Here is a 113944-nt window from a genome sequence, read left to right as displayed (position 1 = left end):
CAGCTCGGCATGCAGCGCCATGCCGAGCTGCAGCGCCGCGAGCCCCCAGGTGTGGAAGATCGGCGTGGAGATCATCATCCGGTCGCCGGCCCGCAGCGGGATGACCGACAGCAGCGACGCCGCCTCGCTCAGCCCGTGCGGCTGCGGCCGGCGCGCGCCCTTCGGGGTGCTCGTGGTGCCCGAGGTCATGACGACGGTGCGGCCGGGTCTCCCGGGGATGGGCACCCGTGTCGGGTCTCCGTTCGCGGTGAGCGCGGCGAGATCGGGGGCGCCGTCGTCGGCCCAGGTGGTGTGCACGCCCAGGCCGGCGGGCAGGTCGAGGCCCTGGTCCAGGAACTCCTGGTCGGCGAGCAGCAGCACCGGCTGCTGCTCGGCGGCGACGGCGGAGACCTGCGCGGGGGAGAGGCCGGAGTTGAGCAGCAGCGTGGTCGCGCCGAGCTTCGCCAGGGCCACCATGGCCTCGATCAGGCCGCCGTGGTTGCGGCAGAGCACGGCGACGGGCGACCCGAGGCCGACGCCACGGTCCCGCAGGGCGTTGGCCAGGCGGTTCGCGCGCTCGTCGAGCTCGCGGAAGGTCACGCTGCGCTGCTCGTCGGCGAACGCCGTCTGGTGCGGGGCGCGGACCGTGCTGGCGCGGTAGCCGCCGGCGATGGACGGGCCCCACGTGACGAGCTGCCAGACTGCCGCCACGTCGCGGTGCACGCGCAGGCCCGGCGCCAGCACGCCTGAACGCACGAGGTAGAAGCCCTGGTTGAGCAGGTTCTCCTTGCGGTCGACCTGCGCGAGGCCGCCGTGGCGGACCTCCTCGGCGCTGGTGGTCAGCACGTCGCCCCCTTCGGCTCGCCACTATTGCACCCGCATTCAATAGGAAAGAGATGCGGGAGGCAACCCTCGTGGGCCAGCCGGGGCAGTGGGACCTGTCCCCTTCGAGGCCTAAGTTTCTTCGCTCTGGGGCGGCCAAAAGCGAAGAAACTTAGGCCTCGAAGGAGAAGGAGAAGGAGCGGACGGGTCGACGGGGAAGATCCGCCTCAGGGAGAGCAACCCGTCGGGGAGAGCAACCTGTCGGGGAGAGCAACCTGTCGGGGAGAGCAACCCGTCAGGCGAGCGCGACCGCCAGGGCGCCCAGCGCCTTGAGGGTCTCCTCCGCGGCCTGCTCGTCGTAGCCGCGCGTGCACACCGCGATCACCAGGGCGTCCGGACCCGGCTCCCCCACGAAGGCGACGTCGTGCCGGATGCCGTCCACCCAGCCGGACTTGGAGCCGAACGGGACGGCGCCCGGCTCACCCCGGCCGGGGACGGCCGCCGTGAGCTGCCGGTCCGTCTGCCGACCGAGCAGCTCGCACATCCAGGCGGTCCGCTCCGGGCTCGCGAGCTCGCCCGTGACCAGCGCGGACATCAGCCGGCACAGGTCGGCCGCCGTCGTGCGGTGCGAGGCCCCGGCCTTCTCGGCCGCCAGGTCCGAGTACTTGCGGCCGAAGGTCGACCGCGTGGCCCCGGCGTCGGCCAGCACCTGGTTCACGGCGGGGATACCCACGCGCTCGGCCACCATGTTGGTCGCCTCGTTGGACGACACCGTGACCATCCGGTCGACGACGTCGCCCAGCGGCATCGGCGTGCCGTCGGCCGGCAGGCCCTCGTCGACGTCGTCGGGCTCGATCGTGTACTCGCCCGCGCCGGGCACCTGCGAGGTGAAGGTCCGGGTCGCGACGCACGTCTCGTCGAGGCTCGCCGTGCCGGCGTCGAGTGCGCGCGCGGCCGCCACCAGCACCGCGAGCTTCACGGTGGAGGCGGCGTAGAAGTCCAGGTCGTCCTGGCGCGCGGCGAGCACCTCGCCCGAGGCCCGCGCCACCCGGTAGGCCACCACCGGCACCCCGTCGCTGTGCGTCCCTGTCGAGACCATGTCCGTGCTCGTCCTCTCGTCGATCCTCGCCCTGCTTCGGTCTGGGCCTACTTCGCGCCGGCGTGCACCACGTTCGCCCAGGCCTGTACCAGTGCACGCGACTGCGCCTCGTTCTCGGCCGCGTGCACCAGCGCTGCCTCGGCCAGCACGGCCCGGTCGATGCCCTGCTCCGAGAGCGCGGCCTCGTCCCAGGTCGCGATCCGCTCCGGCCGCGCCTCGGGGTGGAACTGCAGGCCCCAGGCCGCCTCGCCCACGCGGAACGCCTGGGTGCGGCAGACGTCGCTGGTCACCAGCAGCGTCGCCGACGGCGGCAGCGCCGTCACCGAGTCCTCGTGGTTCTCGATCATCCACAGCGGGCCGTCCGGCGCGCCGGGCAGGTCGCCGAAGACCGGGTCGTCCGCGGCGTCGGGCAGCACCCTGAGCGCGCACATGCCGCGCTCGGTCTCGCCCGACCGCGCCGTGACGCCGCCGCCCGTGACGTGCGCCAGGAGCTGCCCGCCGAGGCACAGCCCGAGCAGCGGCACGCCGTAGGCCAGCGCGTGCTCGGTCAGCGCACGCTCGCGGGCCAGGAACGGGTGGCCGGCATCGTCGTCCGGCATGAAGCCGCCGCCCAGCAGGACCACGCCCCCGAACCCGTCGAGGGAGTCGGGGAGCTCCGGTCCCGGCGTGAGCACCGGGTCGAGCCCGGCCTCGGGGAGCCAGTGCTCCAGGCGGCCCATCGAGCTGGTGGGCGAGTTCAGCACCACCAGGACGCGCCTCATGCGCCGGCCCCCGGGGCGGCGAGCACGCGCGCGAAGTGGCAGGCGGTGACGTGGTCGGGTGTGGAACCCCGGGCGACCAGGGCGGGCACCTCCGTCTCGCACGCGGACGGGACGAGCCGCAGGCCCGGGTGCGGGACGACGACGTCCGCGCCGTCTGCCCCGACGCCGTCCGCCGACGACGCGGTGGCGTCGCCACGAGCCTCCGGCAGGGTCGGCGCGAGCCAGCAGCGCGTGTGGAACGGGCAGCCGGACGGCGGGTCGACCGGCGAGGGCGGGTCGCCCTCCAGCACGATCCCGCCGATGCCTGGCCGCTTTTCGCTGGTCTGGCCTTGGCTGGTCGGGCCTTCGCTGATCGGGGTCTCGACCAGCCGCACCGACGGGTCGGGTACCGGCACCGCCGACAGCAGCGCCTGCGTGTAGGGGTGGCGCGCGCCGTCGTACACGTCGGCCTCGGGGCCCTGCTCGACGATGCGGCCCAGGTACATGACGGCGACGTCGTGGGCGATGTGCCGCACCACGCCGAGGTCGTGGGCCACGAACAGGTACGACAGTCCGAGCTCGTCCTGGAGGTCCTCCAGCAGGTTGATCACCTGGCCCTGCACGGAGACGTCGAGTGCCGAGACCGGCTCGTCGCAGACCAGGATCTTGGGCCGCAGGGCGAGCGCGCGGGCGATCCCGACGCGCTGCCGCTGCCCGCCCGAGAACTGGTGCGGGTACCGGTTCGCGTGGTCGGGGTCCAGGCCCACGAGCTCCAGCAGCTCGCCCACCGCGGCTCGTCGGCCACCAGCCGGGTCGATGCCGTGGATGGCGAACGGCTCGCCCACGATCTCGCTCACCGACATCCGCGGGTTCAGGGACGTGTACGGGTCCTGGAACACCATCTGCACGTCCCGGCGGAGCTGCTTGCGGCCTGCCCGGGACCGTCCGGTGACGTCCTCGCCGTCCACCAGCACCTGCCCGCTGGTCGGCGTCTCGACGCCCACCAGCACGCGGGCGAGCGTCGACTTGCCTGATCCGGACTCGCCGACCAGACCCAGCGTGCGGCCCCGGTCCAGGGTGAGCGAGACGCCGTCGACGGCCTTCACGGTCGCCGTCGAGCGGCGCAGCAGCCCCGCGCGCACCGGGTAGTGCTTGACGAGGTCGCGGACCTCGAGCACCGCCCGGTCGTTCGCAGGCCGCTCGTCGACGAGCCCGGCGCCCGCCGGTCGTGACTCAGTCATCGGGGTCTCCCTTCGGCTCGGGCACCGACCCACCGGGCGCCGATGCCGTCACACCGGCCGCAGGGGCCGGCTCCCGTCCGGCCATGATGTCCGACGCGAAGTGGCACAGCGACATCCGGCCGGGCGCCGGGGTCGCCTGCGGCGGCACGTCGGTGCGGCAGACGTCGCGCACGGCGTCGCACCGCGGGTGGAACGGGCAGCCCGCCGGCATCGCGGCCGGGCTGGGTGGCCGGCCCGGGATCACGGGCAGGCGGCCCGCCCCGGCAGCGGAGGGGATCGACCGCAGCAGGGCCCGGGTGTACGGGTGGGCGGGCGCCGTGTAGACGGGCACCACGGGGGCCTGCTCGACGGCGCGGCCCGCGTACATGACCGTGACGTCGTCGGCGACGCCGGCCACGACGCCCAGGTCGTGCGTGATCAGCACGAGGCCCATGTGCCGCTCGGCCTGGATCTCCGCGAGCAGGCGCAGCACCTGCGCCTGGACCGTCACGTCGAGGGCCGTGGTGGGCTCGTCCGCGATGAGCACGTCGGGGTCCATGGCCAGCGCCGTTGCGATCATCACGCGCTGGCGCATGCCGCCGGAGAACTGGTGCGGGTACTCCGTCACGCGGGCCTTCGCGTTCGGCACCTTGACCAGGTCGAGCAGCTCGATCGCGCGCTTGCGGGCGTCGCCGCGGGACAGCCCGCGGCGGGCCCGCAGCGCCTCGGTGAGCTGGTAGCCCACGGTGTGCACGGGGTTGAGCGCGGCCAGCGCGTCCTGGAACACCATCGCCACCCGGTCACCGCAGAGGGCGCGGTGCTCCTTGCGGCTCAGGGCGAGCAGGTCGGTGCCCTCCAACCGCACCGACCCGCGTGTGACGCGCGCGGTGTCGGGCAGCAGGCCCATCACGGCCAGCGACGACACGGACTTGCCCGAGCCGGACTCACCCACGATCGCGAGCGTCCGGCCCGCCTCCACGCGGTAGGACAGCCCGTCGACAGCGTGCACCACGCCGTCGGGCGTCCGGAACTCGACCGCGAGGTCGGTGACCTCCAGGAGGGGCTGTGTCTTCTGCTCGCCCTCGCTGCGCCCCGCGCTCATGCGGCGAGCCTCGGGTCGAGGGCGTCGCGCAGGGCGTCGCCGAGCACCACCAGGGCGAGGACGGTCGCGACCAGGCAGATCAGGGGCGCGAGCAGGATGTGCGGGGCACCGCCGAGCACCCACTCCGAGCCCTGCTCGATCTGGATCCCCCAGCTCGTCGCCGGTGGCCGGACGCCGATGCCCAGGAAGGACAGCACGGCCTCCGCGCTGATCACCCCGGCCACGGAGGTGGGGAGCAGCGCGGTGACGGTGCCGATCGCGTTGGGCAGCACGTGCCGGCCCATGATGCGCAGGTCCGACGCGCCGAGCGAGCGTGCGGCGGTCACGTAGTCCAGGTTCTTCGCCTCCAGCGTGCTGGCCCGCACGTAGCGGGCGTACGGCATCCAGCCGAACAGGATGAGCACCACCGCGGGCAGCAGGATCACGTTGAACGTGCCGGTGCCGAGGTCGACGCCCTTGAACAGGGACAGCACCAGGAGTGCGGCCAGCAGCAGCGGGATCACCAGGAAGACCTCGACGGCACGGGAGACCAGGTAGTCCACCCAGCCGAGGTAGTACCCGGCGAGCAGACCCAGGGTGATGCCGATCAGCAGTGAGACGCCGACCACGACGATCGCCAGCAGCAGCGACGGCCGGATGCCGTGCACCAGCGTGGCCAGGACGTCGCACCCGAGCGCGTCGGTGCCCAGCGGGTGCTCGCCGCCCCAGCCCTGCGGCGTCGTGCGGGCCTCCCGGATCGGGCACGTGCGAGGACTGGTGGTCGTGAACAGCGTGGGGAACGCCGCCATCAGCCCGAAGAACACGAGCACGACGGCGGCGGCGATCGTGTCCGGCCGGCGGCGGAGCCGACGCCAGGCGTCGGCGAGCGGGCTCGACGACGCGCCCGCGGTGCGCCGGGCGGTCGGTGCGGGTGTCGCGGCATCACTCATAGCGGATCCTCGGGTCGAGCAGGGCATAGGCGATGTCGACGACGATCATCACCACGACGGTCACCGCGGCCAGCAGGGTCACGACGCCGAGCACGAGCCCGACGTCGTCGTTCCGCACGGCCTCCCACAGGACGCCGCCCATCCCGTAGATGTTCATCAGGCCCTCGGTGATCACGGCCCCGCCGAGCGCCTCGGCGAAGGTCAGGCCGACGGCGGTCACCACGGGGACCGACGAGTTGCGCACCACGTGGTGCACGACGACGCGTCCCTCGGTCAGTCCCTTCGACCGGGCCGTGCGCACGTGGTCGCCCTGGTAGGAGTCGAGCTGGCTCGCCCGGACCAGGCGGATGAACGCCGCGGACCCGGCCAGGCCGAGCAGGATGCCGGGGACGACGACGGTGGCCCACGGGTGGTCGGGGTCGAAGGACGGCTTGAACCAGTAGGGCGGCCAGCTGTTCTCGCCGAACGTGTCCTCGGCCCAGCGGTTCAGCGGCACGGCGACGACGTACCGGTAGACGATCAGCAGCACGAAGACGGGGAACGCGTCGATCAGTACCGACGTGAGCCGGATGCCGTGGTCGCCGGGCGAGCCGCGCCAGCGGGCCGCGGCCGAGCCCAGCAGCATGCCGAGCGCCAGCCAGGTGACCAGCACGACGCAGAACAGGCGGATGGTGTTCGGCGCCGCCGTGGCGACGATCTCCGAGACCTCACGCCCGCGCAGGTTCGTGCCGAAGTCGCCCTGGGCGTACTGCCCGAGGCGCTCGACGAACGGCCCGAGGCACGGGTTGCCCACCTGGTCGTAGCAGGGGTCGTCGAGGTTGAAGCGCTGCTCGACGGCGGCGACCTGCGCCGGGGTGGCGACCTTGTCACCGAAGAACGCCTGGGCCGGGTTGCCGTTGAGCTGGATGGCGACCGTCGTGAGCAGGTGCAGCAGGAACATGACCAGCAGCAGGGTGCCGACCGCCTGGGCGGCACGGCGAAGGATGTAGCGCCCCATGGGGTCCTTCCGGGGGGTATGGGGATGCGCGGACGGCGGACGGCCGTGCCGGCCGGACCTGGCGGAAACGGTGTCCCGTCAGGCCCGGCCGGTGGCCGCTCCGGTCCGGCGCGGTGGTTCGTTACGCCGTGACGTCGATCTTGCGGAGGATCGGCGCGCCCGAGAACGGGTTGAGGATCACGTTCTCCAGCCGGTCGCTGTAGTACGTGGCGCTGAAGCTCCAGCGGAACGGGATGGTCGGGAACTCCTCGGCGAGGATGGCCTCGGCCTCCTGGTAGAGCGCGACGGACTCGTCGAGCGACGGCGCGGCGGCCGCCTCGTCCAGCTTGGCCTCGAAGTCCTCGCTGTACCAGCCCCAGTGCCCGGCACCGGGCTCGCCCGACGCGTAGAAGCTGAGGTAGTTCTCGTTGAGCGGGTAGTCCGGGAACCAGTTGTTCCGGAACATGCCGTCGAAGCCCTGGGCCGACCGGGTCGAGAAGTAGTCGTCGCTCGGCAGGATGTTGAGCTCGTACGGGATGCCCAGCACCTCCTCGATGGAGTTGCCGATGGCGGTGAAGTACTCCACCTCGGCGTCGTCGTCACCCAGGCTGATCTGCAGCTTCTCGCCGTCGGGCCAGCCGCCGGCCTTCTCCAGCGCCGCCTTGGCCGCCTCGGGGTCGTAGACGCACCACTCGCACGTGCCGGCCTCGCCGCCGGGCACCCCGCCGGGAACCACCCAGGAGTCGGCGGGGGTGGCCTGACCGCTGCCCAGCGAGGAGATGATGCCCTCGCGGTCGATCGCCATGGAGATCGCCTTGCGGAACTCGATGTCGTTCCACGGGCCCTCCGTGTAGCCGGAGAAGCCCAGATACGTGAGCGAGGCGCCGGGCTTCTCGACATAGCGTTCGGAGAGCTCGGGGTCGTTCTTCGCGGACTCCACCTCCGCGGTCGGCGGGAAGGACAGGTCGAGGTCGCCGGCCTTGAAGTCCGCCCACCCGGCCGTCTCACCCGCGGCGTACTCGGTCCAGTGGATGGCGTCGTAGCTGGGCGTCTCGTCGAGCGTGTAGTCCGCCCACTTCTCGGCGGTGAGCTCCTGGCTCTGCTGCCAGTCGGTCACCTGGAACGGGCCGTTGCCGATCGGCTCGAGCGCGCACTTCTCGACGTCGTCCAGGCACTCCTGCGCGATCGGGAAGAAGCCGGTGTAGCCGAGCATCGTCGCGAAGCCGGCGAACGGCGAGGCGAGGGTGACCTCGAGGGTCAGGTCGTCGGTGACCTTCAGCCCGGACAGCTCGTCCGCGGCGCCCTCGGCGGTGATGTTGCCGTCGTCGTCGGTCGTGGGCTGCATCTCGTCGTAGCCCTCGATGATGCCGAAGAAGTAGTTGGAGTACAGACCGTTGTCGCCGTCGGCCGTGTAGTTCCAGGAGCGGGCGAACGCATCGGCGTCGACGGGCTCACCGTTCTGGAACGTCAGGTCCGGCTTGATCTTGATGGTCCAGACCGTGTTGTCGTCGTTGGGCTCGATGGACTCGGCCACGTAGTTGTACGGCTCGGTGGTCTCCGGGTCGTACCGGACCAGACCGTCGTAGACCACGTCGAGGACGCTGATGTTGTCGTACGCCCCGGCGTCGCCGGGGAACAGCGTCTCCATGTCCTGGCTGATCCAGGTCTCCAGGGTGACCGGCCCGTCGCCTTCGACGGTGTCGCTCGGGGTACACCCGGCCACGGTCAGGGCCACCACGGCCGCCGCCGCGGCGAGGGTGGTGATGCGTGCTTGCCTCACTGATTGCCTCCCCAGTTCGTCTCCCCGGTCAACTGGCGGGGAGGTTTGGACCATATCGCCACGCAAGTGGGGTCGCCTGGAAAGTCGTGTTAACCGTCTGTAACGATTCGTCAGGTCTCCTTCCTTGGGAGCGACCAGCGCTCACGCGGAAGGAGACCTGACGAACGGCAGGAGTCAGCAGCCGCCGAGGTCCCGCCACGGGCCCCACGGCGTGGCCGCGGGCTCGTGGTTGCGGCTGTACCACTGCGCGGTCCAGCGATGGCCGTCGTGCACCACCGTCTCGCCGCTGTCGTACACCGCGGTCGGCGTCCAGGCGGCGTACGTGCCCCCGGCACACGCCGACGGGGCGCCCACCTCGGCCCACGGCCCCCACGGCGTGGCGCCCGGGGTCTGGCCGCGCGTCCACCACAGTGCGGTGAACACCGCGCCGTCGTGACTCACCTGGTCACCCGCCGTGTACACGGCGCTCGCGGACCAGGCCGGCACCGTCGGCGCCTCTGGTTCGACGAGCCGGCCCACGCCCCAGCGCGCGGTGGACTGGTAGCCCGTGCCCGTGGGGTCGGCCCAGTTGCGGACGGCGGTCCGTGCGCCGCCGGCCGCGTCGTTGACCTGGAAGTCCAGGCCCTGGAACGTGCCCGGGCCGCCGTACGACAGCAGGTCGACCGACGCCTCGACACGGTAGCCGTCGTCGGTCGTCGTGGCGGCGCTGGACACGCGGGCGCGCTGCGCCGCCTCGTCGCCGGTGCCGAACGAGACGACGCCCCGCGCCGAGACGCGGATCTGCGTGTCGTCGGCCCGGTAGCCGCCGTTCTTCGCGTTGCCGCCGTCCACGTAGATCTCCACGGAGTCCTGGATCCACGGGTCCGAGCCGGAGGCGTCGACCACGGGGTCGGCGACGTCCGCCAGGACGTACAGCGTGCCGTCCCGCCACAGTGTGCGGACGGTCGCGACGGCGCCGTCCGAGCCCTCGACCTCCTTGGTGGTGGTCACCGCCGGACCTGCCGTGTCCCACACGTCGTCCACGTCACCGTCGACCACCGGGGCCTGTGCGGCTGCGGTGACCTCCAGGTACGACAGCTCCTCGACCAGCGTCAGCGTGCCCACGGCACCGGGCGAGTTCCACGCGGTGGACTCGCCGCCGCTGGTCACGCGGGCGTCGAACGTGGCGGTCGCGCCCTCGGCGAGGGTCGCGGGCAGGTGCACGACGACGTCGTACCCGCCCTCCCGCTCGCTCACCTCCGCGTCGGCGCCGTCGCCCGGGCCGGTCGCCGTCCCGTCCCGGGTCACGGTGTATTCGGCGTCGTCGAGCACGAGCGTCACGGCGTCCCCGGCGTCGTCCCCGGTGTCGTCCACCGTGACGAACGCCGTCAGGTGGTCGGCCGCCCAGCGGAGCTGGAAGGCGGCCGCGCCGCCGTCCGGGGCCTCGAACGTGTGCCGCGGCAGCCGGTCCCACACCGGGGACGCCGTGGCCGAACCGTCAAGCGGAACGTCCCCGGCGAACACGTTCGCCGTGCGCAGGCGGGCCGGCAGCTCGGCCCCGGCCGCGCCGAAGTAGGCCGGCTTGGCCTGGAAGCGGTCGTCGAAGAGCAGGGGCGCGCCGCTGTCGACCCGCCACGACCGGCCGTCGGTCAGGCCCCACGCCGTCACGCTGAAGAGGTCCGCGGCGTGCGCGCGGAACACGTCGAACGCGTCGCGGTAGTAGTAGCCCTGGTCGACCAGCCGGGCCTGCGTGACCGGCGTCCCCGTCGTGACGTCCAGCTCCGTGACCGCCTGCGTGACCGGCAGGTCCGCGAACCGCTCGATCGCGCCCTCCAGCGCGCCGACCGGCATCGCGAGGGACACGTGGAACTGGTGGCCCACGCCGTCCACCGGCACGCCGCGCTCCAGCAGCCGGTCCACCAGCGCGCGGTACCGGTCCTGCTTGCCGCCCTGCTCCGTGTTGTAGTCGTTGATGAACAGGGTCACCGGACGGTCGCGCACCGCGTCCGACGGTGCGGCGGCGTACGTCTCGTTGAACGCCTCGTCCGCGTACTCGAACGCGAGGTCGATGTACTCCTCGCCCAGGATCCGGAACCACTCGCTACGGCGCAGGCCGTCCGGGTGCTCCGCGCCGTCCGAGACCACCTCGTTGACCACGTCGAACGCAACCAGCGGGTTCGTGGCCGAGCCGAAGAGCCCGTAGTCGTCGCTCAGGTTCTCCGCGATGCCGAACACGTGGTCGCGCAGGCGCTCGCGGAGCACCGCACGGCCCGCCTCGTCCGCTGCCAGCGGTTCGCCGGCGTCGTCCTGGAAGAACCAGTCCGGCGTCTGGCTGTGCCACACCAGCACGTGGCCGTAGACCCGCAGGTCGTTCTCCTGCGCGAAGTCCATGAGAGCCGTCGCCTCCGGGTGCCGGCGCAGTGTGCCGTCGGCGTCGTACCAGGCCTCCGGCTTCATGTGGTTCTCGGGCGTGACCTGACCGAAGTGCCTCCTCAGCAGCTGCGCCGCCGCGCCCGAGGTCTCGCGGCTGTCGATCGCGACGCCCACCGGGAGGTCGACGGTCTCCTGGAGCCCCGTCAGGTCCTCGATCAGCGACGGCTCCGGGACGGACACCACGATGTCGTCGATCAGCCAGTCGCTGGTGTTGCCGCCGTCGTACGCCGTCTCGAAGTAGAGGAGCGCGTCGTCGTGGTCCGGCATGGTGAACGTGGCGGTCACCTCGGTCCAGCCGCTGTCGGTCAGGCCCGTGAACTGGGCCAGGGTCGAGAAGTTCTGCGCGCCCCCGACCGTGCTCGCGAGGCTCAGCCAGACGTCGCCCGGCGTCTGCCCCGCGGGGAAGCGCACCCAGGCGGAGACGTCGTAGGTGACGCCCGCGCGCAGCACGCCCGTGACGTCCCGGCCGATGCCGTCTCCGGTCGCGTCACGGTCGGTGAGGGCGGCCGCCCAGGTACCGCCGTGTGCGTCGGTGTCCGTGACCGCGAGCGTGAAGTCGGAGGCGTCCGTGCCGGTGCGAGGCGCCCAGCCGCCGAGGGTGCCGTCCTCGAAGTCCGTGCTCAGCACGGTGCCCGACGCCGGGGGCGTGCCCTCCGGGAACGTGAACGTCCAGCCGTCGGCGAGGCGTTCGGTGACGACCGTCCGCACCGCGGCGAGCGTGCCCGACCGGTCGCCGCCGCCGTCGTGCGCGAGGACCAGCTCGCCGGGGACCATGGCGGTGCGCAGGTTGGCGGTGAGGGTCGGGACGTCCTGGGTCTCCCAGTCGGCGATCGTGTTCCGGACGGCGAGCGGCTGCATGCCCAGCTCGACGGCGACACCGGGCGTCACGCCCCAGGAACCGTTCGGGGCGCGCCAGAAGGGGACCCTCTGGTTCGGGTCGCCCAGCGCGTCGCGGATGATCCCCAGGTTCTCGACCAGGTCGGCGCGCACCTGTTCCTGGGTCCAGGAGCCCATGTCGGCGTACGACGTCGAGTGGTTGCACAGGACGTGACCCTCGGCGACGATCCGGCGCAGCAGCGCGGCGCCGCCCTCGGCCTGGATGTTCTGCCCGATCACGCAGAAGACGGCCTTCAGGTCGTGCTCCGCGAGGAAGTCCAGCAGGGCGGGCGTGGTGCCGGGGTTCGGGCCGTCGTCGAAGGTCAGGGCGGAGGCGTCCCCGCTGCCCTCGGCGGCGTACACCGGGGTGGGCACGGGGTTGATCGCGCCGCCGGGCACGACGTCGTCCGGGGGAACCGTGTCGGAGGTGGTCACCATGATGTCGTCCACGAGGAGCGTGTAGGGGGCGTCCTGGTCGGCGCTGCCGAGGTAGGCCTGCAGCTCGGCCGGGTCGGCGTCGGCGGCGGCCGTGTACGTGCCGGTCACCGTGGTCCAGTCGGTGCCGACCGTGGCGTTCCCCACCCAGTCGTACGCCGGCTTGACGACGAAGCGGACGCCGGTGCTGGTGGGGGCCGGCGGGTCTTCCGGCGAGGCGGGGTCCGCGAGACGGGCGCGCATGCTGAACGTGTAGGTCAGCCCCGGGCGGAAGATCCCGGTGGGGGACTGGAGGCCCTCGTAGTCGGCGGCCCGGGTGATGGCGAGCACGCTGCCCGCGCCGTCGGGGTCCGGAACGACGTCGAGGCCCGCGCCGCCGCTCGGGGTCCACGTGCCGGTGGTGCCGTCCTCGAAGTCGACGGCGGTGACGACCGTGTCGGCGGCTGCCGTGGCCGCTCCTGTCGTCGCCGCGGCGGGTGCGACGAGCGACCCGGCGGCGACGAGCCCTGCGAGCCCTGCGGCGAGACCCGGTGTTAAACGATTTCTGACCGCCGAGCGATCTCGGGTGGTGAAACGATTTCGACGAGGCATGCTGCGCTCCTTTGCGCGTGTCTCCGATGGGGCGTGCGCCGGGCGACGGTGCCGCGGCGAACGTAGGGCAGCGTAGCCAGCCGGCCCGGACGCCGTCGAGACCTGCTGGGACGCACTGGTAAGACGCCGACGCCCGCCAGGGTGTCCGGCGGTATGCCCGGGTGGTCGGCGGTACACCCGGGTGGTCGGCGGTACACCCGGGTGTCCGGCGGTACACCCGGGTGTCCGGCGGTACGGCCGGGCGGTCGGCAGTACGCCCGGGTGGTCGGCAGTTGGCATCGAGATCGGCTCAGGCCTGTGCCGATCTCGATGCCAACTGCCGAGTCTGCGGGGCAAACTGCCGAGTCTGCGGGGCAAACTGCCGAGCGCGCCCCGCCCGGCGTGCCCCGCCGTCAGGCCGCCGTCAGGTCCTTGACCGCGCCCTTGGCGATACGCAGGCGGCGCGGTGTGCGCTGTGCGACCACCGAGTCGTGCGTGACCAGCACGATCGTCAGCCCCTGCTCCTTCCACAGTCCCTCGATGAGGTCCACGATCTCGTCGCGGGTCTCCTCGTCGAGGTTTCCGGTGGGCTCGTCGGCCAGCAGCACCTTGGGGTTCTTCACCAGCGCCCGCGCGATCGCGACGCGCTGCTGCTGCCCGCCCGACAGCTCGCCCGGGAGGTGGTCGCCCCGGTCGCCGAGGCCCACCGACTCCAGGGCGGCCAGCGCCCGCGCCGTCCGCGTCTGGCGCGGCACCTTGGTCGGCACGAGCGCCGTCTCCACGTTCTCCAGTGCGGTGAGCGTCGGGATCAGGTTGAAGTTCTGGAACACGAACCCGATGGTCTCGGCCCGCGCCGCCGTGAGCTGCGCGTCGCTCATCCCGGCGAGGTCGGTGCCGTCGAGCTTCACCGTGCCCGACGTCGGACGGTCAAGCCCGCCGAGCATCTGCAGCAGCGTGGACTTGCCGCCGCCCGTCGGCCCCTGGACGGCGACGAGCTCGCCGTCGCCGATGGTCAGGGACACCCCCTTGAGCGCGCGCACCACGCGCTTGCCCTGCTGGTACGTCTTGGTCAGGTCGTCGATCTGATACATGTCTGCCTCTCTCGGTTCACGCTCTGCTGGTTGTCGCTCACGCGAGGGAGCGAAGGGCTTCGACGGGTCGCAGGCGTGCGGCGCGCTGACCGCCGACCACACCGGCGATCAGCCCGCCCAGCACTGCGAGGCCGACAGCGGCCAGCACGATCCACAGGCTGATCGGCGCCTGGAGGGCGACGTCGACGGCGCTGCTCGCGGCGTCGGCCAGACCGCCTCCGCGAGCCGCGCCGAAGCCGCCGCCCTCGGCGCCCTGGGTGCCACCGCCCGGCATCGCGCCGGCGGGTCCGCCGCCGCCACCGCCGGGGCCGCCCATCATGAAGCCGCCGCCCGAGGCGCCGCCGCTCAGCGTGATGCCCGCGAGGTTGACGGCCCAGACCGCCAGCGCGCCGATCGCGAGGCCCGCGACGCCGCCGATCAGGCCCTGCACCACGGACTCGCCCGCGACCTGGCCCACCACGCGGCCCTTGCTCCAGCCGATCGCCTTGAGCGTGCCCAGCTCGCGGGTACGCCGGTTGACGCCGGACACCGTGAACAGGATCGCGAGGCCGAAGGCCGCCGCGAGCACGATGACGCTCAGCCAGGTGCCGAGCGTGCCGATCAGGTCGGACGCCGTCGACAGGGAGCCCGTGACGCCCTCGGCGAGGTCGGACTGCGTGCTCACGGAGGCGTCGGGCAGCTCGCCCTCGATCGCGGCGGCCACGGCGTCCACGTTCTCGGCCGAGTCGACCTGCACGTAGACGTCGGTGACCTGGTCGGCCAGGTCCGCGAGGTTCTGCGCCGTGGCGAGCGGCACGTAGACGTCCGACGCCGTGGCGACGTCGTCACCGGTCGTGGAGGCGACCGTGCCGACGATCTCCAGGTCCTCGCCGCCCACGGTGATCGTGTCGCCGACGGCGAGCTCCTGCTGCGTGGCGTAGGTGGCGTCCAGGACGGCGACGTTCTCGTCGTCCGCCGCCAGTGTCCGGCCGTCGGCCACGGCGGCGGTGGTCAGCGGCCCGACGGCGGCGGCGTCCGGGTCCACTCCCGTGACCGTGAACTGCTCGATCTCGAACGACGACCCGCCGGCCGACCCTTCGCCGGAGCCGTCCGCGCCCATGCGCAGGTCGACGGGGCCGCCGCCCTCCTGCATGGCCTCGAAGTCCGGCATCTCGCCGGAGAACGACATGTTCTGCAGGTCCAGCGTCGCGGCGACGCCGGACACGTGGTCCAGGCCGGCGACGGACTCCAGCGCGGCGGCGTCGAACGAGGCCGACCCCATGGCGGTGCTGAGGCGGTCCTGCGCGAGGTTGCGCGTGCCGTCCTCGCCGGCCTCGCCCTCTCCCTCGCCGAAGTCGAACCGGCCGGGGCCGCCGCCCTCGCCGGGGCCCTCGCCGGCCTGGGTGACGGTGATGTCGGTGCCGACGCCGTAGACCGACTCGAGCACCTCCGCCTGGGCGTTCCGGACGCCCGTCGAGACCGCGTTGACGACGATGACCAGTGCGATCGCGACCGCGAGCCCGATCGCGACCACGACCGTCTGCTTGCGTCGGTTGCGCAGCTCTCTGCGCAGATAGGTGAAGAACATGGGCTCCTGCCTGGGGTCCTGAGGAACGTGCGGGGACGTTGGTGTCCGCGCAGACCGCCGCGCGGGCGGTGCCGCACGCCGTGGAGGAGGGGCGAGCGGGCGTGCGGGCCGCGACCGCGAGCGGTCTGCGCCGGACGGTCGGGACGCTAGGCAGGCTCGCTGTGGCGGCCCTGTCGCAGACCTGTGGTGGGCCTGTGAGCTGCGGGCCGGTGGACGGTTCCGCGCCCCCTCGCCCGACGTCCTAGGCTGGGGGCCGTAACCTCCGAGCAACATCCTTAGAAGGAGACCCCGTGGCTAGCATCGAAGCCGTTGGAGCACGCGAGATCCTCGACTCGCGCGGCAACCCCACCGTGGAGGTGGAGATCGTCCTCGACGACAACACCTTCGCCCGTGCGGCGGTCCCGTCCGGTGCATCGACCGGCGCGTTCGAGGCCGTCGAGCTGCGTGACGGAGACAAGGGCCGTTACCTGGGCAAGGGCGTCGAGAAGGCGGTCGCGGCCGTCAACGACGAGATCGCCCCCGAGCTCATCGGGTACGACGCCGAAGAGCAGCGCATCATCGACCAGACCCTCCTGGACCTGGACGGCACGCCGAACAAGGGCAAGCTGGGCGCGAACGCGATCCTGGGCGTGTCCCTCGCCGTCGCGAAGGCCGCCGCCAAGAGCTCCGGCCTGGACCTGTTCCGGTACGTGGGCGGCCCGAACGCGCACGTCCTGCCCGTGCCGATGATGAACATCCTCAACGGCGGGTCCCACGCGGACTCGAACGTGGACATCCAGGAGTTCATGGTCGCCCCGATCGGCGCCCCGACGTTCCGCGAGGCGCTGCGCACCGGCACCGAGGTGTACCACTCCCTCAAGTCCGTGCTGAAGGAGAAGGGCCTGGCCACCGGCCTGGGCGACGAGGGCGGCTTCGCGCCGAACCTCGGCAGCAACCGTGAGGCGCTCGACCTGATCCTCGTCGCGATCGAGCGGGCCGGCCTCAAGCCGGGCACCGACGTCGCGCTCGCGCTGGACGTCGCCTCGACCGAGTTCTTCTCGGACGGCGTGTACGCCTTCGAGGGCGGCAAGAAGACGCCGGACGAGATGATCGCGTACTACGAGCAGCTCGTGGCCGACTACCCGCTGGTGTCCATCGAGGACCCGCTGTCCGAGGACGAGTGGGACTCCTGGTCCGGGCTCATGGGCAAGGTCGGCGACAAGGTGCAGATCGTGGGCGACGACCTGTTCGTCACCAACCCGGAGCGCCTCGCCAAGGGCATCGAGCTCAAGTCGGCGAACTCGCTGCTGGTCAAGCTCAACCAGATCGGCACGCTCACCGAGACGCTGGACGCCGTGACGCTGGCCCAGCGCAACGGCTTCACCACGATGACCTCGCACCGCTCCGGCGAGACCGAGGACACCACCATCGCGGACCTGTCCGTGGCGACCAACGCCGGCCAGATCAAGACCGGTGCCCCCGCCCGCGGTGAGCGCATCTCGAAGTACAACCAGCTTCTGCGCATCGAGGAGGCGCTCGACGAGGCCGGCACCTACGCCGGTCGGTCGGCGTTCCCGCGCTTCCAGGGCTGATCCAGGCCTGACGGCGCTGGTCGAGGGGGCCTCAACCGTTCGACCTGCGCCGGTGCGGTGGCGCCGCACCGAGCTGTCAGACATGCGCGGACACGTCCGCGCATGTCTGACAGCCTTTTTTTGGTTCCACGGGATCCACACACGGCGCGCCGGAGGTAATGCCCGTACAAAGGCCTGGCGAATCGGCACAATCGACCCATGCCTTCCTCACGTCGCCCGGCGCGGCCCTCGGGTTCGGCGCGCGGCTCGGGTGCGCGCCCCTCGTCGACCCCGCGCACGGGTACGTCCGGCGCCAAGGGCGGCAAGGGGACGACGCCGTCGAGCGGCCGGGCGGGAGCCAAGAAGGCCCCCGGGCAGACGGCCAAGGGGGCCGCGGCCAAGAACGCGAAGGGCTCTCCGGCGAAGGGCACCAAGGGCTCGAAGGGCTCGAAGAGCTCGAAGACGGCCAAGGATGCCGCCGCGGACCGGAAGGCGGGGACGACGGCGGGGCGCACCGCCGCGAAGCCGACGCCGGCGCGCTCGACGACGGCCGCGCCGTCCGCGCGCAAGCCCGCCGCGCCGTCGACGTCGGCGAGCCGGCGCACGGCCGCACCGCGCACGGCCGCACCCCGCACGACCTCGAGCCGGGCCGCCGCGGCCGGTCGGCCAGGCGCCCGCTCCACGGGCGACGCATCCCGGAGCACGCGGCCGACGTCGGGCGGCGGGGCGAAGCGACCGGCGCAGCCGCGCCGCCGGAGCACTGCCACGGGCAGCGTCGCGCCGCCCACCCGGCCGGCGCGCGCCGACCGCAGGCGCGGCACCTACGGGCTCATGGTGCCCGAGGTGCTCACCGTCCGCGCCATGGTGCTGTCCGTCGTGGTGCTCCTCGCCGTGGTGCTCCTGCTGCCCACCGTGCGCGCCGTGGTGACGCAGCAGGCCGAGCTGCGCGACCTACGTTCCGAGCTGAGCCAGCAGCAGGAGCAGAAGGCCGAGCTGGAGACGGAGCTCGCCCGCTGGGACGACCGCTCCTACGTCATCGAGCAGGCGCGGTCGCGACTGCGCTTCGTCATGCCCGGGGACAAGGTGTGGCGGCCGCTCGACACCGACTCGGTCGAGCAGGAGGCGCCACGGCCCGGCGTCGTGGAGCCGTCCCCGGGCACCTCCGAGGACGACGCGCCCTGGTACACGAACGTGTGGGACTCCGTGCGGATCGCCGACGGCGAGTAGGCCGCACGGCGCCACCCGCGCTCTGGGAGACAATGGGGTGGTGAACACCGCGACTGACACCGTGTCCGACGACGACCTGCGCGTCCTGGCCGAGCAGCTCGGCCGCGAACCGCGCGGCGTCGTGGGGATCGCGGCGCGCTGCGTGTGCGGCCGTCCGACGGTGGCGCGCACCGCGCCCCGCCTGCCCGACGGCACCCCCTTCCCGACGGTCTTCTACCTGACGCACCCCGGTGCAGTGGCCGCCGCGTCGACGCTGGAGGCCAACGGCGTCATGAAGGAGATGACGGCGCGGCTGGAGACCGACGAGGAGCTCGCCGCGGCCTACCGCGCCGCGCACGAGCACTACCTGGCGCAGCGCGAGGCGATCGGGCACGTCGACGAGATCGACGGAATCTCCGCGGGCGGCATGCCGACGCGCGTCAAGTGCCTGCACGTCCTGTTCGCGCACGCGCTCGCCGCCGGGCCGGGCGTGAACCCGCTGGGTGACGAGGCGCTCGCCCTGGCCAGGGACACCTGGCGCCCGGACCGCTGCACCTGCTGAGACCTGCGTCCCCGCGCCTCGTGCCCTCGAGATCTCCGGGCGTGAGGTTTCTCGCGAACCGGCACGTCCGACGTCGCGCGGCCGGAGCGCCTGGGAGAATCCTCGCGTGACTTCCTCTCGCGTGGCCGCGGTCGACTGCGGCACCAACTCGATCCGCCTGCTGGTCGCGGACGTCGACGCCGCCGGAAACCTCACGGAGCTCGACCGCCGCATGGAGGTGGTGCGGCTGGGCCAGGGCGTCGACCGCACCGGTGAGCTCGCGCCCGAGGCGCTGGAGCGCACCCTCGCGGTGACCCGGCAGTACGCGACGGCCGTCGAGGCCGCCGGCGCGCAGCGCGTGCGGTTCGTCGCGACGTCCGCCACCCGGGACGCGCGCAACCGTGACGCCTTCTTCGACGGTGTCCGGGACGCGCTCGGCGTCGACGTCGAGGTGATCAGCGGGCACGAGGAGGCCGAGCTCTCGTTCCGGGGCGCCACCAGCGGCGTCGCCGGGGCGCACGCCGCCCCGTACCTCGTGGTCGACCTCGGTGGCGGCTCCACCGAGCTGGTCCTCGGCACCGACGCGGTGGACGCGAGCATCTCGATGGACGTCGGCTCGGTGCGGATGACGGAACGGCACCTGCACAGCGACCCGCCGTCGGCCGCCGAGATCGAGGCAGCCCGCGCGGACGTCCGGGCCCACCTGGACGACGCCGTTCGGGCGGTGCCGCTGGGGAGCACGACCACGCTGGTGGGACTGGCCGGGTCGATCACGACCGTGACAGCGCACGCCCTTGGCCTGTCCGAGTACCAGCGCGAGCGCGTGCACGGGGCCCGGCTGCCGGTGGAGACCGTGCTCGCCTCCTGCGCCGCGCTGCTCGCGGCGCCGCGGGCCGAGCGCACGGCGATGGGCTTCCTGCACCCGGGACGGGTCGACGTGATCGCCGCCGGGGCGCTCGTGTGGTCCGAGGTGATCCAGCGCGTCGTGGCCGACGTGCGGGCCGCGGGCGGCTCGCTGACCCACGTGGTGACCAGTGAGCACGACATCCTGGACGGGATCGCGCTGTCGATGGGCTGACCTTCTCCCGGGCGGATTTCCGTTAGTCGGGAACTCCCGTCCCAGATGGTCCGTTGACCGGGCACGATACGCAGCGAAGCGGCGTGGTGGGCGTCACGCACCCGCCGCTCTTTGCCATGTGAAGAAACACGCTTAGGGCGCGGTACCCTGGGAATCATGCCTCAGAACGACCTGACCTCGGTCAGCCATGCTTCCGACCCGGCGACGCCGCGCCCGCGGAAGGTGCCGCGCATCGTCGTGCTCGGCGGCGGGTCCGTCGGCCTGTACGTGGCGCGCCGTCTGCGAAAGAAGCTGAAGAAGCGCGAAGCGGCCATCGTCGTCGTCGACCCGCGCCCGTACATGACGTACGCGCCCTTCCTGCCCGAGGCGGGTGCGGGCTCCATCGACGCCCGCGACGTCGTCGCGCCGCACCGCAAGGCCCTCAAGGGCATCGACGTGCTGCAGGGCAAGGTCACCACGATCGAGCACGGCCGCAAGGCCGTGAAGATCCAGCCGGAGGAGGGCGACGAGTACGAGGTCACCTACGACCAGCTGGTCGTCGGCCTGGGCTCGGTCTCCCGCACGCTGCCCATCCCGGGCCTGGCGGAGAACGCGATCGGCTTCAAGAACGTGGAGGAGGCCATCGCGGTCCGCAACCACGTCATCAACCGCATGGACGTCGCGTCCTCCACCTGGGACGCCGACCTGCGCAAGCGGATGCTCACGTTCACCTTCGTGGGCGGCGGTTTCGCCGGCATCGAGGCGCTCGCCGAGATCGAGGACATGGCGCGCTACGCGACGCGGCAGTACAACACGATCGAGGCGTCCGACCTGCGGTTCGTCATGATCGAGGGCGCAGGCCGCATCCTGCCCGAGGTCACGGAGCCGATGGGTGAGTACGCCCTCGCCGAGCTCAAGAAGCGCGGCATCGAGTTCCACCTCAACACGTTCCTCTCCTCCTGCGTGGACGGGCACGTCGTCACGTCGACCGGCGTCGAGTTCGACACCGAGACCATCGTGTGGACCGCGGGCGTCAAGGCGAACCCGGTCATCAAGGAGGCGTCCGACCTCCCGTTCGACAAGCTGGGCCGCGTCATCGTGCTCCCGACCCTGCAGGTGGCCACGGAGGACGGCGAGATCATCGAGGGCGCCTGGGCCGCAGGCGACTGCGCCGCCGTGCCGGACGTGCTCAACCCCGGCAAGTTCTGCCCGCCGAACGCGCAGCACGCGATCCGCGAGGCCGTGCGCCTGGCCGACAACATCGTGGCGCTCTACAAGGAGCGGCCCGCCGTCGAGTACAACCACAAGAACGTCGGTGTGGTCGCCTCGCTGGGCCTCTACAAGGGTGTCGCCGAGCTGTTCGGCTTCGTCAAGCTGCGCGGGTTCCCGGCCTGGGTGGCCCACCGCGGCTACCACGTCATGGCGATGCCGACCGGTAACCGCAAGGCCCGCATCCTGGTCGGCTGGATCGGCCAGTTCCTGATGGGCCGTGAGCTGGTCTCGCTCGGCTCGCTGCACGACCCGCGCCAGGAGTTCCGCAACGCCTCCGTGCCGCCCAAGCCGGTCGGCGAGAAGATCGAGCAGAAGGCGGAGTCGTCCGCCGAGCGCGCCGAGTCGGGCTCCAAGGCCTGACCCTCGCTCCGCCGGCCACTTGCGGGCCGGCTGACCCGTGGCTGACGTGAGTCGGTCGGTTGCTTTGAGATCGGTCCTTTGATTGACCGATCTCAAAGCAATCGACCGAACTCACCGTTGAGGCTGGGCAACGAATGAGCCTGGGCAACGGACCGAACTCAGCCGGTCAGAACTCCCGGGAGGCGATTGCCGCTCGGTAGTCTCTGGGGTGCGCCCCCATAGCCCAACTGGCAGAGGCAGCCGGCTTAAACCCGGCACAGTCCCGGTTCGAACCCGGGTGGGGGCACGACCAGGCCGGGCCGGCGGCCGCTTCGGGCGGTGCTCAGGAGGTGCCGGCGAGGAGCTCCGCCAGGTGGCGGCCCGTCAGCGACGCCTCGTGCCGCGCCAGGTCGGCCGGTGTGCCCTCGAAGACCACGCGGCCGCCGTCGTGCCCGCCGCCCGGACCCATGTCGATCACCCAGTCGGCCCGTGCCACGACCGACAGGTTGTGCTCGACGACGATCACCGACCGGCCGGAGTCGACGAGGCGGTCCAGCAGGCCGGCCAGGTTGTCGACGTCCTGCATGTGCAGTCCCGCGGTGGGCTCGTCGAGCACGAACGTCGGGGTGTCGCCGCCCATCTCGATGGCCAGCTTGAGCCGCTGGCGTTCCCCGCCGGAGAGCGTGTTGAGGTGCTGGCCGAGCGAGATGTAGCCCAGCCCGACGTCGGAGAGCCGGGACAGCATGGGCAGCACCGTCTTCTCCGTGAAGAACCCCAGCGCCTCCTCGACGGACATGGCCAGCGCGTCGGCGATGTTCTTGCCGCGCAGGGTGTAGCCGAGCACCTCGTCGGTGAATCGCTTGCCCTCGCACGCCTCGCACACGCTGGCGACGCCCGCCATGAAGGCCAGGTCGGTGTAGATGAGGCCCACGCCCTTGCACTCCGGGCACGCACCCGCCGAGTTGGCGCTGAACAGCGCCGGCTTGACCCCGTTGGCGCGGGCGTACTGCTTGCGGATGGGCTCCAGGATCCCGGTGTAGGTGGCCGGGTTGGACCGCCGCGACCCGCGGATCGCGGACTGGTCGACGAACGTGACGCCGTCGCGCGGCAGGCAGCCGTGGATGAGCGAGCTCTTGCCCGACCCGGCCACGCCGGTCACCGCGACCAGCACGCCGAGCGGCACCTCGACCGTGACGTCCTGGAGGTTGTGCAGGTTCGCGTGCTCGATCCGCAGGGCCCCGGTCGGCGTACGGGGCGTCGGCTTGACCGTCACCGCCTGGTCCAGGTGCTTGCCGGTCGCGGTCCCGGACGTGCGCAGGCCCGCGACATCGCCCTGGTAGACCACGGTGCCGCCGTGGGTGCCGGCGCCCGGGCCCATGTCGATCAGGTGGTCCGCCGCCGCCATGACCTCGGGCTTGTGCTCCACGACGAGCACCGTGTTGCCCTTGTCCCGCAGCCGCTGGAGCAGGATGTTCATCTGCCGCACGTCGTGCGGGTGCAGCCCGATGGTCGGCTCGTCGAACACGTAGGTCAGGTCCGTCAGGGCCGACCCCATGTGCCGCACCATCTTGGTGCGCTGCGCCTCGCCGCCCGACAGCGACGACGACTCGCGGTCCAGCGAGAGGTACCCGAGCCCGATCTGCTCGAACGTGGCGAGCAGGTCGTTGAGCCCGTCGAGGATCGGCTGGACGTGCGGGTCGGCCAGGTCGCGCACGAGCTCGGCCAGGTCGGTGAGCTGCATCGCCGCGGCCTCGCCGATGTGCTTGCCCTTGACCAGCGACGACCTGGCCCGGTCGTTGAGCCGGGTGCCGTCGCACTCGGGGCAGGACGTGAACGTGGCCAGCCGGTCGACGGCCGCCCGCATCGCGCCCTTCATCGACTCGACGTCCTTGACCAGGTAGAGCCGGGTGATCTTCGGGACAAGGGACTCGTACGTGACATTGATGCCGCCCGAGACGATCTTGCGCTCCTCGCCGTGCATCAGGTCGTGCCACTCGGCGTCGGTGTAGTCCTTGAGCGGCTTGTCGACGTCGAAGAAGCCGGAGTCGGCGTAGACCTTCCAGTACCAGGTGCCCACCCCGAAGTTGGGGAACGTGATGGCGCCCTCCCTGAGGGACTTGCTCCGGTCCACCAGCGCCTCGGTGTCGATCGCGGAGACGCGGCCCAGCCCCTCGCAGTTGCCGCACATGCCTTGCGGGTCGTTGAAGGAGAAGAGGTTCGACCCGCCGATGTGCGGTGTGCCGAGCCGCGACCAGATGACGCGCAGCATCGTGTAGGCGTCGGTGGCCGTGCCGACGGTCGAGCGCGCGTTCGCGCCCATCGGCTCCTGGTCCACGACGATGGCGGCGGACAGGTTCGACAGCGTGTCGACGTCAGGACGCGGGCGTGAGGGCATGAAGCCCTGGAGGAACGCCGAGTAGGTCTCGTCGATCAGCCGCCGGGACTCGGCGGCGACCGTGCCGAACACCAGCGAGCTCTTGCCCGAGCCCGAGACCCCGGTGAACACCGTGAGCTTGCGCTTGGGGATGTCGACAGAGACGTCCTGCAGGTTGTTCTCGCGGGCTCCGCGCACCTCGATAGATCCGAACACCACTGTCCTCTCCTGGTCGGTGGTCCCATGGTGCCAGGAGCCACTGACACGCACCCGGCCTTTACCGCCCCGGCCTTCGCCGCCCCCGTCCGGGTTGCGCGTTACGCCAGCAGCAGATGCCGGAACGACCCGGGACGTCCGTGGGGTTGGGTAGCGTGACGGGTACCAACGGCGGGAGTGGGCACATGGCGATGATCTCGATAGGTACAGCGAGCCCTGCCGGGCTCGGCACCACGAACGAGGGCGCACCGGGAGCCCGGTCCGGCACGCTGGAGCACACCCGCGAACCGCTGCTGCGTGATCTCGTCGGCGGCATCCTCCGGCGGGCGCGACGCGAGCAGCGCCGCACCCTGGCCGACGTCGCCGCGGACGCCCGGGTCTCGACGGCCTACCTGTCCGAGGTGGAGCGGGGGCGCAAGGAAGCCTCCTCCGAGGTGCTCGCCGCCGTGTGCGAGGCACTCGGCATGCGGCTGGTCGACCTCGTCGAACGTGCGTGGGCCGATCTCGCCATCGCCCTCGCCGAGCAGGAGGAGGGCCGCAGGGTCCGCGTCCTGTCGTCCGCGGCCCGCCGTTCGGCGGGCTTCTCCTCCTCGCGACACCCCCTGCAGGCGGGCCAGGCCGCGCCCTCCGGTACCTCTGCCGCGGGCCGGCGGGGCGAGGCCGTGCTGCTGGCGGCCTGACCCCGAACAGCGGCGGCCTCAGAGCCCGGCGCGCCGCTTCCCGCCCGGCCGGACGTCGTCGACGTGGTCCACGACCCTGTCGATCATCCCGTACGCCAGTGCCTGCTCGGCGGTGAACCAGCGGTCGCGCTCGGAGTCCGTGGCGACGGACTCCACCGTCTGACCCGTGTGCTCGGCCTGCAGTCGCGTCACCACGTCGTTGACGTGCCGGATGTTCTCGGCCTGGACCACCACGTCCGTCGTTGTACCGCCCGCCCCGCCGGTGGACTGGTGCATCATGATCCGCGCGTGCGGCAGCGCGTAGCGCTTGCCGGGCGCGCCCGCGGCGAGCAGGAACTGCGCCGTGCCGCCCGCGAAGCCGACGGCGACGGTCGACACCGCGTTCGGCACCAGCTTCATCGTGTCGTGGACGGCGAGCCCGGCGCTGGGGGAGCCACCGGGTGAGTTGAGGTAGAGGCTGATGTCGGCGGCCGCGTCCTCCGCGGCGAGCAGCAGGAGCTGCGAGGTCACACGGTTGGCGACGGCGTCGTCGATCTCGCCGCCGACCAGCACGATCCGCTGGTGCAGCAGCCGCGAGGCGAGGTGGTCGTCGAAGGCCTGGGTCAGGGTGGTCTCGGTCATGGCTCCACGATCGCCGTGCGCAGGCCCGCAGGACAGCCGTCTCTGCCCGCCGCAGATCTGCTGACGGCAGAGGAGCCGCGGATCAGAGCGGGTTACCCTGCGGGTCGATGGTCGGGAAGGCGTCGAAGTGGACCTCGAAAGGGATCATCCCGGGGGCTTCCTCCTGCCCGCTGAGCGGCTCGATGTACTCGGTCGCGAAGCGGTCCCAGGCGGCGACGAGCGCCGCCATCTGCTCGGGCGTGGCCCACTTGTTGGACGAGAAGAACGTGGTGGTCCCGTGCCACTTCTTCAGGGTCTCCTCGTCCGCACCCTGGCCGGCGCGGACGAAGGCCATCACGCGCTCGTGGCGTAGGCGCAGGAACTCCATGTTGACCGCCTCGGCGGTCTGCCGGCTCGCGGGGGAGTCCTTGCCGACGGTCGAGATGCTGAACCCGCCGGGCGTGCGCTCCCACCAGCGCTCCCGCGCCGTGCCCCGGCCCTCGACCTCGCGCACCAGGCCGTGCTTGGCGAGCTGGCGCAGGTGGTAGCTCGTCGAGCCGCTGGACTCGCCGACGATCTCGCCGAGCTTGCTGGCGGTCAGGGGCCCGTGGCTGGGGAGCAGGTCGAGGATGCGGATGCGCAGGGGGTGCGCGAGGGCGCGGAGCGCCGCGGGTCCCAGCTCCGCCGGGGGCCCCGCGGCCGGCGGGACGGCTGACCGGTCGGCCGCCGGTGCGCCCTGGTCCGCCTCGTGTGCCGCTGAGTCCTCGCGCGCTGTTGCCATAGGCAGGACGTTACCCAGTGCCCGGCGGGTTCAGCGCAGCGCGAGCGGGTGGCGTGCCGCGGCGTTGTCGCGGGCACGCTCGGCCTGTACGCGCTCGCGGGCGGCACGCTCGGCCTCGCGGCGCAGGGCTTCGTCGCGCCGGGACCCGCGCTCGCGAGCCGGTGCCACCGGCTGCCGGCCGGCGGCGGTCGCGACGGTGCGCGGTGTGAGGAAGCTGTAGACCTGGGGAAGGGCGGTGGGTGCGAAGGCGCTCATCGGTGCATCTCCTGGCTCGGGTCGGGCTGGCTGGTGCGCCCAACCCTACGCATGCCAACACACCTTTGCAAGGGTTTCTTTGCAACAAGTTCTTTGGAAGGTGGTGCTCACTCCTCCGGGTCGCGCCGGAAGGCGTCCAGGTCACGGTTCAGACGTTCTAGCAGCTCGGCGAGCAGGGCCCGCTCGAACGGCGACCAGTCGGTGAGGATCTGGTCGTACATCGCGCTGCGTCGCGTCCGTTCGCGCTCGAGCTGGGCGGCGCCGGCCTCCGTCGCCTCCACCCGGACGGCCCGCCCGTCGAGCGGGTCCCGGCTGCGCCGGGCGAACCCGGCCTTCTCCAGGCTGACCACCTGCCGGGTCACGGTCGAGGCGTCCAGGCCCTGGCGTGCGGCGAGCGCGTTGATGCCCAGCGGGCCCTCGGTGCCGAGCACCTGCAGCAGCAGGTAGCCCGACCGTTCCAGCGCGGGGGTGTGGCCGGCCCGGATGGCTCCGGTGCGTTCCGCGCGGCGCAGCAGGAGCGCGAGCTGGAGCTCCACGCGCGACAGCGGGGCCTCGTCGGGGTGCTCCCCGTCGGCATTCTCTTCCGTCTCCCTCGACATAGGTGTAGCCTACAGGCATATACCTGTGTGCTACAGATAAATGATCCTGAGGAGGCCGCGTGGCCAGCGCGCGCAACGAACCGAACAAGACAGCCATCTACGCCACGGCGCTCACCGCTTTCTTCGCGATCGCGGGCATCGCCGTCGTCGACCCGATCCTTCCCGTGATCGGTGCCGAGATCGGTGCCACCACCTGGGAGATCGAGCTGCTGTTCACCGCGTACATCGCGGTCATGGCCATCGGCATGATCCCCGCGGTGATGGCGACCGGGAAGTTCGGGTACAAGAAGATCCTGGCGACCGGCGTCACGCTCGTCGCCATCGCGGCGGTCCTGGCGGCGCTGAGCGGCAACATCGTCCAGCTCGCGGTGCTGCGCGGCGTCTGGGGCCTGGGCAACGCGATGTTCTTCGCCACCGCCATGGTGCTGCTCGTCGCGCTCGCCAAGGACCGCGAGTGGGTGGTCGGGCTGTTCGAGACGTGCGTGGGGCTCGGCTTCGCCGTCGGGCCGCTGATCGGCGGGCTGCTGGGACACATCAGCTGGCGGGTGCCGTTCTTCGTGTGCGGCCTGCTCATGGTCGTCGCCCTCCTGGTCTCCGTCACCCGGCTCAAGGACCCGGCCGAGAAGCCCGCGCCGCTCAAGCTCGGGCAGGTCTTCGGGCTGTTCCGCAAGCCGGGTTTCCTGGCGCTCGCGGCCGTCACGGCCGCCTACAACTTCGTGTTCTTCGTGGTGCTCGGCTACGTGCCGGTCTTCCTCGGGCTCGACGTCGTGCCGCTGGGCCTGGTGTTCACCGCCTGGGGCATCGGCGTGGCCGTCGGCATCCTCGGGGTGGGCCACCGGCTGGCGCACCGCATCGGGTTCGTGCAGACGCTGGGTGTCGCCGTCACGGGCGTGCTGGTGTGCGTGGCCCTGCTCGCCGTCGGCGTCGGTACCGCCGGGTCCATCGCCGTGACCATCGTGGCCGGTGTGTTCATGGGTATCGCCAACGCCAACCTCACCGACCTGTCGCTCGCGCTCGGCGACCCGGACCGCCGGGTCACGACCGGTGCGTTCAACCTGGTGCGCTGGGGCTTCGCGGCTCCTGCCCCGGTGGTGGCCGGCCTGCTCGCCGAGGGTGTCGGCCCCGCATCGCCCTTCTGGGTCGCCTCGGGCGTGCTTCTCGTCGGCGTCATCGTGTTCCTCGTGACGGCGCACCTCATGGCCCGGCCCATCGGGGAGCGCGTGCTCTGGCAGCGCTGGAACCGCGCCGCCAAGGCCGTCGAGGGCACGCCCGAGGAGGCCATGTCCGAGCTGTGACCCCGTGCCCTGGCCCGCGTGCGGACGGGCCAGGGCATGTCGCGTGCGACGGTCCGGGCGGGGCCTGTCAATGCCGCCGTCGGCTTGCGGGCGGTCCGGAGCGCTGCCCTACTCTGTAACTTCGGTCTGATTTCACCCCGTTGGTCCCTCCTGGCGACGACGGCGGTGGCGCGCCGTACGCCCGAACCCCGCCGCACCGTGGAGTCCTCGTGTTCCGTCTCGCCCGGCTGTCCCTCGCGAACCGAGCCGTCGTAGCACTGGTGACCATCGCGATCGCGGTGTTCGGCGTGCTGAGCATGACCTCCCTGAAGCAGGAGCTCATCCCGTCGCTCCAGCTCCCCACGGGCATCGTGGCCGCGCAGTACCCGGGTTCGTCGCCCGCGGTCGTGGAGGAGCAGGTCACCGACGTGATCGAGGAGGCCATCGCCTCCGTCGACGGGGTCGCGTCGGTGCGCTCGACGGCGTCGACCGGCATCTCGCTGACCACGGTGGAGCTCGACTACGGCACCGACATGGAGTCCGCCACCCAGCGGCTCCAGACCGCCGTGGCGGGTGCGCAGCAGGCTCTCCCGGAGGGCGTCGAGCCGCAGGTCACGACCGGTTCGGTCGACGACGTGCCCGTGGTCCAGATGGCGGTGTCCGGCGACAAGAGCCCCAATGCCCTCGCGGCCACGGTCGAGGACGTCGTGGTCCCGGCGCTGGAGGAGGTCGACGGCGTCCGCTCCGTCGCGGTGACCGGGCAGAGCGAGACCGAGGTGCGCATCCTGCCCGACCAGGCCGAGCTCGCCGCGGCAGGCCTCACGGCCGAGGACCTGACCACGGTGCTGCAGGACAACGGCGTGGTCATGCCGGCCGGAGAGATCACCGCGGGTGGCCGCGCGTGGTCCGTCCAGCTCGGCAAGCCCGTCGACATGGTCGACCAGCTCAAGCAGCTCCCCGTCCTCCCGGGCGGCGGCGCCGGCGGGAGCGGTGCGGCCACGGGTGGCGCGGCGACGACGCCGGACGCCACGACGGGCGAGCTGCCGCCGGCTGAGCCCGCCGGCCCGGTGCTGCTGGGGCAGGTCGCGTCCGTGCGGCTCGAGCCGGTCGAGGCGACGTCGTACTCCCGGCTCGACGGTTCGCCTTCGCTCGGCCTGGCCATCACCAAGACGCCGGAGGCCAACACTGTCGAGGTGTCCCATGCGATCGAGGGCGCGCTGGCTACTCCGGACGTGGCGGACACGCTGGACGAGCACAAGATCACGACGGCGGTCGTCTTCGACCAGGCGCCGTTCATCGAGGACTCCATCCACGGGCTGGCCACGGAGGGCGGCCTCGGGCTGCTGTTCGCGGTGCTCGTCATCCTGGTGTTCCTGATGTCGATGCGGTCGACGCTCGTGTCGGCCATCTCGATCCCGCTGTCGCTCGCGGTGACGTTCATCGCGATGGACTTCGGCGGCTACACGCTGAACATCCTGACGCTGGGCGCGCTCACCATCTCGATCGGTCGCGTGGTCGACGACGCCATCGTGGTGATCGAGAACATCAAGCGCCACATGTCCTACGGCGAGGAGAAGGCGCCGGCGATCCTCGCGGCTGTCCGCGAGGTGGGCGGCGCCATCGCCGCCTCGACGATCTGCACCGTCGCCGTGTTCCTGCCGATCGCGCTGGTGGGCGGCATGGTGGGCGAGCTGTTCCGGCCCTTCGCCCTGACGGTCTCGATCGCCATGCTGGCCTCGCTCGTCGTGGCCCTGACGATCGTGCCGGTGCTCGCGTACTGGTTCATCCGGCCCCCGCGCAAGGGGCGCCGCGGCGGACCGGTCGACCGCGAGGCGGCCGAGGACAAGGAGAGCCGCGGAATCTGGCAGCGCATCTACGTGCCCACCCTGAACGGGGCGCTTCGCCTGCCGGCTGTCACCATCGCCGTGGCCATCGCGATCCTCGGCGGCACGGCGACGCTCGTCCCGAGCATGGAGACCAGCTTTCTCGGGGACAGTGGCCAGGACACCGTGACCGTGACACAGCACTACGCGCCCGGCACGTCGCTCGAGGGCCAGGACGAGGCGGCCCAGCAGGTCGAGGCCGCACTGGCCGACGTCGACGCCGTGGACAGCGTGCAGGCCACGGTCGGCAGCGGTGGCGACATGTCGATGGCGGCCTTCGGCGGGGCGAGCGCCGGGCTCAAGGCGTCGTTCGCGATCACGCTCGACGAGGACGCCGACGGCGAGCAGGCGGCCGCCGACATCCGCGACGCCGTCACCGACCTGACCGAGCCGCCCGCGACGGAGGTCGCGGTATCCGCCGGCGACTCGGTGGGCACCTCGTCGATCGATCTCGTGGTCCGCGCGCGCGACGACGAGACGCTGGCCGAGGCCACCGACCAGCTCCAGGAGGCGATGAGCGGCCTGGCCGCGTCCGCGGAGGTCACCAACGACCTGGCCGCCGCCCAGGAGATCGTCGAGGTGACGGTCGACCGCAAGGCCGCGGCGCAGTACGGGCTCACCGAGACGCAGGTCTCCGGGGTCGCCGCGGCCGCGATGACGGGTGCGCAGGACGTGGGCGAGCTCCAGACGGCGGACGGGCCGGTCGGCGTCGCGCTCTGGGCCGGCCCTGTGCCGGAGACGATGACCCAGATCGGCGAGATCCCCGTGCCGACGGCGACCGGGCCCGTGCGGCTGATCGATGTCGCGAAGGTGGAGCTCGCCAGCTCGCCGACGTCGATCAGCCGTATCGACGGCGAGCGGTCGGCCACGGTCTCGGTGACGCCTGCGGGCACCGACCTCGGCGCGGCGACGGAGGCGGTGAACGCCGAGATCGAGGCCGTCGACCTGCCGGCCGGCGCCACGGTGGAGGTGGGCGGCGCGGCCGCCGACCAGGCCGACGCCTTCAGCGACCTCGGTATGGCGCTGGTGGCGGCGATCGCCCTGGTGTTCGTGGTCATGGTTGCGACGTTCCGGAGCCTGGCGCAGCCGTTCATCCTGCTCGTGTCGGTCCCGTTCGCCGCGGTCGGCGCGCTGGTCGCACTCGTCGCGACGGACACACCGCTCGGCGTGCCGGCCCTGATCGGCACGCTGTTGCTGGTCGGCATCGTGGTGTCCAACGCGATCGTGCTCATCGACCTCATCAACCAGTACCGCGCGCGGGGCATGGCGCTCGACGAGGCGGTGCGCGAGGGCGCACGCAAGCGGCTGCGGCCCATCGTCATGACGGCGCTGGCCACGGTCTTCGCGCTCACCCCGATGGGCATCGGCCTGACCGGCGGCGGCGCGTTCATCTCGCAGCCGCTCGCCCTGGTCGTGATCGGCGGCCTCGTGTCCTCCACGCTGCTGACCCTGTACGTCGTGCCCGTGATCTACACGCTCTTCGAGCGCCGGGCGGAACGACGCCGCGCGGCGGACGAGGCGGCGGGGCGCGTCCGGCGACCCCTGACGGGTGCGCTGGTCAGCGTGGCCACCGGGGCCCTCCGAGCCGTCGCGCGCCCGAAGGCGGTGCCGGCCGACGCGTCGGGCGGTGCTCCGCAGCAGGGCTGGCCGCCGGTCGCCGAGCCGCAGCAGCTCGTGCGGCACCAGCGAGTGCCGCAGGAGGCCCCGACGCCCCAGTACGCGCCCCGGCAGGGCGCGGCGCACGAGCAGAACGTTCCTCAGGAACGGACGCCGCAGCCTGCACCGCCGTACACGCCGCAGCAGGCCGCGCAGCGGCCGGGGCCGCCCCAGGCCGCGCGGCCTGCGGCGTCCTATCAGCCGGCCTCCCAGCAGCCGGCCTCCCAGCCGCCGGCACAGTTCGTGCCGCAGTACGCCGCGCAGCACCATGCTCAGCATCAGGCTGCCCCGCAGCAGAACCCGGCCGACCGGCAGCCCGCGTACGTCCAGCAGCGGAGCTACCAGCAGCAAGGCCACCAGGTGCCCGGCCCGCAGCAGGCTCGCCAGCAGCAGGCCTACGTGCCGCGGCAGCAGCCGGCGTCGCAGGCCGCGCTGCCCGCGCGGCGTCGGGAACCCGAACCGGAGCTGGAGCGGCAGCAGCCGATCCCGGTCTGGCCCCACCCGCTCGACCCGCCGGACTGAGGCGAACGGTGGCCAGGGAAAGAACAACTCCCCGGGCTGTGTTGCTGAGAGTCGACACTGTCCACTCTCAGCAACACGGCCCGGGGAGTAGGTCTTTCCCCGCAGAGCCAGGGATATCTCGGCCAGGCCCGCACCACGTCGGGTGCGGACCGGCCGGTACCCGCTACGCGTCCTGCAGCTTCAGGCGCGTCGCCGCGCCCGCCAGCACCAGCGCCGTGTAGCCGGCGAGTACGCCGATGCCCACCCACGGGTCGAGCACGTCGGGGAACGCACCCGCGTTCGGCGTGATCTGCGCACCTGCGACGCTCGGCAGCAGCTTGTTCACCACGCCGACCCATTCGAGCTGGGCCGCGGCGAATGTCGCGACCTGGAAGATCGTGGGGATCACCAGGAAGATCGCGACCACGGTGAAGATCGCGCCTGCCGTGTGCCGCAGCAGCGCGCCGAGCCCCAGAGCGAACAGGGCGACGAGCGTCACGTACAGCACCGTGCCGCCCAGCGCGCGCACCTGGTCGCTGTCGCCGAAGTCCACGGTGGCGTCGTTGGGGTTCAGCAGCGGGTAGGTGACCAGCCAGCTCAGCGCCAGCGAGACGGTGGTGAGCACCGCCGTCACGAGGATGAGCACCACGGCCTTGCCGAAGAAGGCCGGGAGGCGGGCGGGCACCGCCGCGAACGTGGACCGGATCATGCCGGTCGAGTACTCACCGGTGATCATCAGGGCGCCGAGCACCGCGACCACGAGGGCCGCCATCTCGAAGCCCGCGGCCACGACCGCGGGTCCACCGAGCATGCCGCTCATCGCGGCCTGGTCCTCGGGAGACGCGCCCTCCATCTCGTTGCCGAAGAGCTGCACGATGAACGCCAGCAGCAGCGCGAAGCCGACCATCACCACGACGGTCGCCCCGAGCGTCCACCACGTCGAGCGCAGCGTCCACAGCTTGATCCACTCCGAGTGCAGCACGCGCCAGAAGGTCACGTTGCGCACCGGGGTGTGCTCCGTCGTCGGGCTCGACGCCGCTCCGCCTGCCGGAGCGGTGACCGTCGCGCTCATGCCTTGCTCCCCTCGGTGTGGGACGTCGCCGCGGCCACGTGCGCGAGGTCCTCTGACTGGTACTCCACAGCGTCGGCGGTGAGCGACATGTACGCCTCCTCGAGCGTGGACGCGACGGGCGTGAGCTCGTGCAGCACGATCCGCGAGGCGGCGGCCAGCTCACCGACGGCGGATGCGTCGGCGCCGCGGACCTGGAGCAGACCTGGCTCGACGTCCTCGACCTCGGCGTTCTTCGCCTTCAGGAGCTCGGCGAGCTCCGTGGCTTGCGGCGACCGGACCCGCACGGTCTTGCGTGCGGCGCCGTCCACGAACTCCGCGACGGGCGCATCCGCGAGGATCCGGCCCCGGCCGATCACGATCACATGGTCGGCCGTGAGGGCGACCTCGCTCATGAGGTGGCTGGACAGGAAGACCGTGCGGCCCTCCGACGCCAGGTACTTCGCGATGTTGCGCACCCAGAGCACGCCCTCGGGGTCGAGCCCGTTGACGGGCTCGTCCAGGATCAGGGTGCGGGGGTCGCCGAGCAGGGCCGCGGCGATACCGAGGCGCTGACCCATACCGAGCGAGAACCCGCCCACGCGCTTGCTCGCGACCGACTGCAGGCCCGTGAGCTCGATGACCTCGTCGACGCGCCTGGTGGCGATGCCGTGCGTCGCGGCCATGGCGAGCAGGTGGTTGCGCGCGGTGCGGCCGGTGTGCACGGCCTTCGCGTCGAGCAGGGCGCCGACCTCGGCCAGCGGACGGCGGTGGGCCGTGTAGGGCTTGCCGTTCACGGTGACCGAACCCGCCGTGGGGCGGTCCAGCCCCACGATCATGCGCATGGTGGTCGACTTGCCGGCGCCGTTCGGGCCGAGGAAGCCCGTCACCTGGCCCGGCTGGACGGTGAACGTGACGTCGTTCACGGCGGTCTTGGCGCCGTACCTCTTCATCAGGCCTCTGGCCTCGATCATCACTTGCCCTTCCAGGAGACTCGTAGCTACGAGAGTAGGTAGCGGGCATGGCCGGCGCACCAAATACCGGCCCGGATCATCCCGTGGGCGGACCCACTTCATTCGTTGGTATGACCTGGGAACTCCTGAGGTCTCATCTGCGTTCCCTAGGATGGTCAGACAGACCAGGAGGAGCAGATGAGCAACCCCGTCTTTTCTAGAAGTGACGTCTTCGGTGAGCCCCGTCGCACCGGCGCAGCCGGTGGACGCCGCGGCGGCACCGCCACCTACCCCAACCAGACTCCCGCATACGGCACCGCGCCGCAGCCTGGCCAGTACGGCCAGTACGGCGCCGCGGGACAGCAGGCGATGGACGCGCAGCAGCTCGACGCGATGTACCAGTCGCCGTCGGCCACCACGGCTGACACCAAGCGCCTGACCTACGACGACGTGATCATCAAGACCGGTGTGCTGCTCGCCCTCCTGGTCGTGGTGGGCGCGGCGACGTGGACGCTCGCGCCCGGCCTGTGGGTCGTCGGCATGATCGTGGGCCTCGTGCTGGGCCTGGTCAACGCCTTCAAGCGCAACCCGAGCCCCGTGCTGATCGTCCTGTACACGATCGCGCAGGGTGTGTTCCTCGGCGGCATCTCGGCGTTCTACGAGGCCCAGTTCAGCGGGATCGTGCTGCAGGCGGTGCTCGCGACCGTCGCGACGTTCGCGGCCGCGCTCTTCCTGTTCAAGTCGGGCAAGGTGCGGGTCACCCCCAAGTTCACGCGCTGGCTCATCATCGCGATGGTCGGCTACGCGGCGTTCTCCCTGATCAACCTGGTCCTCGTCTGGACCGGCGTGCTCAGCGGCTGGGGTATGCGCGGCGGCACGCTCGGCATCATCATCGGCCTGGTGGCCGTGGGTCTGGCCGCCGCGTCGCTGATCGTCGACTTCGACTCCATCAAGCGTGGCGTCGAGGCCGGAGCCCCGGCCAAGATGGCGTGGGCCGCGGCCTTCGGCCTGCTGGTGACGCTGATCTGGCTGTACCTGGAGTTCCTGCGGCTGCTCGCGATCTTCCAGAGCAGCGACTGACCCTCGCGCCCCCGCTGACGCGGGCGGTGCAGGTGTGACAGAGGCGTGAGTCCCGGACGGGGCTCACGCCTCTGTCGTCTCCGCGACCGGCCCAGCTCGGCACGGCCCAGCCAGGCGGGACCACCGGCGTCAACGGACCGCCGCGTTGTCCACAGCCTTTTCCACAGCAGGGGACGGGTTGTGGACACGTCCACGGCCCGCCGCGACCGCGATCAGCACGCACCCCGCCGCGACGAGGAAGCCGTGGGTGATCCGCAGCCCGGGGCCGCCGAAGAACTGGGGCAGCACCAGCACCAGGCCCAGCGCGAACGGCAGCCCGATCCATCGCGGCCCCGCGCCGGCGCGCCACAGGGCGACGGCGGCGAGCACGCCGGACACCGCGAGCAGCAGCAGCCCGGCGCCGAACAGGGTCACGGCCCACGGCTGCATCCGCAGCACCTCGACGTCGGCGAGCAGGCTGAGGTCGCCGTCACGCAGGGCGGCCTCCGCGATGGTGCGGATGCCGAAGATCTCGGCGCCGAAGTAGAGCGCGGCCATGCCGGCACCGGTCCAGGCGGTGACCAGGGCCCAGGTCGCGCTGCGGACACCCGGACGACCGGCGCCTGCACGGCCGGCACCCGCGAGCAGGGTCCGCAGACCGAGCATCGCCGGGGCGACCAGCGCCAGGCCGAGGATGCCGCACAGGTGCGCCACGACCCAGCGGTCGGAGGCGAACGCGACCGCGAGGTCGGTGCTCGCCACGGTCTCGTCCGGCCAGGGCCGCAGCAGCGGGAACAGGAGGAACGCGAGCCCGGCCGCGACGAACGCGGCGGCGGTCCAGCGGGCAGTGGTACGAGGGGCAGCAGTGCCCGGTGCGATGGTCATCGAAGGCTCCCGGCGGTGTCGTGGTCCAGCGGTGCGGAGGGTGCGGCGAGCGTGGCGACGCCCGCGACGAGCATGTCGAGCAGCACGCCGAAGCTCTGGTCCACGTCCTCCCGCATGCGGAAGCCGCCGCCGAGCTCGAGCGTGACGAAGCCGTGCACACCGGCCCGCACGGCGCGGACTGCGTCGATCAGCCGGTCGTCGGGCAGGCCGAAGCCCTGCAGCACCGCGCCGACCACCCGCACGCTCTCGGCGGCCGCCGCGCGGGCCTCGGCGTCGGCCGGGTCGTCGGGGTCGGGGCCGATCTGGGTCGCGGCGTACCGCCCCGGGTGCGCGTGCGCGTAGCCACGCCACGCGCGCCCGAGGGCGTGCAGCGCGTCCGGCCCGGCCCGGCCCACCGTGGCCGACGTCGCCGCGGCGGTGACCTCGCGGACGGCGATCAGCGCGACCTCGCGGCGCAGGTCGGCCAGCGAGCCCACGTGCTTGTAGAGGCTCGGTGCGGCGACGCCGGCCTTCGAGGCGACCTTGGCCAGGGTCAGGTCCGCGTACCCGCGCACGCCGCCCTCGTCGACGACCTCCAGCGCCAGGCGCACCACGGCGTCGTGCGACAGCCCCGCCCTAGGCATTGCGGCCGCCGTCCCGGGCCGGGGCGCCCACGCCACCGGCGGCACCCGGACCGCCCGCGGAGCCCGGCAGCCCGGCGAGGAAGTCGAGCACGGCGGGCACGACGACGTCGGGGGCCTGCTGCGCGGGATAGTGCCCCACCTCGTCGACCAGGACGCCCCGCGCCCCGATCGTCTCCGTGATCCAGGCCAGCTCCTTGGCGGGGTCGGCGAAGTCGGGGTCGAGGGCGCCGATCACGACGAGCGACGGGGCCGCGACCTCGGACAGCCGGGCCTCGACGACGGAGTGGTCGAGCACCACGCTGAGGTCGCGGAACGAGCGCAGGTGCGCCGGATCGCGCAGGCTCTGCCGGACCTCGGCGACCTGCTCGGCGTGTCGCGCGGAGCGACGGCCCTTGCTGATCGACGAGTAGTAGGCGGCCCAGAACGCGGCGCCCCAGGGGCGTGCGAGGAGCACCCGAAGGGCGAGCCGCATGGTCCACTGCATGGCCGGCGAGCCCGGCTGGCGCAGGAGAGGGCTGAGCAGGACGAGCCCGCGCACGAGATCCGGGCGCTCGGCGGCGGCCCAGGCGGCGGCCGACGACGCCATCGAGTTGCCCAGCAGTACTGCCGGCCCGGCGTCGAGGTGCTCGACGAGCGCGATGAAGTCGGTGCCGGTCGCGTCGTCACCGTGCGTGCGGAACGTGGTGTCGGAGTCGCCGTGGCCGCGCAGGTCCGCGATCACCACGCGATAGCCGGCGTCGACCAGGGCGGGTGCGAGGTCGTCGTAGGTGGACCGGACGTCTCCCATGCCAGGCATGGCGACGACGAGCGGACCGGAGCCCGTGTCGGTGTAGGCGATGTTGCCCTCGGGACGTGCGAGGACGGCCACGTTGTTGCTCTGGCTGGTTGTCATAGCCATAAAGCTACGCCCATTAGCCAGTGCGCGCAAGGGCCCCCGGAAAACAGAAGGAGTGCGGGATCCTCGCCCTCTGGCCTGAACCAGGAGGGCGAGGATCCCGCACTCGACGGGGTGCGACGGATCAGTGCGGGCGGACCACCCCGAAGTAGCCCTTCTCGGCCTCGCCGCTCTCCGCCTTGATCACGTGCATCACGGCGTTGATCAGGGCCAGGTGCGTGAACGCCTGCGGGAAGTTGCCCAGGTGGCGGCCGCTGCCGGGCTCGATCTCCTCCGCGTAGAGGTCGAGCGAGGAGGCGTAGCCGAGCAGCCGCTCGCACAGCGCGCGGGCCCGCTCCACCTCGCCGATCTCGACCAGCGCGGACACCAGCCAGAACGAGCAGATGGTGAACGAGCCCTCCTCACCCCGAAGGCCGTCGTCGGTCTCGTCCGTGCGGTAGCGCAGGACCAGGCCGTCCTCGGTGAGCTCGTCCGCGATCGCCAGCACGGTGGCCCGGACCCGCGGGTCGTCCGACGGCAGGAACCGCAGCAGCGGCACCAGCAGCAGCGACGCGTCGAGCGCCGGGTCGCCGTAGCGCTGCGTGAAGACGCCGCGGTCGTCCACGCCCTTGCTGCAGATGTCGTCGGCGATCTCGTCGGCGATCTTCTGCCAGGCCTTGGCGTAGTCGGGCTCGTCGTACAGCCGCGCGAGCTTCGCGCCGCGGTCCATCGCGACCCAGCACATGAGCTTGGAGCTGGTGAAGTGCTGCGGCTCGCCGCGCACCTCCCAGATGCCCCGGTCCGGCTCGTGCCAGTGCTTCATGGCCTCCTCGACCTGCCGCTTGAGGATGGGCCACAGCGACTCGGGGAGCTGGTCGCGCGACTTGGCGTGCAGCCACACCGAGTCGAGCACCGCGCCCCACACGTCATGCTGGCGCTGGTCGTACGCGGCATTGCCGACGCGGACCGGCTGCGCGCCCTCGTAGCCGGACAGGTGCGGCAGCTCGAACTCCTCCAGCGTCTCCTCGCCGCCGACGCCGTACATGATCTGGAGCTGCCGGTTGTCACGGCAGACATCCTGGATGAACGAGAAGAAGTCGTTCGCCTCGCGCTCCAGGCCCAGCGTGTACAGCCCCCACAGCGCGAAGGTCGAGTCGCGGATCCACGCGTACCGGTAGTCCCAGTTGCGCTCGCCGCCCGGGGTCTCGGGCAGGGACGTGGTCGCCGCGGCGATCAGCGCGCCGGTGGGGGAGTAGGTCAGCCCCTTCAGCGTGAGGGCCGAGCGCTGCAGGTAGACGCGCCACGGGTGGTCGGGGAACGTGCCCTGCGTGATCCAGTCGCGCCAGAACCGCTCGGTGCGCCACATCGCGTCGAGGGCTTCCGCGTAGGTGGTGGGCGGCTCCTGCGAGCCCCAGGACATCGCCACGAAGTGCTCGGCGCCCTGCGTCATCCGCGTGCGTGCCGTGGCCCGCTTGCCCTCCAGCCCGAACCGCAGGCTGGAGCGCAGGTGCAGGTCGGGCGTGGCGTCGCCGACGTGCGCGACGACGTCCGAGTACCCGCTGTTCTTGTACTCCCAGTCGACCTCGGCGCGCGCGTAGTCCGGGCGGGGCTCGCACTCGACCTCGAGGTCCACGGTGCCCGACACGCACTTGATGGTGCGCAGCAGGATGTGCTCGGCGTCGTCGTCCGTGGGGGTGCGGCGGTGCGTGCCCGAACGCGACTCCAGGTCGTGCCACGGGCCCATCAGCATGGCGTCCCGCACCACGAGCCAGCCGGTCTCGGTCTGCCACGTGGTCTCGAGGATCAGGGTGCCGGGCAGGTAGCGGCGCGCGACGGGCACGCGCACGCCGTGCGGACCCACCCGGAAGTGGCCGGCTCCCCGGTCGAGGATCTTGGCGAAGACGCTGGGCGAGTCGGGGCGGGGCAGGCACATCCACTCCACGCTGCCCGACGGGGCGATGAGCGCGTTGGCCTCGCAGTCGGACAGGAAGCCGTACTCACCGATGTGCGGGAACTTGCTGCGCCCGTCCCAGGGCTGCGGAAAGAGGCCCTCGCTCGATCTGTGACCTCTCACCGGGCCCGGGCTCACGGGCGTCGGCATCTGACCGCCCGCGGAGGGCGTGCCGGCGGAGGGAGCGGAGGGGGCGTCGGACCCCTGCGCGTCAATCGATTCGAGCGTCATGAGGATCAAGGGTTCCGCACGTTCCGCGCGCCTGGCAAGCCGGATCTGTGTGACGCGCGGAACCCGTCCGCATGCTCCACAAAACTGATGCGCGGGCGGTGTCGATCTGTCGGTTTCCCGTTCGACCTGTGGATGAGAAGGTCCCATCAGGGGCCGGAAGAACACGAGGGAGAAGAACCCATGCCGAAGTACATGCTCATCATGCGAGCGACCGACGAGACCGTGACCGCCTACCAGGCCATGGACTTCGAGAAGATCATGAACGACATGGGCGCGTTCAACGAGGAGATGATCAAGGCCGGCGTGCTGGTGGCCGGCGAGGGTCTCGAGGACGCCGCCGACTCCGTCGTCGTCGACTACTCCACCGAGACGCCCGTGGTGACCGACGGGCCGTACGGCGAGACCAAGGAGCTGTTCAACGGCTTCTGGATCCTGGAGGTGGCCTCCAAGGAAGAGGCCGTCGAGTGGGCCAAGCGCGCGCCGCTGGCCGGCCCGGGCAGCAAGGCGGAGATCCGCAAGGTCACCGAGCTCGACCAGTTCCCGCAGGACAACGAGCACATCCAGAAGGAGCGGGCCTGGCGCGAGTCCACGGGCCAGCTCTGAGCCGGACCGGTAGCGAAGGGGCGGGGAGGGAGCAGCGATGGACGACGACGCCGCCCGCCGGGCCGTCGAGGCGGTCTGGCGGATCGAGTCGGCGCGCATCGTCGGCGCCCTGACCCGCTACACGCGGGACTTCGAGCTCGCCGAGGACGTGGCCCAGGAGGCGCTCGCGGAGGCGCTCGTCTCCTGGCCGCGCGACGGCACGCCGCGGGACCCGGCGGCCTGGCTCATCGCGACGGCGCGGCGCCGCGCGATCGACGCCTACCGCCGTCGGACCGGGCGGGACGAGCGCTACGCGGCGCTCGCGCACGGCCTCGCCGAGGGCGAGGTCGCGGTGGGCGGCCCGACGGCGCCCGGGCCAGGCGCCGGAGCGGGCGACCCGGGCGCCGAGCCGGCGCTGCTCGACCCCGACCTGATCGACGACGACATGCTCGCCCTCATGTTCGTCTCGTGCCACCCCGTGCTGTCGCGGGAGGCACGCATCGCGCTGACCCTGCGCGTGGTGGGCGGCCTGACCAGCGACGAGATCGCACGTGCGTTCCTCGTGCCGGTCGCGACCGTCCAGGCGCGCATCACGCGCGCCAAGAAGACGATCGCGGCGGCGCAGGTCCCGTTCGAGGTGCCCGACGGCGCCGACCGGGCCGCCCGGCTCTCATCGGTGCGGGGCGTGCTGTACGTGATCTTCACGGAGGGCTCGTCGGCGACGTCGGGCGAGGACTGGATCCGGCACGACCTGGCGCGCGAGGCCGTGCGCCTGACCCGCGTGCTCACCCGGCTCGCCCCGGAGCCCGAGTCGTTCGGGCTGCTCGCGCTGCTGGAGCTCACCTCCGCGCGGTTCCCGGCCCGGACGGGGCCGTCGGGGGAGCCGATCCTGCTGGAGGACCAGGACCGGCGGCGCTGGGACCGGGCGGCGATCACTCGCGGCCGGGCGGCGCTGCGCCGCGCCGTGGGGCCCGAGGGCATGGGTGCGTACGCGCTCCAGGCGGGGATCGCGGAGTGTCACGCGGTGGCCCGGTCCGTGCCGGAGACCGACTGGGAGCGGATCGTGCTGCTCTACGAGGCGCTGGGCCGCATCGCGCCCTCTCCGGTGGTGGACCTGAACCGGGCCGTGGCCGTCGCGATGGCGCACGGACCCGACCTCGGGCTGCGCGTCGTGGACGGCCTGGTCGAGCAGGGCGCGCTGGCCGGGTCGCACCTGCTGCCCGGTGTGCGTGGCGAGCTGCTGTCCCGGCTCGGCCGCACCGCGGAGGCCCGCGGCGAGTACCTCCGTGCGGCCGAGCTGTGCGGCAACACGGCGGAACGTACGGTCCTGGAGTCGAAGGCCGCGGCGCTCCCGGCCCCCTGACCCGCCCTTCGGCGGGCCAGGGAGCCGGTCACGGTCGCCAGGCGAGGGTCTGTTCCGTCTCGGCCGTGGGGCGGTACTCGCAGCCCACCCAGCCCGTGTAGCCCGACGCGTCCAGCGTGCGGAAGAAGGACGCGAAGTCGATCGTGCCCGTGCCCGGTTCGCCGCGGCCGGGGGAGTCGGCCACCTGGACGTGGCCGACGGCGTCGATCACCCGCGCGACGTCCGCCACCACGTCGGCGCCGTTGTTGTGCAGGTGGTAGGCGTCGAAGAGCACGGCGGCGCCGGTGCCCACCCGGTCGGCCACTGCGAGCGCGTCCTCCAGGGTGCGCACCGGGTAGTCGCCGTTCTCACCGTCGGTCAGGGGCTCGACCAGCACCGTCGCGCCGACGTCGCCGAGCGTGTCCACCGCGCGGCGCAGGTTGAGCGTGGCGCTCCTGTCCTGGGTGGCGGCCGGGACGCCGGGCAGGCGCTGCCCGTAGAGCGCGTTGACCCGGGTGCAGCCGGTCGCCTCGACGATGGTCCGGACGATCGCGAGGTTCGCCGTCAGCTCGTCGGTGCGGCCGGGATGGGAGACGACGCCGCGCTCGCCGGCCGGCATGTCCCCGGCGAACAGGTTGATCCCGGTCAGCCGCACGTCGGCGGCCTCCAGCGCGCTCACGAAGACTGCCACCTGTGCCGCCGACGGGTCCGGGTCGGCGAACGGCCACCAGCACTCCACCGCCTCGAACCCGGCGGCGCGGGCGCGAGCGAACCGCTCGGACAGCGGCACCTCGCCGAACAGGAGGGAGACGTTGGCGGCGAACCTGGGCATGGAACTCTCCGATCTCGGGGCATTGACCACGACAGGTATATCGAAATACCCTTCCTGAAGCCAGGGTTGATCCGCAAGCCGGATCGACCTGATCAATCGTTAGATCATCGAACGAGGGAGTTCGGTCATATGGCAGTCGTGGGCTTTGTCGGGCTGGGCGTCATGGGGCGGCCGATGGCGGCCAACCTCGTCCGCGCCGGGCACGAGGTGCGGGCGTACAGCCGGGGCGGTGCGGGCCGCGCGACAGCGGCCGGGCTCGGGGTGCCGGTCGTCGAGAGCGTGCCGGAGGCGGTCCGGGGCGCCGACGTCGTGCTCACGATGCTCCCCGACACCCCGGACGTCCGGACCGTCGCGCTCGGCCCGGACGGTGTGCTCGAGCACCTCGCGCCGGCGGGCGCCTACATCGACATGAGCACCATCGAGCCCGGCGCCGCGCGCGAGATCGCGGAGCGGTTCGCCGCGGCGGGCCACGACGCGCTCGACGCGCCCGTCTCGGGCGGGGAGGCCGGGGCGCGCGAGGGCACGCTCTCGATCATGGTCGGCGGGCCGGTCGCCGCGTTCGAGCGCTGGCGCGAGCTGCTCGGGGCCATGGGGACCACCGTGGTGCGGGTCGGTGACGCGGGCGGCGGGCAGGTGGTCAAGGCCGCCAACCAGCTCGTCGTCGCCACGCACCTCCAGGCGCTCGCCGAGGCCGTCGTGTTCCTGGAGGCCCACGACGCCGACGTCGCCACGGCGCTCTCCGTGATCGCCCGCGGGCTCGGCGGCAGCACCGTGCTCGACCGCAAGGCCGACGGCGTGCTCGCCGGCGACTTCGAACCGGGCTTCCGCGTCGCTCTGCACCACAAGGACCTGGGCATCGTCGAGGACGCCGCGCGGGCCCGCGGGGCGGTGCTGCCCGTGACGGCCGTCGTCGGGCGGCTGGTCCAGTCGCTCGTGCTGCGCGGGGACGGCGGCCTCGACCACTCGGCGCTGGTGGCCCTGGCCCGCGAGCTGAACGGGGCGGTGGACCGATGAGCCTGACCACCCAGCGCCCGGGCACCGGCGAGCAGGTGCGGCCCGGCTGGTGGGACCAGCCGTTCGGGGTGTTCCAGACCAACCTCCGCGAGATCGACGCGGACCTCGACGTCGAGCGCACGCTGGACGCCGTCGAGGAGCACGGCGCGAACGTCTGGCTGCTCAACGTGGGCGGCATCCTCTCCCACTACCCGACCCGGCTCGACTTCCAGACCGCCAACCCCTACCTGGCCGGCCGGGCGAGCGGCGACCTCGTCGGGGACGCGCTGGCCGCCGCTCGGCGCCGGGGCGTGCGGCTGCTCGCGCGGATGGACTTCTCCAAGGTCGCGCCGGCGATCGCGGACGCGCACCCGGAGTGGCTCTACGTCTCCCCGACCGGCGCGCGCCAGGAGTTCGAGGGCCTGGTCAGCGTCTGCCCCAGCGCGGGCTACCAGCAGGAACGCCTCTTCGACGTGCTCGACGAGGTGCTGGGCCGCTACGACGTGGACGGGTTCTTCTTCAACTGGTTCGGCTTCAACGAGGTGGACTACGCCGGCCGCGTGCACGGCGTGTGCCACTGCGCCGCATGCGTCACCGGCTTCCGGGAGCACACCGGGCTCGACCGGCTGCCGGACCGCGCGGGCGACGAGGGGTACCGGCAGTGGCGCGGGTACGCCGCCGCCACGATCGAGACCCTCACCGCCCGGGTCCGGGCCCACATCGCGGCACTCCGCCCCGACGCGGGGCTCATCCTGGGCACGGCGGCCGACGTGCTGTTCCACGAGGCGAACAACGCGATCGGGCGCACCCTGTGGCCGTACGCCACCGGCGAGGCGGTCAGCGCCCTGCGGTCGGCGCGCCCCGGCAAGCCCGTGCTGGTCAATGCCGTCGCGTTCTGGGACATGCCGTACCGGCTCGCCGACGAGCAGCCCGAGATGCTCGGCCAGTACCTCGCCCAGGCGATCTCGCGCGGCGCCAACCCGTCGACCTACATCATGGGGCCCACCGGCCGGATCGCCTACGGCGGCCTGTCCGCGGCCGCCGAGGTCACGCGGTTCCACCGCGACCACCGGCTCGACTACACCGGACTCGCGCCCGCGGCCGAGGTGGGCCTGGTCCGTCCCGACCCGCTGGACGACGACGGCCGGTACGGCACCGGCACCGCAGAGCACCGGGGACTGCTGGCCGGCCTGGTCGAACGGCACGTGCCCTTCGACGTCGTGCCCGCAGGGGCGCTGGAGTCCGTGGCCCTGCCCGAGCGCTTCCGGGTGCTCGTGCTGCCCGACCTGCCCTCCCTGTCCGACGGTGCCGTCGCCGCCCTCGACCGGTTCGTCCGGGACGGCGGCTCGATCGTGGCCACCGGCCGCAGCGGCATCGGGCCCGACGGGGCGGTGGTCGACTGGTTCCCGGCGCTGGCGCAGACCACCGTCGACACCGACCGCGACCTCCTGAAGTCGAGCTACGTCCAGCTCGACGACGCCTCCTCGGTCGAGGGCGCGCTGCTCGTGCCGCGGCACGGCCGCCACCACCGGGTGACCTGGCGGGCGGACGCCGCGACGCGGTACCCCCTCGTCGAGCACGCCCCGTACGGCCCGCCGGAGAAGGCCTACGGTCACGTACCGGGCACCGAGCCCGTCTGCGGGGAACGCCGGCACGGCGCCGGTACGGTGGTCCAGCTCCCCTGGGTGGTGGGCACGGCCTACCAGGACACCCGGCTCACCCGGCTGCGCGACGTCGTGGTCGACCTCGTCGTCGAACGGCTCCGCGACCGGCCGGGCGGCCGGCTGCCGGTCGTCGTCGAGGCGCCGGAGCAGGTCGAGGTCGTCGTCGGACGCTCGGCGGCGGGGCTCGTGGTGCACCTGCTGAACCATTCCGGCCAGCGCGGCAACGGGTACGGCCCCGCGGTGCCCGTGCACGACGTCGTGCTGCGCGCGACCGGGCTCGCGGGCCGGCCCGCACGGGCGCTCGCGGGCGAGGCCACGGCGGCGGACGACGGAGCCGACCTGCTGGTCCGGGTCGCCACGGTGGCCGGGTTCGAGGTGGTCGTGATCGCCGACGGCGGCCCCGGCACCGACGGCGCCCCGGCGAGCGAGAGGGGATCCCGTGCCTGAGGTGGTGGTGGTCCGGGGCGGCCAGGCCGAGCGGGTCGTGGAGCGGGTGCGCGCCGCGCATCCCGACGTCGTCGTCGCGACCGCGGACGACGCCGAGGCGCTGCGCTCCGCGACCGTGGCGACGGGCCGGTTCACCGACGCCGAGGTCGCGGCCATGCCGCACCTGGGCTGGGTGCACTCGTGGGCCGCGGGAGTCGAGTCCGACGTCGGGCCCGCGCTGCGCCGTCGGGCAAGCACCGGCACGGACACGGTGACCGTGACGTCGTCAGCGGGCAACGGGGCGATCCCGCTCGCCGAGCAGGCGCTCATGCTCATGCTGATGCTCAGCCGCCAGGCGCTGCGCTGGGGCGAGGCCCAGCGGGCGCACCGCTGGGAACGGTTCACGCACGACGAGCTGTCCGGCCGCACCGTCGGCGTCTACGGCTACGGCAACGTCGGGCGCGAGCTCGCGGTGCGGGCCCGGGCGTTCGGCATGCGCGTGGTGGGACTGCGTCGTCGTCCCGCGGAACCCGGCGACCCGGTGGACCGCATGCTGCCCCCGGAGGCGGTCGACGAGCTGGCCGCGGTCAGCGACTTCCTGGTCGTGGCGGCGCCGCTCACCGACCAGACGGCGGGCGCGATCGGCCCGCGGACGCTGCGCGCGCTGGGCCCGCAGGGGCACCTCGTGGTGGTGTCGCGGGGCGGGATCGTGCGCGAGGCCGACCTGGTCACCGCCGTCCGCGACGGCGTGATCGCCGGGGCCGGCCTGGACGCCCACGCCACCGAGCCGCTGCCACCCGACTCACCCGTGTGGGACCTGCCACGTACCGTCGTCACCCCGCACAACGGGGCCACGACGACCGCCACCGCGGACCGCGGCACGGCGATCTTCCTCGACAACCTGGACCGATGGCTCGCGCGGCGCCCGCTGCGCAACGTCGTCGACGTCGGGCGCCTGCCCTGACCCCGCCTGTCCCGGCACGACACTCCGTACAACGACGTACTGAAAGAAGGACACCATGTCAGACCTCACTCGCCGGTCGTTCCTCACGTGGACGGGGATGGGGGCGCTCTCGGTCGCCGCCATGTCCCTCGCCGGCTGCTCGTCGGCCGGCTCCTCCGGGGGCGGCGACTCGGTCCGCTTCGCCTGGTGGGGCGGCTCCGACCGGCAGCGCGCCTACCTGGCGGCGCTCGACGCGTTCACCGCGGAGCACCCCGAGATCAAGGTCGCCCCGGAGTTCGGCGACTACGACGCGTACCAGGAGCGCATGACCACCCAGATGGCGGCGCGCGACGTGCCCGACGTCTTCTGGATCCCGTCACCCGCCGTGCTGACCTACCGCGACGCCGGGCTGTACCGCGACCTCGACGGCGTCGAGGGCCTGGACCTCTCCGCGTTCGGCGCGGACCAGGTCGAGACCTTCAAGCTCGGCGGGAAGCTCGACACCCTGCCCAAGTCGATCTTCAGCCCGGTGGTGCGCTGGAACACGACGTTCCAGGAGGAGGACGGGGTGACGCTGCCCGACCAGCTCAGCTGGGACGGCCTGGCCGAGCTGCTCGTCGACTACGCGAAGAACAACGCCGGCGGCCGCAAGGGCACCACCTACGGCCCGTACCACGACATGCCGTTCGAGTCGTTCCTGCGCCAGCGCGGCGAGGACCTGTGGACCGAGGACGGCACCCTCGGGGCGAGCGTCGACGGCGTCGCCGCCTGGATCGACTGGTGGGAGAAGCTGCGGCTGGCGGGCGCGACGACGAGCGTGAGCGAGCAGGACGGCATCGAGCCCTCCTGGTCCCAGGTGGGCGACAAGGTGCTGCTCACCTTCGCCAACTCCAACCACATCGTCGACGACGCCCAGGCGTTCCCCGACTACGTGTTCGACCAGCGCGATGTGCCGGCCGCCGAGGACGCCGCGGCGGGCTACCACTTCACCTACTACAGCCGGTTCGCCATGTACTCGGGCGTGCCGGACGACCGGGTGGCGGCGGCCGCCTCGCTGATGAGCTTCAACCTCAACTCGCCAGAGCTGCTGAGCCTGGTCGGACTGTCGGCCGGCGCGCCGCCCAACGCGGAGCTGCTCGACGCGTACGAGCCCGACGCCACGCCCGACGAGCAGAAGGTCATCGCCATCACCCGCGAGATCGCCGGGACGGAGCAGCGCCCGCGGTTCGAGGCGCCGGCCGGTTCGGGCAGCTGGCGTGACCTCATGATCCGCGAGCTCGAGGAGGTCACGCTCGGCCAGAAGCGCGTGCCCGATGCCGCGGCGGCCTTCGTCGAGGCCGTCGAGGGCGAGATAGCGGGCGCATGATGACCCTGACCTCGTCGAAGGACACCGGGCGCCAGGAGCCGGGGGCCTCCGGGGACACCGGATCGTCCGGCGCCGCCGGGCGCAGGCCCCCGCGCGGCCGGACCAAGGCGTCGGGCGGCACCCGCGGCCAGGGCCTGGTGGCCCACATCTTCCTGCTGCCGTGGATGATCGGCATGGTCGGCGTCACCGCCGGCCCCCTGGTCGCGTCCCTGGTGCTGGCCTTCACCGACTACGACCTGCTGAGCACGCCGCAGTTCATCGGGCTCGACAACTTCGTGCGGATGGCGGGCGACGAACGGTTCTGGGCCGCCGTCCGCGTGACGCTCGTCTACGTGCTGGTGTCGGTGCCGTTGCAGCTCGGGTTCGCGCTGTTCCTCGCCGTCGTGCTCGACAAGGGGCTGCGCGGCCTGTCGCTGTACCGCAGCGCGTTCTACCTGCCCTCCCTGCTCGGCGGCAGCGTGGCCATCGCGATCCTGTGGCGGCAGATCTTCGGGGAGAACGGCCTGGTCAACCACGTCCTGGGCTGGTTCGGCATCGAGCTGGGCTCGTGGCTGCAGGACCCGTCGCTGGCGCTGTCCACCCTGGTGGTGCTCAACGTCTGGACCTTCGGCTCGCCGATGGTGATCTTCCTGGCGGGGCTGCGGCAGATCCCCGAGGAGCTCTACGAGGCCTCCATGATCGACGGCGCCGGGCGCGTGCGGCGGTTCTGGTCGATCACCATCCCGCTGCTCACGCCGATCATCTTCCTCAACCTGATCCTGCAGATGATCAGCGCCTTCCAGGCCTTCACGCATGCGCACGTGGTCAGCGGAGGCAGCGGCGGGCCGCTCGACTCGACCCTCTTCTACACCCTGTACATCTACCAGCGCGGCTTCGTGAACTTCGACATGGGGTACGCGTCCGCGATGGCGTGGGTGCTGCTCCTGGTCATCGCCGCCGCGACCGCCGCGAACTTCATCGTGTCGCGGCGCTGGGTCTACTACGGAGACGAATGATGGCTGCCTCGCCCACCACCTCCGTGCCGCGGCAGGTCACCCGGCACGTCGTACTCGTCGTGTTCGTGCTGCTCATGATCTATCCGCTGCTGTGGATGGTCGTCAGCTCGTTCAAGCCGAGCAACCTGATCCTGTCCCAGACGGGGCTGTTCCCCAGCGAGATCACCCTGGAGAACTACGCCGACGGCTGGGACGCCCTCGGCTCCCCGTTCAGCCTGTTCCTGGGCAACTCGCTGCTGATCGGCGTCGGCTCCGTGCTCGGCAACCTGTTCTCGTGCTCGCTCACGGCCTACGCCCTGGCCCGGCTCAACTTCCGGATGGGCAAGGTGTACCTCGCGCTCACCCTGATGACGATCATGCTGCCGTTCCACGTGCTGGTGATCCCGCAGTACATCCTGTTCGCGGACCTGGGCTGGATCAACACCTACATCCCGCTGCTGCTGCCCAAGTTCCTGGCCACGGACGCCGTGTTCATCTTCCTGATGGTGCAGTTCATCCGGTCGCTGCCGCGTGAGCTCGACCAGGCCGCGATGATCGACGGCGCCGGACCCTTCCGCATCTTCTGGTCGGTGATCCTGCCGTTGATGCAGCCCGCGCTCATCACCACGACGATCTTCACCTTCATCTGGACATGGAACGACTACTTCGGCCCGCTGCTGTACCTGACCCGGACCGAGCTGTACACGGTCCCGGTGGCGCTGAAGTCGCTGGTCGACACCGAGACGCAGAGCGGCATCGGCACGATGTTCGCCATGTCCCTGCTGTCCCTGGTGCCGATCGTCCTGTTCTTCATCTTCGCTCAGCGCTACATCATCAAGGGCATCGCGACGACGGGAATCAAATGACTGCTGCGCGCACCGGACTGGACGGCACCCACCGCTGGACCCAGCTCACCTTCGTGGAGAACGACCCGCTGGACTTCGACCTCGACGAGTGGGCCGACGTCATCGAGCGGACGGCGTCCACCGCGGTCTGCATCAGTGCGGGCGGCTACGTCGCGTACTACCCGACCAAGGTGCCGCTGCACCATCGCAGCACCTACCTGGGCGACCGGGACCTGCTCGGCGAGGTCGTCGACCTGGCCCGCTCGCGCGGGATGGCGGTGATGGCCCGGGTGGACCCGCACGCGGTGCACCGCGACGTCGTCGAGCAGCGGCCCGAGTGGATCGCACGGACCGAGGACGGCGACCTCCTGGAGCACTGGGCCATGCCCGGCATCTACCTCACCGACGCGTTCGGCGGGTACAGCTGGGAGCTCACCACCGAGGTGCTCCGCGAGATCGCGCGGGACTACGACGTCGACGCGCTGTTCGCCAACCGGTGGCAGGGGCACGGCCCCGGGTACACCGGGTCGACGGCGGCGGACTTCCGGGCGGCGACGGGGCGCTCGCTGCCGACCTCGGCGGATCCCGCCGACGGCGAGGCCTGGGCGGCCTACCGCGCCTGGCGCCGGACCCGGCTCAGCGAGCTCGTGGCGCACTGGGACCGGGCCGTGCAGGACGTGGCGCCGGCCGTGCGGTTCGTGCCCAACCTGGGCTCGTTCACGGCCGCCGACCTGGAGCCGCGGGTCGCGCGGTCGGTGCCGTTCCTCCTGGTGGACCACCAGGCGCGGGGTGACGGCGAGGCCCTCTGGGCGGCGGGCCGGGACGCCAAGCGGGTGCGGGCGCTGCACCCGGGCAAGCCGGTCGGGCTCATCACGTCCGTGGGGCCGGAGTCGCACGACTTCCGGTGGAAGGACTCGGTCAACGCGGCGGTCGAGACCACCGGGTGGATCGTCGACGGGTTCGTGCACGGCGCGTTCCCCTGGTTCACCAAGTTCGCCGCCCGGATCCCCGACCCCCGCTGGATCCCCGCCGTCGAGCGGGCCTTCGGGCTCCACCGGACGGTGTCCGCCGACCTCGCCGAGTCGCGGCCCGTCGCCGAGGTGCTCGTGTGGGACGCCGACGAGCGCGGCGCACCCGCCCCGGTGCGCGACGCCGCGTCCGGCGTCTACCAGGCGCTCGTAGAGCTCGGCGTCCCGTTCGAGTACGTCGGGCCGGGGTCCCTGGCGGCGCTGGCGCGGCCCGGCGTGCGGCTCGTCGTCGTGCCCGAGGTGCCGACGGTCGACGAGGCCGCCGCCGACGCCCTGCGGGCGTTCGCCGAGGGCGGGGGAGCGCTCCTGCTCACGGGCGGTGGGCCCGACGTCGTCGCCGGACCCGACGCCGTGATGCGCGGCGCACTGGTCACGGAGCTGCTCGGGGTCGACGTCGTCGAGCGGCGCGGCGGGATCGTGCGCAACAACTACGTGCAGCGCGAGCCCGGCGGCGCGCTGCAGGACGGCTTCGGCGCCGCCCAGCGGGTCGTGGGCGGCACCCGGCTGGTGCGGTTCGGGCTGCCGGACGGGGCGGGGGCCGACGGCTCGGCCGGCGGCTGGGCAAATGGTGACGGCGCTCGTGGCATCGACGTGTCCTGGCGGTTCGTGCCCGACCATCCCGACCTGCCGATGGAGGAGGTCTACCCGCGGTCGGAGCCGTCGGACCCGGCGGTGCTCGGCGGCGAGGTCGGCGCGGGTCGCGTCGACGTGGTCGGCTTCAACGTGGCCGAGCTGTACTGGCAGGCGCTCCAGGCCGACCACCTGACGCTGCTGGACAACCTCGTGCGCCGCGGGCTGGGCGGGCGGCGCGCGGTCGAGCTGCGCGGCCGGGGCGTGCTCGACGTGGCGACCTGGGTAGGCGACCGGTCGTTCACGGTGCTCGCCGCGAACCTGACCGACCCGATGATGATGCGCGGGCAGCGCCGGGCGGTCTCGCCGCTCGACGGCTTCCGGGTCGTGCTCGACCTCGACCGGGTCGGGGCGCTCGCCGGCGGGCCGGTCCCGGCGGACCGGCTGCGGGTCCGCGTGCTGGCCGGCGGGGGGTGGGCGGACGCCGAGGCGCGGGTCGCCGAGGGGACGGCCGAGGTGCCGCTGCCGCCGGTCGAGGAGCTCGCGGCGGCCCGCCTCACCTGGTAGCCCGGACGGCTCCCGCCGGATGACCATGCACCTGCTGCCAGGACGACGAACGTGCTGGCAGCAGGTGCATGGTCATCCGCGGCAGGGGCCGGTCGAGCCGCGGACGATCAGCGCCGGCTGCTCCAGCGGCACGGGCTCCTCGACGGTCTCGCCCAGCAGCGTCAGCAGCTTGGCCGCGGCCGCGCGCCCGCGCTGGAACGCGAACCGCTGGACCGTCGTCAGCGGCGGGTCCACCCATTCGCCCAGCGTGAGGCCCTCGAAGCCGACGACGGAGATGTCGTCGGGCACCCGGAGCCCGGCCGCCTGGATGGTGCGCATCCCCGCGATCGCCATGGTGTCGGTGCCGTACAGGATCGCCGTCGGCCGCACGTGACCGGCCAGGAGCGCCGTCGTCTCCTCGGCCGCGCGGGCCGGCGAGTACTCGACCGGCACGACGGCGTGCGGGCGCAGCCCGTGGTCCGCCAGCCGCCGGACGAACGCCTCGCGGCGCAGCTCGGGGAGCACGAAGTGCCGGGGCCCGCTGATGAATGCGACGCGCTCGTGGCCCAGCGACACCAGGTGGTCCACGGTCTCCGCGATCCCCGCGCTCGGCGGGTCGGCGTCCACGTACTCGATGGCGCCGGGCTCCCACGGGGCGCCGACGAGCACCGCCGGGAGGCCGAGCCGCGACATGAGCTCGGGCCGGGTGTCGCCGATCCGGGAGTTGGTGAGGATGATCCCGTCCATCCGCTGCCGCTCGGCGAGCGTGCGGTAGAAGTGCTCCTCGTCGTGCTGCCCGGTGATGAAGACGTTGAGCAGCAGCCCGTACTCGCGCGGGCTCAGCACCGACTCGATGCCTGAGATGAAGTCCATGTTGCCGGCGCCGACGCCGGGTACCTTGCTGTCGCTCGTCAGCACCAGCCCGATCGCCTGCGCGCGGGCCGTGCGCAGGGCGATCGCGGCCGCGCTGGGCCGCCAGTTGAGCTTGCGTGCGGCCTCGCGGATGCGCTCGGAGGTGGCCTCCGAGATGCGGCCGTTGCCGTTGAAGACCTTGGACACGGCACCCGCCGAGACGCCCGCCAGCGCGGCCACGTCGGTGATCGTCACCCGGCCGCTGCCGCGCGGCCCGGGCGGCGTCTTCGGTGCTGTCATGGGGCGCTCATCTCGAGCGCAATCTTACGTGGTCAATCGGTGCACCAACGGAATTCAGCGCAGGCGCAGCGTGGCCACCAGGACGCCCGTCAGGCACAGTCCGCCACCCACGAGCGCGACCGGCGTCGGCACCTCGCCCAGCAGCGCCCAGGACATGAGCACCGCGAGCGGCGCGGCGGCGTAGGTCGCCGCGCCGAGCCGCCCCGCCGTCGTCCGCGTGAGGGCATAGCCCCAGGTCACGAACGCGATGGCGGTGGGGAAGACGCCCAGGTAGACGACGCTCAGGGTGGCGGACGCCGGGGCCGCGGCGACCTCCGCCAGGAGCACCGGCGCGAACGGCAGGCACGCGATCGTGCCGGCGAGGCAGCCCAGCCAGGTCATGGTCAGCGAGTCGACCTGCGGCAGCAGGCGCTTCTGCAGGATGGTGCTCCCGGCGTAGACGACGGCGGCCGCGAGCCCGAGGAGCACGCTGACCACGTCGGAGGCGCCGCTGGAGGTGGCCAGTGCGATACCGGCCACGCCCGCGAACGCGATGCCGATGCCGGCCAGGAGCCGCGCGGGGAAGCCCTCGCCGAGCGAGATCCCGGCGAACACCGCGATGAGGATCGGTGCGAGGCCCACCAGCAGGGAGGCGGTGCCGGCGTCGAGCGTGCGCTCGGCCGCGTTGAGGGCGAGGTTGTACAGCCCGAACCACAGCACGCCCCAGACGGCGACACCCACCAGCGCCCGGCCCCGCGGCAGCCGGAGCTTGCCGGCCAGGCCGGCGATGACCGTGAGCGCGAGCGTGCCCACGAGGATGCGGCCGAGGGTGAGGGCGCCCGGCGTGTAGTCGAACCCGGCCGACCGGATGCCGATGAACGCGGAGCCCCACAGGACGACGGTGACCGCGGCGGCGGCCGGGACGAGCCAGCGGTTCGTCGACGGCGGGGCCGCCTGGGCGGGCGGGGTCGCGGCCGGGGCCGGCGGGGTCGCGGTCGACGGGGTGACGGCGGTGCTCATGCCCGGAACTCTGCCCGGCGCGAGCGGCGAGGTCTGGCGGCTATCGGCCGTGGCGTTGGTCATGGTGCGATCCTGGCCCGAGAGCACCGTGAAGCACCAGCGACTGTTCCTTCATCTGGATTCAGTCTCGCTGTACAGTGGCCTCATGCTCGACGTCCACCGCCTCCGCGTCTTCCGCTCCGTCGTCGCGTCCGGGTCCATCGGCGCCGCGGCGGCGAACCTCGGGTACACGCCGTCCGCCGTCAGCCAGCACGTCTCCGCGCTCCAGCGCGAGACCGGGCTCAAGCTGCTGGCGCGGCACGGCCGCGGCATCCGGCCCACGGCCGCCGGGCGCGCGCTGGCCGCGCAGGCCGACGGGGTGCTCGAACGGCTCGGCGAGGCCGAGTCCATGGTGGCCGACCTGCGTGCCGGCCGGACCGGCTCGCTCTCGATCGCCTACTTCGCCTCCGTCGGCTCGGCCTGGCTGCCCGACGTGGTCCGCGTGATCACGACGAGCTTCCCGGGCGTGCGCCTCGACCTGGAGCTCGCCGAGCACATCCCGGACAAGACGGAGGACCGGGCCGACCTGCAGGTCGCCGTGGCCCAGACCGGGTTCGAAGCGGGTAGCGGGTTCACCGCCCACCACCTGCTGGACGACCCGTACGTCGCCGTGCTGCCGCGCAGCCACCCCTTCGCCGGGCGTGCGGAGATCGAGCTCGCCGAGCTGGCCGACGAGTCGTGGGTGGACAACGACTTCGCGCGCGGCTGGTGCCGCCGCAACCTCCTGGAGGCGTGCACCGCGGCGGGGTTCAGTCCCACCTTCCACGTCGAGGCGCACGACTACCCGACGGCCGTGGCGTTCGTCGACGCCGGGATCGGCATGACGGTGCTGCCGGAGCTCGGCGCGGTACAGCTCCCGGCGGGCACCGTGGCGGTGCCGGTGGTGCGGCCCACTCCTGTGCGCTCGATCTACGCCGTCCTGCAGGACGCCGTGGCCCACACCCCGCCCGCGATCGCCGCGCTGGAGGCGCTGCGCCAGGCCGCCGTCGCTTCGCGGGCAGCGGTGGTGGCCGCATAGGGTGGTCGGGTACCCGACGTCGGGCAGCCGACGTCATCCCGAGCGAGAGGCAATCCTCGTGACCACGCTTCCTACCGCCTCCGGGTCCTTCGGCGACAAGCCGGAGCTGACCTTCCCCGAGGGCGGCGCGCCCTCCGGCCTGCAGGTGCAGGTGCTCTCCGAGGGCAACGGGCCGGTCGTCGAGTCCGGCCGCACCATCGTGGTGAACTACCTGGGCCAGACCTGGGGCGGCCACGTGTTCGACAACTCCTACGACCGCGGCACCACCATCGACTTCCCGATCGGCGTCGGCGCCGTCATCGGTGGCTGGGACAAGGGCATGGTCGGCCAGAACGTCGGCTCGCGCCTGCTGCTCTCGATCCCGCCGGAGCACGGCTACGGTGCGCGCGGCGTGCCGCAGGCCGGTATCGGTGGCGGTGACACCCTGGTCTTCGTGGTGGACGTCGTCGACGTCAAGTGACCTGACCCGAAACCGCTGAGTGCGGGGTATTTGTTGGGCCAACAGGCGTTGGCCCAACAAATACCCCGCACTCAGCGGTCTTGGTTTGAGCGGGGTTACGGGTAGCTGACCACCTGCGTCCGCTGCGTACCCTGCTGGACCGCGCCACCGGTGCCGTTGATGACGTGGTTGATGCCGCCCGAGCCGTTGAGGAACACGGCGGTCAGCGACCGGAACGTCACGCCGGGTGCGTCGGGCGCCTGGATGCCGGACTCCAGGCGGATGTCCTGGCCCTGGTTGAAGAACGAGTACGTGCCGGTGCCGATCGCGGAGTGGTTCTGCACGTCGTCGGCGACGCGGTAGGCGGCGTAGCCGAGGCGGTCGCCGTCCATCCACGCGGCCTGGTTGGGCACGTCGTACGGGATCTCGTTCTGGTAGAAGAGCGTCTGACCGTCCTCGCCGTTCCAGATGGTCTGCTCCTCCTGGTAGTGCTCCACGAACAGGCCCGTCGCGGTGACGCGGTCACCGTTGACGACGACGCCGTGGGCACCGGTGTTGACGTCCCAGCCGATGCCGTTGCCGTGGTCACCGCGCCAGGCCCAGATGTGGTCCAGGAGCGTGTCGGGGCTGTTCACCTCGATGGAGGTGACGGCCTTGCCCGCCCAGGGGCCGCCCACGCGGACGAAGACGTCGGTCAGCGTGGTCGGGTCCGCGGCGTCGGAGACGGTGGCGCCCTGCGGGCCGACCTGGATGAGTGTCTCCGACTCGGGGACGTTGGCGTCGGCGGTGATGCCGGCGATCTTGACGCCCGCCACGTCGCCGATCTCGAGGACGGCGTTACCGGCGGTCGGGGTGAGCGAGGCGTAGCCCAGGCCGAGTACGACGGTGTCGGCGCGGTCGACGGCCAGCGGCGCGTCGAGCTCGTACACGCCCGGCGTCAGGACGAGGTTCTTGCCGTCGGCCAGCGCCGCGTTGATCGACGCGGCGTCGTCCGTCCCCGCCTTGGCGACATAGAAGTCGGAGATCCCGATCGACCGGCCGGCGTCCGGCCCGGTGGACCAGTCGGTCCCGCTGCTGTCGGTCTTCGCGTTCGGAACGAACACCGACAGCTCGCCGGCGTCGTCCCGGTACAGGAACGGGGCCTCACGGCTGACCGGCGTGGAGCCGACGGACGTCGTCACACCGACGTTGTCGCCCACCGGCTGGCCGAAGTTGGTGGCAGGGGCGCCCTGGACGCCGGAGAAGACCATGTTCCAGACGCCGCCGTCCCAGGCGCCCACCTCGGAGTTGCGGGTGAACCACTGCTGCTGGGAGCCGGACACGATGGTGCCGGACACGCGCGAGTTCGCGAGGTAGCCGCCCGAGGCGAACTCGCCGTACCGGCCGAAGATCGTCAGGTCGCCCTGGATGTCCATGCGGCGCATGGGCGCCGCCTGCGAGACGGCGAACCGCATCTGGTGCGGCTCGGTCACGCCCGCGGGGTACGGCAGGGCCGCGTCCTCGCCGACCGGACGCTGGATCGGGTTGATGCCCATGTTGGAGATCGACCGCCAGAAGCGGGTCAGCGAGCCGGGGTCGGCGCAGGCCCAGGGCTCGTTCGGGCAGCCCACCACGGGCTCCACGTGCAGGGCGCCGTTGATGTGGACGTCGTCGGGCTGCGCGCCGAGGCCCGCGATCGACTCGTAGTAGCCCACGTGGGCGTTGACGATGCCGGTGGCCGTCGCCGGGTCGTCCTGGCCCGCGGCGCTCCCGTAGGTGCCGGGCTCGAAGAAGACCTGGTGCCGGTCGAGGCTGAACTCCGCCTCGTCGTTCACCGTGTCGAGGAACGCGTTGATCTCGTCGGCGGTCCAGGTCTCGTCGATGAAGGTGACGTTGGGGCCGAAGTCGGGGTCGGCGGCCGCCTTCTTCGGTTTGGGCGTCTTGGGCTTGGTCGGCTTGTGCTTGCCGGGCTTGTCCGGCTTCGTCGCGGAGGCCTTTGCCATGGCCCTGCCCTCGGCGGCGGTGGCCGGGGCGGCGGTGGCGGGCAGCGCCGTGACCGCGGCTCCCGCGGCGAGCGATGCGGCGACCGCCGCGACGGCGGCGCCGCGCAGGGTGGTGCGAAGTGTCCTCATCGACAGTTCCTTACGTGCTCGGGGCAGGCCGGCCGAGGCCGGGCGTGCTGCCGTGCGGGTGCGCCCGGTCGAGCGCCCAGCCAGGCTAACCGCCGGTCACTGACATGTCGGTAAGTAGTTTCCGCACGCTCCGGGTCACCGTGAAGCGGGGATCCTGGGCCACGTGCTCGGTGGGCCCGACGGCGCGTTCCAGCGCGCGCCGGTAGTGCAGCGGCGTGTTGAAGACGGTCCACAGCTCGCCTCCGTCGCGCAGGACGCGGCCCGCGGTGGCGAACATCCGGTGGGCCGCGTCGGTGCTCAGCGCGGCCCGGTCGTGAAAGGGCGGGTTGAGCAGCACGAGGTCGGCCGAGCCGTCCGGGATCGGCAGCAGGGCACCGGCGTCGTCCCGCACGACACCTGCCGCGCGGACGCCGTTCGCGGCGAGCGTGGCCCGGGTCGAGGCGCAGGCGGCCGCGCTCCGGTCGGAGGCGAGCACGTGCGCGTTCGGGTACCGCAGACCCAGGACGGTGGCGAGGATGCCGGTGCCGCTCCCGAGGTCGACGGCGACCGGGTGCGCGTCCATGCCGGGCGCGGGAGTGGTTGGGGCGCCGGCCGCGTCAGACGTACCGGTCACCGGGGTGACCGGCCCGTCTGGCAGGTGAGGCCAGCGGTGGGCCTGGGCCAGGAGGAAGCGCGTGCCGTGGTCCAGGGTCGCGCCCGCGAACGCGGCGCCGTGCGCGACGACCGTGAGGCCGTCGGGGGCGCCGTTCCCGGTGCCCGGCCCGGTCGGCTCGATCGCCGCCAGGATCTCCGGGTCGGTGAGCCGGGCGGTCACGGGGTAGGTGAGCGGCCCGACGCCGGACCGTGGCTCCCGCGCGATCAGCAGCCGCGACTTCTGCCGGGCGAGCGAGGCGCCCACCTGCGCGAACGACGCGCCCAGCACGTCGTTCATCGCGTGCGTCATGTGCTTGACGCGGCCGCCGGCGAGCAGCGTGACGGACGGGTCGGCGTACCGGGCCACGTGCTCGGCGATCTCGGTGAGCTCGGCCAGCGACGTCGGGAGCTGGAGCAGCACGGTGCGGGCGCCGGCGAACAGGCTGGGTTCGAGGCGGTCGTGCCGGGTCAGGCCCATCCCGGCCGGCTCGTGCCGGACGGGCACGTCGGCGGACGCCTGCGCGTGCGCGGCCCGCAGCGTGCGGTGTGCGTGCCTCACGTTGGCCTCGAGCGCGGCCTCGGCCGTGATCGCGTCCTGGTGCGTGCGGACCCGCAGGGCGCCGGACGCGAGTGCGCCCAGGGTGAGCGCCCCGAACCGGTCGCCGATCACCACCACGTCGCGGGGATGCTCCTGGATGAGCGCCCTGGCCTCGTCGAGCAGCAGCCGGTCGGTCGCGTCGACCGCGACCGGGCCGTCGGCGCGCGAGCCGTCCTCGGGGTGCGGCACGAGCCGGGCGAGGACGGCGTCCACCTCGGGGCTCACCGGGCGGAGCGGGCCTTCTTCTCGGCGGCCTTGCGGGCCTCCTCGACGCGCTCCTCCTCGGCCCGCACCTGCGCGGCGGTCTGCCGCTCCTGGGCCAGCCACTCCGGCGGGTTGTCGCGCAGCTCGTTGATCTGCTCGGTGGTCAGCGGCTCGGTGACGCCGCCACGGGCCAGGCCCGCGATCGAGATGCCGAGTCGCCCCGCCACGACGGGGCGCGGGTGCGGTCCGTTGCGGCGCAGCTCGGCCAGCCACTCGGGCGGGTTGGTCTCCAGCTCCTCGAGCTCAGCGCGCGAGATCGGGGTGTCCTGGAACTCCTGCGGCGTGGCAGGCAGGTAGACGCCGAGTCGCTTGGCGGCGTTGGACGGCTTGAACCGCTGCGAGGCGAAGGAGGAACTCATGTTCCCAGGGTATCGGCGTGCGCCCGCCACGCTCTCCATGGCGGGCGTGATCCTCGCCGCTCGCGCGCCCGGGCCCCCGTCGACGCGGGGCGGGTGGCCGCCGGGATCACCCCGCGGCCCGTAGCCTGGGGGCGTGAGCCAGCCCGTGCCCGACGTCGGACCGCCCGCCCCGGGCGACGACCTCGCCGACGTCCCCACCCCTGTTGAACCGGGCGCGCCCGACGGCGACCCCGACGCCCCGCGGTTCCGTCTCGCCTACGTGCCCGGCGCGACGCCGGGCAAGTGGGCGGGCGTGTGGCGCGAGCGTCTGCCCGACGTGCCCCTCGACCTGGTCCAGGTCGAGTCGGCCGACGTCCTCGCGGCGCTGGCGGCGGGTGACGCGGACGCCGCGATCGGTCGTCTGCCCGTGGACAAGGACGTGTTCTCCGCGATCCCGCTGTACGAGGAGACGTCGGTGGTCTGCTTCTCGCGGGACCACCTGCTCGCCGCGCTGGCCGACGACGAGGCGGTCGCGGCCGCCGACATCGCGCAGGACCCCGTCTGGGTGCCCGGTGACGACGTCCTCTTCACCGGCCGCCCGGTGCCCGGTGTCGTGCCGGCCGACCCGGACGGCAACCCGCTGGACCGGCTGCCGACCACGGCCGACGTCGTCGCGACCGTCGCCGCGAACGTGGGTGTCGCGGTGCTGCCGATGTCGCTCGCGCGCCTGCACCGGCGCAAGGACGTGACGTACCGCCCGCTCTCCGACGGGCCGATGGCGCCGGTGGGCCTGGTCTGGCCGATCGACCGCACCACCGACCTGGTCGAGGAGCTGATCGGCATCGTCCGGGGGCGCACGGTCAACAGCTCGCGCGGCCGGGGTGCGCCGTCCACGGGCCGTGCCCAGGCGGCTGCCGCGGGCGGGTCAGCCGACCGTGCGGGGGTGAAGAAATCCCCGAGAAAGGCCTCCGGCGGCGCCGGCTCGCGGTCTGCCGCGGGCCGGAGCGGGGGCAACGCCGGGGGTCGTGCAGGCGGACAGCGGGGCAAGGGCGCCCGGCCTGCGCCCAAAGGGAAGAAAAAGGGCAAAGGTAGGTAGGGAGCAAGAAAAGACTTGTAAGACATTTTGCTGAGATAACGGGATATTGGCGATTCATGTCATTGTCGCTAGGCTCCGAGGGTCGTGCCCGATGTCGGACATGTGACCGACCCGTTCTCGAAGGAGCGCTCAGTGCGCAAGACGACCGTCCTGGGAGCCACCGCGCTCCTCGTCGCCGGACTCATGGTTCCCTCGGCCGCCGCGTTCGCCGCGCCCGTCGTCGTGGCCCCCGTCGCGACCACCGGTGACGCCACCTGCCCGAAGGACGGGAAGGTGGACGTCCAGGGTGACCACAAGACCCTCGTGGTCACCGCGCCCGACGGCTACCTGATCACCGGCTACTGCGTGAAGGCCGGCTCGGCCAACCAGGGGCTGGGCCCGGAGTTCGTCGAGGTGGACCCGCCCGCGACCCAGGTGACCATCTCGCACTCGTCCGGCAAGGACATCAGCCACTACACGCTCGAGACGGTCAAGGCCGAGCCGACGCCGGAGCCCAGCGTGCCGGGCGAGGAGCCGGGCACCGAGCCGTCGGAGCCGGGTACGGAGCCGTCGGAGCCGGGTACGGAGCCGACCGAGCCGGGCGTGGAGCCGGTCGACGGCGGCGAGCCGGCTGAGGAGTCCCCCGCTCCCGGTGAGGCAGAGGGCGCCACGCCGGCCCCCGCGGGCGACGCGACCGAAGAGCTCGCGGCGACGGGTGCGAGCACCGTCATCGGCTTCACGCTCATCGCCCTGGCCCTCGTCGGCGGTGGCGTCACGCTGATCGTGCTGCGTCGCAAGGGCGCGCTCGGCAGCTGACGGGCGCCGCGCGCCTGCGGAGCGACCAGGGTGGGCCGGGACCGCGAGGTCCCGGCCCACCCTGCTTCCGTCAGTCGTCCGGGAGCGCCGTCGCCTGGATGATCAGGGCCTGCATGGGCCACAGGGTGGGCAGCTGGAGCCCGATGCCGCTCAGCACCGACCCGGGGAGGTCCATGGCCTCCTTGCCCAGCCAGCCCGGTGTGATCCCGCCCATCCACCTGGCCGACCCCACCTCGTCGCGCACTCGCACGCTGTACCGCCGGGCCGGGTCGAGCCCGTCCAGCCGCACCCGCTCGGTCAGGGCGTCCCGGGGTGCGGCCACGGTCGCCACGGTCCACACGCCCTGCGTGCGGTCGGGGGACACGAAGCCCGTGACCCGCAGCGCCGGGTCCACCGGGTCGCCGTGCACCACGGTGCCGGTGTGCACCAGCGACCGGAGCTCCTTGTAGAGCGTCGCGTACGCCGTGACAGCCACCAGCTCGGCGTCCGTGCAGGTCAGCAGGTCCCACTCGAACCCTGCATGGCCCTGGAGCGCCGTGGCCACCCGGTAGGAGAGGTCCGTGGTGCGGCCCGACGAGTGCGCCGGCGACGGGCCGACGTGCGCCCCGATCAGCTCGGGCGGCAGCACGAGCGAGGTCCACCGCTGGATGTCCTGGCGCTCGACCGGGTCGTTGGAGTCGGACGCCCACACGCGGTCGGTGAGCTCCAGGATGCCCAGGTCGGTGCGTGCGCCGCCGGAGGAGCACGACTCGATCTCCAGCCCCGGGTGGTCTGCCTTGAGGCGCGCGATCAGCGCGTACGCGGCACGCGTCTGCAGGTGCGTGCCCGGCCGCCCGACGCCGTCGGGCCCGACGTGCACGGGCTCGGCGAGGTCGCGGTTGTGGTCCCACTTGATGAAGTCGATGCCCAGCTCGGTCACCAGGGCCGAGATCTGGCCGCGCACGTGCTCCCACGCCTCCGGCACCGCGAGGTCCAGCACGTACTGCGTGCGGAACGACAGCCCGTCCGGCGACGGCACGGCGGCCGTGTTGGACAGGATCCACTCCGGGTGCGCGCGGGCCAGGTCGGAGTCGAGGTTGACCATCTCGGGCTCGAACCAGAGCCCGAACTCCATGCCCAGCTCGTGGACCAGCCCGGCGAGCGGACCCAGGCCGTCGGGCCACACGTCGCGGTCCACGACCCAGTCGCCCAGCCCGGTGGTGTCGTCGCGCCGGGAGTGGAACCAGCCGTCGTCGAGCACGAACCGCTCCACGCCCACCGCGGCGGCGCGACGCGCCAGCCGCTCCAGCTTGGCCGGCGAGTGGTCGAAGTACACGGCCTCCCACGTGTTCAGCACCAGGGGACGCGGGCCGGTCACGTGCTGGGGCCGCGCCCGCATCCAGGTGTGGAACCGGTCCGCGACGCCGTCCAGGCCCCGCGACGACCAGGAGAAGTACGCGACCGGCGTGCGGTACGCCTCGCCCGGCGTCAGCCGGACCTCGCCCGGCCGCACCAGCTCGCCCGCCCCGAGGAGCGTGGCGTGCTCGGTGAGGTGGTCCACGCGGTGGGTCACGTCGGCGCTCCACCCCAGGTGGGTGGCCCAGGCCTCACCGGTCCGGTTGCGCGGCTCGCCCGACGACGCCACGGTCACCCAGGGCGCGTCGTGACCCGAGCGGCCGCGGCGGGTCTGCCGCACCGTGCTGCCGCCGGGCAGCTCCGTGGTCACCGGCGACTTCTCGCGGGACCAGCGGCCGGTGAACTGCGTGAGGTGGTCCGCGGACCGTGGCACGGGCAGCAGTGCCTCGAGCCAGTGCACGTCGACCGGCTCCGGTCCGTCGTTCGTCAGCTCGTGCCACAGCAGCACCAGCCCGCCCGCCCCGATCTCCAGGTGCGTGCGCAGAGTGAGCCCCAGGTCGCCGTCGCGCGCCGTGACCAGCAGGGAGGTGGGGTCCCGCTCGGTCTCCGTGACGGCCCACCGCGGGTAGAGCGAGATGCCGCCGGCCGCCACCAGCAGACCCGGGCGGCCCGCCCAGCCGTCCGACTCCTGCGGCAGCAGCGAGGGGCGCCACGCGGCGTCGAGCGTGCCCGGTGCCGTCTGCCGGCTCGTGGCCGCGTCGAGCCCGTGCAGGTCCGCGGGCGTGAGCTCGCCCAGGTCGGCGCCCCAGTGCAGCACCAGGGGCAGCCCGCGCTCGGGATGGGCCACGACCACGGCGACCCCGTCACGGCGCAGCACGGACCAGCTGGATACCTCGTCGAACCTGTTCATGGCGTGTCCCTTCGCCCCCTGGACCACACCGTACGCGCGGTCTCTGACATCGGATCGGGTCTCGTCCCGCCGGCGCGGGTGAGGTCGTCAGCGCGCCACGAGGTCGTTCTCCGTGCGCAGCACCGGCCGGGACACCAGCGCCGTGACGTCGAGGTCCTGGGTGGTCGTCACGTGGAACACCGCGGTCGCCCCCGCCGGGAGGTCGACCACCTGCTCGTCCACCTGGGCGTCGGGATCGAGCCGGTCGGCCAGCAGGGTGACGCCGAGCGCCAGCGACGTCGCCGTCACCTCCACGCGGTAGCCGTCGTCCTGGCCGGTCACCGCGGTCTGCAGCGGCGCGGCGTCCAGGGCGAGGTCCTTGCTCTCGGCCCACCGGTGCAGCCCGCGCTCGGCGCCCAGCGTCACGACCAGCACCTCGCGCGCGGCGTCGGCGACGGCCACCACGGACCCCTCCAGAGGGACCAGCGCCACCGAGCGCGGCGCCACGGTCACCTCGCCGCCCGACGCCGCCAGCACCTCGCCGGCCAGCGTGGTCCGGGCCGCGCCGAGCTGCCCGGCCCAGGGCTCGTCGGTGTCGTTGACCAGGGCCGCGACCAGCCCGCCGGACCGCGGCTGCACCGTGACGAGCCGGTCGGCGAACGCGTGCCGCATCGTGTACCAGAGGGGCTTGCGCCGGCCGTCGCCGTCGACGGCGGCCCAGGACGTGACCGGCCAGCAGTCGTTGAGCTGCCACACGATCGCGCCCGCGGTACGCGGCCACCACGACCGGTAGTGCTCCACGGCGTACTGGATCGCGCGCGCCTGGTTGAGCTGCGTGGCCCAGTGCCAGTCGACGAAGCCGTGGGGCACACCCAGGTGCGGGGCCAGGCCGCGGTCCAGCTTGCCGTTGCCGTCGGCGGCCTTCTGGTGCAGCAGGAAGACCTCGGACTCCTTGAAGCCGTCGGGCACGTCAGCGCTGTCCGGGAGGATCGCGCGCCGGGAGGTCGCCCAGGTCGCCGGGCCCTGGAAGCCGAACTCCGACGAGAACCGCGGCACGTCGTCGCGGTAGTGCATGTAGTCGACCCGGTTCCACACGTCCCACTGGTGGTGCGTGCCGTGGTCGGGGTCGTTGGGGTGCACCTGCTCGGGCGTGAAGCCGGGGGAGTAGGGCGACCCGTCCGAGTACGGGCGGGTCGGGTCCACCTCGGCCAGGATCCTCGGGAACAGCTCGTAGTAGTAGCCGGCGCCCCACGTCAGATCGCCCAGCGACTCCTTCCAGCCCCAGTCCTCGTGGCCCCAGATGTTCTCGTTGCCGCCGTTCCACAGCACCAGCGACGGGTGCGGCGCGAGCCGGGACGCGTTCTCCCGCACCTCGGCCTCGAGCTCGCCCCAGTGCGGGTCCTCCTCGGGGTACGCGGCGCAGGCCAGCAGGATGTCCTGCCAGACCATGACGCCCTTCTCGTCGCAGACGTCGTAGAAGTCGTCCGACTCGTAGATGCCGCCGCCCCACACGCGCAGCAGGTTCAGGTTCGCACCGAGCGCCTGGTCCACACGCTCCTCGAGGCGCTCGCGGGTGATGCGGGTCAGCAGATGGTCGTCGGGGATCCAGTTGGCCCCGCGTGCGAAGACCGGCTTGCCGTTGATGCGGAACACGAAGCTCGTGCCGTGCTCGTCGCGCTCCCGGTCCAGCTCGACCGTACGGAACGCGACCCGGCCGGACCAGAGGTCCAGCGGGTCGGAGCGGTCCTCGCCGTCGCCCGCGTGGACGGCCACCTCGATCGGGTAGAGCGGCTGCTCGCCGTGGCCCACGGGCCACCACAGGTCGACGTCGCCCGCCTCCACCCGGACGTCCAGGACGCCGCCGGCCCAGCCGGCCGGCACGCCGGTCGTCACGCCGCGGTCCCCGACGGAGACGTCGACGACGAGCGGCCCGGCCTCGGCCAGTCCGGACGTCTCGATCTCGACGCGCACGTCGACGAGCCCCGTGCCGTCGTCGGCCAGCGTGGCGAGCGGCGTCACGCGCGCGATCCGGGCCACGCGCCAGCGCTCCACCCGGACGGGCTTCCACAGGCCGGCCGTCTGCAGGTCGGGGCCCCAGTCCCAGCCGAACGAGCAGGCCATCTTGCGCACCATGTTGAACGGCTGGTCGTACGCCATCGGCCGCGCGCCGAGGCGCTCCGCCTCGGCCTCGGCCGTCTCGAGCGCGGAGTCGAGGTCGACGATCAGGTTCGCCGGCGCGCCGACGAGCTCGCGCACGTCGTACCGGTAGGACCGGTGCATGTTGGCGGTGCGGCCCAGCTCGATCCGCCCCTGGCCGACGGCGGACTGTTCCACATCCGTGTCGACGACGACGCCGGCCACCGTGTCGATGCCCTCGAAGACGAGGTCGACACGCTCGTCGTCCGCGGCCGCGGGCTCGTCCAGCACCGTCGCGTACCGCCAGGTGGCGCGCTTCATCCAGGCCAGGGCGGTCTCGTTGGTGCCGAGGTACGGGTCGGGGACGAGCCCCTGCTCCAGCAGGGCGGTATGGCTCGTGCCCGGGACCGTCGCGGGCACGGGGACCCCGGCGAGGTCCGCCGGGACGGGGCCACCCGTCGCGGTGACGGTCCAGTCGGTCAGGTCGCGGCTGATCTTCATCGATCGTCGTCCTCCCAGAGCGGTGCTCCGTTGCGTGTGCGAGCGACCCGAGCATAGGCGGCGCCCCACCGCGGATCGAACCGATGTCACCGGGCGGCCGGGAGGGTTTCCGACGACGCTCGGCCTGGTCGGGCGCGCCGCTCAGTCGGGCCGGACCACCAGGCCGAGCCGCTCGGCCAGGAGGATCGCCTGGGCCTCGCCGACGACCGCGCCGGTGAGGTTCGCACCGAGCGGGTCGAGCGCCGACAGGTCGCTGCCCCGCAGGTCGGCATCGCTGAGGTCGGCCTCGGCGAGGTCCGCACCGGACAGGTCGCAGCCGAGCAGGACGGCGCCGGACGCCTTGATCCCGGACAGGTCGGCCTCGCGCAGGCGGACGCCGTCGAACCGGGCGCCGGCCAGCGCTGCCCGGTGCAGGTCGGTGAAGGACCAGTTGCCGCCCTCGACCTTCAGGAGGTCGAACCGGCAGTCGTTGAACTGCGAGCCCACGAGCTTGCAGCGTTCCAGCGTCGTGTCGAAGAAGACGCACGCGTCGAAGACACAGGACGTGAACGCGATCTCGGTCAGGTGGGCGCTGTTGAGACGCACGCCGCAGAACACGCACGAGTCGAACGTGGCGCCCGTCCCCGTTGCCTCCGTCATGTCGACGTCGGCGAACAGGGTGGCCATGTGGTCCTCGCCGGTCAGGTCGCGCGAGTACCAGTCCTCGGCGCGGACGGTGAGCTCGGTGGCAGGCAGGCGGATCATGTGCTCGACCTTATGTTCACCCGCCTTCACAAGTGCGGGTGAAGCGGCACGTGTGTCTCCACGAGATACGTACCGGAAAGCGCCGATTCGGACTCATCGCGGCCGAGACGATTTACGTGACAATTCTCATAGCCGAGAGTGAGGGGCTGACATGTCCGAACGGAAGAAAAGAAGGCTGACCAGCGTGAAGCCGGCCGGTTTCGTCATTGTTCTCGGTCTCGCCGGTGTTCTGGGGGCACTGGGCGTGACGCCGGCGGTCGCTGCCGATTCCGGGGCACAGGTCCAGACCGCGGGGCCGTCCGCGCCGGAAGCGTCCTCGGAGGCGACTCCGGAAGCGTCCCCGGAGGCGACTCCGGAGGCGAACCCGAAGGCGACTCCGGAGGTGGCCAGGAAGGCGACCTCTGAGGAGACCCAGGAGGCGACCCCGGAGCCGTCCGCCGAGGACGACGCGCTCATCGAGGTCGTACCCGAGATCCCCGCGATCACCTGGCCGATGTGCGAGGGCGACGAGTACGTCCCGCCGACGCTCAGGGCGCCGAGGGACACTGCCGGGATCGACTACGAGTTCGAGGACTACTGGTACACGCACCCGTACCTCGTGCCCATCGACCTGGAGGTCTACGCGACGCTGAAGGAGGGATACACCTGGGGGTCGGACGTGCCGGAGGGGTGGCGTCTGTCGCAGACCGGAGGGGTCTTCGACGTGAGGTTCGAGGACGTGCCGTGTGCGCCGCACAACGATCCGATCGTGCCGGAGCTGCCCGTGGTGACCCAGGCGGAGTGCGTGGACGGTGAGCTGACGGAGCCGACGGTCACGGTGCCGGAGAACACCGAGGGGATCACCTATGAGCTGCGCGAGGACGACGCCGGCACCCGGGTGCTCGCGAAGACTTCCTGGAGCTACTTCCTGGTCGGCCCCGAGGAGATGCCCGAGGGTTGGACCTGGTCGGATCCGGACGTCGCCTGGTACGACGTGACGTTCGACGACGTGTCGTGCGAGCCGGGAGCGGGACAGCCCGCACAGCCTGGGGCGGAGGAGCCCGAGATGCTGGCCGCCACCGGTCCCGGCGACGCGGCGGTACTGGGCGGTGCCGCCCTGCTCGCCGTCGCGGCAGGCGTCGCGCTGATCATGGTGCGACGTCGTGTGACGGGTCGCTGACCCGAACCGCGGGGCAGGCCTGACGGCACATCCCGCACATGACGATGCGCCCGGTGATCCGTTCGACGGGTCACCGGGCGCATCTCTGTGTGGCTACGCCGCGGACGCCGGGTACGGGACGCCCGTGGTCGCGTGGCAGCGGTAGCCGTTCGGGTTCTTCGCGTCGGACAGGTACTGCTGGTGGTAGTCCTCGGCGTAGTAGAACGGGCCGGCCTCGGCGGCGGGCTCGATCTCGGTGGTGATCGCGTCATAGCCCTTGGCGCTCAGCACCTCGGCGTAGCGCTTGGCGGTCTCCTGCGCGGCCTCGGCCTGCTCCGGCGTCGTCCAGTAGATGCCCGAGCGGTACTGCGTGCCGACGTCGTTGCCCTGGCGGAAGCCCTGCGTCGGGTCGTGCCGCTCCCAGAAGATCTTGAGCAGCTCGGCCTCGCTGACCTTGGTCGGGTCGTACGCCACCAGCGCGGTCTCGGTGTGGCCGGTCCGCGCGGTGCAGACCTCCTCGTACGTCGGGTTCGGCGTGGTGCCGCCCATGTAGCCGACGGCGGTGCTCACGACGCCGGGGACCTGCCAGTAGATCTCCTCGGCGCCCCAGAAACAGCCCATCGCCAGGTAGAGCACGCGCGTGCCCGGCTCCCACGGTCCCGTGATCGACGAGCCCAGGACCGTGTGCGGGCGCGGGGCCTGGAGCACCGGCGCGGAGCGGCCGGGCAGGGCGTCCTCGGGGGCCACCATGGTGGTCTTGCTCGAACCGGAGCCGGGGCCGAAGAGGGAGTTCAGGAAGGTCATCGAACACACATCCTTTGGGTCTGATTCGTGCGGTGGCACGTTTGTCCATCACAACAAGCGACGGCGTAGCGGTGTTCCGGCAATGCCGTGGCACCAGCATGACCTACCGGGGCTTCTGCCATGGGCAGATCCGCTGGCGCGGGGCGGCCTCGCGCGCCAGGGTCGGTACATGAGCAGCGAGGTCGGTGCCGTAGCGGTCCTGTCGGACGTCCACGGGGTGCTCCCCGTCCTGGACGCCGTGCTCGCGGAGCCCGACGTGCTCGCCGCCGACCGCGTCGTCGTCACCGGCGACCACGCCGCCGGGCCGCAGCCTGTCGAGGTCCTCGACCGCCTCCGGTCCCTGGGGGAGCGGGCCGTACTGGTGCGCGGGAACGCGGACCGGGAGCTCGTGCTGCTCGCCCGCGGCGGCACCACGAACATCCCGGATCCCGTCGCCCCCTGGGCGGCGGCGCAGCTCCGGCCCGACGACATCGCGCTGCTCGCCGGCCTGCCGCACCCCGTGGAGCTCACGGTGCGCGGGTTCGGCCGCGTCGTTTTCTGCCACGGCACCCCGCGCGACGACGAGGAGGTGGTGCTCGTCGACTCCTCGCTGGAGCGCTGGGCCGATGTGCTCGGCGGGCTCGACCCCGACGTCAACACCGTGGTCATGGGGCACACCCACATGCCGTTCGTGCGGCTCGCCGACCGGTGTCTGTGCGTCAACCCCGGCAGCGTCGGCATGCCCTACGGCCGCGCAGGCGGGTCGTGGGCGCTCCTGCGGGACGGTCAGGTGGAGCTGCGGCACACGCCGGTCGCCGTCGAGGCCGCCGTGGCCGCTGTCGTCGCCGGCAGCGCGTACCCGGGTGCCGAGGGGTGGGCGCGCGAGTACGTGACCTCGGCCAACAGCGACGCCGACGCCCTGCGGGCGTTCGGACCCCGCGACGGGCGTCCGTGACCGGGTGCACCCTTGATGTAGGGCATGTCGTAGGGCATCATGTAGGGCATGTTGAAGACGAGCATCTACCTCGACGAGAAGCGCAAGGCTGACCTCGAGAAGGTGGGCGCACTCACGGGCCGGTCTCAGGCAGACCTCATCCGCGAGGGGATCGACCAGGTGATCCACGATCACCTGCGTACTCGCCCGAAGATGAAGGGGCGTCTGCGGCAGCACGGTCTGACCCGACGTGTCGACGAGCTCATGGATGGTTTCGGCGAGTGATCGTCATCGCCGACACCGGGGGGATCGTCGCGGCGATGGACCCAGGCGAGCCGCAGCACGACGAGTTCCGGGAGACGCTCGAATTCGCCAGGCTCGCGGTGGTCACACCTCTGGTGATCGCCGAGGTCCACTACCTGCTGAGCGCAGCGGGTGAGCACCTGGCGGCGAGTGACTTCCTGGAGAACGTCACTGACGGTTTCTTCGAGGTGGCCGACCCTCGCCCCGAGGACTATGGCACCGCGAGGTCCCTCATCAAGAAGTACGAGGGAAAGATGGAGCGCAAGCGTCGCAAGCCAGGGTCGCTTGACCTGGCGGACGCCATGAACGTAGTGGTGGCCGGGTCGCTGGGTACCAACCTGGTCGTGGCGACCGACCAGGACTACCGCGTGGTTCACCCGCTGAGCGGACACGACCATTTCGCGATCCTCCCGGCGGACGGCGACCGGGCCTGAGCAGTGCGGCCGGGCCGCACCTCAGAGCCGCGCCGCGAACTCCTCCACCGCCGCCGTGACGCGGGTGAGAATCTCGTGCGACCGGCGCCAGTCGTGCACCTCGAGCGAGTGGTCCGCGTCCTCGACCTCCAGCACCTGGGCGCCCGAGGCGGCCGCGACGTCGCCGTCCCACAGCGGGTCGGCCGTGCCGCCGACGAGCAGCGTCGGCGCCGTCCCCGCGGCGACCGCGTGGCGGACCGGACCGGCCGCGTCCCCCGTGAGCACCGGCGTCAGCCAGGCTCCGGGGAGGCCGAGCTCCGCCGCGACCGGCAGGGCGAACGAACCGAGCGACTTGGCCACCACGAGGTGCAGGCCGCCGTCCGGCACGGCCGCCTGCCGCAGCGACTCGCCGTAGACCCGGCGGGCGTGGCCCCAGTCCGGGGAGTGCTCGTCCCACGAGAACGTGCGGACGGTCCAGCCCGCCGCGTGCAGCACCTTGGCGGCGTACCAGAGCACCGGCCCCTGCGCGGTGTACCCGCTGCCGGGGAGGACGGTCGCGACCCGCCCGGGATCGCCCGTCGACGTGCTGATCTGCCAGGTCGTCATAGCGCCACCGTAGGCCTCGCCGTTCGCCGGTGTCAGCGTCATCGCCGTCGACGTCGGTACCGGTGTCGATGTCAGTGGCCCGGCGTAGCGTCGGGCCCATGGTCGACACCGATGCCGAGGTCCTGTTCACCGACGTCGCCGCCTGGCGCGCCTGGCTCGACGAGAACGAGGGGACGTCGGACGGCGTCTGGCTCATCCTCGCCCGCAAGAACAAGGAAGCACCGACCACCCTGACCTACGACTCCGCGCTCGACGAGGCGCTGTGCAGCGGCTGGATCGACGCCCAGGGCCGCAGCCGCGACGAGGTGACGTCGCTGCAGCGCTTCTGCCCGCGCCGGTCCCGCAGCCGCTGGTCCGCGCGCAACGTGCGGATCGTGGACCGGCTGATCGCCGAGGGGCGCATGCGTGCCCGCGGCCAGCAGGAGATCGACCGGGCCAAGGAGGACGGCCGCTGGGACGTCGCCTACGAGGGCAGCAAGAACATCGAGGTGCCCGCCGACCTCGCCGAGGCGCTCGCGGCCAGCCCGCGCGCGGCAGCCATGTTCGGCATCCTCACGGCGCAGAACCGGTTCGCCGTTCTCTTCCGGATCACCGGTGTCAAGAAGCCGGAGACCCGGGCGCGGAACATCGCCAAGTTCGTCGGCATGCTGGAGCGCGGCGAGACGGTCTACCCGCAGAAGCGGAAGCTGGACGACTGACGCCGCGCATCTGTCGGTCCCGTGAGCACGCGGTGCACCTTCGGTGCGGCGCGTGCGCAGGCCAGCGGGCCGTCCGTGTGCTCCCCTAGGGTGTTGTCCGTGCCACCGACCGAGGAGACAAGCGTGACGTCGAGCCAGACCACAGCGCCGCCCCGCACCGACGAGTCGGGCGCCGTCCCGCCGGCCATCCGGGCCGCCGCCTCGTGGTCATGGCGCATGCTCCTCATCGGCGCGTTCGTGGCCGCCGTCCTCTGGCTGCTGGCGCTGCTCAAGACGATCGTGGTCCCGGTCGCGGTCGCGCTGCTCCTGACGATCATGCTGACGCCGGTGCGGCGCGTGCTGCACGAGCGGCTGCGGGTCCCGCGTGGTCTGTCCGCGGGGCTCTCCCTGATCGGCCTGATCGTGGTGGTCGCCGGCCTGATCACGCTGGCCGGGCAGTCGATCGCGAACGGGTTCGCCGACCTGCGGACGCAGGCCATCAGCGGCTTCAACGAGCTGTGGTCCCAGCTCTCGGCCACGTTCGGGCTCGAGAAGCAGCTGCAGAGCTACAGCGAGGACATCCTCAACCAGCTCGAGGCGCAGCAGGGCGCGATCGTGAGCGGAGCCCTCGGCGCCGCGGCGACCGCAGGCAGCGTCCTTGTCGGTGCCCTGATCGCGCTGTTCTGCACGTTCTTCTTCCTGTACGACCCGCGAGGTATCTGGAGCTGGATCGTCGGTCTGCTCCCGCGGTCCGCCCGCGAGCGGGTCAACCAGGCCGGGCGCCGCGGCGCCGTCACGCTCGCCGCCTACACGCGCACCCAGATCCTGGTCGCGGCGGTCGACGCCGTCGGCATCGGAATCGGCGCGGTGTTCTTCGTCCCCTCGCTGGCGCTGCCGATCGCCATCCTGGTGTTCGTCGGTTCCTTCGTGCCCGTGGTCGGTGCCATCGTGACCGGTGCCATCGCCGTCGTCGTCGTGCTCGTCTCCAACGGCTGGGTCGCGGCGCTGATCATGCTCGGCGTGGTGCTGCTGGTGCAGCAGATCGAGTCGCACGCGCTCCAGCCGTTCCTCATGGGCCAGGCCGTCTCGCTGCACCCCGTCGCGGTGATCCTCGCGGTCGCCGCCGGGTCGTTGGCGGCCGGCATCGTCGGCGCCCTGTTCGCCGTGCCGCTCGCTGCCGTTCTCAACACCGTGATCCTGTATCTCAACGGGCACGACAAGTTCCCGGAGCTCGGCGACGAGGACGCCCTACCGATCCGATGGCGCGCGGCCGACGCCCCACCCATCCCGCTCCGCCTGCGCCGGAGCCCCGGCGTCCTGGCCGACACGGCCGTGGACGACGTCTCCGCGGACGCCGAACCGGACGCCGGAGCGGACGCGCCGAAGGGTGATCCCAAGCGCTGAACGTGCATCTGGCGGCGCAGTCGGGCAACATGCGCGCTGTGCCACTGGATCCGTTCGACCTGGAGTCCTACGGCGGCCACCTCACGGTGTCCGCCGACGACGCCCGGGCTGCCGCCGAGATGCTCGACGGCGTCATCACCCGTACACCCGTGACGGAGAGCCGCGCGCTGTCCACGATCGCGGGCACGAAGGTGCTGCTCAAGTGCGAGAACCTGCAACGCGCGGGCTCGTTCAAGGTGCGCGGCGCCTACGTACGCCTCGCGCGTCTGTCACCCGAGGAGCGTGAGCGCGGCGTCGTCGCGGCGTCCGCCGGGAACCACGCGCAGGGCGTCGCGCTCGCCGCGAGCATGCTCGGCATCGACACCGTCGTCTACATGCCCGTGGACGCGGCCCTGCCCAAGGTCGCCGCGACCCGCGGGTACGGCGCCGAGGTACGCATGGTGGGCTCGTCCGTGGACGAGGCGCTGGCCGCCGCGCGCGTCGAGGCCGCCCGGTCCGGCCGGGTGCTCATCCACCCGTTCGACCACGTCGACGTCGTGGCGGGCCAGGGCACCGTCGCCCTGGAGATCCTGGAGCAGGTGCCCGACGTCGCCACCGTCGTCGTGCCGCTGGGCGGCGGCGGGCTCGTGGCCGGGATCGCGGCCGTGCTGGCCGAGGTCGCCCCGCACGTGAAGGTCGTGGGCGTGCAGGCGGCATCGGCCGCGGCGTACCCCGGCTCGCTCGAGGCGGGCAGGCCGATGGCCGGCACGCTCGGCGCCACCATGGCCGACGGCATCGCGGTGGGCCTGCCGGGCGACGTGCCGTTCGGCATCGTGCAGAAGGAGGGCGTCGAGGTCCGGACGGTCACCGAGGACCAGCTCTCGCGCGCCCTGCTGGCGGTGCTGGAGCGCTCCAAGCTGATGGTCGAGCCGGCCGGCGCGGCGGGGGTCGCGGGCATCATGGCCGCCGGGCCGGGCGTGTTCGCCGGGCCGGTCGTGGCGGTGCTGTCGGGCGGCAACATCGACCCGCTCGTGCTGCTGCGCGTGGTCCAGCACGGCCTCGTCGCGGCCGGGCGGTACCTCAAGCTGCAGGTGCGGCTGATGGACAAGCCCGGCGCGCTCGCGCGGCTCGTGGAGACCATCGCCGCCGCCGGCGCCAACATCGTGGCCGTGGACCACACGCGCACCGACGTCTCGCTCTCGGTGTCCGAGGTGTCGGTCAACCTGCAGCTCGAGACCAAGGGCGAGGAGCACCGGACCGCCGTCGTGGAGCGCCTGGAGTCCGAGGGGTACGAGGTCGCCGCGTTCTGACCCGAAACCTGGTCGGGTCCGGGTGTCGTGGGGACGCGCTCCCGTTCGTCGTCAGGATGACGCGGCCGCCCGGCCGCGCGACGATGACTCCGGGGATCACCCCGGAAGGGAGCACACCATGCGTTACCTCATGCTCGTCCTGTCCACCCCCGACACCCCGGCCGAGCCGGGCGACGTGCCGCAGATCGAGGACTGGGTGCGCGACACCTACGACACCGGTCGCGCGCTCCTCGGTGACCGCCTGCGCCCGCCCGCCGACGCCGTCGGCGTGCAGGTCCGCGCCGGGGAGGTGATCGTCACCGACGGCCCGTTCTCCGAGACCAAGGAGGTCATCGCGGGCTTCGACGTGCTCGACGCCCCCGACCTCGACGAGGCCATCCGCATCGCCTCGGCCCACCCGATGGCGTACACCGGGGCGATCGAGCTGCGTCCCTTCTGGCCGCTCGAGCTGGACCAGGCCTGAGGGGAGCAGCCGTGCGCTACCTGATGCTCACGATCGAGCCCGACGTCCCCGACCGTGGTCCGACGCCCGACCTCGATCGCTGGGTGGCCGAGCGCGACGCCTCGGGCATCCGCGTGACCGGATCGCGCCTCCGACCTGCCGCCGACACGCGCCGGGTCGCCGTGCGCGACGGCCGGACCATCGTGACCGACGGTCCGTTCACGGAGTCGAAAGAGATCGTCGGCGGTTTCGACATCATCGAGGCGCCGGACCTGGACGCGGCGCTGACGATCGCGGCGGCATACCCCGGGGCGCGTGACGGCCTGGTCGAGGTCCACCCCTACTGGCCGACCGACGACGAGCCGCCCGGGGCATGAGCACCACCGACGGGTCCGTGGGCAAGGCCGTCTCCGCGGCGTTCCGGGACGAGTGGGCGCGGGTGCTCGCCGCCGTCGCGCGCAGCACCGGTGACCTCGACCTCGCGGAGGACTGCGCGCAGGAGGCGTTCGCCGTGGCGCTGCGCACCTGGGAGCGGGACGGCGTCCCGGACCGGCCGGGCGCCTGGCTCACCACGACGGCCCGCAACCGGGCGCTGGACCGGCTGCGACGCCGGGCGGTCGAGGCGCAGAAGACCGCCACGGCCGCCCGGCTCGCCTACCGGGCCGGGGGAGTGCCCGGCGCCGAGGACGGCAGCGCGGAACCCGACCCGGTGGGCGACAGCGCGGTGAGCGCGCTGGACCACGCGGACTGGGCGGTCGTCGGGCCGGACGAGCCCGACGGTGACCTGCTCCGCCTCGTCTTCACGTGCTGCCACCCGGCCCTGCCCCTGGAGGGCCGTGTGGCGCTCACCCTGCGGAGTCTCACGGGTATGACGACGGCGCAGGTCGCACGAGCCTTCCTGGTGCCGGAGACGACCATGGCGCAGCGCCTGACCCGGACCAAGCGCAAGATCCGCGCCACCGGCATCTCGTTCCGGGTGCCGCCCGCCGAGCTGCTGCACGAGCGGGTGTCCGCGGTGCTGGCAGTGCTGTACGTCCTGTTCACGCAGGGCTACGACGGCTGGGCCGAGCCTGCCGACGACACCGATGGCACCGCCGCGCGCCGCGCGCTGGGCGACGACGCGGTCCGCGCCGCCCGGCTGGTGGCCCGGCTGCTGCCCGACGAGCCCGAGGCGACGGGCCTGCTCGCGCTGCTCCTGCTGCAGTACTCCCGGCGGGAGGCGCGCCTGGACCTGGACGGCGTGCCCGTGGTGCTGGACGAGCAGGACCGCTCCCTCTGGCGCGAGGACGAGATCGCCGAGGGCCTGACCGTGCTGGACGGCGCGCTCGCGACCCGCCGCCCGGGCCCGTACCAGGTGCAGGCGGCGATCGCGGCCCTGCACGCGCGGGCGACGACTGCCGACGACACGGACTGGGAGGAGATCACGGCCCTCTACGACGTGCTGCTGGACATGACGCGCTCGCCCGTGGTGGCGCTGAACCGGGCGGTCGCGGTGGGCAGGCTGCGGGGGTCCGAGGCCGGCCTGGTCGTGCTCGACGAGGTCGCCGCCGCACCCGAGCTGGCGACGTACCACTTGCTGCCCGCGGTGCGGGCCGACATGCTGCGCCGGGCCGGGCGACAGGAGGAGGCCGCCGCGGAGTACCGGCGGGCGCTCGCCCAGGTGGACCGCGAGGGTGACCGGAAGCTCCTGCGCCGTCGTCTCGCGGACCTGTAGCGGGCCTGCCGGGCGAGCCGTGAGACGCCGACAGGCCTGTCGGCCGTGCGGGTCACCGGGGTGATCCGCGTGGCCGACAGGCCCGCCGGGGGTGGTTCGTCAGCCCTGGAAGGGCTTCGCGCCCGTGATCTCCACGGGGATGTCGCGCCCGTTCGGCGCGTGGTAGCTCGTCTTCGCGCCGATCGACTTGCCGTCGATGGCGGCGCCGAGCGGCGACGTCGGCGAGTAGACGTCGAGGTCGGTGGACCCCGCCATCTCGCGCGAGCCGAAGAGGAAGCTCATCTCGTCGCCGGCGACGATGGCGGTCACGACCATGCCGGGCTCGACCTTGCCGTCGTCCGCCGGGGTGCCGACATGGACGTTGCGCAGCTTCTCGGTGAGCTCGAGGATGCGTGCCTCGTTCTTCGCCTGCTCCTCACGAGCGGCGTGGTACCCGCCGTTCTCCTTGAGATCGCCCTCGTCACGGGCAGCGGCGATACGCTCGGTGATCTCCGACCGGTAAGGGCCGGAGAGATGCTCCAGCTCGGCCTTGAGCTTGTCGTGCGCCTCCTGGGTGAGCCAGGTGACAGAGGTGTCAGCCACGGGGGCTCTCCTTTCGTCGTTGCTCGTTCGAGCCACAGTTTTGGCAGCGCGCAAGTTCCCGGCCGACGAGCGGATCGGGCACGCGCGCCAGCCGGTCAACACAGCGTGTGAAACGACGAGAATACCAATGACGAGGAAAGACGTGCCAAGACTTTCCCGGGTTCCGCTGTGAGCGGACGGTGTACGTATTCCCGAGGGCGAACCGTCAGCGCTGGTCGCAGTGGTCGACGACGCCTGTGGTCGCCAGCTCCGTCGTGGCGATCGTCACCGTCTGCCGGGTGGTCCGGCCCGGCTCCGGGCCGACCTCGACGTCGACCGCGCCGACCTCGGCGAAGTTGCGGCTCAGGGCGGTCACCGTGCACACGGCCTCGGTCCCGGGCGGCATGCTGACGTCGAACGTCACCCGCACCTCCTCGGGGCTCTCCACCGAGAAGCCGACGTCCACGAAGGTCACGGGCTCGCGCTGGGTGTCCACGATGGTGAACCATGCCGCGATCGCGACGCCGGCGGCCAGCGCCAGGCCAACAGCGATCCGCGCGCCCACCGACAGCCTGGGCCGCGGCCGGACGCCGTCGCCCTCGTCCCACGGGTCGTCCTGGCCGGGGTGCCCGGCCCGGTGCCGCGTCCCGGCGCCGCCGCGGCCGTAGCGCGCGGCAAGATCCGGCGCGTTCGCGTCGCTGGTCGGGACGGCGGGGTCTTGGTCGGTCATCACTGCTCGCTCGGATCGGGGGTGTCGGTGGTTCGTAGCAAGATTGTCCGTGGACCATCATGGTCCATGAGAGTGATTGTCTCCCAGACGCTCCGACTCTCAGACTCCGTCCCAGTCCCTGCCCCACAGGAGGACCCAGTGTCCGTACCCGAGCGCGAGCCGCTCCGTCTGATGGCGGTGCACGCGCACCCTGACGACGAGTCGAGCAAGGGGGCCGCCACCATGGCCCGCTATGCCGCAGAGGGGGTGGAGGTCCTCGTCGTGACGTGCACCGGGGGCGAACGGGGCGACATCCTGAACCCGTCGTTCGAGGTGCCCGAGGGGCACGAGTTCGAGACCATCGAGGGTCGCCGGGCCGTGCGCCGGCTCGAGATGGCCCGCGCCGCCGAGGCGCTGGGCGTGCGCCAGCAGTGGTTGGGCTTCGTTGACTCCGGCCTGCCGGAGGGCGACCCGCTGCCCCCGCTGCCCGAGGGCTGCTTCGCGCTGGTGCCGCTCGAGGAGGCGGCGGAGCCGCTCGTGCGCGCCGTGCGCGAGTTCCGGCCGCACGTCATCACCACGTACGACCCGTCCGGCGGCTACCCGCACCCGGACCACATCAAGTGCCACGACGTGTCGTTCGAGGCGTTCGCCGCGGCGGGCGACCCCGACCGCTACCCGGGCATCGGGGAGCCGTGGGAGCCGCTCAAGCTGTACTACAACCACGGGTTCTCGATGAAGCGCATCCGCGCGGTGCACGAGGCCATCGAGGGCGCCGGGCTCGAGTCGCCCTTCGGCGAGTGGGTCGAGTCCCGGGACGCGCGGGAGATCCCCGAGCGCACGGTGACCACCCTGGTCCCGGTCGCCGACTGGTTCCCGAACCGCGACGCCGCCCTGACGGCGCACGCCTCGCAGATCGACCCGGCCGGGTTCTTCTTCGCGGTGCCCCGCGACCTCGAGGTCGACGTGTGGCCGTGGGACGAGTACGAGCTCGCCGAGTCCCGGGTCCCGCTGCCCGAGCGTGCCGCGGGCGAGTACGAGGAAGACCTGTTCGAGGGCGTCCGCTCGGAGGTGGTCGCATGAGCCCGCTGATCGCCGGCGCGCTCGCCGCGGCGACCGAGCCGTCGCCCAACCCGACCGAGGGTCAGCTCCGGCCGGGGCTGGAGACCTGGCAGGTCTCGCCGGGCCTGATCGGCTTCGTCATCACGTTCGCGCTCGCGCTCGCGTGCGTGGTGCTGTTCCTGAACATGAGCAAGCACCTGCGCCGCGCGGGCCACAACGCCCGTCAGCAGGGTCTGCCGATCGAGCAGCCCGAGGGCATCGGCTTCCGGCGCACGGACGGCGAGCCGGACTTCGCCGCCGGCGAGCCCGGCACCCAGCCGGGCGCGTCGTCCGACGCGGCGAACAACGCCGCCGGGTCCGCCGAGAGCCCCGCCGACGGCCCGGCCACGGGCGAGCGCGGCGGTCCGCGTGCCTGACCAGGCTGCTGCCGCGCCGGGCGCCGCCGCGCTCGGTGCCGCCGCGCCCGGCGTCGTGCGGGTGACTGTCGCCCAGGTGGCGGTCAGCGACGACCACGCGGCCAACCGCGAGACGGCCGTCGACGCGTTCCAGGTCGCGGCGCGCGCCGGGTCGGGCCTGCTGGTGCTCCCGGAGTACGCGTCGGCCTACGACCCGCGGGGCGTCGGCCCGGAGCACGCCGAGCCCCTCGACGGGCCGTTCGTCACGCTCCTGCGGGAGCGCGCGCGCAAGCACGGCATCGCCGTGATCGCGGGTGTCACGCTCCCGGGCTCGGACGGCGTCCGCGCGGCGAACGCGCTGGTCGTGGCCGACGCCGCCGGCGAGCTCGCCGGGGTGTACCGCAAGGTGCACCTGTACGACGCGTTCGGCTACCAGGAGTCGGAGCTGCTCGAGCCGGGTCCCGCCGACGCCGAGCCGGTCACCCTGCGCCTGGGCGGCCTCACCTTCGGCGTGCTGACCTGCTACGACCTACGGTTCCCCGAGTCGTCCCGCCGCGTGGTCGACGCCGGGGCGGACGTGCTGGTGTACCCGGCGGCCTGGGTCGCGGGGCCCCTCAAGGCCGACCACTGGCGCACGCTGCTGACGGCCCGGGCCATCGAGAACACGGCGGTCGTGATCGGCGTCGGCATGACGGGCAAGGGCGTCACCGGCCGCACCCTGCTGGCGGGGCCGGACGGCGTCGTCGGGCTGGAGATGGGCGAGGAGCAGGCCTACCGCACGGTGGACCTGGACCCGGCGCCGCTCGCAGCGGTGCGGCAGACCAACCCGTCGCTGGCCAACCGCCGCTACACCGTCGTCCCCACCGGCACCTGAGCGCCTTCGGGCAGCGCCGAATGACGTGGGCAGGCGCGGGCCGCGCGAGCACCATGGCTCCATCCGTCGTCGGAGGGAGCGGGTCATGGTGGTCGGCAGGAGGTTCTCGTCGAGCGTTCGCGCACTCGCGTCGGCGGCGCTCGCCCTGGGCGTGGCGGGCGCCACGGTGACGCCGGCCGCCGCCGTCGGGCAGCCCGGCACGGCGGACAGCGGCGCGGGGTACCGGCCCGTACCCGTCGTCTACGACTCCGACCTGGACTTCGACGACGCCGCGACCCTGCTGTACCTGTGCCAGGCCGACAAGCAGGGGCTGATCGACCTGCGCGCCGTCACGGTGGTGAACAACGGCGTCGGTACGCCGGGCCGGTCGCTCACCCACGCGCGCACCATCCTGGCCGGCTGCGGCCTGGCCGACGTGCCGGTCGCGGACGGGTCCCCGGACTGGGTCAACGAGCCGCCGCCCGAGGCGCGCGAGCTGTTCGAGCAGGTGCTGTCGGGCGCGCTCGGTGACGCGGACACGCCCGACGTGCCCGGTCCGACGTCGGCCGCGGAGCTGATCGCCCGCACGGTGAAGGCCGCACGGACCCCCGTGACCGTGCTGGCCACGGGGCCGCTGAGCAACGTGTCCGCCGCGCTGGACCGGATGAGCCCGCGCACGCTGCGCGACCGGCTGGGCCGCGTCGTCGTCATGGGCGGGGCGTTCGACGTGGGCGGCAACCTGTTCGGCTCCACGACCGGCGGGTTCGACAACACCCAGGAGGTGAACATGTGGATCGACCCGGTCGCGGCCGATCACGTGCTCGCCACCGTGCCGCGAGCCCGCGTGAGCGTGGTGGGGCTGGACGCGACCAACCACGTGCCGATCACGCCGGACTTCGTGGACCTCCTGGGGGCACGGGCCACGAGCTACGAGGCGCGCACGGTGCACGCCATCGTGACGCGGCCCGGCATGCCCGAGCTGATCGGGCAGGGGGTCATGTTCTGGTGGGACGCCCTGGCGGCCGTGTCGCTCGTGACCGGGCAGGGCGTGGACTACCGGGTGCGCCCGGTCGACGTGGTGCTGGACGGTCCGTCGTCGGGCCGCACGGTGAGCGTCGCCGGTGGGACGCCGCAGCGGGTGGGCACGACGGCGGACGGGGCCCTCTTCGAGGACCTGTTCCTCGACGGGCTCGAGGGCCCTCAGACGGCGAGGTTGGCCAGGTAGATCGCGACCACGTGGCATGCGAACCCGAGCACGGTGCACACGTGGAAGATCTCGTGGAAGCCGAACCAGGCCGGGCTGGGGTCGGGCTTCTTGGTGCCGTAGACGACGGCGCCGGCCGTGTAGAAGACGCCGCCCGCGGCGATGAGCCAGACGACGGCCGGACCCCCGGTGGCCCAGAACTGGCCCATGTAGGCGACGGCGACCCAGCCGAGGGCGAGGTAGACCGGCACGTAGACCCAGCGCGGCGCGTTCAGCCAGAAGATCCGGGCCAGCAGCCCGAGCAACGCGCCGCTCCACACGAGCGCGAGCAGGATCGTGCCCTGGTCGCGGGGCAGGAGCATCACCGCGAGCGGCGTGTAGGTGCCCGCGATGATCAGGAAGATGTTGGTGTGGTCGAGCCGGCGCAGCACCGCCTCGGTCCGCGGGGACCAGTTGCCGCGGTGGTAGACCGCGGAGACGCCGAAGAGCAGGCAGGCGCTCAGGGCGAACACCGACGCGGAGATCTTGCCGGGGACGGTCGGCGCCAGGGCGATCAGCACGATGCCGGCCGCGAGGGCGAGCGGGAAGGTGCCGGCGTGGATCCAGCCGCGCAGGCGTGGCTTGACCTTCTTCTCGACCTTCTCGACGGTCGAGGACACCGAGGTGGAGATGTCCTGCAGCGTCTCCGAGACCTTGTGCGTGACCTCGTCCAGGCGGCTGGCCGGACGGTCGGGCTCGTCTGCTCCTGAGACCACGTGCACTCCTCACCGTCGGCGACCGGTGCCCTCCGGGTGCCGGGGCACAACCTACGGTCGCGTAACTTACTCTAGCGTAGGTTAGGGCGCGGGTTGCCGGACAGGGGCCTTGTGAAGATCCTGCGCCGGGTTGGCGGGAGTCGCCCGTCCGGAGCCCCGGAACGCCGCTGGGCGGCGGGGACGTACGTGTTCGAGGGGTACCTTTGTCCCCGTCCTGCCGGGCGCAGAGCCCAGCGTCAGAGCTGCCGTCCGGACCGCGCACAGCGGACCGACGGCCCCGAATCCCTGAGGTATCCGTGCGCCTGCCCAGCCCGCTGTACCGCCTCTACGAGCGACGCCTCGCGTCCGCCCTGCACGGCGCAACACTGCCCCGGCACATCGGCGTCATGCTCGACGGCAACCGCCGCTGGGCGCGCTCGTTCGGTGAGACGGCAGCCACCGGGCACCGCCGCGGCGCCGACAAGATCACGGAGTTCCTGGGCTGGGCCGACTCGCTCGGCATCGAGGTCGTGACGCTGTGGATGCTCTCCACGGACAACCTGAGCCGGTCGGCCGACGAGCTGAGCAACCTGCTGGACATCATCGAGGACGCCGTGACCGACCTCGCCGAGTCGGGCCGGTGGCGCCTGCGCGTCATCGGGCGGCTCGACCTGCTCCCCGCGCGCCTGGCCGCCGCCCTGCGCGCCGCCGCGGACCGCACCGCGGGCGTCAGGGGCCTGCAGGTCAACGTCGCGATCGGGTACGGCGGCCGCACCGAGATCGCCGACGCGGTGCGCTCCTACCTCACGGAGCGCGCCAAGGACGGCGCCACGCTCGCGGACCTCGCGGAGTCGATCGACGTCGAGCACATCGCGGAGCACCTGTACACGAAGGGGCAGCCCGACCCCGAGCTCGTCATCCGGACCTCCGGCGAGCAGCGCATCGGCGGCTTCCTGATGTGGCAGAGCCAGCACACAGAGTTCTACTTCTGCGAGGCCTACTGGCCCGCGTTCCGGCGTGTCGACTTCTTGCGCGCCCTGCGCGACTTCTCCCTGCGGGAGCGCCGCCTCGGGCGCTGAGCACGGCTCCTCGCGAGCGGCCCGGAACCGCTGGCGAGCCATGAATTCGCATGGTGAAATTCGCCACCACGTGCCCAGGTAGGTGACTGAAAGTTCAGTCAGGTAGCGTGCCGAAGATGACAAGGTGGGCACGCTGATGACCGAGCGACGGGTGCCCTCGGCGAGGGAGGCCGCCGAGGCGTGGGAGTCGTTGTTTCGCGCTCAGGTGACGGTGATGCGCCGGCTCCTGGCGGACGACATCTGGGGCGACCTGAGCATGCGTGAGTACGACGTGCTGTTCACGCTCGCGCTCGCCCCCGGCGAGACGCTCCGGCTGCGGGAGCTCAACGAGAACATCCTGATGGCGCAGTCCTCGCTGTCGCGCATGGTCGAGCGGCTCGAGAAGCGCGGGCTGGTGCGCCGCCACCCCTCGCCCGACGACGGCCGGGGTGTGCTCGTCAGCCTCACACCGGAGGGCTCGTCGACGCAGAAGGAGCTCGGCCGGCGGCACGTGCGCTCCATCGCCCACTACGTGGGCCCCGCGCTGGATGCCGAGGACCTGGACCACCTGCGCCAGCTCGCGGACGCGCTACGCGGAGCGCAGGCGGACATCGACGACTTCTGATCAGGCCGAACGGGCCTGACCTCGCAGCGCCTCCACCACGATGCGTACCGCCGCCCGGTCCATCGTGGTGCGGCGTGCCACCAGGTGGATGTCGCGCCGGGGCGGGTCGACGAGGTCCAGGGTGCGCACGGCGTAGCGGTCGTGCACCGCGAGCAGCGGCAGCAGCGTGATCGACAGGCCGGCCTCGACGTGGCTCAGCAGCGTGCCGTGGCTCTCGAACCGGGCCACCGCCTGGGGCGTGAACCCGGCCCGCCGGCAGAGGCGCTCGGCCAGGTCGGCCAGGTGCGCGCCGGGGTGCTCGAACGCCCACGGCTCGCCCGCGAGGCTGGTCAGGTCCACCCGGCCCGAGCGCTCACCGACCGCGGTGTCCCGCGCCGTCACGAGCACGACCCGGTCGCCGGTCAGCGGCAGGCGCGCCAGGTCGGCGTCGGGTGGCACGGGGGCGTCCGGAAAGTCCGCGCAGATGGCCACGTCCACCTCGCCGCGCTGGAGCGCACCCCGGCTGACCTGCGGTTCTGCCTCGGTGAGCCGCACCTGGATCCGCGGGTGCTGCTCGGTGAGCGCCGCGACGGCCGGGACCACGATCCCGTGGAAGGCGCTCGTGAACGCCGACAGCCGCACCACCCCGGTGGGCTCCGAGTGCAGGTCCGCGATGTCGGCCTCGGCGGCCGCGATGCGGTCCAGGATCTGTGCGGCGTGACCCGCGAGGGCGACCCCGGCGGGCGTGAGCCGGATGCGCCGTCCGACCCGCTCGAAGAGCTGCGCCTTCACCTCGGTCTCCAGCGTGGAGAGCTGCTGCGAGACGCTGGAGGGGCTCAGGTGGGTCGCGTCGGCGACGGCGCGCACCGTGCCGAGCAGGTGCAGCTGGTGCAGGAGGCGCAGGCGCCAGGGGTTGAGCATGGGCACATCCTTGTGCAGGTTCGCCGAACATTCTATTCGGGAACGTGGTCTGGACCCGCACACCGGACGGTGCTTACCGTCGATCCATGAACATAGGCGTTCCTACCGAGATCAAGAACAACGAGCACCGGGTCGCGCTCACGCCCGCCGGTGCGCACGAGCTGGTCCGTCGCGGCCACGACGTGCTGGTGCAGGCGGGCGCCGGGCGGGGTTCGGGCTTCGAGGACGACGCCTACCGGCTCGCCGGGGCGCGCACGATGGACACCGCCGAGGAGGTCTGGGCCGCGGCCGACCTCCTCGTCAAGGTCAAGGAGCCCATCGAGCCCGAGTACGCGCTCATGCGGCCCGACCAGACGCTGTTCACCTACCTGCACCTCGCGGCGTCGGCGCCCTGCACCGAGGCGCTGCTCACCGCGGGCACCACCGCCATCGCCTACGAGACGGTCCAGCTCCCCGACCGTTCGCTCCCGCTGCTCAGTCCCATGAGCGAGGTCGCCGGACGCCTGTCCGCGCAGGTCGGCGCCTACCACCTGATGCGGCCGCAGGGCGGCACGGGCGTGCTCATGGGCGGGGTGCCCGGCACGCCTCGGGCCCGGGTCGTCGTGATCGGCGGCGGCGTGGCCGGCGAGCACGCGGCCGCGAACGCGCTCGGCATGGGCGCCGACGTGACCGTCCTCGACGTCTCCCTGCCCGCCCTGCGCCGCATCGAGGCGCGGTTCGGCGGGGCGGTGGGCACCCGCGTCTCGACGACGTACGAGGTGGCCGACCAGGTCGCGTCCGCCGACCTGGTGATCGGGTCGGTGCTGATCCCCGGCGCCGCCGCGCCCAAGCTCGTCACCGACGCCATGGTCAAGACGATGAAGCACGGCGCCGTGCTCGTCGACATCGCCATCGACCAGGGCGGCTGCTTCGAGCACTCGCGCCCCACCACCCACGACGCCCCGACCTTCGCCGTGCACGACACCCTCTACTACTGCGTGGCGAACATGCCCGGGGCGGTCCCCGCGACGTCGACCCGCGCGCTGACCAACGCGACCCTGCCCTACGTGGCGGCCCTCGCGGACCGCGGCTGGCGCGAGGCGCTGCGGGCCGACGAGGCCCTGGCCCGTGGCCTGAGCACGCACGACGGGCACATCACCAACGCCGGGGTGGCCGAGGCGTTCGGTACCGAGGCGGTCCCGGTAGCCGAGATCCTGGCGGCCTGAGCGTCGCGACGGCCTACGATCGGCGCGTGGAGCCGCTGCACATCGTCGTCTGCCCGGACTCGTTCAAGGGCAGCCTGTCCGCGTCCGAGGTCGCGTCCGCGATCGCCGAGGGAGCCCGGGACGCCGCCCCCGGCGCCGTCGTCACGCGCCTGCCCATGGCCGACGGCGGTGAGGGCACCCTCGACGCGCTGCTCGCCGTCTGGGGCGGTGCGGCGCACGTGACCGAGACCGTCGACGCGATCGGGCGGCCGACGTCGGCCCGCTGGGCGATGTCGCCCGACGGACGCACCGCCGTCGTCGAGCTCGCCGAGGCCAGCGGCCTGCCCGGCGTCTCCGACGTGCCCCTGCAACCGCTGCACGCGAGCACCCGCGGCACGGGCGACCTCGCCCGCGCCGCGCTCGACGCGGGCGTCACCGAGCTCCTCGTCTGCCTGGGCGGCTCCGCCTCCACCGACGGCGGCGCCGGCATCCTGACCGGCCTGGGCGCCCGCCTCCTGGACACCGACGGCAACCAGGTGCCCGACGGCGGCGAGGGGCTGGCCTCCGTCGCGTCCCTCGACCTGGCCGGGCTGCACCCGCGGGCGCGCGAGGTGCGCTGGCGTCTTGCCGTCGACGTGACCAACCCCCTGGTCGGCGAGCACGGCGCCGCGCAGGTGTTCGGCCCGCAGAAGGGGGCCCGCGACGGCGAGGCCGAGTTCCTCGACGGCGCCCTGCGGCACTGGGCCGACCTGCTGGAACGGGAGACCGGTACGGCCGTCGCCGAGGTCCCCGGTGCGGGCGCCGCCGGCGGGGTGCCCGCCGGGCTGATCGCCGTGCTCGGCGCCGAGGCCACCCCCGGCGCCGTCCTGGTCGCCGACGCCGTCGGCCTGCCCGCGGCGCTCGAGGACGCCGACCTGGTGATCACGGGGGAGGGGTCGTTCGACTCCCAGTCGGTCAACGGCAAGGTGGCCGACGGCGTCGCGCGGCTGGCCGCGGCGTCGCCCACCCGGCCGCCCGTCGTCGTGCTGGCGGGTCAGGTGCTGCTGCCGGAGGCTCAGGCGCGGGCCGCCGGCATCGCCGCCGCGTTCTCGATCGCACCGGGGCCGGTCGAGCTGGACGACCTGATCTCTCGCACCGCGCCCCGCCTGCGCGACCTGGCCGCCGCGGTGACGAGCTTGGTGGGGGCGAGCCGCGGGTAGCGGCAGTTTGCCCGGCAGGCTCGGCAGTTGGCATCGAGATCGGCACAGGCCTGAGCCGATCTCGATGCCAACTGCCGAACACTTGGGCCAGCTGCCGACCTCGCCGCCCCGTCAGGCCAGGTCGGACGCCGTGGCCGGGGCCAGGACGCGGGTCTGTGACCGGCGGGCCCGCAGCCAGATCACCGCCGCCACGCACGCGAGCACCTGGAACCCGCCCGTGACGACCAGCACCGGTCCTGCCCCGAACGCGCCGATCAGAGCGCCGCCCGCCAGCAGCCCCAGCGAGGCGCCGCCCGCGTGCAGAACGGTCTCCGCGGTGAACGCCGTCCGCCGGGCCGCGCCCGTGGTGCGGTCCACGATCAGCGCGTTGAGCGCCGCGATACCGAACGGCATGGCCAGGCCGCCCACGGCCGAGACGACGCCGACGGCGAGCAGGTCGGGCGCGGCCGCCGGCAGCGCCAGGTACGCGAGCCCGAACACCACCCACGAGGCCACGATCGCCGGGATGCGCGGCACCCGGTGCACCACCAGCGGCACCACGAACGAGACGCCCACGGTCGCGGCGCCGTACCCCGCCATGCCCGCGGCGATCAGCTCGCCCGGGCGGTCGAGCTCGACCCCGAGCAGTGCCAGGCCCAGCGCGAACGCGAACCACGTGAGGCCGCCGACTCCCGCCAGTGCCAGGCCGACGGCCAGCTCCGGCTCGCCGCGCAACACGGAGCGCAGAGCGGGTGCCTCCTCCTCGCGCCGGTCGGCGAGCTCCGGCCGCTCGCCCCGCTCCCCACGCTCGCCCTGCTCCCCACGCTCGCCCCCCTCCCGCCGGTCGACCCTGTCGAGACCCGGTTCGGCCTCGACAGGCTCGACCCGCCGGGCGAGGCCGACCCGGGACACGGCAGGGACCGTGAGCATCGCCAGGGCGGCCAGCCCGACCGCGGCCGCCTCCCACCACAGCAGCGGCTCAGCGCCCCAGGCCACCAGCAGCCACGCTCCGAGCGCGGGCGCGAAGATCATCGAGGCGCGGTGCGCGAGGTCCTGCCAGGCCAGCGCCTTCGCGCCGACGCCGGGCCCGTTGCCGGGCAGCTCGGCCAGGTCCGCGGTCAGTGCCCGCTGCGCCGGCGAGAGCAGGGCCGACGTCGCCCCCGTGACCAGGCCCGTCGCGCACAGCACCACCGCGCCGACGCCGATCGTCGCCGCCGCGACCGGGACGAGCGCGAGCCCGACCACCTGGACCGCGAGGACTGCGGCCAGCGCGCGCCCCGAGACCAGGCGTCCGCGCAGCCGCCGGCCCCACCACCCGGAGGTGAGCAGCGGCAGGCCGGCGAACCCGCCGACCAGCCCGGTGGTCCAGGCGTCGCCGGTCTGGTCGAGCGCGACCAGCGGCAGCGCGACGGCGGTGATGCGCTGGCCGGTCCAGGTGACGAAGGTCGTCGCGGTCAGCGTGACGAGGTGAGGATTGCGCACGCTGTCATCCTGCGGCCGGCCCGCCACCCGCCGGTAGGCGGCCGCCCGGCATGAGCGGGCATAGGCTCACGCTATGAGCTCATATCCCACGGTCGAGGACCTTCGGCTGGTCGAGGCCGTCGCGCGGCACGGGTCGCTGGGCGCGGCCGCCCGCGAGCTGCTGGTCAGCCAGCCGTCGGCCAGCCAGCGGCTGGCCGCGCTGGAGCGGCGCGTGGGCACCAGCCTCTTCGACCGCGACACCACGGGCGCGCGGCCGACGGCGGCCGGGCGGGAGTTCTGCGACCAGGCCGCGCACGTGCTGGACCACCTGGGGTCGATCGTCGAGCGCACGCTCTCGGCGGCGCAGTCGCGCACCGTCTCCGTCGGGGCCTTCCCGAGCCTCGCGGGCACGCTGTTCGCGGCGCTCGACGTGCTGCTCGACGACGTCGTGGTGCAGCCGGAGGTGGACCACGGACCCAAGCTGCTGGAACGGGTGGAGCGCGGCGCGCTCGACGCCGCGTTCACCGGCATCGCGCGGCAGGTGCCGATCCCACGGGGCCTCGTGGTCACGGAGGTCGGGCGGCACGACCTGGTCACGCTCCTGCCCGCGGGCGCCCCCGCGCCCGGCGCCGGGCGGCGTCCCTACACGGGGCAGACCGTCGTCTACTGCCCGCTCGATCTCAGCGCCGACGCCCTGCACCGGCGGCTCACCGAGCTCGGCGCGCAGGCCCGCCCCGGGGCCACGGCGGAGGCCGCCGTCCGGACCGCGCGGGAGCGGCGCTGCGCCGTCGTCATACCCGACATGGTGGCGCGCTGGTACGCCGCGCCCGGCGACCGCACCGTGCCCGCGCCGGCCCGCGGGCGGATCACGCTCTCGATGGTGACCCGCAGCCCGGCGCCGCAGATCCTGCTGGACGCCCTGCCGGGGCTGCGCGAGCGGCTGCGGGAGGGCAACGTGCACGCCCGCCTCTGACGCCGAAGGGGTTCTGACAGGGCGTCGGTTCGATGTCACGTCCCGTTCGAGCCTCTCCGGTCGGTCCGGTCCGCCGGACGGTGGAAGGATGTGCGCATGCCCGCGAATTCCCCCCTTCCTGCGGCACACGACGCCGCGCCGTACGACGCCCTCCTGCTCTACTCCTTCGGCGGCCCGAACAAGCCCGAGGACGTGGTGCCGTTCCTGCGCAACGTGACCGCGGGCAAGGGCATCCCGGACGAGCGGCTCGAAGAGGTGGGCGAGCACTACTACGGGTTCGGCGGCAAGAGCCCCATCAACGAGCAGAACCTCGCGCTGAAGGCGGCGCTCGAGGCCGAGCTCGCCGCCCGCGGTCTGGACCTCCCGGTCGTGTGGGGCAACCGCAACTGGGCGCCGTACACCACCGACGCGGTCGACGAGCTGGAGGGGCTGGGGGCCAAGCGCGCCGTCGCGCTCGTGACCAGCGCGTACTCCTCGTACTCCGGCTGCCGTCAGTACCGCGAGGACCTCGCGGTCACGCTGGACAAGCGCGGGCAGCTCGGCCCCGACGGGTCGACGGGCGTGCAGTTCGACAAGGTGCGCTCGTACTTCAACCACCCGGGCTTCGCACAGGCGAACGTCGACGCCGTCGTCGAGGCGTACGCCGAGCTCGAAGCGAACGGTGGCTCCGGTGCGGCCGCGAAGCTCGTCTTCGTCACGCACTCGATCCCGGACACCATGGAGGCGGCGTCGCGCATCTCCCGCGCCACGTACTCCGAGCAGCACCTGGACCTCGCGCGGGTCGTGGCGGCGCAGGCGGCCGAGCGGCTCGGGCACGAGGTGCCCTGGGACCTGGCCTACTGCTCGCGCTCCGGCCCGCCCAGCCAGCCGTGGCTGGAGCCGGACGTCAACGACCACCTGGAGGCCCTCGCGGGCGAAGGTATCCGCGACGTGGTGCTGTCGCCGATCGGCTTCATCTCCGACCACATGGAGGTCGCCTACGACCTCGACACCGAGGCGCTGGCCACCGCCAAGGATCTCGGCATCACCGCCGTGCGGGCCGGTACCGTCGGCACCCGGGAGCCGTTCGTCCGCGGGCTCGTCGACCTGCTCCTGGAGCGGGCGGCCCTGGCCCGCGACGAGGCGGTCACCGAGGCGACCGTGGGGTCGCTCCCGGCCCTTCGCTCCGTCTGCGCACCGGGCTGCTGCCTGCGGCGGGACGGCGAGCCGAGCGGCATCCCGGCGCTGTGCAGCACGGACCTGAACTCCTGAGGTCCGCGGCCCGCCCGCACCCCTGACTGAGAGGCAGACATGAACGACACGCACGTGCACGGGGACACCGGTGCCGAGATCGACACCGCAGCGATCAACGAGGGCATCCGCTACACGATGTTCTCGGTCTTCTCCGTGACCGAGACGCTCCCGGCCGACGCCGACGAGCGCAAGGCCGTCGTGGCCGAGGCCGAGTCCGCCGTCGGCGGCGGCGCCGACCCGGCCGCGACCGAGGGTGACCTCGTCGTCCGCGGCTGGTACGACGTGGGTGGCCTCCGCTCCGACGCCGACCTCATGCTCTGGACCCACGGCCCGTCGATCGAGTCCGTGCAGGGCGCCTACCAGCGGTTGCGCGCGTCCGAGCTGGGCCGCTCCCTGGAGCCCGTCTGGTCGGTCGCCGCGCTGCACCGCCCGGCCGAGTTCAACCGCGGGCACGTGCCCGCCTTCCTCGCGGGCGAGGCGCCGCGTGACTACCTGTCGGTCTACCCGTTCGTGCGGTCCTACGACTGGTACCTGCTGCCCGACGAGGAGCGCCGCACCATGCTGCGCGACCACGGCATGGCGGCCGCTCCCTACAAGGACGTCCGGGCCAACACCGTCTCCGCGTTCGCGCTCGGCGACTACGAGTGGATCCTCGCGTTCGAGGCCGACGAGCTGCACCGCATCGTCGACCTGATGCGCGACCTGCGTGCCACGGAGGCCCGCCGGCACGTGCGCGAGGAGGTCCCGTTCTTCACGGGCCCGCGCACGACCCTGGCCGACTGGGCGGACCGCCAGCCCCTGAGCTGATGTCGGCGTCGACCGGTTTGTCCCGGTCGCCCTCACCTTCGAGGCCTAAGTTTCTTCGCTTTGAGCAGCGCGAAAGCGAAGAAACTTAGGCCTCGAAGTGGATCAGCGCGCAGGGGTCCGGATCGGCCCGGCCCAGGTGGGCGGGAGGGTTCCCACCAGGGCCGTCGCGCCCAGGTCGTCGTCCGTGAGGACCGTCGGGATGAGCCCGGCCGCCTCCAGGTGCCCGACGGCGGCGCTCACCTGGGCCTCGCCCGTCTCGACGAGCAGGTGCCCGCCGGGGCGCAGCAGCGCCGGGGCCAGGTCGATCACGCGGCGCAGGATCGCCAGGCCGTCGTCCCCGCCGTCGAGCGCGGCGTGCGGCTCGTGCTCGCGCGCCTCGGGCGGCATCATGCCGATCGCCTCGGTCGGCACGTAGGGCGCGTTCGCGACGAGGACGTCGACCCGTCCGCGCACCCCGTCCGGCAGCGGCGCGGCGAGGTCGCCCGTGTACGTCTGCGCGGAGAGCCGTCCGGGCAACGCCTCCGTCGCCAGCGCCACCAGGTTCCCGTGCGCGCAGGCCGTCGCCACGGGGTCGACGTCGGCGGCGTGTACGTCGACGTCGTGTCCCGCGGCCAGCAGCCGCGCCGCGACCGCCCCGCCGAGCGCGCCGCAGCCGCAGCACAGGTCGACGAGCAGCACGGGTGCGTCCGTCGCATCGGACAGGGCCCGCGCCGTCGCGTCCCGGACCAGCAGCTCGGACCGCTGCCGGGGGACGAACACGCCCGGTGCCACGCCCCAGCGCCGCCCGTCGAGCTCGGCCCAGCCCACGAGGTGCTCCAGCGGCAGCCCGCCGACGCGCGCCGCGACCAGCGACTCCAGCCGGGCGTCGTCGGTGGCGCCGTCCGCGGTGGCGGCCTCGAAGAGGATCCGCGCCTCGTCCTCCGCGAACACACAGCCGGCTGCCCGCAGTCGTGCGACGAGATGCTCCACGCCGCAAGCCTAGGCGAGGCGCGTCAGACCCCCAGGTCACCGGGGTGGCCTCGGGGTCCGACACGCGCGCGGAGCAGCGGCAGGATCAGGGGTACAGGCCCCGGATCTGGTGCGCCTCGGCGACGCGCTTGACGCCGATCACGAGCGCTGCGTCGCGCAGGGACAGCGCCTCGCGCTGGGCCAGGGCGGAGACCTCGGCGTACGCCGTGGTCATGCGGTACTCGAGCTTGTCGGCGATCTCCTGCTCGGTCCACCAGTAGGTCTGGTTGGCCTGGACCCACTCGAAGTACGAGACGACGACGCCGCCGGCGTTCGCGAGCACGTCGGGTACCACGGTGATGCCGTTCTTCGCGAGGATCGCGTCGCCGGCCGCCGTCGTCGGGCCGTTGGCGCCCTCGACCACCCAGCGGGCCTTGACCGAACCGGCGGTGAGCTCATCGAGCACACCCTCGATCGCGGCCGGGACCAGCACGTCGACGGTGAGGCCGAGCAGCTCGGTGTTCGTGATCGGGTCGGCGTCCTCGAACCCGACGACCGAGCCCGTGCGCCGCACGTGGTCCATGAGCAGGGGGACGTCGAGGCCGGCGTCGTTCCGGATGCCGCCGTACTGGTCGCTGACGGCGACGACGCGCGAGCCCCGCGCGGCGAAGATCTCCGCGGCGTGCGAGCCGACCTTGCCGAAGCCCTGGATGGCGACGGACACATCGCCCAGACCCACGCCCGCCTCGGCGAGCGCGGCGCCCGTGACGTGCACGATGCCGGCCGACGTCGCGGTGCCGCGGCCCAGCGAGCCGCCGACGGCGAGCGGCTTGCCCGTCACGACGGCCGGGATCGTGTAGCCGCGGTTGACCGAGTAGGTGTCCATGACCCACGCCATCGTCTGGGCGTCGGTGCCCATGTCGGGGGCCATGATGTCGGTGTCGGGGCCGATCATGGGCATGATCTCCGACGTGTACCGCCGGGTCACGCGCTCCAGCTCGGCCTGCGAGTAGCCGCGCGGGTCGATGGCGACGCCGCCCTTGGCGCCGCCGTACGGCAGGTTGACCACCGCACACTTCCAGGTCATCCACATCGCCAGCGCCCGCACCTCGTCGACGTCGACGGAGGGGTGGTAGCGCAGGCCACCCTTGCCCGGGCCCAGGCTGACGTTGTGCTGCACGCGGAAGCCGTGGAACAGGACGGTCTCGCCCGTGTCGCGCCGGAGCGGCACCGCCACGTGGATCTCGCGGCGCGGGGTCGCGAGCATGCGGTGCAGGCCCTCGTCGTACCCGAGGATCTGGGCCGCGGTGGCGAGCTGTGCGTGCGCGGTCGCCAGGGCGGAGCCCTCCGCGGGGCTGTCGGAGGGCGCGAAACTGGGCGGTGTTGTGGTGGTGGACGTCGTTGTCGTCGTCACGTGGGTCCTCCGTGGAGAACGGCGCCTTCCGCCTTGCGGGCAGGGGCGCGGGTTGCGCGGCGCGGGGTTTGCGCCTCGGTCTCACCGTATCGCTTCGATGGGCGAATGTGCTCGGCCGTGGGGTGTTGGCCGATGATTTTCCGGTGATGGTGCCATTGCTTGGGAATCAGCGTTCCGTAAGTCGCCAAGCGCAGGGGAGAAGGGCGCCTGCGAGGGCGCCCTTGATGGCGTCACCGGCCGGGCCGGTCGTCACCGGCAGCCAGGGTACGCCGGTCGGGTAGGTGGTCGCTCCACCGGCGGTGCCTCGTTCCTCGGCCCCCACCCTGCGCTGCACCTCCGGCTCAGGCTCTGCCTGTCTGCCGCCTGAGCCTGCGGTTCCGCTCCGGGCGGGTGCCTCGTTCCTCGGCCCCCACCCTGCGCTGCGCCTCCGGCTCAGGCTCGGCGCGAACGGCTTCGGAACGACGACGGCGTCTCGCCCGTCAGCCGCGCGAACGTGCGCGTGAACGACGGCTGGTCGTAGAAGCCCGCTGCCGTGGCGACGTCGGCGAGCGGCACGGTGCTGGACGTGAGCAGGTGCGCCGCGCGGTCGACCCGCAACCGCAGCACGAGCTGGCGCGGCGAGAGCCCGAACACCCGGCGCACCCGCCGGTCCAGCGACGCCGGCGCGGACCCGGCCAGCGCGGCGAGGTCCGCCACCGACGGCACCTCGCCCTGCTCCAGCAGGTCCTCGATCTGCCCGCGCAGCCGGGCCATCGCCTGGATCGTCGCGTCGTCGGCATCGCCCGAGCGCAGGTCCTGCGACACGGAGACCAGCCCCACGTACGCGCCCGACTCGTCGTGCAGGGGGAGCTTGGACGTGAGGAACCAGCCCGGTGCCCCGCCGACGTGCCGGATCAGCTCCAGCTCGCCCCGCAGCGGCTTGTCGGTGGTGCGCACCAGCTCGTCCTGGCTCTCGTAGCGCTCGGCGAGCTCCGGCACGAACAGGTCGACGGCGCGCTTGCCGATCACGTCGCGCCGCGACCGCTCCCGCGTACGGCCCACGAACACCTGGTTCACCAGCACGTACCGGCCGTCGGCGTCCTTGGCGCAGAACATGACGCCGGACAGCTCGTCCATCAGCGCGACCATGGCGGGGTGCAGGGCGGCCAGCAGGGCCCGCGCCTCGGGCCGAGCGGCGCCGTTCGGCGGGGTGCTCATCGGGTCCCGATGCTACGCGGCGGCGGCGCCCGCCCGCGCAGGCTCTTGGCCGAAACCGGTGCGGATCGTGAGTGATCCTGCCAATACACACGAGCCGCACCGGGTGCACCCTGGTGTCATGAAGACCTCTGCCCGGCGCGGGAGCGCCGACACCGCCGACGTCCCGACCGGGGGCGCAGGCGCACCGGACAGCGCGACGCCGCAGGCTCCGACCGAGCCCCCCGCGAAGCCCGCCGCCGACACGCTCGTCGAGGACGCCGTAGCCCTCGCCCGGACCTGGATCGGCGCCGCCACCGGGGCCGACGCCGCTGCCGGTGCCGCCGGCTCGAAGACCGACAAGGCCGTCGCCCGCGCCTCCGCGGCGCTCGGCGCCCTCGTCTCCGACCCCGCGGGCCTGGAGCTCGCCGTCGGCTTCGTCGACGACGTCGCCCGCCCGCAGGACGTCCACGTCGCGGCCAAGGCCCTGGCCCGCCTCGGCAAGAAGGCCGGCAGCGCGACGTTCCTCAGCGCGAGCGATCGCGCGCTGTTCCGCGCCGGCGCCCTGACGGCGCCGGTGCTCCCGGGCATCGTGGTCCCGGCCGCCCGCGCTCGCCTGCGCCAGCTCGTGGGCCACCTCGTGGCCGACGCCGGCAACGGCCTCACCGCGCACCTCGCCCGCACCCGGGCCGAGGGCTACACCCTGAACGTGAACCTGCTGGGCGAGGCCGTGCTCGGCAAGGAAGAGGCGGCCGGCCGCCTGGCCCGCACCATCGCGCTGGTGGAGCGTCCCGACGTCGACTACGTGTCGATCAAGGTCTCCAGCGTCGCCGCGCAGCTCGTCACCTGGGACCTCGACGGTTCCCGCGACCGCGTCGTCGAGCAGCTGCTGCCGCTCTACCGCTCCGCGCGCGACCACGGCGTCTTCCTCAACCTCGACATGGAGGAGTACCGCGACCTGGCCCTGACCACCGCGGTGTTCACCGACATCCTGGGCCGCGACGAGTTCCGCGACCTCGAGGCAGGCATCGTGCTGCAGGCCTATCTGCCCGACGCCCTCGGCGCGCTCGACGGCCTCACCGAGTTCGCGGCCAAGCGCGTCGCGGACGGCGGCGCGCGCATCAAGGTGCGCATCGTCAAGGGCGCGAACCTCGCGATGGAGCACGTCGAGGCGGCCCTGCACGACTGGGCGCAGGCGCCGTACGCCTCCAAGCCCGACGTCGACGCCAACTACGTGCGCATGCTCGACCACGCCCTGCGCCCCGAGCGCGCCCGCGCCGTCCGCATCGGCGCGGCGTCCCACAACCTGTTCCACGTGGCGCTCGCGATCCTGCTGGGCCGCGCCCGCGGCGTCTCCGAGGCGCTCGACATCGAGATGCTCCAGGGTATGGCCCCCACCGAGGCCGCCGCCGTCCGCGACGAGGTCGCCAAGGACAAGGGGCACGTGGTGCTCTACACCCCGGTCGTGCGCGACGAGGACTTCGACGTCGCCATCTCCTACCTGGTGCGCCGCCTGGAGGAGAACGCGGCGGAGCAGAACTTCCTGCACGCGGCGTTCGCGCCGCGGGCCGCGTCGGCCCCGACGTCCGCCATGGACCGGCAGGAGGCCGCCTTCCGCGCCTCCGTCGAGCTGGGTGTGCACTACTCGGCCGGCGACGTCGCACCGCGCCGCCGTCCGCGCACCGCGCCCGAGCCCGTGACCGGACCGTTCCGCAACGCCGCGGACACCGACCCCGCCGTCGCCGCGAACCGCGCCTGGGCACAGCGCGTCACGTCCGCGCGCTCGGGCTACGTCCCGGCGCTCGCCGAGCCCCTGGCGACGTCGGCCCAGGTGGACGACGTCGTGGCGCTCGCCCGCCGCGCCGGCACGGCGTGGGCCAAGGTCGCCCCGGCGGACCGCGGCCGGGTGCTGCGCTCCGCTGCCCAGCACCTGGAGGCCGCGCGCGCCGACCTGGTCGCCGCCATGGTGCACGAGGCCGGCAAGACCGTGGCCGAGGCCGATCCCGAGGTCAGCGAGGCCGTCGACTTCGCCGCCTACTACGCGCAGGCGGCCGAGGCCCTCGACCCGGCCTCGGAGGCCTGGCCGGGCGCCCGGTACACGCCGGACGGCGTCACCCTGGTCACCCCGCCGTGGAACTTCCCGGTCGCCATCCCGATCGGCGGCGTGCTGGCGGGCCTCGCGGCCGGCTCCTCCGTGATCGCCAAGCCAGCGCCGCCCACGCCGCGCTGCCTGGAGATCGCCGTCGAGGCCGTGCACGCGGCGCTGGACGAGGTGGCCCCCGAGATCGGCCTCGACCCGGCCATCGCGCGCGACGTCGCGCAGTTCGTGCGCGTGCCCGACGGCGACCTCGGCCGCCGCCTCGTGACGCACGACGGCGTGTCCCGCGTGATCCTCACGGGCGCGATCGAGACCGCCGAGATGTTCGCGTCCTGGCGTCCCGACCTGCCCGTGCTCGCGGAGACGTCGGGCAAGAACGCGATCGTCGTGACGCCGTCGGCCGACCTCGACCTGGCCGTCGCCGACGTCGTGCGCTCGGCGTTCGGGCACGCGGGGCAGAAGTGCTCCGCGGCGTCGCTCGTGATCCTCGTCGGATCGGTGGGCGACCCGCGCACCGTGACCGGCGAGCGGTTCCGCCGCCAGCTCGTCGACGCCGTGTCGTCGCTCGCCGTCGGCCCCGCGACCGACCTGGCCACCGTGATGGGGCCGCTCACCGAGCCCGCGCAGGGCAAGCTGCTGCGTGCCCTGACCACGCTGGAGCAGGGCGAGAGCTGGCTCGTGCGCCCGCGCCGTCTCGACGCGGTGGCGCAGGAGGCAGGCCTCGGCAAGGGCCGCCTGTGGACCCCGGGCGTGCGCGACGGCGTTCGCCCCGGCTCGTTCTTCCACCTCACCGAGGCCTTCGGCCCGGTTCTCGGCATCATGACCGCCCGCACCCTGGACGAGGCGCTCGCCCTGCAGAACGCGGTGTCGTTCGGCCTCACCGGCGGCATCCACTCGCTGGACGACGCCGAGGTCGAGCACTGGCTCGACCGTGTCGAGGTCGGCAACGCGTACGTGAACCGGCACATCACCGGTGCGATCGTGCAGCGTCAGTCATTCGGCGGCTGGAAGGCCTCCGTGGTGGGCTCCGGCGCCAAGGCGGGCGGCCCCAACTATGTGGCGCAGCTCGGCCGGTGGGCCGACGCGCCCGAGGTTCCGTCGCGCACCGAGGACCCAGCGGGCTGGCTCGCCTGGGCCCGCGCCGACGACGCCCGCGCCTGGCTGACCGAGTTCTCGCAGGCGCACGACCCGTCGGGGCTCGGCGTCGAGTCGAACGTGTTCCGCTACCGGCCGGTCCCCGGCATCACGGTGCGGGTCGGGGCGGGCGCGCCGGACGTCGAGGTGCAGCGCGTGCTGGCGGCGGCCGCACGGGCCGAGGTCGTCGCGACCGTCGTCGGTCAGGAGGTCACGGACGAGGCGTTCGCGGAGTCCGTCGCCGACGGCGTGGTGACCGGCCGGATCCGCGTGGTGGGCGAGGCCCCGGGGCTGCGCGACGCCGCCGCGAGCCGGCTCGGCTCGGTGACGGTGCTGGACGGACCGGTGCTGGCGAGCGGGCGGCGCGAGCTGCTGACGATGCTGCGCGAGCAGGCGGTCAGCCGCACGATGCACCGCTACGGCCACCAGCGCACCGCCTAGCGGTCCGCCCGCTGGGCTCGAGGCGACTGCACCGACGCGGGGTGAGTTGCTCTGCGTAGACACTGTCTACGCAGAGCAACACCCCCCGGATTCGTAGGTGCTCTGCCGCGACCTCGACACGCTCGACCAGCCGAGGCGGGTCAGGCCGACTCGCCCTCGACCAGGCGCGGGGCGAAGACACGTCGCTCGTCGCGGACCGGCCGGCCCGCGACCAGGTCCACGAGCATGCTCGTGGCGGCGCCGACCATCTGCACCACCGGGTTGTGCACGGTCGTGAGCCGCGGCGACGTCGTCTCGGCGATCCCGAGGTCGTCGAACCCCACCACGGAGACGTCGCCGGGCACGGAGCGGCCGCGCTCGGCGAGCACCCGCAGCGTGGCCTCGGCCATCAGGTCGGACGCCGCGAAGATGCCGTCGAGGTCGGGGTGCTGGTCCAGCAGCCGGGCGGCCGCCACGTGCGCCCCCGCGACGGTGAAGTCGCCCTCGACCATCGCGTCGTCGGGCAGGCCGGAGTCACGCAGGGCGTCGCGCCAGCCGGTCATCCGGTCCACGCCCGCGGGCATGTCGAGCGGGCCGGTGATGGTGCCGATCCGCCGTCGGCCGCGGTCGATCATCCGCTGGGTGGCGATGCGGCCGCCCGTCACGTTGTCGACGTCGACGTAGCGCAGGCCGCGCGAGAAGTTCGGGTCGGGCTCGAACAGCCGCCCGACGAAGACGGCCGGCAGGGCCGCCGGCCCGAGCTCCGTCTCGAGCTGGTCGCCCTTGTGGTGGGAGGCGACGATCACGCCGTCCACGTGGCCGCTGCGCAGGTAGCGGCCGACCCGCCCCCGCTGCTCGCCCGGGCGGGCGAGCAGCAGGACGAGCTGGAGGTCCGTCCCGGCCAGCCCCTCGCTGACCCCCGCGAGGGTGCCGGAGAGGAACGGGTCGGTCAGTATGCGCTGGTCCGGCTCGGGCACCACGAGGGCGATCGAGTCGGTCCGCCGGGTCACCAGGGACCGGGCGGCACGGTTCGGTGCGTACCCGAGGCTGGCGACAGCGTCGTCCACCGCCGCCTGTGCCTCGGGCGAGACGCGCAGGCCGCCGTTGATGGCGCGCGACGCGGTCGACCGGGACACCCCGGCCGCCTGTGCCACGTCATCGAGGGTGGGTGGGCCTGAGGTCGTCACGCCGTGCGAACCGCCTTGTCTCCGCCGTCTTCGTCGGTCGGGTACGGCTCGGGCGCCAGAGATCGCTCCGGAACAGCGTTGGCCCGTGCGACCCGACCGTACCAGCGACCGGACGCCTTGACGGTGCGCTCCTGCGTCTCGTAGTCGACGCGCACGAGGCCGAAGCGCTTGCCGTAGCCCCAGGCCCACTCGTAGTTGTCGAGCAGTGACCAGCCGAAGTAGCCGCGCACGTCGGCGCCCTCGTCGATGGCGTCCTTGACGGCGCGCAGGTGCACGTCGACGAACTCCAGGCGCTGCTGGTCGTCCACGAATCCGTCCGCGTCCGCGACGTCCTCGTAGGCGCTCCCGTTCTCGGTCACGTACAGGGCGATGCCGCGCGGTCCCGTGTAGTCCTTCTGCAGACGCAGCAGCAGGCGGGTCAGCCCCTCGGGCTGCACCTCCCAGTTCTGGTCCGTGACGGGCAGCCCGCGCGGGTGCGTGTACGCGCCGTCACCACCCGGGAACGGGGACGACGACGGCCGGGTCACCGGCGCCCCGCCCTCCAGCGGGTGCTCGGCAGGCACCGCGGCGACGGCGTTGCCGTGGTAGTAGTTCACGCCGAGCGAGTCGATGGGCGTCGAGATGATCTCGAGGTCGCCCTCCTGGATGTGCCGCTCCAGCCCGTACTCGCGCACGTCGTCCAGCACGTCGGCCGGGTAGGCGCCGCGCAGGATCGGGTCGGCGAAGATGCGGGTGAACCCGCCGTCGAGCCGGCGCGCGGCGTCGACGTCGGCGGGGTCGTCCGGGTTCAGCGGGTCCTCGACCTCGAAGTTGAGGGTGATGCCCAGGTTCGCGTCCGGCGCCCGCTCGCGCAGCGCCTGCACCGCCAGGCCGTGGGCGAGCATGAGGTGGTGCGCGGCGGCCAGGCCGTCCTCGCGGGACTGCCGGCCCGGCGCGTGCTGGCCGCCCGTGTAGCCGAGGAACGCGGCGCACCACGGCTCGTTGAGCGTGGTCCACACGTCGACGCGGTCGCCGATCGCCTCGTGCATCGTCACCGCGTAGTCGCGGAACCGGTAGGCGGTGTCGCGGTTCACCCAGCCGTTGGACTCGGCCTCGATCGCCTGCGGCAGGTCCCAGTGGTAGAGCGTGAGCCAGGGCAGGATGCCCGCGCCCAGCAGCTCGTCCACGAGCCGGTCGTAGTAGGCCAGGCCGGCCGGGTTGACCTCGCGTCCGCCGGGGACCACGCGGGACCACGACGTCGAGAACCGGTAGGCCTTGATGCCGAGGTCCTTCATGAGCGCGACGTCGGCGGGGTAGCGGTGGTACTGGTCGCAGGCGACCTCGCCGTCGTCCTGGTTCAGGACGGCACCCGGAACCTTCGCGAACACGTCCCACACGGAGTCCTCGCGGCCGTCCTCGTGGGCGGCGCCCTCCACCTGGTAGGCGGCGGTGGCCGCCCCCCAGAGGAAGCCGTCCGGGAAGGCGACCTCCCCGGTGGCGTTGGCCGACGGCGTCGTGCGCGGCGCCGTCGGCGTGTACGGCAGCGCGATGCCCTGGGCGGGGACGCGCACGGCCGTCGGGTCGGTCTTGAAGCTCTGCGTGAGCTCGCGGGTCATCTGGGTCATCCCTTCACGGCTCCCTGCATGATGCCTGCGACGAGCTGCTTGCCGACGAACGCGAAGATCACCAGCAGCGGCAGCGTCACGAGGAACACACCGCCCATGACCAACGAGTAGTCCACGAAGTAGTTCGACTGAAGCGACTTTACGACGAGCGGCAGCGTCGGGTTGCTCGAGTTGAGCACGATCGACGGCCAGAAGAAGTTGGTCCACTGCTGGACGAACGTGAACAGGCCGAGCATGGCCGCCGCAGGGCGCGCCGCGGGCAGCGCGATGCTCCAGAACGTGCGGATCATCGAGGCGCCGTCCACGCGGGCGGCCTCGATCAGCTCGTACGGCAGCGACTCGGACAGGTACTGCGTCATCCAGAACACGCCGAAGGCGGTGACCAGGGCCGGCACGATGACGGCCTGGAGCTTCCCGATCCAGTCGAGGTCCGACATGAGGATGTACATCGGGATGACGCCGAGCTGGGTGGGCACCGCCATCGTGGCGATGACGAACACGAGCAGCGGGCCGCGGCCGCGGAAGCGCAGCTTCGCGAACGAGTAGCCGGCGAGCGTCGAGAACAGCACGACCGCGGCCGAGACGACGACGGCGATGATCAGCGAGTTGGCCAGGGCCTTCCAGAAGTTGATCTGGGTCGACTCGATGACCGTCTGGAACTGGGTGAACAGCGAGAGGTCGGGGAGCCACTGCGGCACGGGGTTGCGCGAGATCTCGACCGGGTCGGACGAGCCGAGCAGCAGCGTGTAGTACAGCGGGAAGACCGAGATCAGCAGCACGACCCCGAGGGCGGCGTAGACGATCCAGCCGGCGCGGCGGGTGGCGCTGCCGGCTGCCTTGCGGTCCCGCCGGCGGGCGGCGGCGCGGGCCGCGCCCTCGCCGGCGGTCTGGGCGGTGACGGCGACGGAGCTCATGCGTTCCCCCTGGTGATGCTCTTGCGCTTCGGCCTGCTCTTCGCCCCCGACGTCGAGATCTGGCGGGTGATCAGGAAGTTCACGACGCCGATCAGGACGATCAGGAGGAACAGCATCCAGGCCACCGCGGAGGCGCGGCCCAGGCTGTGCTGGTTGCCCCACGCGACGTCGTACAGGTACAGGACGGTGGTCATCCAGTTGCGGTCCGGCCCGCCGAGGCCGGTCGCGTCGAACATGCGCACCTCGTCGAAGATCTGCAGGCCACCGATGGTCGACGTGATGACCACGAAGATGATCGTGGCGCGGATCTGCGGCACGGTGATGGAGAAGAACTGGCGCACGCGTCCGGCGCCGTCGATCACGGCGGCCTCGTACAGCTCGCGCGGCACGGCCTGCATGGCCGCGAGGAAGATCAGCGCGTTGTAGCCGACCCACCGGTAGTTCACGATGCTCGCGATGGCGACGTGGCTGGCGAGCCGGTCGCCGTGCCAGGCGATCGGGTCCATGCCGATGACGCCGAGCATCGAGTTGATCAGGCCGTACTGGTCGGCGAAGAGGCGGCCGAAGATCATCGACACGGCCACGGGGGCGACCACGTAGGGGATCAGCACGCCCATGCGCCAGAACGTCGCCGAGCGCAGGTTCTGGTCCAGCAGTGCCGCGATGGTGATCGCGATGATCACCTGGGGCACGGAGGACAGCACGAAGATCGACAGGGTGTTGCCGAGCGACTTCCAGAACGTGGGCTGGGCCAGCACGTCCGAGAAGTTCTGCAGGCCCACGAACTCGCCCTGGCCGCCCAGCAGGCTCCAGTCGTGCACCGACACGTAGGCGGTGTACGCGAGGGGGAACAGGCCGGTCACCGCGAAGAGGATGAAGAACGGCGAGATGTAGAGGTACGGGGAGAGCTTCACGTCCCAGCGGCCGAGCCGCTGGGAGAAGCCGAGTCTGCGCGACTCGCGCTCTGGTGCACCGGACCCCGGTGCTGGTCGTTGTGGTGTCAGGACTGCCATGTCATCTTCCGCCGCGTCATCGTCGGGTGAGGGTCACTGTCGGTGCTTCGCCGCGCCCGGATCGGAGGCGACGGCAAGCGGTGGTGGGGGGTGGGGCGGAAACAAGGGGGCGGCGGCGCGGCCCCCCCGGGCCCAGACCCCCCCGGGGGGCGGGGGGGGCGGCGCGGCGGGGCCGCGGGGGGCCGCCGGGGGGGCGGGGGCGGGGGGGGGGGGGGGCGGCCCCCCCCCCCCCCCCGCCCCCCCCCCCCCCCCCCACCACCGGGTCACATCAGCCCCGTGGGGCTCAGGTGCGGCTCAGGGCGTCAGCCGAGGGCCGCGGCCTTCTCGACGGCCTCGTTCCAGGACTCCTCGGCGTCCTGGGACTTGGTGATGTCGACGCGGTTCAGCGCGTTCGTGACCTCGTCACGGATGGCGAAGTAGTGCGCACCCTTGTACGGGGCACCCTCGATCGCCTGGGCGCGGGTGGAGAAGATCTGGCCCACCGGGGCGTCGTTGAAGAACTCGTTGGTGAAGCCCTGGACGGCCTCGGACTCCTGCGCCTCGATCTGCGACGGGAACGTGCCCGAGGTCTCGAACGCCTTGGTCTGCTGCTCCGGGGCGGTGAGCCACGCGGCGAGCTCCTTGGCCGCCTCGGTGTGCGCGCCGGAGGCCGGGACGGTCAGGAACGAACCGCCCCAGTTGCCGCCGCCACCGGGGAAGACGTCAGCGACGTCCCAGCCCTCGATGCCACCGGAGTTCTGCTCGATCGGGCCGGTCATCCAGGCCGGGCACAGCATGGTGGCGAAGGCGTCGTTCTGGAAGCCCGCGACCCAGTCGTCGCCCCACTGCTCCAGGCCGGCCGACAGGTCGTCGTCCACGGAGCCGACGATCTCGTCGTAGATGGCCTTGACGTCGGCGTTGTCGCCGAGGTCCTTGGCCTCGCCCGTCTCCGGGTCCTCGAACGCGGCGGGCAGCTGGTTGATCATGCCCTGGAAGGTGCCCGCGGAGCTGTCGTACCAGGCGGCGTCCGACTCCTTGACGAAGTCGCGACCCGCGGCGAAGTAGTCCTCCCACGTGGAGTCCTCGCCACCGAGCAGCTCGGCGACCTCCTCGCGGTCGGTCGGCAGGCCGGCCTCCTCGAACAGGTCGGCGCGGTAGCAGATGGCCTCGGGGCCGATGTCCGTGCCGTAGCCGATGATCTTGCCGTCAGCCGTGGTCGCCTGCTGGACCTTCCAGTCCACCCAGCGGCCGTCCAGCTCGGGGTCGGCCAGGTCGGTGAACAGGTCGGGGTACTGCGACAGCTCGGGGAGCCAGTCGACCTCGATGGCCTCGATGTCGGCCAGGCCCTCGCCGCCTGCGGCGAGCTTGGTGGTCATGTTGCTGCGCGCGTCGTCGGTCGTGGCGGCCTTGACGTGCTCCACGGTGACGTTCGGGTGCTCCTTGGTGTACTCGGCGAGCATCTCGTCCGTGTAGCCGAAGTCGTTGAACGTCGCGACCTTCAGCGTGATCGGGCCGTCCTCCTCGGCGGATCCTTCGTCGGATCCACCGCCGCACGCCGTGAGCGCGAGGGCGAAGACGGCGGCACCGGCGGTCGCCTGGAGAGTACGGGCGGCGACGCGCCTCGTGGGTCGGGTACTGCTCAGCACTGGGGACTCCCTTGTCGTGCGGTCTGGGTCCTACGGGATCTTGCGGGTCGCGGTCGTGTGCCGGACGGGCACGTCAGCGGACCGAGGTTGGGAGCGCTCCCACATCTGGGGTGTGGGAGCGCTACCACGCGAACTGATCGTCGCGGTCGCCGCCCCGCCCTGTCAAGGCGGGCAGCGGGCGAACCGTGGTCGGATCACTCCTTGATGCGGAATGCTCCGACCGTCTGCACGGCCTGGTTCCATGCGATCTCGGGGCTGTTCGTCCCGGCGTCGACGGCGGCCAGCGCGTTGTTGACCTCGTCGCGGATCGCGAAGTAGTACCGGCCCTTGTGCGGTGCCCCGTCGATGGACTGGGCCCGCGCGGTGAAGATCTTGCCCACCGGGGCGTTGTTGAAGAACGGGTTGACGTAGCTCTGCACCGCGTCGGAGTCCTGCGCCTCGAGCTGCGACGGGAACGCGCCCGCGGTCGTGAACGCCTCCGTCTGCTGCTCGGGCGCGGTGAGCCACGCGGCCAGCTCCTTGGCCTCGTCGGTGTGCAGGCCGGCCGAGGGCACGGTCAGGAACGAACCGCCCCAGTTACCGCCGCCACCAGGGAAGACGTTGGCCACGTCCCAGCCGGTCACGCCCTGCGAGTAGGACTCGATCGGGCCCATCATCCAGCCGGGGCAGAGCATCGTGGCGAACGCGTTCTCCTGGAACCCGGCCGTCCACTCGGGCGTCCACTGCTCCAGGCCGGCCGAGAGGCCGTCGCTGATGCCGCCGGTGATCTGGTCGTAGATCGCGCGGACCTCGTTGTTGATCGCCAGGTCGGTCGGCTTCTGCGTGGCCGGGTCCTCGAAGGCGGCGGGCAGCTGGTTGACCATGCCCTGGAACATGCCCGTGGTGCCGTCGAACCACGCGGAGTCGGACTGTGCCGTGAACTGGCGGCCCACCTCGAAGTAGCGCTCCCACGTTGCGTCCTTGCCGCCGAGGAGCTCGGCGACCGCCTCGCGGTCGGACGGCAGGCCGGCCTCCTCGAACAGGTCGGCGCGGTAGCAGATGGCCTCGGGGCCGATGTCGGTCCCGTAGCCCAGCACCTTGCCGTCCGTGGTCGTGGCCTGGGCCACCTTCCAGTTGACCCAGCGCTTGTTGACCTCGGGGTCGCTCAGGTCCTCGAACAGCTCCGAGTGCTCCATCAGCTCCGGCAGCCAGTCGACCTCGGCGGCGACCACGTCGGCGAGGTCCGAGCCGTCGCCCGTGGTGAATGCCTTGAGCATCTGCAGGCGGGCCTCGTCCGAGGTGGGGGCCACGATGTGCTCCACCGTGACGTTCGGGTGCTCCTCGGTGTACCGCGCGAGCAGCTCGTCGGTGTACCCGAAGTCGTTGAACGTGGACACGGTGAGGGTGATCGGAGCGTCGTCGTCGCCGTCGGAGCCCGTGGACTCCCCGCCCAGGAGCGAGCCGCATGCGGTGAGGGGCAGGACGAAGACCGCGAGCGTGGCGGCGGCCGCGCGGCGGCGGGTGGCGACGGTCCGGCTTCGGACCGGTCCGTGTTTGGTGGGCACTGGTACTCCTCGTGGTCGGTGCGTGTCGACGTGTGAAAGCGATATCAGAGCACAAACTCGTCCACGTCCGACACGAATGTTCGCTCAGGTTCTAGCACCTCGACGCCCGAAAGCGAACGAGATGGAACGAACGTAAAGTACCAATTGCGAAACGATGTCTGAAATGCCGCGCTCGTGCGTCGAAGGGATAAGGACTCGTCAGGAACCGGCAGGTGTCGCGCGTTCGACGCGGTGACCTGCGCAGTCCTGTCAGGGGTCGCCCAGGGGCGTCCGCTGCGGGACGGCTCAGGCCGTCCCGGTGCGGTTGCCGGCGAGCCAGTCGCGCCCCGCCTCGGCCTCGGTCTCGAGCGTGGTGCGGACGGCGCTGACCGCTGCCTCCTCGATCACGGTGCCGAACAGCGGGACCGTCGCCCGGACGTCACCCGCGTACGTGAGCCGCGTGCCGCCGTCGGGCAGCGCGGTCAGGGCCGCGGTGGCCGTGACCCGGACGGGCGCGCCCAGGATCTCGACCGCCACCGTGCCGGTGCGGCGGCCGTCGGCGGCAGCCTCCCACGCCTCGGCCTGACGGATCTCGAGGTGCGCGCCCACGAACGGGCGGGCCTGGACGGGGATGATGTCGGTGGGCAGGGTGCGGCGCACCACCACGGTGAAGCCGCCCGCCGCCGTACCCGTCACGTCGGCCTGCTCGACGACGCCGTTCACCGAGCCGGTGGAGCGCTGGGCGCGCCAGCGGACGAACGACTCGTCGGCGAGCATCGCGGAGACGTCGTCGATGTCTGCGGGGAACGTCAGGTCCACTGTCAGGTGCACGGGCTTTCCTCCTCGCGCCGACGGGGCATGCCGGTGAGGGAACTCTAACCGACGCGTTGTGCCCGTCGGATCTGAAGCAGGCACCCGGCCCCCGGCGTGCGCCACGCCTCACCGGGCCGTGGCGTGGTTCCGACATAGGCTTGGCGCGTGTCCGCCATGAGTGACCTGATCCTTGAGCACGCCGACCTCGAGCCGGCCGACGTGGAGTGGCTGCATCTCCTGGTCGGCGACTGGCAGGTGGTCTCGGACCTCGCGTTCGCCGACCTCGTGCTGTGGCTGCCGACCGACGACGGGCGGTTCGTCGCGATCGCACAGTGTCGGCCCTCGACGGGCGCGACGGTGCACTACGACGACGTCGTCGGCTCGTTCGCGCCCGAGGGGCAGCGCCCGCAGCTGGCCAAGGCGATGGCCGAGGCGAAGGCGCAGCGCGCCCGGGAGCCCCGCTGGTTCGGGGCGTACGCCGTCCGCGAGGAAGCGATCCCGGTGGTGCACAAGGACACCGCGGTCGCCGTGATCGCGCGGCAGACCAACCTCGGGTCCGGGCGGACGCCGTCGCGCCTGGAGCTGAACTACGTCGAGGCGGCCGACGACCTCGTCGCGATGATCCCGCGGGGCGAGTTCCCCCTGCCGAACGCCGCCACCGGCTCGCGCCGGGGCGCGCCCCGGGTGGGCGACGGCCTGATCCGGCTCAACTCCGAGGGTGAGGTGCTGTACGCGAGCCCGAACGCGCTGTCGTGCTTCCACCGGCTCGGCGTGATCGGCCCGCTCGTGGGGCAGTCGCTCGTCGAGGTGACGGCGGACATGGTGGAGCAGCTCCAGCCCGTGGACGAGTCGCTGCCGCTCGTGGTGATGGGCCGCGCGCCGTGGCGCACCGACATCGAGGCGCACGGGGTCTCCCTGTCGCTGCGCGCGATGCCGCTGACCGACCGCGGGCAGCGCATCGGCGCCGTGCTGCTGTGCCGCGACGTGTCCGAGCTGCGCCGGCGCGAGCGCGAGCTGATCACCAAGGACGCGACGATCCGCGAGATCCACCACCGCGTGAAGAACAACCTGCAGACCGTGGCCGCGCTGCTGCGGCTGCAGGCCCGGCGCATGGACGTGCCGGCGGCGAAGGAGGCGCTCGAGGAGGCCATGCGGCGCGTGTCGACCATCGCCCTGGTGCACGAGAGCCTCTCGCAGACGCTCGACGAGCAGGTCGAGCTCGACGACATGGTGGGCCGCGCACTACGCCTGACGGCCGACGTCGCCTCGGCGGACACGTCGGTCCGCACCGTGCGCACCGGCTCGTTCGGCATGGTGCCCGCGCAGGACGCGACGCCCCTCGCCCTGGTGCTCACGGAGCTGGTCACCAACGCGGTGGAGCACGGGTTCGTGGGCCGTGCCTCGGGCACGGTCGAGATCGTCGTGGAGCGCGAGAACTCGGACCTGCGGGTGGTCGTCGCGGACGACGGCGTCGGGCTGCCCGAGAACGGCGGCGCCGGCGGGCGCGGGCCCGGCAGCGGCCTGGGTACGCAGATCGTGCGCACGCTGGTCACCAACGAGCTCGGCGGGACCATCGAGTGGTCGGCCCGCGAGGGCGGCGGCACCGAGGTGGTGCTGCAGCTCGTGCTGCGCGTGGCGGAGCCCGCCCGGTCCTGACGCGTCCGGAAAAGCCGCGAGCCACGCCTGGGCGGAGGGGGAGTGCTCAGGCGTGGCTCGCGAAGAACTGCTGTGCTGGGTGGTGCTGTGCCGTCGGGTCAGCCGGCGCGGCGAGCGCGCGCGGTACGGCGCTTGAGCGCACGGCGCTCGTCCTCGCTCATGCCGCCCCAGACGCCGGCGTCCTGGCCGGACTCGATTGCCCACTTGAGGCAGGTGTCGACTACGTCGCAGCGACGGCACACGGCCTTGGCCTCCTCGATCTGCAACAGGGCAGGGCCCGTGTTGCCGATGGGGAAGAACAGCTCGGGGTCCTCTTCGAGGCATGCTGCGCGGTGGCGCCAGTCCATGGTCACGTACTCCTTGGAAGGAACTTCCCACCGTCCGGCTCGCCACTAGGGAGCATCGTCGTCGTGCGTCTGGGGCGCGCAGGTCTGGTTGTGGATCGTTTTCCGATCCCTGAGCGCTAGGCGGCGACCGACGGGGGTGTGTTCGGGGGTGTGTGGGATTGCTGCATCTAGGTTCACACGCTCGTGAACGCTCGCACAAGGGGTTACGGCGAAGTTTCTCAGCCATGAACCCTGAGGTATCCGTCACACTATTGTGAATACCCGTCGCACCAGTATCCTAGTTCGTCGTGCCCGTACTGGAAGCCTTTTTCGCGCCTCGTGTCCCGGCGTTTCTTCGTGCCCTCGTGATCGGCGTCCTGGCCGAAGTGATCGGCCTCGTTGCATTCGCCGTGGTGCTACTTGGTGAACTCCTTACGGGCGGTTCCATGTCCGTCGGAGTGAGCCTCTTTCTGGTTCTCTTCCTCCTGGGTGTCGCCTGGGTTCTCGTTGTGTGCTGCCGGGCACTTCTCGCGGGTCGCCGATCCGGTCGCGGACCCGTCGTGACCTGGCAGCTCTTCCAGATCATCGGATCGATCGCGGCGATCGGCAGCGGCGGCGGGCCCGCGGTCGCGGGTGGATGGGCCGCCCTCGTCGTCGCGGTGGGCGTGGGCGTCCTGCTCATGACGCCGTCCGTGGTAGCGGCGACGTCGGGGACGCGCTCGGAGGACTGAGGACACGCGGCCGGTACGGCCGGCCGGGCTCCGGTTCCAGGACCTGGCACAGCACCGGGTCCCCGCGGTTGCACCACGCGGCCCTGCCCGGTGGCCCGCCCGCACCCGCGAGCGGCGCGGGCGCCCCGAGCATGACGTCGGCCGCGCGATCGGTACCCAGCAGCACCAGGCGCGGTCCCATGCGCGCGGCCAGGCCGCCGACCGACGGGCCGTCCGCCGTCACGGCGAACGCGGCCCCCGAGCGCAGCGCGGCGACCGGCAGGGTGCCCCGGACGTCCTCGACGCCATCGACCAGGACGAGGGTGCCGGGGTGGTCGGGCCGGGTTGCGCCGGTGCCGCTGGGCAGCAGGACGTCGAGGGCCCCCGCGTCGTCCGGGTGGCTGGTGCCGGCGTAGCCGGGGTGGTGCAGCAGCGGGGCCAGTGCGGCGTCGTCGCGGGTGATGCCGTGCACGGTCCAGCCCTGGCGCAGGGCGGCCAGGGCGAGCGTGACCAGCGCGGTGGTGCGGCCCGAGCGGGGCCGGCCCAGGATCGCGAGGTGACCGTCCGCCGGGTGCCAGGTGACCGTGGTGCGGCGCTGGGCCCCGGGGTCGTCGCCCAGCGCGAGCACCAGTCCGCCCTGGTTCCGGCGGGTGGCCGGCGGCAGGTCGGCGGACCCGGCTGACCGGGGGAGCGGGGGCAGCCACGGTGGTGGGCCGGGGCGCAGGTCCAGTGACCGTGCTGCTCCGCTGACGGCCTGGAGGACCAGGGTCGCGACGTCCGGGCCGGGCGGCGGCCCCGACACCGGACCTGGCCCCGGCAGCTGCTCGTGCCGCTGCGCCGGGGCGCGGCGGACCAGCGGCGGACGGGCCGCGGGCGCCGCCGTGGCGTGCGCGCACTGGAGCACCACGGGTGGTGCGGAACCCAGCCGCAGCAAGGCGCGCCCCGGCGTTCCGGCCGGGATGCGTGCGGCGGCGGGGTCGTCGACGACGTCGCGCGACTCCAGAGGATCGGTGACCCGGAGCGCGATGCGCGCGTTGACGTTCGCGCGCAGGTCGGGGCCGACGGCGCCGCCCGGCCGCTGCGTCGCGAGCACCAGGTGCACCCCGAGCGACCGCCCCTGCGCCGCGATCCGGAGCAGGCCCGGCAGGAACGCGGGCAGGTCGTCCGCCAGCGCGCGGAACTCGTCGATCACGACGACCAGCCGGGGCAGCGTGCCGGGAGCGAGTGAGACGACGTCCGCCACGCCGTGCGCGGCCAGGACCCGCTCCCGACGGCGCAGCTCCGCGCGCAGACCGGTGAGCGCGCGGGCGGCCAGGCCGGGCTCGAGGTCGGTCACCTGGCCGACCACGTGCGGCAGCCGGCCGCACACGCCGAGGCTCGCGCCGCCCTTGAAGTCGACCAGCACCAGCGCGAGCTCGGCGGGCGACCGGCACAGGGCGAGCCCGAGCACGAGCGTCTGCAGCAGCTCCGACTTGCCCGACCCGGTGGTGCCCGCCACGAGCAGGTGCGGCCCGTCGCGGACCAGGTCCAGGAGCACTCGTGTGCCGTCCGCGCCGAGGCCGAGCGGCACGGGCCATCCGTCGGCGCCCGCCCAGCGCGTGGCGACATGACGTGGCCCGGGCACCTCGTCGACGCTGTGCGCCCTGGTCAGGGACACGGCGGCCGGCAGGCGGGGGTCGTCGGGGCGTGGGGTCGCCCCGTCCGGGTGGCTGGTCGCGTCTTCGGTGCGGATGCTCCTGAGCGCACCGGCCGTGCGACCCAGCCACGCGGCGCCGGCGAGCAGCCGGGCCAGGCGTTCCGCCCACCCCTCGCTGACGCCGACGAGCGGCACGACGCGCGTGGCGCCGTCCGGTCCGGTGATCCGGACCCGCCGCGCGTCGAGGGCCTGCACCACGGCTCGACAGCCGGGCAGGACGGTGCCGACGGACACGACGGCGTCCGGCTGCGTGGCGGGGCCGGGGGTCCCGTCGACCACCAGAACCCGCGGCCCGTCCTCGGGAAGCCAGCGGAGCCAGGACCAGCCCGCGGTCCAGCCCATGGACCAGACCACCGGCTCGGTGTCGTCGGCGAGCCGTACCGAAGCGCCCCGTACGGCAAGGCCCGCGACGAGCGCACGGGCGACCGAGCGGGCCAGGTGCGCGGGCCCGAGCACGGCCACGGCGCCGTCGTGCAGCAGGGCTGCCAGCGGATCGTCCGGCGCGGACGGAAGGCCGGGCCCCGCAACGGGTGCCGCCCCGACGGACCTCGCGTCGCGCGCCCGGGCGGTCGTTCCCGCCTCCCGTGCCGCTGCCCACGCCCCCGGGGAGACCTGGAGGGCCGCGTGCGCGAACGCCAGTTGCCGTGCCGGACCGGGCAGCTCGCGCACCCCGTGCCGTCCTGCGCCCGAGGCCGATCCGCGCTGCCGGGCGGCGCGCAGCTGTGGGGCCGCGACAACCAGGCTGACCAGCGCGAACACCGCCAGTGCAGGCTGGCGCAGCGCCGTCGCCAGGATCAGTGACGCGACGGCGGGCAGCAGCACGAGCGGCCAGGAGAGGCCGCTCACCGCAGCCTCCGGAGGCGGCGTGAGCCAGGCCGCCGGCCCCCGCGACCGGCGGATCGCCAGCCGTCCGCCGCCCCGCAGGCGCACCCAGGAACGGAGCGCGGCCCACGGCCCACGGGCGCCGACGACCGACCCGGCTTCCGGCCCGGTCGCCCGCACCACCAGCCACGGCGCGTCCAGTCCGCCCTCGTGATCAGCGCCGCCGGCCCCGCCGGGTCCCGTCTCCTCCTTCATCCCGACCCCTGCCCCCAGCACCACACCCGGCAGCACCGGCCGCTCGCCGACCACCTGGTCGTCCGTCACCCGCACCCCGTCGGCCGTGAGCGTCGCCCACCGCAGCTCCGGGCGGCGCAGCAGCGCGGCGAGGGGCGCGCGCACGTCGCCGAGGCGCGCCCCGGACCGTACGAGCACGTCCTCGCCCGGGTGCAGGGTCACGCGTACGGCGCCGTCGGACGCCGAGGTAGCAGTCATGTCCTCAGCCTCCCCGCAGCACGGTCAGGGTCAGGGCCCTGACCAGGGTTTCTGTGCACAAACCCTGTTTCCACAGGCCGTTTGTCGCGCTCCCTGGGGCACAACCCCTGGGGGACTGCCCCTACCGGGGGCGGACGAGACGTACGACCGGGGGATGACACGGCCAGGGAAGGATCAGGCCGACGCCCGATGTTCACCCGGCTCCCGGCTCCGTAGGTTCGATGACGCCGGCCGAACCGGGGTCCATACCCGGGAAGGCCGGACCACTTCCGGGCCGTGCACGGAGCTCTCCGTGCCACGTCACCCGGTGCGGGACGCCTCCGGCGAACCGCCCGCAGCACCCAGCAGCGTCATCGACCGAGGAGAATCTCGTGGACACCACCGTGTACGTCCCGGCCGGCCGGCCGGCCCCGGCGTCGGGCCGCCCCCACGCCGTACGGGCCCGTAACCTGACCAAGACGTACGGCAAGGGCGAGGCGATCGTGCGTGCTCTGGACGGCGTGGACGTGGACTTCGAGGAGGGTCGGTTCACCGC

General features: G+C 72.7%; 96 protein-coding genes and 1 tRNA gene (1 of these 97 cut by a window edge). 47 read left to right on the top strand and 50 right to left on the bottom strand.

Going from position 1 to position 113944, the window contains the following annotated elements; translation table 11 throughout:
- The 11 genes from ACH47X_RS12800 to ACH47X_RS12750 all read right to left on the bottom strand — a co-directional run.
- Positions 1 to 825, bottom strand: partial view of an AMP-binding protein gene (locus ACH47X_RS12800; RefSeq protein WP_397404794.1) — the 5' portion only. Its footprint begins 813 nt before the window's first position; only the first 825 of its 1638 coding nucleotides appear in the window; the start codon lies at positions 823 to 825; the stop codon falls past the left edge of the window.
- 271 nt (positions 826 to 1096) lie between these two features.
- Positions 1097 to 1900 (bottom strand): serine hydrolase, encoded by an 804-nt coding sequence (locus ACH47X_RS12795; RefSeq protein WP_397404792.1) that lies wholly within the window; start codon positions 1898 to 1900, stop codon positions 1097 to 1099.
- Positions 1901 to 1947: 47 nt separating this feature from the next.
- The gene (locus ACH47X_RS12790; protein WP_397404790.1) at positions 1948 to 2661 is read right to left on the bottom strand and encodes a type 1 glutamine amidotransferase; all 714 of its coding nucleotides are present in this window, start codon (positions 2659 to 2661) and stop codon (positions 1948 to 1950) included.
- Positions 2658 to 3881 carry an ABC transporter ATP-binding protein gene (locus tag ACH47X_RS12785; protein ID WP_397404788.1) on the bottom strand — a complete coding sequence of 408 codons (1224 nt, stop codon included), beginning with the start codon at positions 3879 to 3881 and terminating at the stop codon, positions 2658 to 2660. Before ACH47X_RS12785 ends, ACH47X_RS12790 begins: the two co-directional genes overlap by 4 nt.
- Positions 3874 to 4962, bottom strand: coding sequence for an ABC transporter ATP-binding protein (locus tag ACH47X_RS12780; protein ID WP_397404786.1), 1089 nt, complete (start codon positions 4960 to 4962; stop codon positions 3874 to 3876). Before ACH47X_RS12780 ends, ACH47X_RS12785 begins: the two co-directional genes overlap by 8 nt.
- Positions 4959 to 5891: an ABC transporter permease gene (locus ACH47X_RS12775; protein WP_397404784.1), complete on the bottom strand. Its 933-nt coding sequence runs from the start codon at positions 5889 to 5891 to the stop codon at positions 4959 to 4961. The genes ACH47X_RS12780 and ACH47X_RS12775 overlap by 4 nt, the downstream gene beginning before the upstream one ends.
- Complete coding sequence (locus ACH47X_RS12770) at positions 5884 to 6888, bottom strand: ABC transporter permease (RefSeq protein ID WP_036971610.1); 1005 nt, start codon at positions 6886 to 6888, stop codon at positions 5884 to 5886. The genes ACH47X_RS12775 and ACH47X_RS12770 overlap by 8 nt, the downstream gene beginning before the upstream one ends.
- A 121-nt stretch (positions 6889 to 7009) precedes the next feature.
- Positions 7010 to 8647: a peptide ABC transporter substrate-binding protein gene (locus ACH47X_RS12765; protein ID WP_397404782.1), complete on the bottom strand. Its 1638-nt coding sequence runs from the start codon at positions 8645 to 8647 to the stop codon at positions 7010 to 7012.
- A gap of 174 nt (positions 8648 to 8821) precedes the next feature.
- Positions 8822 to 12961 (bottom strand): endo-1,4-beta-xylanase, encoded by a 4140-nt coding sequence (locus tag ACH47X_RS12760; protein WP_397404780.1) that lies wholly within the window; start codon positions 12959 to 12961, stop codon positions 8822 to 8824.
- A gap of 392 nt (positions 12962 to 13353) precedes the next feature.
- Positions 13354 to 14031 carry an ABC transporter ATP-binding protein gene (locus tag ACH47X_RS12755; protein WP_397404778.1) on the bottom strand — a complete coding sequence of 226 codons (678 nt, stop codon included), beginning with the start codon at positions 14029 to 14031 and terminating at the stop codon, positions 13354 to 13356.
- 37 nt (positions 14032 to 14068) lie between these two features.
- Positions 14069 to 15598 (bottom strand): ABC transporter permease, encoded by a 1530-nt coding sequence (locus ACH47X_RS12750; RefSeq protein ID WP_397404776.1) that lies wholly within the window; start codon positions 15596 to 15598, stop codon positions 14069 to 14071.
- Between the two features lie 290 nt (positions 15599 to 15888).
- On the opposite strand from ACH47X_RS12750, the gene eno reads away from it, so the two are divergent.
- The 6 genes from eno (at position 15889) to ACH47X_RS12720 (ending at position 21870) form a co-directional block, all read left to right on the top strand.
- A complete protein-coding gene (gene eno / locus ACH47X_RS12745) occupies positions 15889 to 17169 on the top strand; it encodes a phosphopyruvate hydratase (RefSeq protein WP_020017068.1) in 1281 nt (426 codons plus the stop codon).
- A gap of 198 nt (positions 17170 to 17367) precedes the next feature.
- The gene (locus ACH47X_RS12740; protein WP_397404774.1) at positions 17368 to 18375 is read left to right on the top strand and encodes a septum formation initiator family protein; all 1008 of its coding nucleotides are present in this window, start codon (positions 17368 to 17370) and stop codon (positions 18373 to 18375) included.
- 40 nt (positions 18376 to 18415) lie between these two features.
- Positions 18416 to 18916: a DUF501 domain-containing protein gene (locus ACH47X_RS12735; RefSeq protein WP_397404772.1), complete on the top strand. Its 501-nt coding sequence runs from the start codon at positions 18416 to 18418 to the stop codon at positions 18914 to 18916.
- A 106-nt stretch (positions 18917 to 19022) separates the two neighbouring features.
- Positions 19023 to 19973 (top strand): Ppx/GppA phosphatase family protein, encoded by a 951-nt coding sequence (locus ACH47X_RS12730; RefSeq protein ID WP_397404770.1) that lies wholly within the window; start codon positions 19023 to 19025, stop codon positions 19971 to 19973.
- Positions 19974 to 20129: 156 nt separating this feature from the next.
- A complete protein-coding gene (locus tag ACH47X_RS12725) occupies positions 20130 to 21584 on the top strand; it encodes an NAD(P)/FAD-dependent oxidoreductase (protein WP_397404768.1) in 1455 nt (484 codons plus the stop codon).
- 212 nt (positions 21585 to 21796) lie between these two features.
- A tRNA-Leu gene (locus tag ACH47X_RS12720) sits at positions 21797 to 21870 on the top strand.
- Positions 21871 to 21906: 36 nt separating this feature from the next.
- Here the strand turns inward: ACH47X_RS12720 and ACH47X_RS12715 are convergent.
- On the bottom strand, positions 21907 to 24156 hold the full coding sequence (locus ACH47X_RS12715) for an excinuclease ABC subunit UvrA (protein WP_397404766.1): 2250 nt from the start codon (positions 24154 to 24156) through the stop codon (positions 21907 to 21909).
- A 182-nt stretch (positions 24157 to 24338) separates the two neighbouring features.
- Here ACH47X_RS12715 and ACH47X_RS12710 point away from each other — a divergent pair, with 182 nt between their 5' ends.
- Positions 24339 to 24833, top strand: coding sequence for a helix-turn-helix domain-containing protein (locus tag ACH47X_RS12710; protein WP_397404764.1), 495 nt, complete (start codon positions 24339 to 24341; stop codon positions 24831 to 24833).
- 18 nt (positions 24834 to 24851) lie between these two features.
- Here the strand turns inward: ACH47X_RS12710 and ACH47X_RS12705 are convergent, their stop codons facing one another.
- The 4 genes from ACH47X_RS12705 to ACH47X_RS12690 form a co-directional block, all read right to left on the bottom strand.
- A complete protein-coding gene (locus tag ACH47X_RS12705) occupies positions 24852 to 25454 on the bottom strand; it encodes an ATP-dependent Clp protease proteolytic subunit (protein ID WP_397404762.1) in 603 nt (200 codons plus the stop codon).
- Between the two features lie 82 nt (positions 25455 to 25536).
- The gene (locus tag ACH47X_RS12700; protein ID WP_397404760.1) at positions 25537 to 26214 is read right to left on the bottom strand and encodes an ArsR/SmtB family transcription factor; all 678 of its coding nucleotides are present in this window, start codon (positions 26212 to 26214) and stop codon (positions 25537 to 25539) included.
- Positions 26215 to 26244: 30 nt separating this feature from the next.
- Positions 26245 to 26469: a hypothetical protein gene (locus tag ACH47X_RS12695; RefSeq protein ID WP_397404758.1), complete on the bottom strand. Its 225-nt coding sequence runs from the start codon at positions 26467 to 26469 to the stop codon at positions 26245 to 26247.
- A gap of 107 nt (positions 26470 to 26576) precedes the next feature.
- Complete coding sequence (locus tag ACH47X_RS12690; protein ID WP_397404756.1) at positions 26577 to 27068, bottom strand: MarR family transcriptional regulator; 492 nt, start codon at positions 27066 to 27068, stop codon at positions 26577 to 26579.
- A 59-nt stretch (positions 27069 to 27127) separates the two neighbouring features.
- Here ACH47X_RS12690 and ACH47X_RS12685 point away from each other — a divergent pair, with 59 nt between their 5' ends.
- Together ACH47X_RS12685 and ACH47X_RS12680 are read left to right on the top strand one after the other, a co-directional pair.
- Positions 27128 to 28363 (top strand): MFS transporter, encoded by a 1236-nt coding sequence (locus tag ACH47X_RS12685; protein WP_397404754.1) that lies wholly within the window; start codon positions 27128 to 27130, stop codon positions 28361 to 28363.
- Positions 28364 to 28572: 209 nt separating this feature from the next.
- Positions 28573 to 32403 carry an efflux RND transporter permease subunit gene (locus ACH47X_RS12680; protein ID WP_397404751.1) on the top strand — a complete coding sequence of 1277 codons (3831 nt, stop codon included), beginning with the start codon at positions 28573 to 28575 and terminating at the stop codon, positions 32401 to 32403.
- Between the two features lie 163 nt (positions 32404 to 32566).
- Here ACH47X_RS12680 and ACH47X_RS12675 read toward each other — a convergent pair whose 3' ends face one another.
- Complete coding sequence (locus ACH47X_RS12675) at positions 32567 to 33454, bottom strand: ABC transporter permease (protein ID WP_397404749.1); 888 nt, start codon at positions 33452 to 33454, stop codon at positions 32567 to 32569.
- Positions 33451 to 34404 carry an ABC transporter ATP-binding protein gene (locus ACH47X_RS12670; RefSeq protein ID WP_397404747.1) on the bottom strand — a complete coding sequence of 318 codons (954 nt, stop codon included), beginning with the start codon at positions 34402 to 34404 and terminating at the stop codon, positions 33451 to 33453. The genes ACH47X_RS12675 and ACH47X_RS12670 overlap by 4 nt, the downstream gene beginning before the upstream one ends.
- A 177-nt stretch (positions 34405 to 34581) precedes the next feature.
- Here ACH47X_RS12670 and ACH47X_RS12665 point away from each other — a divergent pair, with 177 nt between their 5' ends.
- The gene (locus ACH47X_RS12665) at positions 34582 to 35463 is read left to right on the top strand and encodes a Bax inhibitor-1/YccA family protein (protein ID WP_397404745.1); all 882 of its coding nucleotides are present in this window, start codon (positions 34582 to 34584) and stop codon (positions 35461 to 35463) included.
- Between the two features lie 129 nt (positions 35464 to 35592).
- On the opposite strand, the gene ACH47X_RS12660 is transcribed toward ACH47X_RS12665, so the two are convergent.
- From ACH47X_RS12660 to ACH47X_RS12645, 4 genes are all read right to left on the bottom strand, one after another.
- Complete coding sequence (locus ACH47X_RS12660; RefSeq protein ID WP_397404743.1) at positions 35593 to 36327, bottom strand: hypothetical protein; 735 nt, start codon at positions 36325 to 36327, stop codon at positions 35593 to 35595.
- A complete protein-coding gene (locus ACH47X_RS12655; protein ID WP_397404741.1) occupies positions 36324 to 36950 on the bottom strand; it encodes a TetR/AcrR family transcriptional regulator in 627 nt (208 codons plus the stop codon). The genes ACH47X_RS12660 and ACH47X_RS12655 overlap by 4 nt, the downstream gene beginning before the upstream one ends.
- Entirely contained in the window at positions 36943 to 37842 is a 900-nt protein-coding gene (locus ACH47X_RS12650; RefSeq protein WP_397404739.1) for an alpha/beta fold hydrolase, read from the bottom strand. Before ACH47X_RS12650 ends, ACH47X_RS12655 begins: the two co-directional genes overlap by 8 nt.
- Before the next feature lie 127 nt (positions 37843 to 37969).
- Positions 37970 to 40006, bottom strand: a complete 2037-nt coding sequence (locus ACH47X_RS12645) for a glycoside hydrolase family 15 protein (protein ID WP_449582152.1) — start codon at positions 40004 to 40006, stop codon at positions 37970 to 37972.
- Between the two features lie 180 nt (positions 40007 to 40186).
- Here ACH47X_RS12645 and ACH47X_RS12640 point away from each other — a divergent pair, with 180 nt between their 5' ends.
- Together ACH47X_RS12640 and ACH47X_RS12635 are read left to right on the top strand one after the other, a co-directional pair.
- The gene (locus ACH47X_RS12640; RefSeq protein ID WP_397404735.1) at positions 40187 to 40609 is read left to right on the top strand and encodes a YciI family protein; all 423 of its coding nucleotides are present in this window, start codon (positions 40187 to 40189) and stop codon (positions 40607 to 40609) included.
- Positions 40610 to 40646: 37 nt separating this feature from the next.
- Positions 40647 to 41951, top strand: coding sequence for an RNA polymerase sigma factor (locus tag ACH47X_RS12635; protein ID WP_397404733.1), 1305 nt, complete (start codon positions 40647 to 40649; stop codon positions 41949 to 41951).
- A gap of 28 nt (positions 41952 to 41979) precedes the next feature.
- Here the strand turns inward: ACH47X_RS12635 and ACH47X_RS12630 are convergent, their stop codons facing one another.
- Positions 41980 to 42762 (bottom strand): hydroxypyruvate isomerase family protein, encoded by a 783-nt coding sequence (locus ACH47X_RS12630; RefSeq protein WP_397404731.1) that lies wholly within the window; start codon positions 42760 to 42762, stop codon positions 41980 to 41982.
- Between the two features lie 129 nt (positions 42763 to 42891).
- Here ACH47X_RS12630 and ACH47X_RS12625 point away from each other — a divergent pair, with 129 nt between their 5' ends.
- The 7 genes from ACH47X_RS12625 to ACH47X_RS12595 are packed head-to-tail and all read left to right on the top strand — an operon-like array spanning position 42892 to position 52138.
- Positions 42892 to 43776: an NAD(P)-dependent oxidoreductase gene (locus ACH47X_RS12625; RefSeq protein WP_397404729.1), complete on the top strand. Its 885-nt coding sequence runs from the start codon at positions 42892 to 42894 to the stop codon at positions 43774 to 43776.
- Positions 43773 to 45866: a beta-galactosidase trimerization domain-containing protein gene (locus ACH47X_RS12620; protein WP_397404727.1), complete on the top strand. Its 2094-nt coding sequence runs from the start codon at positions 43773 to 43775 to the stop codon at positions 45864 to 45866. Before ACH47X_RS12625 ends, ACH47X_RS12620 begins: the two co-directional genes overlap by 4 nt.
- Entirely contained in the window at positions 45859 to 46809 is a 951-nt protein-coding gene (locus tag ACH47X_RS12615) for a D-2-hydroxyacid dehydrogenase (protein ID WP_397404725.1), read from the top strand. Before ACH47X_RS12620 ends, ACH47X_RS12615 begins: the two co-directional genes overlap by 8 nt.
- 55 nt (positions 46810 to 46864) lie before the next feature.
- Positions 46865 to 48154 (top strand): ABC transporter substrate-binding protein, encoded by a 1290-nt coding sequence (locus ACH47X_RS12610; RefSeq protein WP_397404723.1) that lies wholly within the window; start codon positions 46865 to 46867, stop codon positions 48152 to 48154.
- Complete coding sequence (locus ACH47X_RS12605; protein WP_397405136.1) at positions 48154 to 49149, top strand: carbohydrate ABC transporter permease; 996 nt, start codon at positions 48154 to 48156, stop codon at positions 49147 to 49149. Before ACH47X_RS12610 ends, ACH47X_RS12605 begins: the two co-directional genes overlap by 1 nt.
- Entirely contained in the window at positions 49149 to 49994 is an 846-nt protein-coding gene (locus ACH47X_RS12600) for a carbohydrate ABC transporter permease (RefSeq protein ID WP_036965060.1), read from the top strand. The genes ACH47X_RS12605 and ACH47X_RS12600 overlap by 1 nt, the downstream gene beginning before the upstream one ends.
- Positions 49991 to 52138 carry a family 10 glycosylhydrolase gene (locus tag ACH47X_RS12595; RefSeq protein WP_397404719.1) on the top strand — a complete coding sequence of 716 codons (2148 nt, stop codon included), beginning with the start codon at positions 49991 to 49993 and terminating at the stop codon, positions 52136 to 52138. The genes ACH47X_RS12600 and ACH47X_RS12595 overlap by 4 nt, the downstream gene beginning before the upstream one ends.
- 72 nt (positions 52139 to 52210) lie before the next feature.
- On the opposite strand, the gene ACH47X_RS12590 is transcribed toward ACH47X_RS12595, so the two are convergent.
- Both ACH47X_RS12590 and ACH47X_RS12585 read right to left on the bottom strand, forming a co-directional pair.
- Positions 52211 to 53269, bottom strand: coding sequence for a LacI family DNA-binding transcriptional regulator (locus ACH47X_RS12590; protein WP_397404717.1), 1059 nt, complete (start codon positions 53267 to 53269; stop codon positions 52211 to 52213).
- A 54-nt stretch (positions 53270 to 53323) separates the two neighbouring features.
- Complete coding sequence (locus ACH47X_RS12585; RefSeq protein ID WP_397404715.1) at positions 53324 to 54331, bottom strand: DMT family transporter; 1008 nt, start codon at positions 54329 to 54331, stop codon at positions 53324 to 53326.
- 82 nt (positions 54332 to 54413) lie between these two features.
- On the opposite strand from ACH47X_RS12585, the gene ACH47X_RS12580 reads away from it, so the two are divergent.
- Complete coding sequence (locus ACH47X_RS12580) at positions 54414 to 55325, top strand: LysR family transcriptional regulator (protein WP_397404713.1); 912 nt, start codon at positions 54414 to 54416, stop codon at positions 55323 to 55325.
- A gap of 58 nt (positions 55326 to 55383) precedes the next feature.
- A complete protein-coding gene (locus tag ACH47X_RS12575; protein WP_020017035.1) occupies positions 55384 to 55785 on the top strand; it encodes an FKBP-type peptidyl-prolyl cis-trans isomerase in 402 nt (133 codons plus the stop codon).
- A 95-nt stretch (positions 55786 to 55880) separates the two neighbouring features.
- On the opposite strand, the gene ACH47X_RS12570 is transcribed toward ACH47X_RS12575, so the two are convergent.
- From ACH47X_RS12570 to ACH47X_RS12560, 3 genes are all read right to left on the bottom strand, one after another.
- Entirely contained in the window at positions 55881 to 57875 is a 1995-nt protein-coding gene (locus ACH47X_RS12570) for an adenylyl cyclase (protein ID WP_397404711.1), read from the bottom strand.
- Positions 57876 to 57960: 85 nt separating this feature from the next.
- Entirely contained in the window at positions 57961 to 59331 is a 1371-nt protein-coding gene (locus ACH47X_RS12565) for a class I SAM-dependent methyltransferase (protein ID WP_397404709.1), read from the bottom strand.
- Positions 59328 to 59729, bottom strand: coding sequence for a DUF5997 family protein (locus ACH47X_RS12560; protein WP_020017032.1), 402 nt, complete (start codon positions 59727 to 59729; stop codon positions 59328 to 59330). Before ACH47X_RS12560 ends, ACH47X_RS12565 begins: the two co-directional genes overlap by 4 nt.
- Positions 59730 to 59862: 133 nt before the next feature.
- Here ACH47X_RS12560 and ACH47X_RS12555 point away from each other — a divergent pair, with 133 nt between their 5' ends.
- Both ACH47X_RS12555 and ACH47X_RS12550 read left to right on the top strand, forming a co-directional pair.
- A complete protein-coding gene (locus tag ACH47X_RS12555; RefSeq protein ID WP_397404706.1) occupies positions 59863 to 60804 on the top strand; it encodes a LysR substrate-binding domain-containing protein in 942 nt (313 codons plus the stop codon).
- 132 nt (positions 60805 to 60936) lie between these two features.
- The gene (locus ACH47X_RS12550; RefSeq protein ID WP_397404704.1) at positions 60937 to 61599 is read left to right on the top strand and encodes an LPXTG cell wall anchor domain-containing protein; all 663 of its coding nucleotides are present in this window, start codon (positions 60937 to 60939) and stop codon (positions 61597 to 61599) included.
- Positions 61600 to 61669: 70 nt separating this feature from the next.
- On the opposite strand, the gene ACH47X_RS12545 is transcribed toward ACH47X_RS12550, so the two are convergent.
- The 3 genes from ACH47X_RS12545 to ACH47X_RS12535 all read right to left on the bottom strand — a co-directional run bounded on the left by ACH47X_RS12545 (position 61670) and on the right by ACH47X_RS12535 (position 67204).
- The gene (locus ACH47X_RS12545) at positions 61670 to 63844 is read right to left on the bottom strand and encodes an alpha-galactosidase (protein WP_397404702.1); all 2175 of its coding nucleotides are present in this window, start codon (positions 63842 to 63844) and stop codon (positions 61670 to 61672) included.
- 87 nt (positions 63845 to 63931) lie between these two features.
- Positions 63932 to 66460, bottom strand: coding sequence for a glycoside hydrolase family 2 protein (locus tag ACH47X_RS12540; RefSeq protein ID WP_397404700.1), 2529 nt, complete (start codon positions 66458 to 66460; stop codon positions 63932 to 63934).
- A 141-nt stretch (positions 66461 to 66601) separates the two neighbouring features.
- The gene (locus ACH47X_RS12535; protein ID WP_397404698.1) at positions 66602 to 67204 is read right to left on the bottom strand and encodes a pentapeptide repeat-containing protein; all 603 of its coding nucleotides are present in this window, start codon (positions 67202 to 67204) and stop codon (positions 66602 to 66604) included.
- A 382-nt stretch (positions 67205 to 67586) separates the two neighbouring features.
- On the opposite strand from ACH47X_RS12535, the gene ACH47X_RS12530 reads away from it, so the two are divergent.
- Positions 67587 to 68363 (top strand): hypothetical protein, encoded by a 777-nt coding sequence (locus ACH47X_RS12530; protein WP_397404696.1) that lies wholly within the window; start codon positions 67587 to 67589, stop codon positions 68361 to 68363.
- Positions 68364 to 68456: 93 nt separating this feature from the next.
- Here ACH47X_RS12530 and msrA read toward each other — a convergent pair whose 3' ends face one another.
- Positions 68457 to 69146: a peptide-methionine (S)-S-oxide reductase MsrA gene (msrA, locus tag ACH47X_RS12525; RefSeq protein ID WP_036965050.1), complete on the bottom strand. Its 690-nt coding sequence runs from the start codon at positions 69144 to 69146 to the stop codon at positions 68457 to 68459.
- Between the two features lie 169 nt (positions 69147 to 69315).
- Here msrA and ACH47X_RS12520 point away from each other — a divergent pair, with 169 nt between their 5' ends.
- Genes ACH47X_RS12520 through ACH47X_RS12510 form a run of 3 tightly spaced genes read left to right on the top strand, consistent with a single transcriptional unit; the run spans position 69316 to position 70796 of the window.
- Positions 69316 to 70080, top strand: coding sequence for a metallophosphoesterase family protein (locus ACH47X_RS12520; RefSeq protein ID WP_397404694.1), 765 nt, complete (start codon positions 69316 to 69318; stop codon positions 70078 to 70080).
- 48 nt (positions 70081 to 70128) lie between these two features.
- Positions 70129 to 70344 (top strand): hypothetical protein, encoded by a 216-nt coding sequence (locus ACH47X_RS12515; RefSeq protein ID WP_397404692.1) that lies wholly within the window; start codon positions 70129 to 70131, stop codon positions 70342 to 70344.
- Positions 70341 to 70796, top strand: a complete 456-nt coding sequence (locus tag ACH47X_RS12510) for a type II toxin-antitoxin system VapC family toxin (RefSeq protein ID WP_397404690.1) — start codon at positions 70341 to 70343, stop codon at positions 70794 to 70796. Before ACH47X_RS12515 ends, ACH47X_RS12510 begins: the two co-directional genes overlap by 4 nt.
- A gap of 21 nt (positions 70797 to 70817) precedes the next feature.
- On the opposite strand, the gene ACH47X_RS12505 is transcribed toward ACH47X_RS12510, so the two are convergent.
- On the bottom strand, positions 70818 to 71381 hold the full coding sequence (locus ACH47X_RS12505; RefSeq protein WP_397404688.1) for a hypothetical protein: 564 nt from the start codon (positions 71379 to 71381) through the stop codon (positions 70818 to 70820).
- Positions 71382 to 71479: 98 nt separating this feature from the next.
- Here ACH47X_RS12505 and ACH47X_RS12500 point away from each other — a divergent pair, with 98 nt between their 5' ends.
- The 6 genes from ACH47X_RS12500 (at position 71480) to ACH47X_RS12475 (ending at position 76907) form a co-directional block, all read left to right on the top strand.
- The gene (locus ACH47X_RS12500) at positions 71480 to 72079 is read left to right on the top strand and encodes a YdeI family protein (protein WP_397404686.1); all 600 of its coding nucleotides are present in this window, start codon (positions 71480 to 71482) and stop codon (positions 72077 to 72079) included.
- Between the two features lie 123 nt (positions 72080 to 72202).
- Positions 72203 to 73462, top strand: a complete 1260-nt coding sequence (locus ACH47X_RS12495; protein WP_397404684.1) for an AI-2E family transporter — start codon at positions 72203 to 72205, stop codon at positions 73460 to 73462.
- Between the two features lie 29 nt (positions 73463 to 73491).
- Positions 73492 to 74751, top strand: a complete 1260-nt coding sequence (gene ilvA / locus ACH47X_RS12490; RefSeq protein WP_397404682.1) for a threonine ammonia-lyase — start codon at positions 73492 to 73494, stop codon at positions 74749 to 74751.
- Positions 74752 to 74869: 118 nt separating this feature from the next.
- Complete coding sequence (locus ACH47X_RS12485) at positions 74870 to 75214, top strand: YciI family protein (protein WP_397404680.1); 345 nt, start codon at positions 74870 to 74872, stop codon at positions 75212 to 75214.
- Positions 75215 to 75225: 11 nt separating this feature from the next.
- Positions 75226 to 75570 (top strand): YciI family protein, encoded by a 345-nt coding sequence (locus ACH47X_RS12480; protein WP_397404678.1) that lies wholly within the window; start codon positions 75226 to 75228, stop codon positions 75568 to 75570.
- Positions 75567 to 76907, top strand: coding sequence for an RNA polymerase sigma factor (locus tag ACH47X_RS12475; RefSeq protein ID WP_397404676.1), 1341 nt, complete (start codon positions 75567 to 75569; stop codon positions 76905 to 76907). Before ACH47X_RS12480 ends, ACH47X_RS12475 begins: the two co-directional genes overlap by 4 nt.
- Positions 76908 to 77006: 99 nt before the next feature.
- Here ACH47X_RS12475 and greA read toward each other — a convergent pair whose 3' ends face one another.
- A complete protein-coding gene (gene greA / locus ACH47X_RS12470; RefSeq protein ID WP_020017013.1) occupies positions 77007 to 77489 on the bottom strand; it encodes a transcription elongation factor GreA in 483 nt (160 codons plus the stop codon).
- A 205-nt stretch (positions 77490 to 77694) separates the two neighbouring features.
- On the bottom strand, positions 77695 to 78198 hold the full coding sequence (locus ACH47X_RS12465) for a DUF4307 domain-containing protein (protein ID WP_397404673.1): 504 nt from the start codon (positions 78196 to 78198) through the stop codon (positions 77695 to 77697).
- 171 nt (positions 78199 to 78369) lie between these two features.
- On the opposite strand from ACH47X_RS12465, the gene mca reads away from it, so the two are divergent.
- The 4 genes from mca (at position 78370) to ACH47X_RS12445 (ending at position 81709) form a co-directional block, all read left to right on the top strand.
- Positions 78370 to 79257 carry a mycothiol conjugate amidase Mca gene (gene mca / locus ACH47X_RS12460; protein WP_397405134.1) on the top strand — a complete coding sequence of 296 codons (888 nt, stop codon included), beginning with the start codon at positions 78370 to 78372 and terminating at the stop codon, positions 79255 to 79257.
- The gene (locus tag ACH47X_RS12455) at positions 79254 to 79652 is read left to right on the top strand and encodes a hypothetical protein (protein WP_397404671.1); all 399 of its coding nucleotides are present in this window, start codon (positions 79254 to 79256) and stop codon (positions 79650 to 79652) included. The genes mca and ACH47X_RS12455 overlap by 4 nt, the downstream gene beginning before the upstream one ends.
- A complete protein-coding gene (locus tag ACH47X_RS12450; RefSeq protein WP_397404669.1) occupies positions 79645 to 80505 on the top strand; it encodes a carbon-nitrogen hydrolase family protein in 861 nt (286 codons plus the stop codon). Before ACH47X_RS12455 ends, ACH47X_RS12450 begins: the two co-directional genes overlap by 8 nt.
- Before the next feature lie 85 nt (positions 80506 to 80590).
- Positions 80591 to 81709 carry a nucleoside hydrolase gene (locus ACH47X_RS12445; RefSeq protein ID WP_397404667.1) on the top strand — a complete coding sequence of 373 codons (1119 nt, stop codon included), beginning with the start codon at positions 80591 to 80593 and terminating at the stop codon, positions 81707 to 81709.
- Here ACH47X_RS12445 and trhA read toward each other — a convergent pair.
- A complete protein-coding gene (trhA, locus tag ACH47X_RS12440) occupies positions 81685 to 82443 on the bottom strand; it encodes a PAQR family membrane homeostasis protein TrhA (RefSeq protein ID WP_397404665.1) in 759 nt (252 codons plus the stop codon). The genes ACH47X_RS12445 and trhA overlap by 25 nt on opposite strands.
- Positions 82444 to 82739: 296 nt before the next feature.
- Here trhA and ACH47X_RS12435 point away from each other — a divergent pair, with 296 nt between their 5' ends.
- Both ACH47X_RS12435 and ACH47X_RS12430 read left to right on the top strand, forming a co-directional pair.
- Positions 82740 to 83501, top strand: a complete 762-nt coding sequence (locus tag ACH47X_RS12435; protein WP_397404663.1) for an isoprenyl transferase — start codon at positions 82740 to 82742, stop codon at positions 83499 to 83501.
- Positions 83502 to 83637: 136 nt separating this feature from the next.
- Complete coding sequence (locus ACH47X_RS12430; protein WP_036967525.1) at positions 83638 to 84105, top strand: MarR family winged helix-turn-helix transcriptional regulator; 468 nt, start codon at positions 83638 to 83640, stop codon at positions 84103 to 84105.
- On the opposite strand, the gene ACH47X_RS12425 is transcribed toward ACH47X_RS12430, so the two are convergent.
- Positions 84106 to 85005, bottom strand: coding sequence for a LysR substrate-binding domain-containing protein (locus tag ACH47X_RS12425; RefSeq protein ID WP_397404661.1), 900 nt, complete (start codon positions 85003 to 85005; stop codon positions 84106 to 84108).
- An 86-nt stretch (positions 85006 to 85091) separates the two neighbouring features.
- Here ACH47X_RS12425 and ald point away from each other — a divergent pair, with 86 nt between their 5' ends.
- Together ald and ACH47X_RS12415 are read left to right on the top strand one after the other, a co-directional pair.
- Positions 85092 to 86210, top strand: a complete 1119-nt coding sequence (gene ald, locus ACH47X_RS12420; RefSeq protein ID WP_397404659.1) for an alanine dehydrogenase — start codon at positions 85092 to 85094, stop codon at positions 86208 to 86210.
- A gap of 26 nt (positions 86211 to 86236) precedes the next feature.
- Positions 86237 to 87388 carry a glycerate kinase gene (locus ACH47X_RS12415; protein ID WP_397404657.1) on the top strand — a complete coding sequence of 384 codons (1152 nt, stop codon included), beginning with the start codon at positions 86237 to 86239 and terminating at the stop codon, positions 87386 to 87388.
- A gap of 111 nt (positions 87389 to 87499) precedes the next feature.
- Here the strand turns inward: ACH47X_RS12415 and ACH47X_RS12410 are convergent, their stop codons facing one another.
- The gene (locus ACH47X_RS12410; protein WP_397404655.1) at positions 87500 to 88849 is read right to left on the bottom strand and encodes an MFS transporter; all 1350 of its coding nucleotides are present in this window, start codon (positions 88847 to 88849) and stop codon (positions 87500 to 87502) included.
- A 73-nt stretch (positions 88850 to 88922) separates the two neighbouring features.
- Between ACH47X_RS12410 and ACH47X_RS12405 the strand changes: the two genes are divergently transcribed.
- The 3 genes from ACH47X_RS12405 (at position 88923) to hemQ (ending at position 91841) form a co-directional block, all read left to right on the top strand.
- Positions 88923 to 89801, top strand: coding sequence for a LysR family transcriptional regulator (locus ACH47X_RS12405; RefSeq protein ID WP_397404653.1), 879 nt, complete (start codon positions 88923 to 88925; stop codon positions 89799 to 89801).
- Between the two features lie 96 nt (positions 89802 to 89897).
- Positions 89898 to 91052 (top strand): ferrochelatase, encoded by a 1155-nt coding sequence (locus tag ACH47X_RS12400; RefSeq protein ID WP_397404651.1) that lies wholly within the window; start codon positions 89898 to 89900, stop codon positions 91050 to 91052.
- A 39-nt stretch (positions 91053 to 91091) separates the two neighbouring features.
- Positions 91092 to 91841 (top strand): hydrogen peroxide-dependent heme synthase, encoded by a 750-nt coding sequence (gene hemQ, locus ACH47X_RS12395; protein ID WP_397404649.1) that lies wholly within the window; start codon positions 91092 to 91094, stop codon positions 91839 to 91841.
- A 102-nt stretch (positions 91842 to 91943) separates the two neighbouring features.
- On the opposite strand, the gene ACH47X_RS12390 is transcribed toward hemQ, so the two are convergent.
- The 3 genes from ACH47X_RS12390 to ACH47X_RS12380 form a co-directional block, all read right to left on the bottom strand.
- Complete coding sequence (locus tag ACH47X_RS12390) at positions 91944 to 92810, bottom strand: putative protein N(5)-glutamine methyltransferase (RefSeq protein WP_397404647.1); 867 nt, start codon at positions 92808 to 92810, stop codon at positions 91944 to 91946.
- 85 nt (positions 92811 to 92895) lie between these two features.
- The gene (locus tag ACH47X_RS12385) at positions 92896 to 94203 is read right to left on the bottom strand and encodes a Glu/Leu/Phe/Val dehydrogenase (protein WP_397404645.1); all 1308 of its coding nucleotides are present in this window, start codon (positions 94201 to 94203) and stop codon (positions 92896 to 92898) included.
- A gap of 432 nt (positions 94204 to 94635) precedes the next feature.
- Positions 94636 to 95400 carry an AraC family transcriptional regulator gene (locus ACH47X_RS12380; protein WP_036967507.1) on the bottom strand — a complete coding sequence of 255 codons (765 nt, stop codon included), beginning with the start codon at positions 95398 to 95400 and terminating at the stop codon, positions 94636 to 94638.
- A 118-nt stretch (positions 95401 to 95518) separates the two neighbouring features.
- Here ACH47X_RS12380 and ACH47X_RS12375 point away from each other — a divergent pair, with 118 nt between their 5' ends.
- On the top strand, positions 95519 to 99049 hold the full coding sequence (locus tag ACH47X_RS12375) for a bifunctional proline dehydrogenase/L-glutamate gamma-semialdehyde dehydrogenase (RefSeq protein ID WP_397404643.1): 3531 nt from the start codon (positions 95519 to 95521) through the stop codon (positions 99047 to 99049).
- 140 nt (positions 99050 to 99189) lie between these two features.
- Here the strand turns inward: ACH47X_RS12375 and ACH47X_RS12370 are convergent, their stop codons facing one another.
- The 7 genes from ACH47X_RS12370 to ACH47X_RS12340 form a co-directional block, all read right to left on the bottom strand.
- Complete coding sequence (locus ACH47X_RS12370; RefSeq protein ID WP_397404641.1) at positions 99190 to 100182, bottom strand: LacI family DNA-binding transcriptional regulator; 993 nt, start codon at positions 100180 to 100182, stop codon at positions 99190 to 99192.
- Positions 100183 to 100211: 29 nt separating this feature from the next.
- Positions 100212 to 101810 carry a GH1 family beta-glucosidase gene (locus ACH47X_RS12365; RefSeq protein WP_397405132.1) on the bottom strand — a complete coding sequence of 533 codons (1599 nt, stop codon included), beginning with the start codon at positions 101808 to 101810 and terminating at the stop codon, positions 100212 to 100214.
- A gap of 5 nt (positions 101811 to 101815) precedes the next feature.
- Positions 101816 to 102733 (bottom strand): carbohydrate ABC transporter permease, encoded by a 918-nt coding sequence (locus tag ACH47X_RS12360; RefSeq protein WP_142039378.1) that lies wholly within the window; start codon positions 102731 to 102733, stop codon positions 101816 to 101818.
- Positions 102730 to 103746 (bottom strand): carbohydrate ABC transporter permease, encoded by a 1017-nt coding sequence (locus ACH47X_RS12355; protein ID WP_036960838.1) that lies wholly within the window; start codon positions 103744 to 103746, stop codon positions 102730 to 102732. The genes ACH47X_RS12360 and ACH47X_RS12355 overlap by 4 nt, the downstream gene beginning before the upstream one ends.
- Before the next feature lie 302 nt (positions 103747 to 104048).
- Entirely contained in the window at positions 104049 to 105371 is a 1323-nt protein-coding gene (locus ACH47X_RS12350; RefSeq protein WP_036960835.1) for an ABC transporter substrate-binding protein, read from the bottom strand.
- Between the two features lie 194 nt (positions 105372 to 105565).
- Positions 105566 to 106915 carry an ABC transporter substrate-binding protein gene (locus ACH47X_RS12345; protein WP_397404637.1) on the bottom strand — a complete coding sequence of 450 codons (1350 nt, stop codon included), beginning with the start codon at positions 106913 to 106915 and terminating at the stop codon, positions 105566 to 105568.
- 285 nt (positions 106916 to 107200) lie between these two features.
- Positions 107201 to 107725 carry a DUF2505 domain-containing protein gene (locus ACH47X_RS12340; RefSeq protein ID WP_142039370.1) on the bottom strand — a complete coding sequence of 175 codons (525 nt, stop codon included), beginning with the start codon at positions 107723 to 107725 and terminating at the stop codon, positions 107201 to 107203.
- Between the two features lie 156 nt (positions 107726 to 107881).
- On the opposite strand from ACH47X_RS12340, the gene ACH47X_RS12335 reads away from it, so the two are divergent.
- On the top strand, positions 107882 to 109363 hold the full coding sequence (locus ACH47X_RS12335; RefSeq protein WP_121386972.1) for a sensor histidine kinase: 1482 nt from the start codon (positions 107882 to 107884) through the stop codon (positions 109361 to 109363).
- 98 nt (positions 109364 to 109461) lie between these two features.
- On the opposite strand, the gene ACH47X_RS12330 is transcribed toward ACH47X_RS12335, so the two are convergent.
- A complete protein-coding gene (locus tag ACH47X_RS12330; protein ID WP_026365970.1) occupies positions 109462 to 109710 on the bottom strand; it encodes a WhiB family transcriptional regulator in 249 nt (82 codons plus the stop codon).
- Positions 109711 to 109997: 287 nt separating this feature from the next.
- On the opposite strand from ACH47X_RS12330, the gene ACH47X_RS12325 reads away from it, so the two are divergent.
- Positions 109998 to 110420 (top strand): hypothetical protein, encoded by a 423-nt coding sequence (locus tag ACH47X_RS12325; RefSeq protein WP_397404635.1) that lies wholly within the window; start codon positions 109998 to 110000, stop codon positions 110418 to 110420.
- Here ACH47X_RS12325 and ACH47X_RS12320 read toward each other — a convergent pair.
- The gene (locus tag ACH47X_RS12320; protein WP_397404633.1) at positions 110368 to 113409 is read right to left on the bottom strand and encodes an FtsK/SpoIIIE domain-containing protein; all 3042 of its coding nucleotides are present in this window, start codon (positions 113407 to 113409) and stop codon (positions 110368 to 110370) included. The genes ACH47X_RS12325 and ACH47X_RS12320 overlap by 53 nt on opposite strands.
- Between the last annotated feature and the right edge of the window lie 535 nt (positions 113410 to 113944).

The sequence above is a fragment of the Promicromonospora kroppenstedtii genome, from assembly GCF_044389675.1.
Taxonomy (GTDB): domain Bacteria; phylum Actinomycetota; class Actinomycetes; order Actinomycetales; family Cellulomonadaceae; genus Promicromonospora; species Promicromonospora kroppenstedtii.
The sequence above is the reverse complement of the archived record's forward strand: the minus strand, read 5'-3'. Positions and strand labels throughout refer to the sequence as shown.

What these genes read in the sequence shown, in the direction of transcription:
- ACH47X_RS12700 (WP_397404760.1), bottom strand. Translation starts at nt 26,214, where the DNA reads ATGGCAACAGCGCGCGAGGACTCAGCGGCACACGAGGCGGACCAGGGC.
- ACH47X_RS12625 (WP_397404729.1), top strand. Translation starts at nt 42,892, where the DNA reads ATGGCAGTCGTGGGCTTTGTCGGGCTGGGCGTCATGGGGCGGCCGATG.
- ACH47X_RS12600 (WP_036965060.1), top strand. Translation starts at nt 49,149, where the DNA reads ATGGCTGCCTCGCCCACCACCTCCGTGCCGCGGCAGGTCACCCGGCAC.
- ACH47X_RS12665 (WP_397404745.1), top strand. Translation starts at nt 34,582, where the DNA reads ATGAGCAACCCCGTCTTTTCTAGAAGTGACGTCTTCGGTGAGCCCCGT.
- ACH47X_RS12475 (WP_397404676.1), top strand. Translation starts at nt 75,567, where the DNA reads ATGAGCACCACCGACGGGTCCGTGGGCAAGGCCGTCTCCGCGGCGTTC.
- msrA (WP_036965050.1), bottom strand. Translation starts at nt 69,146, where the DNA reads ATGACCTTCCTGAACTCCCTCTTCGGCCCCGGCTCCGGTTCGAGCAAG.
- ACH47X_RS12655 (WP_397404741.1), bottom strand. Translation starts at nt 36,950, where the DNA reads ATGCCTAGGGCGGGGCTGTCGCACGACGCCGTGGTGCGCCTGGCGCTG.
- ACH47X_RS12500 (WP_397404686.1), top strand. Translation starts at nt 71,480, where the DNA reads ATGGTCGACACCGATGCCGAGGTCCTGTTCACCGACGTCGCCGCCTGG.
- ACH47X_RS12785 (WP_397404788.1), bottom strand. Translation starts at nt 3,881, where the DNA reads ATGACTGAGTCACGACCGGCGGGCGCCGGGCTCGTCGACGAGCGGCCT.
- ACH47X_RS12320 (WP_397404633.1), bottom strand. Translation starts at nt 113,409, where the DNA reads ATGACTGCTACCTCGGCGTCCGACGGCGCCGTACGCGTGACCCTGCAC.
- ACH47X_RS12365 (WP_397405132.1), bottom strand. Translation starts at nt 101,810, where the DNA reads ATGACCCGCGAGCTCACGCAGAGCTTCAAGACCGACCCGACGGCCGTG.
- ACH47X_RS12610 (WP_397404723.1), top strand. Translation starts at nt 46,865, where the DNA reads ATGTCAGACCTCACTCGCCGGTCGTTCCTCACGTGGACGGGGATGGGG.
- ACH47X_RS12690 (WP_397404756.1), bottom strand. Translation starts at nt 27,068, where the DNA reads ATGTCGAGGGAGACGGAAGAGAATGCCGACGGGGAGCACCCCGACGAG.
- ACH47X_RS12405 (WP_397404653.1), top strand. Translation starts at nt 88,923, where the DNA reads ATGAGCTCATATCCCACGGTCGAGGACCTTCGGCTGGTCGAGGCCGTC.
- ACH47X_RS12585 (WP_397404715.1), bottom strand. Translation starts at nt 54,331, where the DNA reads ATGACCAACGCCACGGCCGATAGCCGCCAGACCTCGCCGCTCGCGCCG.
- ACH47X_RS12710 (WP_397404764.1), top strand. Translation starts at nt 24,339, where the DNA reads ATGGCGATGATCTCGATAGGTACAGCGAGCCCTGCCGGGCTCGGCACC.
- ACH47X_RS12640 (WP_397404735.1), top strand. Translation starts at nt 40,187, where the DNA reads ATGCCGAAGTACATGCTCATCATGCGAGCGACCGACGAGACCGTGACC.
- mca (WP_397405134.1), top strand. Translation starts at nt 78,370, where the DNA reads ATGGCGGTGCACGCGCACCCTGACGACGAGTCGAGCAAGGGGGCCGCC.
- ACH47X_RS12780 (WP_397404786.1), bottom strand. Translation starts at nt 4,962, where the DNA reads ATGAGCGCGGGGCGCAGCGAGGGCGAGCAGAAGACACAGCCCCTCCTG.
- ACH47X_RS12540 (WP_397404700.1), bottom strand. Translation starts at nt 66,460, where the DNA reads ATGAAGATCAGCCGCGACCTGACCGACTGGACCGTCACCGCGACGGGT.
- ACH47X_RS12650 (WP_397404739.1), bottom strand. Translation starts at nt 37,842, where the DNA reads ATGACAACCAGCCAGAGCAACAACGTGGCCGTCCTCGCACGTCCCGAG.
- ACH47X_RS12545 (WP_397404702.1), bottom strand. Translation starts at nt 63,844, where the DNA reads ATGAACAGGTTCGACGAGGTATCCAGCTGGTCCGTGCTGCGCCGTGAC.
- ACH47X_RS12645 (WP_449582152.1), bottom strand. Translation starts at nt 40,006, where the DNA reads ATGACGCTCGAATCGATTGACGCGCAGGGGTCCGACGCCCCCTCCGCT.
- ACH47X_RS12375 (WP_397404643.1), top strand. Translation starts at nt 95,519, where the DNA reads ATGAAGACCTCTGCCCGGCGCGGGAGCGCCGACACCGCCGACGTCCCG.
- ACH47X_RS12485 (WP_397404680.1), top strand. Translation starts at nt 74,870, where the DNA reads ATGCGTTACCTCATGCTCGTCCTGTCCACCCCCGACACCCCGGCCGAG.
- ACH47X_RS12535 (WP_397404698.1), bottom strand. Translation starts at nt 67,204, where the DNA reads ATGATCCGCCTGCCTGCCACCGAGCTCACCGTCCGCGCCGAGGACTGG.
- ACH47X_RS12660 (WP_397404743.1), bottom strand. Translation starts at nt 36,327, where the DNA reads ATGACCATCGCACCGGGCACTGCTGCCCCTCGTACCACTGCCCGCTGG.
- ACH47X_RS12605 (WP_397405136.1), top strand. Translation starts at nt 48,154, where the DNA reads ATGACCCTGACCTCGTCGAAGGACACCGGGCGCCAGGAGCCGGGGGCC.
- ACH47X_RS12760 (WP_397404780.1), bottom strand. Translation starts at nt 12,961, where the DNA reads ATGCCTCGTCGAAATCGTTTCACCACCCGAGATCGCTCGGCGGTCAGA.
- ACH47X_RS12455 (WP_397404671.1), top strand. Translation starts at nt 79,254, where the DNA reads ATGAGCCCGCTGATCGCCGGCGCGCTCGCCGCGGCGACCGAGCCGTCG.
- ald (WP_397404659.1), top strand. Translation starts at nt 85,092, where the DNA reads ATGAACATAGGCGTTCCTACCGAGATCAAGAACAACGAGCACCGGGTC.
- ilvA (WP_397404682.1), top strand. Translation starts at nt 73,492, where the DNA reads ATGCGCGCTGTGCCACTGGATCCGTTCGACCTGGAGTCCTACGGCGGC.
- ACH47X_RS12635 (WP_397404733.1), top strand. Translation starts at nt 40,647, where the DNA reads ATGGACGACGACGCCGCCCGCCGGGCCGTCGAGGCGGTCTGGCGGATC.
- ACH47X_RS12330 (WP_026365970.1), bottom strand. Translation starts at nt 109,710, where the DNA reads ATGGACTGGCGCCACCGCGCAGCATGCCTCGAAGAGGACCCCGAGCTG.
- ACH47X_RS12790 (WP_397404790.1), bottom strand. Translation starts at nt 2,661, where the DNA reads ATGAGGCGCGTCCTGGTGGTGCTGAACTCGCCCACCAGCTCGATGGGC.
- ACH47X_RS12445 (WP_397404667.1), top strand. Translation starts at nt 80,591, where the DNA reads ATGGTGGTCGGCAGGAGGTTCTCGTCGAGCGTTCGCGCACTCGCGTCG.
- ACH47X_RS12380 (WP_036967507.1), bottom strand. Translation starts at nt 95,400, where the DNA reads ATGAGCACCCCGCCGAACGGCGCCGCTCGGCCCGAGGCGCGGGCCCTG.
- ACH47X_RS12560 (WP_020017032.1), bottom strand. Translation starts at nt 59,729, where the DNA reads ATGAGTTCCTCCTTCGCCTCGCAGCGGTTCAAGCCGTCCAACGCCGCC.
- ACH47X_RS12725 (WP_397404768.1), top strand. Translation starts at nt 20,130, where the DNA reads ATGCCTCAGAACGACCTGACCTCGGTCAGCCATGCTTCCGACCCGGCG.
- ACH47X_RS12750 (WP_397404776.1), bottom strand. Translation starts at nt 15,598, where the DNA reads ATGTTCTTCACCTATCTGCGCAGAGAGCTGCGCAACCGACGCAAGCAG.
- ACH47X_RS12705 (WP_397404762.1), bottom strand. Translation starts at nt 25,454, where the DNA reads ATGACCGAGACCACCCTGACCCAGGCCTTCGACGACCACCTCGCCTCG.
- ACH47X_RS12465 (WP_397404673.1), bottom strand. Translation starts at nt 78,198, where the DNA reads ATGACCGACCAAGACCCCGCCGTCCCGACCAGCGACGCGAACGCGCCG.
- ACH47X_RS12580 (WP_397404713.1), top strand. Translation starts at nt 54,414, where the DNA reads ATGCTCGACGTCCACCGCCTCCGCGTCTTCCGCTCCGTCGTCGCGTCC.
- ACH47X_RS12595 (WP_397404719.1), top strand. Translation starts at nt 49,991, where the DNA reads ATGACTGCTGCGCGCACCGGACTGGACGGCACCCACCGCTGGACCCAG.
- ACH47X_RS12795 (WP_397404792.1), bottom strand. Translation starts at nt 1,900, where the DNA reads ATGGTCTCGACAGGGACGCACAGCGACGGGGTGCCGGTGGTGGCCTAC.
- ACH47X_RS12400 (WP_397404651.1), top strand. Translation starts at nt 89,898, where the DNA reads ATGCCCGCGAATTCCCCCCTTCCTGCGGCACACGACGCCGCGCCGTAC.
- ACH47X_RS12360 (WP_142039378.1), bottom strand. Translation starts at nt 102,733, where the DNA reads ATGAGCTCCGTCGCCGTCACCGCCCAGACCGCCGGCGAGGGCGCGGCC.
- hemQ (WP_397404649.1), top strand. Translation starts at nt 91,092, where the DNA reads ATGAACGACACGCACGTGCACGGGGACACCGGTGCCGAGATCGACACC.
- ACH47X_RS12335 (WP_121386972.1), top strand. Translation starts at nt 107,882, where the DNA reads ATGAGTGACCTGATCCTTGAGCACGCCGACCTCGAGCCGGCCGACGTG.
- ACH47X_RS12740 (WP_397404774.1), top strand. Translation starts at nt 17,368, where the DNA reads ATGCCTTCCTCACGTCGCCCGGCGCGGCCCTCGGGTTCGGCGCGCGGC.
- ACH47X_RS12695 (WP_397404758.1), bottom strand. Translation starts at nt 26,469, where the DNA reads ATGAGCGCCTTCGCACCCACCGCCCTTCCCCAGGTCTACAGCTTCCTC.
- ACH47X_RS12425 (WP_397404661.1), bottom strand. Translation starts at nt 85,005, where the DNA reads ATGCTCAACCCCTGGCGCCTGCGCCTCCTGCACCAGCTGCACCTGCTC.
- ACH47X_RS12570 (WP_397404711.1), bottom strand. Translation starts at nt 57,875, where the DNA reads ATGAGGACACTTCGCACCACCCTGCGCGGCGCCGCCGTCGCGGCGGTC.
- ACH47X_RS12675 (WP_397404749.1), bottom strand. Translation starts at nt 33,454, where the DNA reads ATGAGCGCGACGGTCACCGCTCCGGCAGGCGGAGCGGCGTCGAGCCCG.
- ACH47X_RS12355 (WP_036960838.1), bottom strand. Translation starts at nt 103,746, where the DNA reads ATGGCAGTCCTGACACCACAACGACCAGCACCGGGGTCCGGTGCACCA.
- ACH47X_RS12775 (WP_397404784.1), bottom strand. Translation starts at nt 5,891, where the DNA reads ATGAGTGATGCCGCGACACCCGCACCGACCGCCCGGCGCACCGCGGGC.
- ACH47X_RS12670 (WP_397404747.1), bottom strand. Translation starts at nt 34,404, where the DNA reads ATGATCGAGGCCAGAGGCCTGATGAAGAGGTACGGCGCCAAGACCGCC.
- ACH47X_RS12590 (WP_397404717.1), bottom strand. Translation starts at nt 53,269, where the DNA reads ATGACAGCACCGAAGACGCCGCCCGGGCCGCGCGGCAGCGGCCGGGTG.
- ACH47X_RS12515 (WP_397404692.1), top strand. Translation starts at nt 70,129, where the DNA reads ATGTTGAAGACGAGCATCTACCTCGACGAGAAGCGCAAGGCTGACCTC.
- ACH47X_RS12520 (WP_397404694.1), top strand. Translation starts at nt 69,316, where the DNA reads ATGAGCAGCGAGGTCGGTGCCGTAGCGGTCCTGTCGGACGTCCACGGG.
- ACH47X_RS12505 (WP_397404688.1), bottom strand. Translation starts at nt 71,381, where the DNA reads ATGACGACCTGGCAGATCAGCACGTCGACGGGCGATCCCGGGCGGGTC.
- ACH47X_RS12620 (WP_397404727.1), top strand. Translation starts at nt 43,773, where the DNA reads ATGAGCCTGACCACCCAGCGCCCGGGCACCGGCGAGCAGGTGCGGCCC.
- ACH47X_RS12430 (WP_036967525.1), top strand. Translation starts at nt 83,638, where the DNA reads ATGACCGAGCGACGGGTGCCCTCGGCGAGGGAGGCCGCCGAGGCGTGG.
- ACH47X_RS12755 (WP_397404778.1), bottom strand. Translation starts at nt 14,031, where the DNA reads ATGTATCAGATCGACGACCTGACCAAGACGTACCAGCAGGGCAAGCGC.
- ACH47X_RS12770 (WP_036971610.1), bottom strand. Translation starts at nt 6,888, where the DNA reads ATGGGGCGCTACATCCTTCGCCGTGCCGCCCAGGCGGTCGGCACCCTG.
- ACH47X_RS12630 (WP_397404731.1), bottom strand. Translation starts at nt 42,762, where the DNA reads ATGCCCAGGTTCGCCGCCAACGTCTCCCTCCTGTTCGGCGAGGTGCCG.